Source organism: Rhodococcus sp. MT28 (assembly GCF_058792695.1).
This window is the reverse complement of the sequence record NZ_JBXAFD010000002.1, coordinates 249253-361702: the sequence shown is the minus strand read 5'-3', so window position 1 is coordinate 361702 and position 112450 is coordinate 249253. Positions and strand designations below refer to the sequence as shown.

At 62.3% G+C, this 112450-nt stretch carries 107 protein-coding genes, 2 tRNA genes and 2 pseudogenes (1 of these 111 cut by a window edge); 45 read left to right on the top strand and 66 right to left on the bottom strand.

Going from position 1 to position 112450, the window contains the following annotated elements:
- Both AC1Q6C_RS10020 and AC1Q6C_RS10015 read right to left on the bottom strand, forming a co-directional pair.
- Positions 1-770 carry the 5' portion of a rhomboid family intramembrane serine protease gene (locus tag AC1Q6C_RS10020; RefSeq protein ID WP_153213404.1) on the bottom strand. It extends 175 nt beyond the left edge of the window, so 770 of the gene's 945 nt are visible here — the first part of the coding sequence; its start codon is at positions 768-770; the stop codon falls past the left edge of the window.
- A gap of 17 nt (positions 771-787) precedes the next feature.
- Positions 788-1315 (bottom strand): peptidylprolyl isomerase, encoded by a 528-nt coding sequence (locus tag AC1Q6C_RS10015; protein WP_007729190.1) that lies wholly within the window; start codon positions 1313-1315, stop codon positions 788-790.
- Between the two features lie 90 nt (positions 1316-1405).
- On the opposite strand from AC1Q6C_RS10015, the gene AC1Q6C_RS10010 reads away from it, so the two are divergent.
- Positions 1406-1858 (top strand): hypothetical protein, encoded by a 453-nt coding sequence (locus AC1Q6C_RS10010; protein ID WP_019746221.1) that lies wholly within the window; start codon positions 1406-1408, stop codon positions 1856-1858.
- A 57-nt stretch (positions 1859-1915) separates the two neighbouring features.
- On the opposite strand, the gene AC1Q6C_RS10005 is transcribed toward AC1Q6C_RS10010, so the two are convergent.
- From AC1Q6C_RS10005 to dnaA, 16 genes are all read right to left on the bottom strand, one after another.
- Positions 1916-3193, bottom strand: coding sequence for a lipase family protein (locus tag AC1Q6C_RS10005; RefSeq protein WP_492666580.1), 1278 nt, complete (start codon positions 3191-3193; stop codon positions 1916-1918).
- A gap of 127 nt (positions 3194-3320) precedes the next feature.
- The gene (locus AC1Q6C_RS10000) at positions 3321-4985 is read right to left on the bottom strand and encodes an alpha/beta hydrolase (protein ID WP_007729186.1); all 1665 of its coding nucleotides are present in this window, start codon (positions 4983-4985) and stop codon (positions 3321-3323) included.
- Between the two features lie 62 nt (positions 4986-5047).
- The gene (locus AC1Q6C_RS09995) at positions 5048-6157 is read right to left on the bottom strand and encodes a baeRF11 domain-containing protein (protein ID WP_054828211.1); all 1110 of its coding nucleotides are present in this window, start codon (positions 6155-6157) and stop codon (positions 5048-5050) included.
- Positions 6158-6434: 277 nt separating this feature from the next.
- Positions 6435-6507: transfer RNA gene (locus tag AC1Q6C_RS09990), tRNA-Ala, on the bottom strand.
- A 176-nt stretch (positions 6508-6683) separates the two neighbouring features.
- Positions 6684-6757: transfer RNA gene (locus AC1Q6C_RS09985), tRNA-Ile, on the bottom strand.
- A 75-nt stretch (positions 6758-6832) separates the two neighbouring features.
- Positions 6833-8227: a DUF3566 domain-containing protein gene (locus tag AC1Q6C_RS09980; RefSeq protein ID WP_492666579.1), complete on the bottom strand. Its 1395-nt coding sequence runs from the start codon at positions 8225-8227 to the stop codon at positions 6833-6835.
- Positions 8227-10758 carry a DNA gyrase subunit A gene (gene gyrA, locus AC1Q6C_RS09975; RefSeq protein WP_030536716.1) on the bottom strand — a complete coding sequence of 844 codons (2532 nt, stop codon included), beginning with the start codon at positions 10756-10758 and terminating at the stop codon, positions 8227-8229. The genes AC1Q6C_RS09980 and gyrA overlap by 1 nt, the downstream gene beginning before the upstream one ends.
- 86 nt (positions 10759-10844) lie before the next feature.
- A complete protein-coding gene (gene gyrB, locus AC1Q6C_RS09970) occupies positions 10845-12881 on the bottom strand; it encodes a DNA topoisomerase (ATP-hydrolyzing) subunit B (protein WP_003942515.1) in 2037 nt (678 codons plus the stop codon).
- Between the two features lie 197 nt (positions 12882-13078).
- On the bottom strand, positions 13079-14002 hold the full coding sequence (locus tag AC1Q6C_RS09965; RefSeq protein ID WP_007729179.1) for an alpha/beta fold hydrolase: 924 nt from the start codon (positions 14000-14002) through the stop codon (positions 13079-13081).
- Positions 14003-14030: 28 nt separating this feature from the next.
- Positions 14031-15152: a PDR/VanB family oxidoreductase gene (locus AC1Q6C_RS09960; protein WP_030536717.1), complete on the bottom strand. Its 1122-nt coding sequence runs from the start codon at positions 15150-15152 to the stop codon at positions 14031-14033.
- Entirely contained in the window at positions 15152-16063 is a 912-nt protein-coding gene (locus tag AC1Q6C_RS09955) for a metal-dependent hydrolase (protein ID WP_007729174.1), read from the bottom strand. Before AC1Q6C_RS09955 ends, AC1Q6C_RS09960 begins: the two co-directional genes overlap by 1 nt.
- A 124-nt stretch (positions 16064-16187) precedes the next feature.
- Positions 16188-16733, bottom strand: coding sequence for a DUF721 family protein (locus AC1Q6C_RS09950; RefSeq protein WP_003942471.1), 546 nt, complete (start codon positions 16731-16733; stop codon positions 16188-16190).
- The gene (gene recF / locus AC1Q6C_RS09945) at positions 16726-17955 is read right to left on the bottom strand and encodes a DNA replication/repair protein RecF (RefSeq protein ID WP_030536718.1); all 1230 of its coding nucleotides are present in this window, start codon (positions 17953-17955) and stop codon (positions 16726-16728) included. Before recF ends, AC1Q6C_RS09950 begins: the two co-directional genes overlap by 8 nt.
- Positions 17956-18864 carry a phosphogluconate dehydrogenase (NAD(+)-dependent, decarboxylating) gene (gene gnd / locus AC1Q6C_RS09940; RefSeq protein WP_050656766.1) on the bottom strand — a complete coding sequence of 303 codons (909 nt, stop codon included), beginning with the start codon at positions 18862-18864 and terminating at the stop codon, positions 17956-17958.
- A 44-nt stretch (positions 18865-18908) separates the two neighbouring features.
- On the bottom strand, positions 18909-20093 hold the full coding sequence (gene dnaN / locus AC1Q6C_RS09935; RefSeq protein WP_007729165.1) for a DNA polymerase III subunit beta: 1185 nt from the start codon (positions 20091-20093) through the stop codon (positions 18909-18911).
- Between the two features lie 584 nt (positions 20094-20677).
- The gene (gene dnaA / locus AC1Q6C_RS09930) at positions 20678-22240 is read right to left on the bottom strand and encodes a chromosomal replication initiator protein DnaA (RefSeq protein WP_003942491.1); all 1563 of its coding nucleotides are present in this window, start codon (positions 22238-22240) and stop codon (positions 20678-20680) included.
- A 780-nt stretch (positions 22241-23020) separates the two neighbouring features.
- Between dnaA and rpmH the strand changes: the two genes are divergently transcribed.
- The 7 genes from rpmH to AC1Q6C_RS09895 all read left to right on the top strand — a co-directional run bounded on the left by rpmH (position 23021) and on the right by AC1Q6C_RS09895 (position 26835).
- Positions 23021-23164, top strand: coding sequence for a 50S ribosomal protein L34 (gene rpmH, locus AC1Q6C_RS09925; RefSeq protein WP_003942540.1), 144 nt, complete (start codon positions 23021-23023; stop codon positions 23162-23164).
- 26 nt (positions 23165-23190) lie between these two features.
- Positions 23191-23571 (top strand): ribonuclease P protein component, encoded by a 381-nt coding sequence (rnpA, locus tag AC1Q6C_RS09920; RefSeq protein ID WP_003942450.1) that lies wholly within the window; start codon positions 23191-23193, stop codon positions 23569-23571.
- Entirely contained in the window at positions 23568-23948 is a 381-nt protein-coding gene (yidD, locus tag AC1Q6C_RS09915) for a membrane protein insertion efficiency factor YidD (protein ID WP_007729147.1), read from the top strand. The genes rnpA and yidD overlap by 4 nt, the downstream gene beginning before the upstream one ends.
- A 4-nt stretch (positions 23949-23952) precedes the next feature.
- Positions 23953-25059 carry a membrane protein insertase YidC gene (gene yidC, locus AC1Q6C_RS09910; protein ID WP_047272669.1) on the top strand — a complete coding sequence of 369 codons (1107 nt, stop codon included), beginning with the start codon at positions 23953-23955 and terminating at the stop codon, positions 25057-25059.
- 20 nt (positions 25060-25079) lie between these two features.
- The gene (locus AC1Q6C_RS09905; protein ID WP_003942504.1) at positions 25080-25643 is read left to right on the top strand and encodes a Jag family protein; all 564 of its coding nucleotides are present in this window, start codon (positions 25080-25082) and stop codon (positions 25641-25643) included.
- A 118-nt stretch (positions 25644-25761) separates the two neighbouring features.
- On the top strand, positions 25762-26088 hold the full coding sequence (locus AC1Q6C_RS09900; RefSeq protein WP_054781443.1) for a hypothetical protein: 327 nt from the start codon (positions 25762-25764) through the stop codon (positions 26086-26088).
- A 255-nt stretch (positions 26089-26343) separates the two neighbouring features.
- Positions 26344-26835 carry a DUF6301 family protein gene (locus AC1Q6C_RS09895; protein WP_047272667.1) on the top strand — a complete coding sequence of 164 codons (492 nt, stop codon included), beginning with the start codon at positions 26344-26346 and terminating at the stop codon, positions 26833-26835.
- A gap of 70 nt (positions 26836-26905) precedes the next feature.
- Here the strand turns inward: AC1Q6C_RS09895 and AC1Q6C_RS09890 are convergent, their stop codons facing one another.
- A complete protein-coding gene (locus AC1Q6C_RS09890; protein ID WP_003942456.1) occupies positions 26906-27268 on the bottom strand; it encodes a hypothetical protein in 363 nt (120 codons plus the stop codon).
- Between the two features lie 707 nt (positions 27269-27975).
- On the opposite strand from AC1Q6C_RS09890, the gene rsmG reads away from it, so the two are divergent.
- The 4 genes from rsmG (at position 27976) to AC1Q6C_RS09870 (ending at position 31720) form a co-directional block, all read left to right on the top strand.
- Positions 27976-28656 carry a 16S rRNA (guanine(527)-N(7))-methyltransferase RsmG gene (rsmG, locus tag AC1Q6C_RS09885; RefSeq protein ID WP_039973059.1) on the top strand — a complete coding sequence of 227 codons (681 nt, stop codon included), beginning with the start codon at positions 27976-27978 and terminating at the stop codon, positions 28654-28656.
- Between the two features lie 81 nt (positions 28657-28737).
- Positions 28738-29739 carry a ParA family protein gene (locus AC1Q6C_RS09880; protein WP_003942510.1) on the top strand — a complete coding sequence of 334 codons (1002 nt, stop codon included), beginning with the start codon at positions 28738-28740 and terminating at the stop codon, positions 29737-29739.
- A gap of 1 nt (position 29740) precedes the next feature.
- Positions 29741-30781, top strand: coding sequence for a ParB/RepB/Spo0J family partition protein (locus AC1Q6C_RS09875; protein ID WP_007729136.1), 1041 nt, complete (start codon positions 29741-29743; stop codon positions 30779-30781).
- A 255-nt stretch (positions 30782-31036) separates the two neighbouring features.
- Entirely contained in the window at positions 31037-31720 is a 684-nt protein-coding gene (locus tag AC1Q6C_RS09870; RefSeq protein ID WP_007729135.1) for a hypothetical protein, read from the top strand.
- Positions 31721-31740: 20 nt separating this feature from the next.
- Here AC1Q6C_RS09870 and AC1Q6C_RS09865 read toward each other — a convergent pair whose 3' ends face one another.
- From AC1Q6C_RS09865 to nox, 4 genes are all read right to left on the bottom strand, one after another.
- Positions 31741-32931: an N-acetylmuramoyl-L-alanine amidase gene (locus tag AC1Q6C_RS09865; RefSeq protein ID WP_003942558.1), complete on the bottom strand. Its 1191-nt coding sequence runs from the start codon at positions 32929-32931 to the stop codon at positions 31741-31743.
- 128 nt (positions 32932-33059) lie between these two features.
- A complete protein-coding gene (gene trxA, locus AC1Q6C_RS09860; protein ID WP_003942530.1) occupies positions 33060-33383 on the bottom strand; it encodes a thioredoxin in 324 nt (107 codons plus the stop codon).
- A gap of 38 nt (positions 33384-33421) precedes the next feature.
- Complete coding sequence (gene trxB / locus AC1Q6C_RS09855) at positions 33422-34429, bottom strand: thioredoxin-disulfide reductase (protein WP_003942521.1); 1008 nt, start codon at positions 34427-34429, stop codon at positions 33422-33424.
- 131 nt (positions 34430-34560) lie between these two features.
- On the bottom strand, positions 34561-35772 hold the full coding sequence (gene nox / locus AC1Q6C_RS09850; RefSeq protein ID WP_007729131.1) for a 4,4'-dithiodibutanoate disulfide reductase: 1212 nt from the start codon (positions 35770-35772) through the stop codon (positions 34561-34563).
- A 98-nt stretch (positions 35773-35870) separates the two neighbouring features.
- Here nox and AC1Q6C_RS09845 point away from each other — a divergent pair, with 98 nt between their 5' ends.
- Positions 35871-36437, top strand: coding sequence for a helix-turn-helix domain-containing protein (locus tag AC1Q6C_RS09845; RefSeq protein ID WP_003942539.1), 567 nt, complete (start codon positions 35871-35873; stop codon positions 36435-36437).
- A gap of 9 nt (positions 36438-36446) precedes the next feature.
- Here AC1Q6C_RS09845 and AC1Q6C_RS09840 read toward each other — a convergent pair whose 3' ends face one another.
- Both AC1Q6C_RS09840 and AC1Q6C_RS09835 read right to left on the bottom strand, forming a co-directional pair.
- Positions 36447-37163, bottom strand: coding sequence for an RsmA family anti-sigma factor (locus tag AC1Q6C_RS09840; RefSeq protein WP_007729130.1), 717 nt, complete (start codon positions 37161-37163; stop codon positions 36447-36449).
- A 53-nt stretch (positions 37164-37216) separates the two neighbouring features.
- A pseudogene (locus tag AC1Q6C_RS09835) lies at positions 37217-37543 on the bottom strand (sigma-70 family RNA polymerase sigma factor); the annotation flags it as partial.
- 235 nt (positions 37544-37778) lie between these two features.
- Here AC1Q6C_RS09835 and AC1Q6C_RS09830 point away from each other — a divergent pair.
- Complete coding sequence (locus AC1Q6C_RS09830) at positions 37779-38408, top strand: NYN domain-containing protein (RefSeq protein WP_492666578.1); 630 nt, start codon at positions 37779-37781, stop codon at positions 38406-38408.
- A 769-nt stretch (positions 38409-39177) separates the two neighbouring features.
- Here the strand turns inward: AC1Q6C_RS09830 and AC1Q6C_RS09825 are convergent.
- The 13 genes from AC1Q6C_RS09825 to AC1Q6C_RS09765 form a co-directional block, all read right to left on the bottom strand.
- Entirely contained in the window at positions 39178-39639 is a 462-nt protein-coding gene (locus AC1Q6C_RS09825; protein WP_492666577.1) for a hypothetical protein, read from the bottom strand.
- Positions 39640-40287: 648 nt separating this feature from the next.
- Positions 40288-40743: a phage protease gene (locus AC1Q6C_RS09820; protein ID WP_428691284.1), complete on the bottom strand. Its 456-nt coding sequence runs from the start codon at positions 40741-40743 to the stop codon at positions 40288-40290.
- Positions 40736-41146 (bottom strand): hypothetical protein, encoded by a 411-nt coding sequence (locus AC1Q6C_RS09815; RefSeq protein WP_492666576.1) that lies wholly within the window; start codon positions 41144-41146, stop codon positions 40736-40738. The genes AC1Q6C_RS09820 and AC1Q6C_RS09815 overlap by 8 nt, the downstream gene beginning before the upstream one ends.
- Before the next feature lie 3 nt (positions 41147-41149).
- A complete protein-coding gene (locus tag AC1Q6C_RS09810; protein ID WP_492666575.1) occupies positions 41150-42034 on the bottom strand; it encodes a major capsid protein in 885 nt (294 codons plus the stop codon).
- A 14-nt stretch (positions 42035-42048) separates the two neighbouring features.
- Positions 42049-42423, bottom strand: coding sequence for a capsid cement protein (locus AC1Q6C_RS09805; protein ID WP_492666574.1), 375 nt, complete (start codon positions 42421-42423; stop codon positions 42049-42051).
- A gap of 3 nt (positions 42424-42426) precedes the next feature.
- Positions 42427-43044, bottom strand: a complete 618-nt coding sequence (locus AC1Q6C_RS09800) for a hypothetical protein (RefSeq protein ID WP_492666573.1) — start codon at positions 43042-43044, stop codon at positions 42427-42429.
- Between the two features lie 2 nt (positions 43045-43046).
- Positions 43047-43430: a helix-turn-helix domain-containing protein gene (locus AC1Q6C_RS09795; protein WP_492666572.1), complete on the bottom strand. Its 384-nt coding sequence runs from the start codon at positions 43428-43430 to the stop codon at positions 43047-43049.
- Entirely contained in the window at positions 43423-43671 is a 249-nt protein-coding gene (locus AC1Q6C_RS09790) for a hypothetical protein (protein WP_492666571.1), read from the bottom strand. The genes AC1Q6C_RS09795 and AC1Q6C_RS09790 overlap by 8 nt, the downstream gene beginning before the upstream one ends.
- Complete coding sequence (locus AC1Q6C_RS09785; protein ID WP_042926883.1) at positions 43668-43874, bottom strand: hypothetical protein; 207 nt, start codon at positions 43872-43874, stop codon at positions 43668-43670. Before AC1Q6C_RS09785 ends, AC1Q6C_RS09790 begins: the two co-directional genes overlap by 4 nt.
- Positions 43871-44044 carry a hypothetical protein gene (locus AC1Q6C_RS09780; RefSeq protein WP_428691291.1) on the bottom strand — a complete coding sequence of 58 codons (174 nt, stop codon included), beginning with the start codon at positions 44042-44044 and terminating at the stop codon, positions 43871-43873. Before AC1Q6C_RS09780 ends, AC1Q6C_RS09785 begins: the two co-directional genes overlap by 4 nt.
- Positions 44041-44349 carry a WhiB family transcriptional regulator gene (locus AC1Q6C_RS09775; protein ID WP_492666570.1) on the bottom strand — a complete coding sequence of 103 codons (309 nt, stop codon included), beginning with the start codon at positions 44347-44349 and terminating at the stop codon, positions 44041-44043. Before AC1Q6C_RS09775 ends, AC1Q6C_RS09780 begins: the two co-directional genes overlap by 4 nt.
- A 1022-nt stretch (positions 44350-45371) precedes the next feature.
- On the bottom strand, positions 45372-45683 hold the full coding sequence (locus tag AC1Q6C_RS09770) for a hypothetical protein (protein WP_492666569.1): 312 nt from the start codon (positions 45681-45683) through the stop codon (positions 45372-45374).
- A gap of 95 nt (positions 45684-45778) precedes the next feature.
- Complete coding sequence (locus AC1Q6C_RS09765; RefSeq protein ID WP_492666568.1) at positions 45779-46024, bottom strand: helix-turn-helix transcriptional regulator; 246 nt, start codon at positions 46022-46024, stop codon at positions 45779-45781.
- A 126-nt stretch (positions 46025-46150) separates the two neighbouring features.
- Between AC1Q6C_RS09765 and AC1Q6C_RS09760 the strand changes: the two genes are divergently transcribed.
- The gene (locus AC1Q6C_RS09760) at positions 46151-46699 is read left to right on the top strand and encodes a helix-turn-helix transcriptional regulator (protein ID WP_492666567.1); all 549 of its coding nucleotides are present in this window, start codon (positions 46151-46153) and stop codon (positions 46697-46699) included.
- Positions 46597-47898, top strand: coding sequence for a tyrosine-type recombinase/integrase (locus AC1Q6C_RS09755; protein ID WP_492666566.1), 1302 nt, complete (start codon positions 46597-46599; stop codon positions 47896-47898). The genes AC1Q6C_RS09760 and AC1Q6C_RS09755 overlap by 103 nt, the downstream gene beginning before the upstream one ends.
- On the opposite strand, the pseudogene AC1Q6C_RS09750 reads toward AC1Q6C_RS09755, so the two are convergent.
- The 4 genes and pseudogenes from AC1Q6C_RS09750 to AC1Q6C_RS09735 all read right to left on the bottom strand — a co-directional run.
- A pseudogene (locus AC1Q6C_RS09750) lies at positions 47880-48137 on the bottom strand (sigma factor); the annotation flags it as partial. The gene AC1Q6C_RS09755 and the pseudogene AC1Q6C_RS09750 sit on opposite strands and share 19 nt — an antisense overlap.
- Before the next feature lie 140 nt (positions 48138-48277).
- The gene (locus AC1Q6C_RS09745; protein ID WP_492666565.1) at positions 48278-52300 is read right to left on the bottom strand and encodes a murein biosynthesis integral membrane protein MurJ; all 4023 of its coding nucleotides are present in this window, start codon (positions 52298-52300) and stop codon (positions 48278-48280) included.
- Complete coding sequence (locus tag AC1Q6C_RS09740; protein ID WP_219467885.1) at positions 52297-54651, bottom strand: DUF6049 family protein; 2355 nt, start codon at positions 54649-54651, stop codon at positions 52297-52299. The genes AC1Q6C_RS09745 and AC1Q6C_RS09740 overlap by 4 nt, the downstream gene beginning before the upstream one ends.
- Complete coding sequence (locus tag AC1Q6C_RS09735; RefSeq protein WP_054826013.1) at positions 54648-55235, bottom strand: NUDIX hydrolase; 588 nt, start codon at positions 55233-55235, stop codon at positions 54648-54650. Before AC1Q6C_RS09735 ends, AC1Q6C_RS09740 begins: the two co-directional genes overlap by 4 nt.
- A gap of 111 nt (positions 55236-55346) precedes the next feature.
- On the opposite strand from AC1Q6C_RS09735, the gene AC1Q6C_RS09730 reads away from it, so the two are divergent.
- Positions 55347-56798, top strand: coding sequence for a CCA tRNA nucleotidyltransferase (locus tag AC1Q6C_RS09730; protein ID WP_003942535.1), 1452 nt, complete (start codon positions 55347-55349; stop codon positions 56796-56798).
- On the opposite strand, the gene AC1Q6C_RS09725 is transcribed toward AC1Q6C_RS09730, so the two are convergent.
- From AC1Q6C_RS09725 to AC1Q6C_RS09715, 3 genes are read right to left on the bottom strand one after another with little or no spacing between them, the layout of a single operon-like run.
- Positions 56782-58089, bottom strand: a complete 1308-nt coding sequence (locus AC1Q6C_RS09725; protein ID WP_007729119.1) for an MFS transporter — start codon at positions 58087-58089, stop codon at positions 56782-56784. The two genes, AC1Q6C_RS09730 and AC1Q6C_RS09725, sit on opposite strands and share 17 nt — an antisense overlap.
- 23 nt (positions 58090-58112) lie before the next feature.
- Positions 58113-59750 carry an acyl-CoA dehydrogenase family protein gene (locus tag AC1Q6C_RS09720; RefSeq protein WP_492666564.1) on the bottom strand — a complete coding sequence of 546 codons (1638 nt, stop codon included), beginning with the start codon at positions 59748-59750 and terminating at the stop codon, positions 58113-58115.
- Positions 59734-60357 (bottom strand): TetR/AcrR family transcriptional regulator, encoded by a 624-nt coding sequence (locus AC1Q6C_RS09715; RefSeq protein WP_492666563.1) that lies wholly within the window; start codon positions 60355-60357, stop codon positions 59734-59736. The genes AC1Q6C_RS09720 and AC1Q6C_RS09715 overlap by 17 nt, the downstream gene beginning before the upstream one ends.
- A gap of 60 nt (positions 60358-60417) precedes the next feature.
- Between AC1Q6C_RS09715 and AC1Q6C_RS09710 the strand changes: the two genes are divergently transcribed.
- A complete protein-coding gene (locus AC1Q6C_RS09710) occupies positions 60418-61575 on the top strand; it encodes an SMI1/KNR4 family protein (RefSeq protein WP_234551185.1) in 1158 nt (385 codons plus the stop codon).
- 14 nt (positions 61576-61589) lie between these two features.
- Here AC1Q6C_RS09710 and AC1Q6C_RS09705 read toward each other — a convergent pair whose 3' ends face one another.
- Positions 61590-62531, bottom strand: coding sequence for an NAD-dependent epimerase/dehydratase family protein (locus AC1Q6C_RS09705; protein WP_492666562.1), 942 nt, complete (start codon positions 62529-62531; stop codon positions 61590-61592).
- 134 nt (positions 62532-62665) lie between these two features.
- Here AC1Q6C_RS09705 and AC1Q6C_RS09700 point away from each other — a divergent pair, with 134 nt between their 5' ends.
- From AC1Q6C_RS09700 to AC1Q6C_RS09690, 3 genes are read left to right on the top strand one after another with little or no spacing between them, the layout of a single operon-like run.
- Entirely contained in the window at positions 62666-63361 is a 696-nt protein-coding gene (locus tag AC1Q6C_RS09700) for a TetR/AcrR family transcriptional regulator (RefSeq protein WP_039973071.1), read from the top strand.
- A 53-nt stretch (positions 63362-63414) separates the two neighbouring features.
- A complete protein-coding gene (locus tag AC1Q6C_RS09695) occupies positions 63415-64020 on the top strand; it encodes a YqgE/AlgH family protein (protein WP_003942572.1) in 606 nt (201 codons plus the stop codon).
- A 55-nt stretch (positions 64021-64075) separates the two neighbouring features.
- Positions 64076-64294, top strand: a complete 219-nt coding sequence (locus tag AC1Q6C_RS09690) for a hypothetical protein (protein ID WP_007729106.1) — start codon at positions 64076-64078, stop codon at positions 64292-64294.
- On the opposite strand, the gene AC1Q6C_RS09685 is transcribed toward AC1Q6C_RS09690, so the two are convergent.
- On the bottom strand, positions 64287-65267 hold the full coding sequence (locus AC1Q6C_RS09685) for a bile acid:sodium symporter family protein (RefSeq protein WP_003942582.1): 981 nt from the start codon (positions 65265-65267) through the stop codon (positions 64287-64289). The genes AC1Q6C_RS09690 and AC1Q6C_RS09685 overlap by 8 nt on opposite strands.
- A gap of 4 nt (positions 65268-65271) precedes the next feature.
- Entirely contained in the window at positions 65272-66441 is a 1170-nt protein-coding gene (locus AC1Q6C_RS09680; protein WP_003942549.1) for an MFS transporter, read from the bottom strand.
- A 162-nt stretch (positions 66442-66603) separates the two neighbouring features.
- Here AC1Q6C_RS09680 and AC1Q6C_RS09675 point away from each other — a divergent pair, with 162 nt between their 5' ends.
- The gene (locus tag AC1Q6C_RS09675; protein ID WP_047272655.1) at positions 66604-67299 is read left to right on the top strand and encodes a FadR/GntR family transcriptional regulator; all 696 of its coding nucleotides are present in this window, start codon (positions 66604-66606) and stop codon (positions 67297-67299) included.
- Here the strand turns inward: AC1Q6C_RS09675 and AC1Q6C_RS09670 are convergent.
- Positions 67268-68227: a DUF1648 domain-containing protein gene (locus AC1Q6C_RS09670; RefSeq protein ID WP_235808464.1), complete on the bottom strand. Its 960-nt coding sequence runs from the start codon at positions 68225-68227 to the stop codon at positions 67268-67270. The genes AC1Q6C_RS09675 and AC1Q6C_RS09670 overlap by 32 nt on opposite strands.
- A gap of 5 nt (positions 68228-68232) precedes the next feature.
- Positions 68233-68727: an SdpI family protein gene (locus AC1Q6C_RS09665; protein ID WP_058227433.1), complete on the bottom strand. Its 495-nt coding sequence runs from the start codon at positions 68725-68727 to the stop codon at positions 68233-68235.
- A gap of 101 nt (positions 68728-68828) precedes the next feature.
- On the opposite strand from AC1Q6C_RS09665, the gene leuS reads away from it, so the two are divergent.
- Positions 68829-71675 (top strand): leucine--tRNA ligase, encoded by a 2847-nt coding sequence (gene leuS, locus AC1Q6C_RS09660; RefSeq protein ID WP_058227434.1) that lies wholly within the window; start codon positions 68829-68831, stop codon positions 71673-71675.
- Between the two features lie 424 nt (positions 71676-72099).
- Positions 72100-73605, top strand: a complete 1506-nt coding sequence (locus AC1Q6C_RS09655; RefSeq protein ID WP_030537475.1) for an MFS transporter — start codon at positions 72100-72102, stop codon at positions 73603-73605.
- A 66-nt stretch (positions 73606-73671) separates the two neighbouring features.
- Here the strand turns inward: AC1Q6C_RS09655 and AC1Q6C_RS09650 are convergent, their stop codons facing one another.
- Genes AC1Q6C_RS09650 through AC1Q6C_RS09630 form a run of 5 tightly spaced genes read right to left on the bottom strand, consistent with a single transcriptional unit; the run spans position 73672 to position 78640 of the window.
- Entirely contained in the window at positions 73672-74190 is a 519-nt protein-coding gene (locus AC1Q6C_RS09650; protein ID WP_007729094.1) for a hypothetical protein, read from the bottom strand.
- An 18-nt stretch (positions 74191-74208) separates the two neighbouring features.
- Positions 74209-75672 (bottom strand): aldehyde dehydrogenase family protein, encoded by a 1464-nt coding sequence (locus AC1Q6C_RS09645; RefSeq protein WP_492666561.1) that lies wholly within the window; start codon positions 75670-75672, stop codon positions 74209-74211.
- Between the two features lie 31 nt (positions 75673-75703).
- Entirely contained in the window at positions 75704-77080 is a 1377-nt protein-coding gene (locus tag AC1Q6C_RS09640; protein ID WP_492666560.1) for a glutamine synthetase family protein, read from the bottom strand.
- A complete protein-coding gene (locus AC1Q6C_RS09635; RefSeq protein ID WP_021332597.1) occupies positions 77077-77850 on the bottom strand; it encodes an SDR family NAD(P)-dependent oxidoreductase in 774 nt (257 codons plus the stop codon). The genes AC1Q6C_RS09640 and AC1Q6C_RS09635 overlap by 4 nt, the downstream gene beginning before the upstream one ends.
- On the bottom strand, positions 77834-78640 hold the full coding sequence (locus AC1Q6C_RS09630) for a gamma-glutamyl-gamma-aminobutyrate hydrolase family protein (RefSeq protein WP_225320216.1): 807 nt from the start codon (positions 78638-78640) through the stop codon (positions 77834-77836). The genes AC1Q6C_RS09635 and AC1Q6C_RS09630 overlap by 17 nt, the downstream gene beginning before the upstream one ends.
- Positions 78641-78826: 186 nt before the next feature.
- Between AC1Q6C_RS09630 and AC1Q6C_RS09625 the strand changes: the two genes are divergently transcribed.
- The 8 genes from AC1Q6C_RS09625 (at position 78827) to AC1Q6C_RS09590 (ending at position 86119) form a co-directional block, all read left to right on the top strand.
- The gene (locus AC1Q6C_RS09625; RefSeq protein ID WP_021332595.1) at positions 78827-79549 is read left to right on the top strand and encodes a FadR/GntR family transcriptional regulator; all 723 of its coding nucleotides are present in this window, start codon (positions 78827-78829) and stop codon (positions 79547-79549) included.
- Between the two features lie 98 nt (positions 79550-79647).
- Positions 79648-81078 carry an APC family permease gene (locus tag AC1Q6C_RS09620; RefSeq protein ID WP_492666559.1) on the top strand — a complete coding sequence of 477 codons (1431 nt, stop codon included), beginning with the start codon at positions 79648-79650 and terminating at the stop codon, positions 81076-81078.
- A 54-nt stretch (positions 81079-81132) separates the two neighbouring features.
- The gene (locus AC1Q6C_RS09615; protein WP_492666558.1) at positions 81133-81813 is read left to right on the top strand and encodes a hypothetical protein; all 681 of its coding nucleotides are present in this window, start codon (positions 81133-81135) and stop codon (positions 81811-81813) included.
- 65 nt (positions 81814-81878) lie between these two features.
- Positions 81879-82253, top strand: a complete 375-nt coding sequence (locus tag AC1Q6C_RS09610) for a nuclear transport factor 2 family protein (RefSeq protein ID WP_003942502.1) — start codon at positions 81879-81881, stop codon at positions 82251-82253.
- Between the two features lies 1 nt (position 82254).
- Positions 82255-83211 (top strand): alpha/beta fold hydrolase, encoded by a 957-nt coding sequence (locus AC1Q6C_RS09605; protein WP_376136086.1) that lies wholly within the window; start codon positions 82255-82257, stop codon positions 83209-83211.
- A 33-nt stretch (positions 83212-83244) separates the two neighbouring features.
- Positions 83245-84201, top strand: a complete 957-nt coding sequence (locus tag AC1Q6C_RS09600) for an SMP-30/gluconolactonase/LRE family protein (protein ID WP_007729077.1) — start codon at positions 83245-83247, stop codon at positions 84199-84201.
- Between the two features lie 68 nt (positions 84202-84269).
- A complete protein-coding gene (locus tag AC1Q6C_RS09595) occupies positions 84270-85328 on the top strand; it encodes a Dyp-type peroxidase (protein ID WP_042447536.1) in 1059 nt (352 codons plus the stop codon).
- Positions 85325-86119: a family 1 encapsulin nanocompartment shell protein gene (locus AC1Q6C_RS09590; protein ID WP_003942478.1), complete on the top strand. Its 795-nt coding sequence runs from the start codon at positions 85325-85327 to the stop codon at positions 86117-86119. The genes AC1Q6C_RS09595 and AC1Q6C_RS09590 overlap by 4 nt, the downstream gene beginning before the upstream one ends.
- Here the strand turns inward: AC1Q6C_RS09590 and AC1Q6C_RS09585 are convergent.
- From AC1Q6C_RS09585 to AC1Q6C_RS09575, 3 genes are read right to left on the bottom strand one after another with little or no spacing between them, the layout of a single operon-like run.
- Positions 86108-86434 carry an SCO6045 C-terminal-like domain-containing protein gene (locus AC1Q6C_RS09585; protein WP_007729071.1) on the bottom strand — a complete coding sequence of 109 codons (327 nt, stop codon included), beginning with the start codon at positions 86432-86434 and terminating at the stop codon, positions 86108-86110. The two genes, AC1Q6C_RS09590 and AC1Q6C_RS09585, sit on opposite strands and share 12 nt — an antisense overlap.
- Positions 86431-87255, bottom strand: coding sequence for an MbnB/TglH/ChrH family RiPP precursor modification enzyme (locus AC1Q6C_RS09580; protein ID WP_492666557.1), 825 nt, complete (start codon positions 87253-87255; stop codon positions 86431-86433). The genes AC1Q6C_RS09585 and AC1Q6C_RS09580 overlap by 4 nt, the downstream gene beginning before the upstream one ends.
- A gap of 46 nt (positions 87256-87301) precedes the next feature.
- Complete coding sequence (locus tag AC1Q6C_RS09575; RefSeq protein WP_037130242.1) at positions 87302-87772, bottom strand: Lrp/AsnC family transcriptional regulator; 471 nt, start codon at positions 87770-87772, stop codon at positions 87302-87304.
- A gap of 154 nt (positions 87773-87926) precedes the next feature.
- On the opposite strand from AC1Q6C_RS09575, the gene pdhA reads away from it, so the two are divergent.
- The 5 genes from pdhA to AC1Q6C_RS09550 are packed head-to-tail and all read left to right on the top strand — an operon-like array spanning position 87927 to position 93806.
- On the top strand, positions 87927-89054 hold the full coding sequence (gene pdhA, locus AC1Q6C_RS09570; RefSeq protein ID WP_492666556.1) for a pyruvate dehydrogenase (acetyl-transferring) E1 component subunit alpha: 1128 nt from the start codon (positions 87927-87929) through the stop codon (positions 89052-89054).
- Positions 89055-89056: 2 nt separating this feature from the next.
- Positions 89057-90061, top strand: a complete 1005-nt coding sequence (locus tag AC1Q6C_RS09565) for an alpha-ketoacid dehydrogenase subunit beta (RefSeq protein ID WP_003942485.1) — start codon at positions 89057-89059, stop codon at positions 90059-90061.
- Positions 90058-91281, top strand: coding sequence for a dihydrolipoamide acetyltransferase family protein (locus AC1Q6C_RS09560; RefSeq protein WP_492666555.1), 1224 nt, complete (start codon positions 90058-90060; stop codon positions 91279-91281). Before AC1Q6C_RS09565 ends, AC1Q6C_RS09560 begins: the two co-directional genes overlap by 4 nt.
- Positions 91281-92675 carry a dihydrolipoyl dehydrogenase gene (gene lpdA, locus AC1Q6C_RS09555; protein ID WP_492666554.1) on the top strand — a complete coding sequence of 465 codons (1395 nt, stop codon included), beginning with the start codon at positions 91281-91283 and terminating at the stop codon, positions 92673-92675. The genes AC1Q6C_RS09560 and lpdA overlap by 1 nt, the downstream gene beginning before the upstream one ends.
- Positions 92676-92699: 24 nt before the next feature.
- A complete protein-coding gene (locus AC1Q6C_RS09550; RefSeq protein WP_492666553.1) occupies positions 92700-93806 on the top strand; it encodes a Glu/Leu/Phe/Val dehydrogenase family protein in 1107 nt (368 codons plus the stop codon).
- Here AC1Q6C_RS09550 and AC1Q6C_RS09545 read toward each other — a convergent pair.
- The 3 genes from AC1Q6C_RS09545 to AC1Q6C_RS09535 all read right to left on the bottom strand — a co-directional run bounded on the left by AC1Q6C_RS09545 (position 93735) and on the right by AC1Q6C_RS09535 (position 96364).
- Entirely contained in the window at positions 93735-94643 is a 909-nt protein-coding gene (locus AC1Q6C_RS09545; protein WP_492666552.1) for a TIGR04222 domain-containing membrane protein, read from the bottom strand. The two genes, AC1Q6C_RS09550 and AC1Q6C_RS09545, sit on opposite strands and share 72 nt — an antisense overlap.
- The gene (locus AC1Q6C_RS09540; protein WP_030537459.1) at positions 94640-95548 is read right to left on the bottom strand and encodes a TIGR04222 domain-containing membrane protein; all 909 of its coding nucleotides are present in this window, start codon (positions 95546-95548) and stop codon (positions 94640-94642) included. The genes AC1Q6C_RS09545 and AC1Q6C_RS09540 overlap by 4 nt, the downstream gene beginning before the upstream one ends.
- 138 nt (positions 95549-95686) lie before the next feature.
- Entirely contained in the window at positions 95687-96364 is a 678-nt protein-coding gene (locus tag AC1Q6C_RS09535; RefSeq protein ID WP_007729052.1) for an SDR family oxidoreductase, read from the bottom strand.
- 77 nt (positions 96365-96441) lie between these two features.
- Between AC1Q6C_RS09535 and AC1Q6C_RS09530 the strand changes: the two genes are divergently transcribed.
- The 4 genes from AC1Q6C_RS09530 (at position 96442) to AC1Q6C_RS09515 (ending at position 100683) form a co-directional block, all read left to right on the top strand.
- A complete protein-coding gene (locus AC1Q6C_RS09530; RefSeq protein WP_218747515.1) occupies positions 96442-97368 on the top strand; it encodes a metal ABC transporter substrate-binding protein in 927 nt (308 codons plus the stop codon).
- Positions 97365-98096: a metal ABC transporter ATP-binding protein gene (locus AC1Q6C_RS09525; RefSeq protein ID WP_492666551.1), complete on the top strand. Its 732-nt coding sequence runs from the start codon at positions 97365-97367 to the stop codon at positions 98094-98096. Before AC1Q6C_RS09530 ends, AC1Q6C_RS09525 begins: the two co-directional genes overlap by 4 nt.
- 3 nt (positions 98097-98099) lie before the next feature.
- On the top strand, positions 98100-98990 hold the full coding sequence (locus AC1Q6C_RS09520; RefSeq protein WP_064113147.1) for a metal ABC transporter permease: 891 nt from the start codon (positions 98100-98102) through the stop codon (positions 98988-98990).
- Between the two features lie 136 nt (positions 98991-99126).
- Complete coding sequence (locus tag AC1Q6C_RS09515) at positions 99127-100683, top strand: GGDEF domain-containing protein (protein WP_063315366.1); 1557 nt, start codon at positions 99127-99129, stop codon at positions 100681-100683.
- Here the strand turns inward: AC1Q6C_RS09515 and AC1Q6C_RS09510 are convergent.
- The gene (locus tag AC1Q6C_RS09510; protein WP_209923152.1) at positions 100672-101424 is read right to left on the bottom strand and encodes a cyclase family protein; all 753 of its coding nucleotides are present in this window, start codon (positions 101422-101424) and stop codon (positions 100672-100674) included. The genes AC1Q6C_RS09515 and AC1Q6C_RS09510 overlap by 12 nt on opposite strands.
- 144 nt (positions 101425-101568) lie before the next feature.
- Positions 101569-101979, bottom strand: a complete 411-nt coding sequence (locus tag AC1Q6C_RS09505; RefSeq protein WP_030537452.1) for a TIGR03668 family PPOX class F420-dependent oxidoreductase — start codon at positions 101977-101979, stop codon at positions 101569-101571.
- A 60-nt stretch (positions 101980-102039) separates the two neighbouring features.
- Between AC1Q6C_RS09505 and AC1Q6C_RS09500 the strand changes: the two genes are divergently transcribed.
- Complete coding sequence (locus AC1Q6C_RS09500; RefSeq protein ID WP_003942580.1) at positions 102040-103041, top strand: PHP domain-containing protein; 1002 nt, start codon at positions 102040-102042, stop codon at positions 103039-103041.
- A 49-nt stretch (positions 103042-103090) separates the two neighbouring features.
- Here AC1Q6C_RS09500 and AC1Q6C_RS09495 read toward each other — a convergent pair whose 3' ends face one another.
- From AC1Q6C_RS09495 to AC1Q6C_RS09485, 3 genes are all read right to left on the bottom strand, one after another.
- Positions 103091-104455, bottom strand: a complete 1365-nt coding sequence (locus AC1Q6C_RS09495; protein WP_492666550.1) for an HNH endonuclease signature motif containing protein — start codon at positions 104453-104455, stop codon at positions 103091-103093.
- Between the two features lie 119 nt (positions 104456-104574).
- Positions 104575-105486 (bottom strand): cation efflux transmembrane domain-containing protein, encoded by a 912-nt coding sequence (locus AC1Q6C_RS09490; protein ID WP_064113954.1) that lies wholly within the window; start codon positions 105484-105486, stop codon positions 104575-104577.
- Positions 105487-105558: 72 nt separating this feature from the next.
- The gene (locus AC1Q6C_RS09485) at positions 105559-106257 is read right to left on the bottom strand and encodes a haloacid dehalogenase type II (RefSeq protein WP_007735269.1); all 699 of its coding nucleotides are present in this window, start codon (positions 106255-106257) and stop codon (positions 105559-105561) included.
- Between the two features lie 110 nt (positions 106258-106367).
- On the opposite strand from AC1Q6C_RS09485, the gene ggh reads away from it, so the two are divergent.
- The 3 genes from ggh to AC1Q6C_RS09470 all read left to right on the top strand — a co-directional run.
- Positions 106368-107705, top strand: coding sequence for a glucosylglycerate hydrolase (gene ggh, locus AC1Q6C_RS09480; RefSeq protein ID WP_042449890.1), 1338 nt, complete (start codon positions 106368-106370; stop codon positions 107703-107705).
- Between the two features lie 107 nt (positions 107706-107812).
- On the top strand, positions 107813-108508 hold the full coding sequence (locus AC1Q6C_RS09475; protein ID WP_370334015.1) for a glycoside hydrolase family 25 protein: 696 nt from the start codon (positions 107813-107815) through the stop codon (positions 108506-108508).
- A 979-nt stretch (positions 108509-109487) separates the two neighbouring features.
- The coding region (locus AC1Q6C_RS09470; RefSeq protein WP_492666549.1) for an isopeptide-forming domain-containing fimbrial protein at positions 109488-112450 on the top strand (2963 nt) is incomplete at its 3' end.

Genomic DNA, 112450 nt, shown 5'->3' with positions numbered 1-112450 from the left:
GCCACCAGACCTCCCGCGTGACCCCAGAACGAGATCCCGGGCAGCGAAATGCTGATGATCACATTGATCGCGATCACCGAGATGATCGGGACCGGGCTTCGACGCAAACGCAATAGAAGGACGGCCTGTGCGCCCATGATGCCGAAGATCGCTCCCGACGCTCCAGCGGTCCAGGACAGGGCCGTGAGCGAGGAGAACACCGGCTGGAACGCCATCACCGAGGCGGAACCGCCGAGGAGCGAAACCAGGTAGATGCCGATGTACCTCGAGCGGCCCATCACGATTTCGGTGTCGCGTCCGAGGATGTAGAGGGCGTACATGTTGACCGCGAGGTGCAAGATGCCGAAGTGCAGGAACCCGGAGCCGATGAGCCGGAACCAGTCACCGCTGGCGACGAGCCCCGGATTGAGTGCCCAGTTCGCGAAGATCGACGAGCCGACCTGATTGTTCATGATGCTTCGCGACTGCGCGAAGGTGGCGAGGAACGCCAGGACGTTGAGCCCCATCAAGGTGTACGTCACGACCGGGACCGCACGGGCGGGGCTCACGGTGTTTCCGGCGACGCCCCGAACGGGGCGGACATCGCGTTGGCCGGCAGCTACACAGTCAACACATTGGTATCCCACCGCCGCCTCGCGGAGGCAGTCCGGGCACGCCGGACGTCCACAACGATTGCAGGAAAGTGCGGTGGGTCGATCTGGATGGCGGACGCACCGCGGTTGGGGCGGGATGCCCTCACTCGCACCGCCGCCCCAACCGGGGTTCGTCATCTGCTTGTTTTACCTGTTCAGGAGATGGTGATGCTGTTGATCACGACGGGCTCGACCGGACGATCGCCACGATCGACGGCGGTGGAGGAGATAGCGTCGACAACCTTCTTGGAATCGTCGTCGAGAACCTCACCGAAGATGGTGTGGCGACGGTTCAGGTGCGGCGTCGGGCCGGTGGTGATGAAGAACTGCGAGCCGTTGGTTCCCGGGCCTGCGTTGGCCATGGCCAGCAGGTAGGAGCGGTCGAACTGCAGTTCCGGGTGGAACTCGTCACCGAACTTGTAGCCCGGGCCGCCGGTGCCGGTTCCGGTGGGGTCGCCACCCTGGATCATGAAGCCGTCGATGACGCGGTGGAAGATGGCACCGTCGTAGAACGGGCCGGTCTTGGTGCCGGCGGCGTTTGCGGTGGTGTACTCCTTCGAGCCGTCGGCGAGGCCGACGAAGTTCTCGACGGTCTTCGGCGCATGGTTGCCGAACAGAGCGATCTTGATGTCGCCGCGGTTCGTGTGCAGCGTTGCGGTTGCGGTCTGATGAGTTGAAGTCACACCACCATCGTGCCATTGCCGGCGTTCTCGCGGATGTCGCCCCGCAAAAGTCTCCCTGTCCTCGCCCCACTGTTATGGCACAGTGAAGTCATGACACGAGTGACCGAGTCCCTCAGCACGCAGTTGCCCGACACCTTCGATCACGCGCGCGCCCGCGTCGAGGACACCTTCGACGAGACTGCCGCCTACCTCGAAGAGACAGCGGCTCGCATCAAGGAGTCCGAGGCAGCCGACAACGCTCGCCGTATCGCCGCGGTGGTCGCGACGTCGGTCGCTCGCGGCGCTGGGCAGGTCGGGTTGTTCCTGGGCCGTCAGGGCAAAGTCCTCGCCAAGAAGGGCGTCGAGCGCGCAAAGGCTATCCCCACGAAGTCCGCGGAACGCACCGAGAAGCCTCGCGGCCGCAAGCGCGTCGCCGTGTTCGTCATCGCCGGTGTTGCGGTGATCGGTGGCGCGGTGTTCTTCAAGAGCCGCCGACGCGAGCATCCGCCGGTCGCTTCCGCACCCCCTCGCCTCGAGGAGAACTCGGCCGAGAAGACCGCTTAGTCGAGATACGAAAAGCCCCGGAACAGATTGTGTTCCGGGGCTTTTCGATGTTCACGTTCAGCAGTTGGACGGTGCCGGGACGTTGTTGAAGCGATCGATCATGTATCCGACGGATTCGGGGGTACCCACCAGGTACGGCGTCGCGTGATTGATTGCCAGTCCCGGAATGATCGGGGGCAGTTCGTTGACGGAGAACTGCACCGTCGCGCCCTTGCCGCACCAGTCTCGCGCCAGTTGCTGTCCCTGGCCGAACGGAACGATGTCGTCGGAGCGGCCATGCTGAATGAGCACGGGCGACTCCGGCGTCAGCTTGCCGATCTTCTGCTCGTCGAGGATTGCCTGCGCCATGGGTAGACGCGCCAGAACTGCGGAGAGTGATTCACCGGAATTGGTGAAGCTCGACGACTGCTGGAAGCCGAACTGCAATCCACTTTCGGCGACGCACTGGTTCTTGGTGGCGGCCAACATCTGTCGGCCGCGATCGTTGATCTCGGCGTCGAGCAGCGGCTGAACCTCGGGGTACTGGGCAAGGATCCCGTTGAGCGCGTATCCGATCACTCCGGTGAGGAACGTGCCGTCGACCTGCTGCAGCGTCGCCGCCAGATCGGCGGGCGGTGCACCTGCGTACGTGCCCTTGAGATCAAGCTCGGGAGCATACGACGGCTTCAATTCCGTTGCGGCAGCGGCAGCTCCACCACCTTGCGAGTAACCCCACAGTCCGACGGGGCCGTCGGCGGGAATGCTCGTGTTCGGGAGTTGCTGAGCGGCTCGCACCGAGTCCAGAACCGCGTGTGCTTCGGCTTCACGGTTGACGTAGGTGTGATCGCCCGGAGTCCCGAGGCCCTCGTAATCGGTGACTACGACGGCAATGCCGTTGAGCAGCAACGTGTTCACCCAGATGGACTCGTAGCCGACCATGACGTCCGTCGGGAACTGGTACTCGATGCCGGTGTTGAACAGCTTGGACGGTGCGCACTGATCGCCCTGTCCGTGCGTTCCCACCGCTGCGGCAACCAGTGGACGCGCCCCCTGCCCGGTCCACGGGTTCGACGGTTCGAGATAGGTGCCCGTCACAGCAACGGGGGCGCCCTTGGCGTCCTCGCTTCGGTACATGATCTTGGTGGCGGTTGCCGGCCACGCACCGTTCGATCCGGGCACGCTCAGCAGCAGTGGTGACGGCTCACTCTTGATGAGATCTCCGTTGGCACCTGCCGGAAGCTCGGCCGGCGGCGTGTAAAAATCTGCCGGCTCCGCCGTTGCGGCAGGGGCCGTCACAGCACCCATGACCAGTGCCGCGACGGAGACCCCTGCCGCCCACCATGCTCTGCTCTTCACGTTTCGATCTCCCCACGTTCGCTTGCGCTGTGGCTTGGCACACAGCGAACGCAGAGTAACACATACCTCACGTAACACTTTTTCGTGAGGTTTTCGCCTTAACAGGCTGAATTACAACCGTTTACGACTACTTCGTGGGCTCCAGATTGGTGGTCAGCAGCGCACGAAGCTTGTCGGTATCAGCCGAGGTCCAGGCCTCGGGGTGCAGGATCTTGGCCCACATGTCCGCTGCATCCTCGCCGTAATTGTGACCGTGCCCGGACGGGACGTCAGCCGAGAAGACCATGTCGAGGGTTACCTGCCAGAAGGTCACGAGAGGAACCCACGTCATTCCCGGATCCACGTCGCGACCCAGCGGTTCCTTGAGCCAATCCGGCTTGTTGAGCAGCAGGTCGAAGGACCACCACGTGATCGGGTCGCTGGCGTGCTGCCAGTACACGATGCGATCGTCGTCCCAATCCGACTTCAGCTCCAGATCTTCCGGATCACCGGCAAACCGAATTGCCTGGCCACCGTCGATCACCGGCAGAATCTCCGGTGAGCCCGAGTCACGACTGTCCGTGATTTCCTGCCATTGGGCAGTGAAGTTGGGAGTTCCGACCCACAGTGCGCCGTCGACGCGCGTCATCATGTCCTGGGCGCCGGCAAATGCTGCCTGACCACCGTAGGAGCCGAGGCTCTCACCGAAGACAACCAGTTCGGGTCGCGTCTCAACGGGCAAGTCGATCCACTTGGCGTAGACCGCGTTGAACAGCGCGCGGCCGGCGATCATCGGCGTCTCACGGTCGGCGATGAAGGCCAACGGACTCGGAAGGAACGAGTACTGCATCGACGCGATCGCCGTGTCCCCGCCCTCGACGTACTCGAACGCCGACGCGACGTCCTCGTTCACCCAACCGCGACCGGTGGTCGTGACAACTGCGAGAGTTCCGCGGTCGAATCCGCCGGTGCGCTCCAACTCGTCGACGACCCGCTGTGCGACACCGTTGATCGAGTCCGAGGATTCACGTCCGGCATACACCCGGATCGGTTGCTTCGCTTCACGTCCGGTCAATGCAGAGATCTCGGCTGCAGTGGGACCGCTACCCATGAAGGTGCGACCCTCCTGGCCGAGAGAATCCCAAGCCTCGGCGGACATCGGCGAACCGCTCCGCTCTGCAATCATGGGCTGTTCGATGCCGTCCGGTGTTTCGTGATCCGCACCGGAGAAACTCCAGTTCGCGAAGGCGATCAGCCCGTTGTACAGCGCACCGTTCACGATGAAGATGCCGAGGGCGAAGATGACGATCAAGCTGCCGACCTTCGCCGCCTCGAGGGGAACGAACCGTAGTGCGACGGCGGTGAGCTTGTTGGTGGTGAACCGAAGACCACGGCCTGCCTCGAGCAGGATGAACCAGATTCCGAGCGAAATCATCAGCACCAGAAGATAATTCGCTTGATTGGTGCGTGGAGCTTCCACGAGATCGCGAACGATCTGCTGCCACCACGAACCGAGGACCAAGAACGTCGGCACCAGAATGACGGCCGCGACCAACAGGATTCGCCAGCCGATCTTCTTGGTGCGATCCGACCACTGCGGTTCGACGCCGCACTTGCGGATCATCCAGGCAACCGTCACGCCGACGCCGTATCCCATGGCGAGCGAGATGCCCGTCGCAACGCCCTGCAGGTACCACGCGCGCGGCAACAGGGACGGACTCATCGACCAGGTGAAGAAGACCAGAGCAAAGGCAAGCCCGACCGGGTGCAGCGTCTTGCAATAGAGGCGCAGCCGTTCCCACACACGTTTCATGCCGGAATCGTATGCGCCCCGTGCCCGAATCAGGTCACGAGGCGCACACGCGTCCAGTCTGTTTACGGGGCGAAGCGCAAAATCGCGGCAACTGCGCCGCCGCCCGGAATGTCCTCCGCGCGAACAGCGAGCACCCGCGCACCCGTCAGGAGCGCACGACGAGCGATCTCGTCGACGACCCCGTAGGTGCTTCCGTTGGTCGACTCACCGGTCGTGAGAGCGCCCGTCTGGGGATCGAGACTTCCGGGTACGACGGAATCTATGTCGATGAAAACGGTGTCGACCTGTCCGTACGTCGCGGCTGTTGCCACGTCGGCGACGTCCGTCTGAGTGCGTCCCTGTTCCGTGCGCACATTGAAGGTGTCCCGCACCGCCGCCAGCTGCTCGGCATGGAAGTCGTCGAGCGCCGGACGCGAACCGTCCGCCACTTCCTGCGTCGACAAGGCTTCCGGGTTTCCCTCGACGGTTTTGTCGACCAGGTGGCGGTACGAATTCACGGAGCGATACACCGACGCGATGGGTTCCGCAGCGGCCAGAATCAAGGGGACGTCACGGCCGGCGAGCACACCGCGGACCTCGTGATCGACTGCGCGGGCGTACTGATTGACGCGCAACTTTCGGCTGTCCGACCCCGACAACCGACCCGCTTCGGTACGGCTGTTGATCGACGACTTGCCCGCGTGATCCGCAGCGTTCTTCGGCATTCCCTGAACACGGACCTCGTCGGCCGGCTGATCGGCAGCGATCTCGATCAGTCGCACCGAACCCTCTGCCAGAGCGAGAACAAACGCCGTCTGGGGGAACGTCACCGAACGGAGCAGTGGCTTGAGATGAAACCGATCGCTGACCGTTTCGAGCGCCTGCAGACGGTTGGGGAGGCGGAAGGTCACCAGACGGTCCGGCGTCGCGTACGTGACCAATGAGCGCGACTGGAAGCGCCAGAAATCATCGTCGTCGTCGAGCTCTGCGTATTCGGCCTCGAACTGCTTGCGCTCGGCCGGATCCTCCACCGATGCGAGTGCCGAGCGGACCTGGTCCTTGAAGGCTATGCGCGCTTTGTCGTAATCCTGCGGCGCATCTTCAGTCGGAGTAACGATGGTGATGCAGGTGGGCCCCTCCACCTCCGCGAGTGCGGCAATTTCACCGTGGCTGGGAATGTCGTTGTGAAGCACTACGAACCTCCTGAAATTGGGTTCTCCTCACGCTACGCCCGGCTGGTTATGACCACTAGACTTTCCGGAGAATTCGGGACGAACGGTCCATAGTGGGCGCGGTTCTGGCCACCCCACTCCGAGCGAACGGCATGTTCATCGCCTCCAGTGCGCCGAAAGTGCCATTCGCTCGAAAACGGGGGCACACAAGCCGGGCACCGGCCGGGGCGAGCAGAGATCGGGTACATCGGCATACAAAAAACACCCTCCCGGATCCCGGGAGGGTGTTTTCTTACTGTGGAGCCTAGGAGATTCGAACTCCTGACATCTGCCTTGCAAAGGCAGCGCTCTACCAACTGAGCTAAGGCCCCGTTCGGTTTTCTGACCGGAGTCAGAGTACCTAGGTTCTATCCTGTTTCCAAATCGTGCCAAACCTTGTCTCCGCGCTGACTTTTGATCAGCTTGGTGACCCCGAGAGCTACCAGAATTCCGGCCCCGACAAGCAGGAAAACCTTCATTCCAGCAACCCTTCTTCGGCACATGGGAGTGGGCCTAGGAGGACTTGAACCTCCGACCTCTTCATTATCAGTAAAGCGCTCTAACCACCTGAGCTATAGGCCCCTGAACCGATTCCAAAGATTACCCCACCGGGCCGCTGACACCAAAACGGGCCCGGCGGAGCAATGTTTTCGCAGGTCAGTCGCGGTCGGCGAGAGTTACCTCTACGCCGCCAACCAGGTCGCTGCAGAGGTTGTAGATGAACGATCCGATCGTGACGAGTGCCGTGAAAAGCACCATGTTCGCGATGCCGATCAGCGCGGCGTAGCCGAACACCTGGCCGGCCGTCACCAGACCGTCGGAGCCGCCGTCGGCAACGATGTCGGTGAACGCGTTGTTCAGGCGATCCCAGACGCCCATGCCGTCGAGAACGACGTAGAGCAGTCCGACGGCCACCATCCACACGAAGAACAGCGATACCGAGATCACGGACGTGATCTTGAGCGTGGACCACGGGTCGATACGACGGATCTGGACCGTTGCGCGCAGTGGCGCACCGTCCACGACCGAGGCCGATACGGCGTGAGTTTTCTCACCCTTCACCGCAGCAGGCAACGGATGCTTGGCCTCGGAGAGGTCAGGCATGTCCTTCGGTAGATCCTTGCGATCGATGTGCCGAGTCGGCCCGTCGATCGCGGCGGCTTTTGCTTTCGGATTAGCGACCGTGGGACTGGCGACCGTGGCGTTTGCAGCCTTGGGATTTGCGCCCGAGGGTGTAACAGCCTTGGCTGCTGCCGCGCCGGCGACGCCACCGGTAGCTGCGGCAGCCGCCGTTCCCGTCACGACGGGACGTGCCGACGGGTTGCCGGCAGGACGACCCGTCGGTGCACCGGCAGCGGGGCGACCCGATTGCGGCTGTCCCTTCGGCGCACCACCCTGCGCGGGGTTTTTGGCCGGACCACCCTGCGCCGGGCCGGCCGCTGCAGGACGCTGCGGACCCGCAGGCGGCTTACCCCCGGCAGGAGCTGCCGGTCGACCCGCAGGAGCACCAGCGCCGGCTGGGCGCGTGATGTTGGTCTGCGGCTGACTTTGCGGAGCCTGACTTTGCGGAGCCTGATTCTGCGGTGGCTGAGTCTTCGACGCCGGGGCTTTGGACGCCGGGTTCTGAGCAGCGGGGTTCTGAGCTGGCTGCCCCTGCGGCTGACCCGACGGCTGGGGTCCGCGTTGCCACGGCGGCGCCTGGCTGCCACGAGCCTGATTGGCAACCGGTTGCGGCGGAGCCTGACCGTCACCCTTTGCCGGAGTTACCGGCGCAGCCGGAGCCACAGAAGGAGCGGAAGGAGCTTGACCCTTGGCCGCACCCGCGGCGTCGGAAGCCCCACCCGCCGGCTTCTGAGCCGACGGGCCGCGAGGCGGCTCTGGTGCCTTGGGCGCCGGAGCCGCCTCGGAAGCTTTGGGTCCGCCGTCCGCTGGAGCTGCAGGTTTCGAGGTCTGCGGCCCCGCCGGAGCAGTTGCCTGCTCCGGCTTCGGTGGCGTCGAACCTGAGGTGCTTTCGCTCTTCTGGTCACTGCCCGGCTGGTTGGGAGTGCTCACTAGGACTCCTTAGCTCCATCGGCATTGTCTGCGTTGTCGGTGGTCTCTGCAGCGAGCTCTTCGGGCTCGTCGGCGTTGCGCGCAATCGCGAGCAGTGTGTCGCCTTCGCCGAGGTTCATCAGACGCACGCCCTTGGTCTGGCGTCCCGCCTTACGAACCTGCTTGGCAGCCGTCCTGATGACGCCGCCGCCCGAGGTGATCGCGTACAGCTCGTCGTCGTCGTCGACGATGAGCGCACCGACCAGAGTGCCACGTTTCTTGTCGTACTGAATCGTGAGCACGCCCTTGCCGCCGCGACCCTGCACCGGGTAGTCCTCCATGCCAGTTCGCTTGGAGTAACCGCCCGACGTGGCGACCAGGAGGAACGTTCCTTCACGAACGACGTTGAGCGAGAGCAGCTCGTCGTCACCGTTGAAACGCATGCCCTGGACACCGGAAGTGGCGCGGCCCATCGGACGCAGTGCCTCGTCGGTGGCCGAGAAGCGGATCGACTGGCCCTGTGCCGAGACGAGAAGCAGGTCGTCTTCGGCGGAGCAGAGGACAGCGCCGACCAGTTCGTCTTCACCGCGCAGGTTGATGGCGACGATGCCACCGCTGCGGTTGGAGTCGAAGTCGGTGAGCTTGGACTTCTTGACCAGACCGTTGCGTGTGGCGAGCACCAGGTATGGCGCGTCTTCGTACGTCTTGATCTGGATGACGGACTGGATGCGCTCGTCCGGCTGGAATGCCAGCAGGTTGGCAACGTGCTGACCGCGAGCTGTACGGCTCGCCTCGGGCAGTTCGTAAGCCTTGGCGCGGTAGACGCGGCCCTTCGTGGTGAAGAACAGCAGCCAGTCGTGCGTCGACGTGACGAAGAAGTGCGAGACGATGTCGTCCTGCTTGAGGCCGGCACCCTGAACACCCTTGCCGCCGCGCTTCTGCGAGCGGTACAGGTCGGTCTTGGTGCGCTTGGCGTAACCGGTCTCGGTGATCGTGACGACGACGTCTTCGCGGGCGATCAGATCCTCGTCGTTGACGTCTCCGTCGGCGGCGATGATGCGGGTACGACGGTCGTCGCCGTACTTGTCGACGATTTCCTTGAGCTCGTCACGAACGATCGCGCGCTGACGCTCCGGGCGAGCCAGAATGTCTTCGAGGTCCGCGATTTCGAGTTCGATCTCGGCCAACTCGTCGACGATCTTCTGACGCTCGAGGGCGGCCAGACGACGCAGCTGCATGCCGAGGATGGCGTCGGCCTGGATCTCGTCGACGTCGAGGAGTTCCATCAATCCGGCGCGAGCGATGTCGACGGTCTGCGACGCACGGATCAAGGCGATGACCTCGTCCAGAGCGTCGAGGGCCTTGACCAGACCGCGCAGGATGTGGGCGCGCTCCTGTGCCTTGCGAAGCAGGTACCTGGTACGACGAACGATGACCTCGAGCTGATGCGCCGTGTACAGACGGATCATCTGGTCGAGGCGCAGCGTGCGCGGCACTCCGTCGACGATGGAGAGCATGTTGCAGCCGAAGCTGGTCTGCAGCTGGGTGTGCTTGTAAAGGTTGTTCAGCACGACCTTGGCAACGGCGTCACGCTTGACGGTGACGACGATGCGCATGCCGACGCGGTCCGAGGACTCGTCGTGGATGTCGGAGATGCCACCGATCTTGGCGTCACGAACCTGCTCCGCGATGGAGGTGATCAGGTTGTCCGGGTTGACCTGGTAGGGCAGCTCGGTGATGACGATCGTGGTGCGGCCCTTGGCATCTTCTTCGATCTCGACGACGCCGCGCATACGGACGGAGCCACGGCCGGTGGTGTAGGCATCCTGGATGCCCTGTCCACCGACGATGAGCCCGTGCGTCGGGAAGTCGGGTCCCTTGATGCGCTCCATGACGGCCGCGAGGGTGGCTTCCTCGTCCGCCTCGAAGTTCTCGAGCGCCCAGTAGATGGCCTCGGCAACTTCACGCAGGTTGTGCGGCGGAATGTTGGTGGCCATACCGACGGCGATGCCGTTGGAACCGTTGATCAGAAGGTTCGGGATTCGGCTGGGCAGAACCGTCGGTTCCTGCGTCTTGCCGTCGTAGTTCGGGGTGAAATCGACTGTCTCGTGGTCGATTTCGCGCAGCATTTCCATCGCGAGCGGCGTGAGCCTGCACTCGGTGTAACGCATGGCGGCTGCGCCGTCGTTGCCGCGGGATCCGAAGTTTCCCTGACCGTCGACGAGCGGGTAACGCAGCGACCACGGCTGGGCCATACGGACCAACGTGTCGTAGATCGAGGAGTCGCCGTGGGGGTGGTAGTTACCCATGGTCTCGGCGACCGGTCGGGCAGACTTCACGTATCCGCGGTCGGGGCGATATCCGTTGTCGTACATCGCGTAGAGCACGCGGCGGTGCACCGGCTTGAGTCCGTCGCGGACATCCGGCAGAGCGCGACCGACGATGACGCTCATGGCGTAGTCGATGTAGCTGTTCTGCATTTCCTGCTGGATGTCGACCGGTTCGATCCGGTCGTGTTGCGGACCGTCCGGTGGCAACGTGGTGTCGGTCATGAGCTCACTTTCTTAAAAGAGGGGGCAAGCCCCTGTGCGCGGAAAAGGAGCCCGGGGACTCCTCAACCACGCACAGGGCCGCAGGCCTACACGTCGAGGAAACGAACGTCCCGGGCATTGCGGGTGATGAAGCTGCGTCGTGCTTCGACGTCTTCGCCCATCAGCACGCTGAACAGCTCGTCGGCAGCAGCCGCGTCGTCGAGCGTGACGAGACGCAGAACGCGCACCGTCGGGTCCATCGTGGTTTCCCACAGCTCCTTGGCGTTCATCTCGCCGAGGCCTTTGTAGCGCTGGATGCCGTCGTCCTTGTTGATCTTCTTGCCGGACTCGAGGCCGGCCTTGACCATCGCGTCGCGCTCGCGGTCGGAGTACGCGAATTCCGGCTGCGCACCCTTCTGCCACTTGAGCTTGTACAGCGGCGGCTGCGCGAGGTAGACCTTGCCGTGCTCGACGAGCGGCCGCATGAAGCGGAACAGCAGCGTGAGCAGCAGCGTTGCGATGTGCTGACCGTCGACGTCGGCGTCGGCCATGAGCACGATCTTGTGATAGCGCAGCTTGGCGATGTCGAACTCGTCGTGGATGCCCGTGCCGAACGCGGTGATGATCGACTGGACTTCGGTGTTCTTGAGGACGCGATCGATACGCGCCTTCTCGACGTTGATGATCTTTCCGCGGAGCGGGAGGATCGCCTGGTACATCGAGTCTCGGCCGGACTTGGCCGAGCCGCCTGCGGAGTCGCCCTCCACGATGTAGATCTCGGACTTCTCTGGATCGTTGGAGCGGCAATCGGCGAGCTTGCCTGGCAGGCCACCGAGGTCGGTCGCACTCTTACGACGGACCAGCTCACGCGCCTTACGTGCGGCGACGCGGGCCTGCGCCGACGAAACAGCCTTGTTCACAATGGTTTTCGCGTCGGCGGGGTTCGCCTCGAACCAGTGCGCGAGGTGCTCGTTGCACGCCTTCTGCACGAAGGACTTGACCTCGGTATTGCCGAGCTTGGTCTTGGTCTGACCCTCGAACTGGGGTTCACCGACCTTCACCGAGATGATGGCCGCGAGTCCTTCACGGATGTCGTCACCGGTGAGCTTGGGATCCTTGTCCTTGAGCAGCTTCTTTTCGAGCGCGTACTTGTTGACCGTTGCGGTCAGTGCGGCGCGGAAGCCCTCTTCGTGGGTACCACCCTCGTGGGTGTTGATGGTGTTGGCGAAGGTGTGCACGGACTCCGAGTATCCGGAGTTCCACTGCATTGCGACCTCGAGCTCGTGGCCGGTGCCCTTGGCGGTGAATCCGACGACCGAGTTGTGGATCGGGGTCTTGCTCTTGTTGATGTGCCGGACGTAGTCCTCGAGTCCACCGGGGTAGTGGTAGATACGGGTCTTGGACTTACGCGGCGCTGCCTGAGCAGCTTCTTCGGCTTCTTCGGCAGCAGACTTGGGAGCCTCGGCCACCTCGGCAGCTTCGTCGTCGATGACCTCGGCGCGCTCGTCGGTCAGCGTGATGGTCAGGCCCTTGTTGAGGAAGGCCATTTCCTGCAGACGACGCGCAACGGTCTCGAAGTTGTAGCGGGTGGTCTCGAAGATCTCGGGATCGGCCCAGAAACTGACGGTGGTGCCGGTCTCCTTCGTCGGGTCGCCCTGTACGAGCTCTCCCGGCTTGGAATCGGTGTACGTCTGCTGCCACCGGTAGCCGTCGACCTTGATGTCGACGTCGAGCCGGGTCGAGAGCGCGTTGACCACCGAGATGCCGACGCCGTGCAGACCACCGGAGACGGCGTAGGAGTCGGAGTCGAACTTGCCGCCGGCGTGCAGCTGGGTCAGCACGACCTCGACGGTGGGAACTCCGGAGGCGTGCATGCCGACCGGGATGCCACGGCCGTCGTCGATGACGCGGATTCCGCCGTCTTCGAGGAGGGTGACCTCGACCTTGGTGGCGTGTCCGGCCATCGCCTCGTCGACCGAGTTGTCGACGACCTCCCAAATGAGGTGGTGCAGACCGCGTTCACCGGTGGAACCGATGTACATGCCTGGACGCTTACGTACCGCCTCGAGTCCTTCGAGGACGGTGATGGACGACGCGTTGTAGTCCTTGCTGGAAGTGCTTGTATCTGACTTCTGGGCAGCCACGGGTGGGTAGCTCTCCTTCTCCGTCAATACTCGAGCGCAGCCGTCAGCAAGCCCTTGCGGGTGTCGTCGGAGCGGGTTCGAGAATGTTGCCGCTAGTTACCGTTGACCATCTTACTGGTAAGCACCGACTAGAAGCGGCCAATGACACCCCTGGCTGCGCCGCAGACGAATTTTTACGATCCCCGGAAGGTGAAACGCTAGGAACTTTGCTTCTCCGAGCGACGCTCTCTCAGGCTCGCGATAAATGCCCGCGCATGTTCGGCAACCTCACCCGGATGTGAAAACGGCGACCAGTGTCCCGCGGCAATTTCACGTCGCTGCAGGTCGGAGACCCATTTTTCGGTGTCTTCGTATCCCACCGGACGAACGGCTTTGTCGTACTTGTTCAGAATGAGCTGAACAGGCACGTCCGTGTACCGATCCCGCGGCTTGCCGAGAGACGGCCGGATGTTCGCGCGATAAAGCTTGAGTCCGTTCACCATGTCGTCGGCAATGGTGGGCGCGGTGTTGACCACACGGGGGTCCAGACCGTCGAAGAAGCCCAGAAACGCCGGCCAGTGCTTGGAGAACCACAGACGCAACGGAAGGGTGCACAGCCCGGGAATCTGGAACAGAACGGTGTAGGCCGACGCAATTCCCTGCGCCGCCGGGCCGAGGAAACGACGCTTGGACGCGCTCGCCCGGATCCACTTGCCGAGATGATCGAGATTGGGGCCCGAGATGGACGAGAACGACGCGATCTTCTCTTCGGCACCCGGCTCGCAGACCGCTTCCCACGTTTCCACGGATCCCCAGTCATGTGCCAGGACGTGCACCGGCTTGCCCGGGCTGACCGCGTCGATGACGGCAAAAAGATCGCCGGCCAGTGCGCTCAGTTGGTAGTCCTGCACCCTCGAGGGGATCGTGCTCTCACCGGCCCCGCGGCTGTCGTAGCTGACGACGCGGAAGTCGTCTGCCAGCAAAGGCACGATGCGGTTCCACAATTCATGGGTGTCGGGCCAACCATGCACCAGGACGATGGTCTCGCCGTCTGCCTTGCCCTGCTCGAACACGGCCAGGCTGACGGAACCGTTGGTCACGCGACGCGCGGTCACGGCATGGACAGGAGAGTGCTTCGACATTGTCGAACCCTTCGGAGTCGGGAAATATCTAGAGATCGAGAACGAGACGTCCACCGTCGGAACGGGATACGCAGATGAGCATCTCCGTTTCCTGTTCGGTGTCGGTCAGACGCCTTTCGCGGTGATCGGGTTTACCCGCGAGCACCTTCACACGACAGGTTCCGCAGAAACCCTGCTGACACGAGTACCCGACACCGGGCAAAGTCTTCTTGATGACGTCGAGCGCGGACTCGTCGGCGGGCACGGTGAGCACCTGTCCCGAATTGACAAGCTGCACTTCGAATTCCTTGCCGTCGATCACCGGCGGAGCCCCGAACCGCTCGAAATGCAAAGCGGTGGAGGGTGTATCGCGGAAACCGCGGCGGACGGCATCGAGCATCGGCGTCGGGCCACAGCAGTACACGGCGCCGCCGACCGGCGCTCGTCCGAGAAGGTCTGTGGTGGTGGGCAATCCGAACTCGTCGTCCGGGCGCACGAAGACACGCTCGGGTTCCCAGGTTGCGATCTCGTCGAGAAACGGCATGGATTCACGAGAGCGGCCCGAGTACACGAAGTACCAGTCCATCCCCAATTCTCTTGCCGCACGGACCATTGCGATGATCGGCGTGATACCGATGCCGCCGGCGACGAACAACGCGCTGCCTTCTCCGACAAACGGGAAGCCGTTGCGTGGTCCGCGTACCGTGACGTGCTCACCGGGCTGGAGAGCGTGCATCTCGATGGAACCGCCACCGCCGTCGGGGATCCGGCGCACCGCGACGCTGTACCCCGTGCGATCGGCAGGGTCGCCGCACAGCGAATACTGACGCCGCAGACCCGAAGGTAGATGGAAGTCCAGGTGCGAACCCGGATGCCACGGCGGAATCGGTGAGCCGTCCGCGGATTCGAAGCGCAGGCGAACGACGTTCTCGTCAGTCGCCACCACCTCACGCGTACTGACCACCATGTTCATGGCCGTGTCGGGGTTGTGGCCAGCGATCTCGGGGTTGTAGTCGTAGGCCGTCAACACCCGAAGGTACTTGTCCGCCAACAACTCCGTGATGCGCATGGCACGGTCGGGACGGTTCTTTCCGGACAAATCGGGTGGCGCCGGAAAACGCGGCAACCCGTCGTGCCCGGAGATGACGTCCTTGACCCTCGAGAGTGAAATCACCGTGCAGCCGCCTGAGCTGCGGGTGACGACGCCAGGTACTGCACCGCCTGGGCGGTCGAGCCCTCGTTACTGGGGTGATAGGACTTGCTGAAGTACGTCGACATCCGCTTGACCAGCTCGAACGACGTGGGAACTGTGCCACGCTTTCCGGCCGCGATGAAATCGGACAGGTGGGGGCGTCGACGGCTGGGAGCCTGAGCGGCAAGCTCGGGATCGTTGCGCATCAAGAACCGGGTACCGCGAATCCACAGCCACACGATTGCGGGCGTGACGAGGATCTGGGTACGGATCCGGCGGGTCTCACGCTTGTCGAAGTAGCGCATGACGTCGTACGCGACGGCTCGGTGTTCGACTTCTTCGGCGCCGTGCCAGCGAAGGAGATCAAGCATGGTCGGGTGCATGCCGGCTTTGTCCAGTCCCTTGGCGTTGAGCACCCAGTCGCCGAGGAAAGCAGTGATGTGTTCGATGGCCGCGATGATCGCCAAGCGCTCCACCAGGTGATTCTCGGCACGCAGACCCGTCATCGGACGCGGTCCGAGCAGCTTCGAGAATGCCCACTCCATCTGCTGGGTGTACGGCGTCGGATCGAGGCCGTTTTCCTTGAGATGGACGAGGACACCCGAGTGCGCGTTGGAGTGCATCGCCTCTTGGCCGATGAATCCGACGACGTCCTCACGGAGTTTCTCGTCCTCGATCAGAGGAAGAGCTTCCTTGAAGGTCTCGACAAACCATTCCTCACCGGCGGGGAGGAGAAGGTGAAGCACGTTGAGAACGTGTGTGCTGAACGGATCGCCCGGAATCCAGTGCATGGGCAGATCGGACCAGTCGAACTCGACATTGCGAGCCTGCAACAGGATGTGATCCGGCTCGGCGAACGACGAAGCGGGTGTCGATATCTTCTGCGACATCTAGCTACTCCTTCATGCCTGCCGATCGGTGGGGAACGACAGCCTTGTGACACAGTTCACTCACTAGCGAGTTTTAACTGTAACACGAAGTAATAGGTAGAACCAGGGCCTGGTTGAGTTTTCCTCAGCCGTACGTATCGCGAGGTCCGCGGCCTTTCACATGCCTTTCTCCCTTGCGCCAGCTAGGCGCACTCGGACCGGTGATCCGCAGTGTCTTCACGACGCCGTCACCGACGGCAGCAGCGATCTTGGCCAGAATCTGGGACTGCATCATGCGCAACTGGGTAGCCCACGCCGTCGATTCGGCAGAGATGCTGAGAACACCTTCTTTCAGAGAGATCGGCTCGGCGTGCGCGGAGATGTCTTCTCCGACGACCTGCGGCCACCGACCGAGGACCGTGCCCTCGGACACCTTGGGGGACCACCCACGCGATTTGGAGATAGCGCTGGTGAGAGCGCCGAACGGCTGAGGGTCCCGCGCATCCGGGCCGGGGCCGGACCAACCGCTGCGTCGACGCGGTCGGCCACTTCCGTATTTGGGCGACGATCGCCCCTGCCCGACGGCCTTGCCGTTGGCCTTTGCCGTCGCGCGTGCCTCCTCGAGGGCACGGCGCGCCAGATCGATCCCTTTGAGCTCGGGCTCCGGAGCCGCGCTGCTGTCTTCAGTCATCGAACTCGACCTCCTGATCTGTCGAGCCTACGGGCACTATCCGGGATATCCGACCGTCTCCGGTATCGGAGGCTTCGACGCCGAACTTGGCCGCCTCGAGTTCGTCCGGTACGTCCTCGGGAACGGCGGCCGTGATCAGTACCTGTTCTGCGGTGGCGGCAACGGTGGCGAGCGCACGACGGCGACGACGGTCCAATTCCGCGAAGACATCGTCGAGCATCAGGACCGGGTCGCTGCCGTCCGCGCGCAACAGAGCAAAACCTGCCAGTCTCAGCGAAAGCGCAAAAGACCACGATTCACCATGGCTGGCAAAACCTTTCGCCGGACTGTCGCCGAGAATCAGCTCCAGGTCGTCCCGATGCGGACCGACCAGACACACTCCGCGATCGATTTCCTTCGACCTCATCTGCGCCAACTCGAGATGGAATCTCTCCTCGAGGTATGCAACGTCGTCGATACCGGAAATCCTTGCAGGATCGGTGAATTCGGGATCCAACGAGGACCCCAGACTGCTCTTGTATCGAATCGACGCCGGCCGGGATTCGGGTGCAATGGAACGATACGACTCCGCCAGGTGGGGCGCCAGATCATGGACCAACTCGAGGCGCCCGGCCAACAATTGTGCGCCGTGAGCGGCCAGATGCCCGTCCCACACCTCGAGGGTGGAGAGGACGTTGTCGGACTCGCCACCACGAGAACCGCGACGCAAAGCCGCACCGGCAGTTTTGAGTAGGGCTGAGCGCTGACGCAGAACTTTGTCGTAATCCGCACGGACAGCAGCCATTCGGGGTATCCGGGACGTCAACAACTCGTCGAGATAGCGTCGACGATCGCCAGGATCTCCGCGAACCAACGACAGATCTTCCGGCGCGAACATCACCGACTGCAGAATCCCCAGCACTTCCCGCGGACGACGCGTCGGAGACTGATTTATCCTGGCGCGGTTGGACTTTCCCTCGATCAGTTCGACATCGATGGTCAGTTCGCGCCCATTGTTGACCACCGTTGCACCGGCAAAGGCACTGGCGGAACCGCTGCGGATCATCGGTGCATCCGCGGACACTCGATGTGACGACAGCGTCGACAGATACCCGAGCGACTCGAGCACGTTGGTTTTACCGTGCCCGTTGGAACCGAGGAACACGGTTGTTCCCGGCGTGAGGTCAAGCGTCAGCGAATCCCAGGATCGGAAGTCCCGCAGCGAAAATCTACGAACGAACACTTAGCTTCCAGAAGCCGAATTCTTGGGCGAAGCGCTCTTGACCGCGTGACCACCGAACTGATTACGCAAGGCAGACACCGCCTTCATGGCCGGTGAATCATCCTGTCGTGAAGCAAATCTCGCGAACAGAGCAGCCGAGATGACGGGAGCGGGGACCGCGTGCTTGATAGCTTCCTCGACCGTCCAGCGGCCCTCACCGGAATCCTCGGTATAGCCCGTGATCTGCGCAAGCTCCGGATCTTCCTCGAGGGCGTCGACAAGCAGATCGAGCAACCACGAACGTACGACGGTTCCCTTCGACCAAGCTCGGAGCACGCCCGGAACGTCCGCGATCAGGCTTTCCGCCTCGAGGAGCTCGTACCCCTCGGCATACGCCTGCATCAGGCCGTATTCGATGCCGTTGTGCACCATCTTCGCGTAATGACCAGCACCGACGGGACCGGCGTGGACAAAGCCGTCTGCAGCCTCACCGTCGGGGCGAAGGGCGTCGAAGATCGGCATTGCCTTCTTGACGTCAGGCTCGGATCCGCCCACCATCAGGCCGTAGCCGTTCTCACGGCCCCAGATGCCACCGGAGACACCGCAGTCGAGGAAACCGATCCCACGGGCGCCCAACAGCTCGGCATGAACAGCGTCGTCGGTGAAGCGAGAGTTTCCACCGTCGATGACCAGATCGCCGCCCTCGAGGGTATCCGCCAGTTCGGCAATGGTGCTCTGGGTGATGTCACCGGCCGGAACCATCACCCAGACGACTCGAGGTCCCTCGAGGGATGCAGCTAGTTCGGCAAGTGACCCGACATCGGTGACTTCCGGTCGAGGGTCGTATCCGATCACCTCGAGGCCATGCGCGCGCAAGCGCTCACGCATGTTGAAGCCCATCTTGCCGAGACCTACGAGTCCGATCTTCATACTGTTCTCCCTGGTCAGGCGCGAACTGAAGTGCGGGGTTTCACTCAGCCCGGAAGGCGAACCGGCATCAGCAGGTACGTGTACTCGCTCGAGGGCGCAGCGAAGTTACCGGATTCGTCTGCCGTGGGCTCTTCCTCGGCCGCGGGGCGAAGAACAGCCGGACGGCTGGGAGTGGTGAAGCCGAACAGAACGTTTTCGCTGTGAAGCGAATTCAACCCGTCGATGAGGTAACCGGGGTTGAACGCAATGGTGAGTGCTTCGCCCTGGAACGACGCGTTGAGCGTCTCTTCCGCGCGGCCGGCGTCGTCGCCACCCGCAGAGAGGAGCAGGCCGTCAGCGGAGAACTGCATGCGAACCTGTGCGCCACGCTCGGCGACGAGTGCTACACGCTTGATGGCCTCGATGAGAGGCGTGACCTCGACCGTTGCCATCGCGGTGTGCTGAGCAGGCAGCAACTGACGGAACTTCGGGAACTCGGCGTCGAGGAGGCGCGTCGTGGTGCGGCGTCCGTCGTTGACGATGCCGAGGAGTCCGTCGTTTCCGATGGTCGTACCGGAGCCGAGAGCCAACTCGACCGGCGAATTTGCATTGCCGGCAAGCGTTTTCGCGGACTCGGACAAAGTCTTGGCCGGGATGAGAACAGCAGCCTGGACGTCGGGATTGGCCGGAGTCCACTCGAGTTCACGTACGGCGAGACGGAAGCGGTCGGTAGCGGCGAGGACGATCGAATTCTGTTCGATCTCGACACGGATACCCGTGAGCATCGGAAGGGTGTCGTCCTTGCCGGCTGCAACAGCTACCTGGCTGATGGCTTCGGAGAACAGGTCGACGGGAATGGACCCGGACTGCTGCGGAAGCGTCGGAAGCTGGGGGTAGTCCTCGACCGGCATCGTGGGCAGGGAGAACTTGGCGCTTCCGCACGAGATGAGCACGCGAGTGCCCTCGAGGGTCACATCGACCGGCTTGTTGGGAAGCGACTTGGTGATATCTGCGAGGAGGCGACCGGAGACGAGTGCCTGACCTGCAGTTGTGACATCTGCCGAGACGCGGACCTGCGCGGATACCTCGTAGTCGAACCCGGAAACGGTGAGGCCGGCTTCGGTTGCGTCGAGAAGAACTCCGCCGAGAACCGGCACGGGCGGCCTCGAGGGCAGGCTACGAGCAACCCACGCTACTGAATCAGCGAACTCTTCCCGGGAAACGCGAAACTTCAGGCTTCCAAGCTCCATCGCCGGGTTATTCCTCTCGGTAGGCATGTTCGTCTGCTGCGGATCTGCATCAGCTCACTTGAAGTCTGACACAGACCAAGCGATGCCCACCGTATGCCCTCGAGGGCGCAAGTGGAAAGCCGAAGCCGCGGCGAGCGCAGCCTGAGGCGAGGTTCTCAACAGGAGTTGTCCCCAGAACTATTTTCAAAGAGCTTTTCCTAGGAAATTCTCAGTAGTAGTAATAAGTCCTGTGCAATCTGTGGAGCAACGGTTGTCGACGCTGGTAGGTCCCCTCGAGGGCCTGTGCACTTCTCGAGGACAGACTCGAGGACCAATCGACCCCCTCTGTGCACTCTCTGAAAGTTTTCGGATTCCTCCTCGAGAACTCCACAGACTTTCGGAGTTATCAACACACTTATCCACAGATGTGAATACTTTTCACAAGAAACGAAGAGTTTGTTCTCATCGGCGTGTCTGACTCCGGCGTGTCGTCCCTCGAGGTGGACAACCGCCCTCGAGGGGACCGCACGTGGAACCCTTCGAATACACCGATGCCGCTCGAGGGAACCTCTGCCTCGAGCGGCATCGATCGAAATAAGTGCAGGTCAACGCTTGGAGCGCTGCTTGATCCTTGCGGTCAACTCCTGAACCTGGTCGTACACCTTGCGGCGTTCCGTCATTTCCTTACGGATCTTCTTGTCGGCGTACATGACCGTCGTGTGGTCACGGCCGAACGTCTGACCGATCTTCGGCAAGGACAAATCAGTGAGCTCACGGCACAAATACATCGAGATCTGGCGGGCCTGAGCGAGTGGCCGGGCCTTACCCGGCCCACACAGGTCGTCGATCGACATGTTGAAGTATTCGGCCGTCACCGCCATGATCGTCGCCGCGTTGATCTCGAGGCTCGACGAATCGGGCATCAGATCGCGCAGGACCACCTCGGCCAACGTCAGATCCAACGGCTGGCGGTTGAGCGAGGCAAAAGCGGTGACGCGGATCAACGCGCCCTCGAGTTCACGAATGTTGCGCTCGATACGGCTGGCGATCAACTCGAGGACGTCGTGCGGGACCTCGAGGCGATCCATCCTCGCCTTCTTGCTCAGAATCGCGATACGCGTCTCGAGCTCAGGCGGCTGAACGTCGGTGATCAGGCCCCATTCGAAGCGCGTCCGCAGACGCTCCTCGAGGGTTGCCAACTGTTTGGGCGGACGGTCCGAGGAAACGACGATCTGCTTGTTCGCGTTGTGCAAGGTGTTGAAGGTATGGAAGAACTCCTCCTGAATACCTTCCTTGCCTTCGATGAACTGGATGTCGTCGACCAGCAGGACATCCGTTTCCCGGTAGCGACGCTTGAACGCGACCTTGCGGTCGTCACGAAGACTGTTGATGAAGTCGTTGGTGAATTCTTCGGTCGAGACGTACTTGACCCGCATGCCGGGGAACAGTCGCTGTGCGTAGTGGCCGGCCGCATGAAGAAGGTGCGTCTTGCCCAGGCCCGAAGCTCCCCAGATGAACAAGGGGTTGTACGCACGCGCCGGCGCCTCCGCGATCGCGACGGCAGCGGCATGAGCGAATCGGTTGGACGATCCGATCACAAAAGTGTCGAAGGTGTACTTCGCATTGAGGCTGTTGGCGCCGGACCCCGAAGCAGAAGGAGTAGCGGGCGGCTTCGTGAAGTACGACGGCCACGATTCGTGAACGCTCGCGAGTGCTTCGCGGTCGTCGTCGACTTCTTCGGTCTCGGCAGTCTCGGAGTCCGAAGGTTCGCCGTCGCCTTCGGTGAATCTGCGCCGACGGTATGCGCCCGATGAGTTGACCGACTCGAACTGACGGCTGCCCGTGCGCTCCTCGACCGGTTCGGCGGGTGCGTCGGCATCGTCTTCGAGTGCAATGCGGACACCGAGTCCCTCGACCTGGCCACCGAGATGGCGTCCGAGTGCCTGCAGGATCGGCTCGCGCAGATCGCGCTCGATCGTCTCTTGAGCAAATGGCGATGGAACCGAGAGGAGTGCAAAACCCTGAGCAAGTGTGAGAGGCCTCACCAGACGGACAAATGCCTTCTGCTTGCTGCTCAAAGCCGGAAGATTACTTCCGGGGTCATCACTCGTGAGTTCTGCAACCACGTCGACCCAGACCCGTGCGAGCGCGTTGGGATCGTCGTTCACGTGGTTCCTTCCCGTGTTTCGCCGACAGTGGGTGTGCTGCAGCTGCCGAGCGTATGGCTGCGGCGTCGAATGATTCGGTGGATTACCACCCGGGGTGAGAACCCCGTAACAGGCTACGAATATGCCACCTGGGCTGTGTTTCCACACAATTATCCACAGATGTGGACAAACCTGCACCGAGTCGGTTTTTTCGTCAACCAAATTCGTCAAAGTGACCGAGAAATTGATCTACCTGCAACTTTGTCGGAACTCGAGGCGTTCGCCACTTGGTGTCGGGGATGCGTCAACACTCACAGCCCTGTGGATGAATGTGGAAACTCGGGATTCGGGGTCGCGTCCGGTGCTCGTGCCCGTATGTGCTGATGAGGCCTTGTCGAGAGCGTGCGCGGTTGGAACTGTCCGGGTTGCCTTCGGGCCACCTGCGTTCCGTAGCGGAACTGTTGCCAAGGTCACACTTGCCGCCTCGCTCGAGGTCACGGCCGTATGCACACCGCGAACGGAATCTTCGGAATAATGGAAGTGTCGGCGTGTCGCCGCAGTTGCCGCGGGAGGGCCCTGAATCGGGCTGGTTTGACCTTGGCAACGGTGGTAAGTAACCTCGAACGGTCACCCGCTGGTGGTGATCGCTTCGTGCTGGCTACATATGTCAGGTCGGAACGGTCTTCCAAGCCACAACGAGTGAAGCTGATTGTTCTGTACCTGTTGTATCCAAAGGCGCCGTAAGGCGTCGATCACTGAATGACGCCGGGAGGCGTCAATGAACTTCGAGGAGTGTTGACCGTGGCCAAGGGCAAGCGGACGTTCCAGCCGAATAATCGCCGCCGCGCGCGTGTTCACGGCTTCCGTCTTCGTATGCGTACCCGTGCGGGTCGTGCAATCGTTTCGGCGCGTCGCCGTAAGGGCCGCGATTCCCTCACCGCCTGATCTGATTTCGAGTTCAGGAGCTCGGGGTGTTGCCTGAGCCGTTCCGGTTGCGTCGCCACGCGGATTTCTCCGTGGCGGTGCGACGTGGACGTCGTATGGGAAGACGCGACCTTGTCGTGCACGCGTTCGATCGCGAGCAAGTAGAGGCGCTGGTAGTAACAAATCACGGTCCCCGGTTCGGGCTGATCGTGAGCAAGGCTGTCGGGCCGGCGGTGATTCGACATCGAGTCGCACGCCGGCTTCGTCATATCTGTGCAGATTTCGTCGGACAGGTTTCACCGGAGACAGACGTGGTTATCCGCGCACTTCCGGGTGCAGCTACCGCCAGTTCAGCCGAACTGGCCAAGCAGTTGCGCGGGGGCCTGACCAAAATGAACCTATTGGTGTCGGTAAGTGAAGAGCCATGAGTACTCCGCTCTCTGAGCAGATCGAGACTCCCAGAGCCTCCCGTGTCATCACGGTGTTGAAGGCTGTGCGTCGCGCTCCCGCCACTGTTCTCATCTTCTGTATCGAGTTGTACCGGACGTATGTGTCGCCCTTGAGGATGCCGACCTGCCGGTTCACCCCCACCTGCAGTGAATACGCAGTCGAAGCGCTGCGCACTCACGGGGCGATCAAAGGCCTTTTCTTGACTGTGGTGCGGTTGGCGAAGTGTGCCCCCTGGCATTCTGGAGGGTGGGACCCTGTCCCTGCCCGTCGTGACCGTGATGCGGGTAGCCGCCATAGCTGTCCGGAAGCACGCGCAGCGTGTCACAGTCCGACGGACGAACAGAGGAGTACTTAGAGCCGTGCTCAATTTCATCTACTATCCGGTATCCGCGATTCTGTGGGTCTGGCACAAGGTCTTCGGGTTCATTCTCGGCCCGGACAACGGAATAGCCTGGGCGCTTTCCGTGGTGTTCCTGGTGTTCACCTTGCGTGCGGTTCTGTACAAGCCGTTCGTGAAGCAGGTCCGCACGACGCGTCAGATGCAGGAACTGCAGCCACAGATCAAGGCATTGCAGAAGAAGTATTCGGGCGACCGTCAGCGCCAGGCCGTCGAGATGCAGAAGCTCCAGAAGGAGCACGGATTCAACCCGATCATGGGCTGTCTCCCGGTCTTGGCTCAGGCTCCGGTGTTCATTGGTCTGTTCCACGTCCTGCGCTCGTTCAACCGCACCGGCACCGGCATGGGCCAGCTGGGCATGAGCGCCGAGGACAACCTCAACACCCCGAACTACGTCTTCTCGGCCACTGACGTCCAGTCGTTCCTGGATGCTCGTCTGTTCGGCGCGCCCATCTCGGCCGCGATCACGACGCCGGTTGCGCAGCTTCAGGCCTACGTCACCGAGAACGTTCCCGAGCTTCCGTCACGGCTGAACATCATTCTCGTGGCCGCTCCGCTGATGATCATCGCCAGCATCGCGACGCACTTCAACTCACGCGCTTCTGTTGCCCGTCAGAGCGAAGCAGCTGCCGCGAACCCGCAGTCCGCGATCATGAACAAGCTCGCCCTGTACGTCTTCCCGCTCGGTGTTCTGGTCGGTGGACCGTTCCTTCCGATCGCGATCCTCCTGTACTGGGTGTCGAACAACATCTGGACCTACGGTCAGCAGCACCTCGTCTTCCGCAAGATCGACGCGGAAGAAGAAGCCAAGAAGCAGGAAGCGATCACTCGCCGCAACGACAATGCGCCCAAGCCCGGTGCCCGTCCTGATCCCAGCAAGAAGAAGGGATCTCCGGCTGCGCTGAAGACCGCGGATTCAGCCGACGACGACGGTGACGCCCCGGAAGTTTCGCTCAAGAAGCCACAGCCGAAGCCCTCGGGTTCCGGTGGTGGTTCCACGTCGAAACCCAAACAGAACCGGCCACAGAGCAACCGCGGCAACTCCCCCAAGCGCAATAAACGGCGCTGATCCAGGAAAGAGAACGACCAATGTCCAGTGAAGCTGACATCGTTGTGGATGGAGAGAACGCAGACGTGAGCACCGAGACCACTGCGCCGGTTACCGATGTGGATGTAGACATCGACGATTCCGATGACGATTTGATCGAAGAGGGCGAGATCGCCGGCGACTACCTCGAGCAGTTGCTCGACGTGCTCGATTTCGACGGAGACATCGACCTTGACGTCGAGGGCGATCGGGCGATCGTCAGCATCGACGGCGGCGACGACCTGACCAAGCTTGTGGGACGTAAGGGTGAGGTTCTGGATGCTCTCCAAGAGCTGACTCGTCTGGCTGTTCAACAGTCGACCGGCGAGCGCAGCCGCTTGATGCTCGACATCGCCGGATGGCGGGCGGGCCGCCGCGAGGCACTCAGTGCTCTCGGTGCGGAAGCTGCACAGCGTGTTCTCGAGACCGGCGAACGCGAAGAGCTTGCTCCGATGACGCCGTTCGAACGCAAGATCGTGCACGACGCCGTCGCCAAGGTCGCCGGTGTTTCCAGCGAGAGCGAAGGCGCTGAGCCGTCTCGTCGAGTGGTTGTCCTCAAGGACTGACACTCCCCCCTGATCGAATGCGGGCCCCGGATTTTCCGGGGCCCGCTTTTGTGTCCGAGAGTGTTTCACGTGAAACCGAATCCGGCGCCACGGTGAAGGTCTGCCTATCGTTGTCGACATGTCCAACGAGCGGTCCGGATTCTCTCTCAGATTGATGACCCTTGGGGCCTTGATAGGGATGCTCGTGTGCGGCCTGAGCTATTGGCCCGTGGTCTTCGAACTACAGCAGAAGATGGAAGTCCAGTCCTTTCCGCCGGGCGGTCTGAAGTATTGGCTCTGCTGGTTGTTGCCGCTGGGAGTAGTCGCCGTCGTATTCATTCCACTTGCACTGGCATGGCGATCCGGAAGACCGGTCATGCTCAGCTTCGCGATTGCCTTCTTGTTCGTCGGGGGTGCACTGTGCATGTTCGGATATTCGATCGACAACATGCCGTACTACATGTGAGCCCCTCCCCTCCCCCAGACCGAATAGTCGGCCTTCGTTTCACGTGAAACCGGATCGATGGTTGTTGCCCGAGCCCTCGAACTCCGACTCAGATTGCCACCACAATGGATCCCCGACCTGACGTCGTCAGGCCTGCTGGCAAGGTCGCCACCTCGGCGCTGGCATCCGATGACCGACAACCCGCGAGCCCTCACTTTGACGGCCCCCGGATTGGGGCGTCGTCAACAACGATCACGAAGGAAGTAGCATCCGCACATGCACGTCGACATCGAAGGCGCCACCCGGATTGCCCGCCTCGCCGCAGAATTTGACTGGACCTGGTCCGTCGACGACCTGGAACCCTTCTGCGCACAGGCTGGATGGGAGGTCGTTGAATTGGATCAGACCGGCGCCTCGATTCGGACCGGACTCCGTGTTGGTCAGTCCGAATCGATAATGTTCGGGCGGCAACACAGAATGAATTGGATCTCGATCTTCGTCACGGACGTGGCAGATGACGCTACGCCCATGACAGTGGTGCGCCCGCTGCTGGACGAAGGGTTCACGAACCTCGATGTGGCATTTACCGCACTCCTGGGGACAGCCACGAGCGCCGAACCCGAACCAAAGACAGCTCTCCGGTGGGACCTGCCGAAAGCGGTCATTTCACTGCACCTGGGTGTCAATGCGATCGACTTGCGTCTGACGAGTCCGGGATATCAGGCATGGGTGGATGAGCCCGAACCGGAGTACGAGGACGAGGACTAGCGATCGAGGTCGGCGAGATCGCATCCGGTGCGGGAACAGGTTTGCGCGCTCCTCACACGAATCGGACCACTCACATCGAATGGGCTTCGTCGCCACGCAAAGTCGATGATGTTGTTGCGGGCTTCGGGGTGAGATCGGCGGCGACTACTTTGCCAAGCAAACCGGAATCGACATCGCCTACACGGGCTCCGGTCCATACACTGCGGACCGCGTCGGGGTAATCATGGGACCGCCTTGAGTTCGGTTGACTCGCGGGGTGTGCGATCGGCGTCGCGCCCACACCTGCTGCTGGTCTCGTCATGAGGGCGGATCCGGACTGTTCGAGGTGGAAGGACTTCGCTGTGCCCGGATCGAACTCGTAAGCGGTGATCTTGTTGGTTCCGGGTTCGGTATGCACCAACAGGTAGTCCTTGCCGTCCAACAACTCCCGCACCAAGCGCGGATCTTAATCGCGCAGAGCCTAGGCGCAGGAATTCATCCTGCGCATCGGGCAGGTCCCCTGCTCGACTTTGATCTTCCCGCCGACACCGGTATCCACATCGAAGGCGAACTCTCCATGCGCATCCTGTGGTGCGAAGCTCCTTGGATTGATTCGCGGTTTGCGATGCCAAGTCTTCGGTGTCCCGCAACAGGGGTGTCAAGCCGACGGATGTATCGCTCGCAACAACCGGCGATGAGATACCGAAGCTGTCCGAGATCTGGAATCGAAGTCTGTTTTCCGAGTCGACCTACAGAGAGGATCTGACTGACCGAGTCCGTTCTGCAGTCCGACGTCGGCGATCTTTTGCAACGACTTTTTCATCGAAAATTGGTCTTTTTGGGTCAGAATTCCATCCATGTAACTACCCATGGCAGTTTCGTCACTGTGATGATACTAAGAATTGCGCTCCTATCTGCATTCGATCGCCCGGCTATGTTTCACGTGAAACGCGTCAGAATTGGAAGACTTATCAGCGCGATGTTTCACGTGGAACGTGAACCCCTCCCCTCCCCCGCTTGAATTTTGGGCCGAATACTTCCCAAAGAATGAACGAGTCGGCAGACTCACAGCGAGTCGGTGTGCAGAAGCGAACACATGTCGGCTCCAGAGCGGATAATGATTTCGGTCTTGATTGTTGATTTCGCGGTTTACGCGGGAGGATGTTTCACGTGGAACAGAATGGTGCGGCGTCGGTTGACTGGGACGAACAAGAGACTGCGCGCGCAGTGTTCGGTGACAGATATGAGATCGCGGAACGGTATTACCAATCCCTGGCGACGGATGGTGTCGAGCGCGGGCTCATTGGTCCCCGTGAAGTCCCTCGACTGTGGGAGCGTCACCTTCTCAATTGCGCCGTCATCGGTGAGTTGATTGCCGAAGGCGAGTCGGTTGTGGACGTTGGAAGCGGCGCCGGCCTACCCGGTATCCCTCTCGCAATCGCCCGCCCGGACTTGAAGGTGACTCTGGTCGAACCGTTGCTTCGACGCTCGGTGTACCTCGCGGAGTTCATCGAGTCCAACGGATTGGACGTATTGGTTGTCCGAGGGCGAGCCGAGGAATCGGGTGTTGTGAAGGAAGCGGGCGGCGCGGATGTAGTCACCTCGCGAGCTGTGGCGCCTCTCGAGAAGCTCGCACGTTGGTCCCTCCCACTCATTCACGAGCACGGCCGGATGTTGGCACTCAAGGGTTCGAGCGCCTCCGAGGAGATCGAGCGAGACCGTACGGCGCTCACCAAGTTGGGCGCAGGTAAGTTGGAAATACTCGAATGCGGAGCCAAGATTCTCCGCACCCCCACTGTTGTGGTGAAGGCCGAACGTCTCCCGAAGCGCCGCCAGCGTTGATGATTTACACGCATGCAATCGAGAGCAATGTACAGATGATGAGAGCACCTAGTGATCGATTCCCAATCGAAGGAGCAGTCAATGTCGGGTCGATCTGAATCCGCCGTTTCACGTGAAACACCGAAGCAGCACACGAGTGCGGGTGCGGATCAGATCGTCAACGACGACGACAATTTCACCGCCCCCTACGCGGCGATCTCCTCGGAGGAGACCCCCATCGGGGCGGCCGCGCATCGAGCGAGCCAAGTGCTTCATCCCCATTCGGTGACGCTGCCGAAGCCGGCGTTCCGCCGCGTGATCACCATCGCGAACCAGAAGGGTGGCGTCGGCAAGACGACGACCACGGTGAACCTTGCGTCGGCGCTCGCTCTTCAAGGGCTCACTGTCCTTGTGGTCGATTTGGACCCTCAGGGCAACGCCAGCACCGCTCTGGGCGTCGTCCATACCTCGGGCACCCCGTCGAGCTACGAGCTGCTCATAGGCGAAGTGAAGGCCCCGGAGGCGATCCAGACCAGCCCGCACAGTGAGCGCCTTCTCTGCATCCCGGCAACGATCGATCTGGCGGGCGCCGAGATCGAATTGGTCTCCATGGTTGCCCGCGAGAATCGACTCAAAGGCGCGCTCAACGACAAGGTGCTCGCAGAGCTTGACGTCGACTTCGTCCTCATCGACTGCCCGCCCTCGCTGGGACTGCTGACCGTCAACGCGATGGTCGCTGCCAAGGAAGTTCTGATCCCGATCCAGTGCGAGTACTACGCCCTCGAGGGGGTCGGTCAGTTGCTCCGCAACATCGAACTCGTCCAGGCTCATCTCAACCCGGATCTGCATGTCTCCACCGTCCTTCTGACGATGTACGACGGGCGCACCAAGCTGGCCGACCAGGTCGCCGAAGAAGTACGCAAGCACTTCGGTGAGGCCGTTCTGCGCGCTGTGATTCCGCGCAGCGTGAAGGTGTCCGAGGCTCCCGGATACGGGATGACAGTTCTCGACTACGACCCGGGTTCGCGTGGCGCCATGAGTTACCTCGACGCCGGCCGTGAACTTGCCGCCCGCTCTGCCACCACGACGACCCAGGAGCAGTGAGATGAGTCAAGCACGCAAAGGTGGATTGGGCCGCGGCTTGGCTGCTCTCATCCCCACTGGGCCGGCCACGGCGCCGGGTCTGGGATCGGCTGCAGCGGACGTCGTAATCGGCGTCGACAAGCGCAACCCCTCCCCTCCCCCACCGACCAAGGCGGCCCCGAAAACGCAGAAAGCCACCAAGGCGTCGGCTGCGAAGGCTCCGGTGGAAGCTGAGCCGGAGACCGAACTCGAGCCGACCGGCGCGGTCTATCTCGAGATCGAACCGAGCCTGATCGAGACGAACCCGAAGCAGCCTCGCAGCGTTTTCGACGAGGAAGCACTCGCGGAGTTGGTTCACTCGATCCGCGAGTTCGGATTGATGCAGCCGATCGTGGTCCGTCGTCACGGTGACAAGTACCAACTTGTCATGGGTGAGCGTCGCTGGCGCGCGAGCCAGGAAGCCGGGCTGGAGAAGATTCCGGCGATCATTCGTGAAACAGATGACGACTCGATGCTGCGCGACGCGCTCCTCGAGAACATCCATCGAGTTCAGTTGAACCCCCTCGAGGAGGCAGCGGCGTATCAGCAGCTGCTCGAGGAGTTCGAAGTCACCCACGAAGAATTGGCCAATCGGATCGGACGTTCGCGTCCCGTCGTGACCAACATGATTCGTCTGCTGAAGCTGCCGGTGGCGGTTCAGCGTCGCGTTGCGGCTGGAGTACTTTCGGCCGGCCATGCTCGCGCACTGCTGTCCCTCGAGGCGGGTGCCGACGCTCAGGAGGTCATGGCGGCGCGCATCGTCGCGGAAGGAATGTCTGTTCGCGCGACGGAGGAAGCAGTCACTCTGGCCAACCGGGCGGATAATGAGATCGCTCCCCCACAGAAGCGCAAGCCCATCGTGATGCCGGGTCTGCAGGATGTGGCCGAGCGGTTGTCGGACTCGTTCGACACTCGGGTGACTGTCAGTCTGGGCAAGCGGAAGGGAAAGATTGTGGTCGAATTCGGCTCGGTCGACGACCTACAACGCATCGTCGGAATGATGGAAGCACAGAAATCCAAGTAGAGAACTCGGATGCCCGTTTGGTGACGTAATCATGATGACCGGGCACACCACCTATTTTCGTCACTGTGACAAATCTAGGTGGTCCGAGCTTCTCGAAATCTTGAACCGGGACGAAAGATGTTGAACAGCAATATATTAGGGCGATCAACTCTCGTGCCACTGCCGACTTGTCGTAGCTGGCCTATCCTGGAGAAGAGAAAAGCAGCGGGCGAGCATCAAAACCGCTTCGGGGACCTACGGAGAGTGAGTTAGTCAGTGTCGACTCACGTCATCACCTCTCTCACACTCGACAGCCTCGATCAGCTTTCCGCCCATGCGCGCCGATGCGTGTTCTGGGAGATGGACCCGGGCGCGCTTCACGACGCCCGAGGATTCTGTGATCAGGAATTCGAGAAGGAAGCCTGGCTGTCGATGGTCATGCTCGAGTGGGGTTCGTGCGGACAGGTCGCCGTCCGCGACGGAAAGCCGCTCGGCAGTGCGTTGTACGCCCCTCCCCGCATGATCCCGCGCGCGCAACTGTTTCCCACCAGCCCGGTCAGCTCGGACGCAGTGCTTCTGACAAGCCTTCGCCTCGAGCCCTCGGGCATAGAGGAAGAACTAGGGCCGAGCCTGCTGGCCGCTGTCGTGACAGATCTGGTCCGACGAGGAGTTCGTGCGCTCGAGGCATTCGGTATCCGTAGCGACGACTTGGGACCTGCTTCCGACGTGGCCAGTGCAACGGCAGCTCTGGAATGTTCACCCGCAGAATGCATGATCAGTGCCGAGTTCCTCGAGGACTACGGTTTCGAGGTCGTGGCACCGCACCATCGCTATCCGCGGCTTCGTCTCGAACTCAATCGAGATCACGAATGGAAAGTCGACGTCGAAGAAGCCCTCGACCGTCTACTGAAGGCCGCAGCTCTCGAAATGGTGGAGATCAGCGAACTCGCCAGAGTGTGAGCAGGTGCCGACCGCAGGATCTACGAAATGCGGTCGGCTACCGAAAGTTCTTCTGCGAGAAGCTCGGCGAAGGTGAAGGTGCCGGTCGGCTGATCGTCTTGACCCAGCAGGTACAGCCGCTTGACCGAGATCAAGATGGCTTCGGCGATGGTGTCACGCATCCGCGGATTCGTCAGTACCGCAACGTCGGACGCGTTGGACAGGTAGCCGAGGTCGATCTGTACTGTCGGCATGTTGGTCAGGCGCAACAACTCCCACGTTCGACCGTGAGTTCTGCAGTCCCGCAACGGAGTTCGCGCAACGATCTCGCGCTGAACAAAACCGGTCAACACCTGACCGATCATCGAGACCGAACCGTGCGAATTTCCGAAGTGGAAGCTCGCGACGCCGTTCGCCGACGGGCTCGAGTTGCTGTCGCAGCGCAGGGAGATCATCAGATCGGCGTCGAATGCGTTGGACGTCAGCGCGCGCTCGGCCTCGCTCGGATCGGCGTTGTGCGGGCGGGAGAGGAAGGTTTCCATCCCGGTTGCTGCCATCCGCCCCTCGAGGCGCATAGCCAGATCCCACAGGATGTCGGCTTCGGAGATGCCGTTGACGATGGTGCCGGTGGACGGACCACCGAGGCCTGGATCGATGACGATGCGCTTGCCGCCCAGCTGTGGGCCCTTGCGCCTCACCAGCTCCTCTTCGCTGATCGCGTGCGGCGATCCGCCGGTGACGCGAGTTCCCAGCAGTTCCAGCGAACGCAGTGTCTGCGGTCCGCAGATACCGTCGGCGGCGATCCCGATTTCACGCTGGAAAGACGAGAGAGATTCGTGGGTCTGCGGGCCGAAGAAACCGTCGACCCGACCTGCGTAGAAGCCGAGGTCCTGCAGTTTGGCCTGCAGAGCTGCGACGTCGTCGCCGTACAGCGGCGCAGAAAGCTGGTAAATCAACGTACGGGCGCCCAGGCGGTACGAGGCCTCGCGAAGTGACCGATAGGTGGCCGGGCCCACGATGCCGTCGACAAGGAGCCCACGCTGCTGCTGGAAGGCGCGAACGGCGCTGTCGAGTTGATGATCGAAGATGGCGTCGGGTGCAACCCAGTGGGCACCGTCGGCGCTTTCACGTCGAATACCGGAAGTTCCGTGATGGAGGTATCCCAGCTTCGTCAATGTGCCCCGAATCTCGGCGACGGCCGGGCCGTGATCGCCGTGTCGGAGTCTGTGCATGCGTGAAAGCCTCTCGGATCGGTTAACGAATTCGATCGATGTGCCTGGTCGTAGACCCGATCAGGCACATCGATCGATTATCTCAGAAATTCTGTGGATTGCGAGAATCCACGATGCTCATCCAGCCGTCAGAGAACGTCTGCGAGGTCCTTGAGCAGTGCGGCCTTGCCCTTGGCGCCGACGATCGTCTTGATCGGCTTGCCGTCCTTGAACAGGATCATCGTCGGGATCGACATGACCTGGAAATCGCGGGCGGCCGCCGGGTTGGCGTCGATGTCGAGCTTCGCGACGGTCAGCTTCTCGCTGTTCTCGCCAGCGATCTCCTCGAGTACCGGGGCGACCATCTTGCACGGGCCGCACCAGGTTGCCCAGAAATCGACCAGAACGGGCTTGTCGCTGCCCAGGACGTCCTGCTTGAAGGAATCGTCGGTGATGGTGACGGTATTCGACACTGTTACTCCTCGAGGGTTGGGTACGACAGCTTGATGAATCAGGGAGCGCCGACGACGTCGACCGTGTGGCCGGCTGCGTCGAGCGTGTTGGCGGTGATGTCGCCGCGGTCGGCCAGCCAGCGTTCGGCGTCGATTGCTGCGGAGCATCCGGTGCCGGCAGCGGTGATCGCCTGACGGTACGTGTGATCGACCAGGTCACCGGCAGCGAAGACGCCGTCGACGGAGGTCGCGGTGGAACCGGGAGCGACGCGCACGTATCCGGCGTCGTCGAGATCGACCTGGCCCTTGACGAGCTCACTGCGCGGGTCATGGCCGATGGCGACGAACATGCCGGTGATCTCGAGTGTGGAGGTCTCACCCGTGACGGTGTCACGAACGACGAGCCCGGTGACGCTGTTCTCGCCGAGGACCTCGACGGGCTCCGCGTTGGTCAGGAAGCGGATCTTCTCGTTGGCCTTGGCGCGCTCGAGCATGATCCGTGAGGCGCGGAATTCCTCGCGGCGGTGCACCAGGGTGACCGAGCGAGCGAAGCGGGTCAGGAAGGTTGCCTCTTCCATCGCGGAGTCGCCGCCGCCGACCACGACGATGTCCTGGTCACGGAAGAAGAAGCCGTCGCAGGTGGCGCAGGCGCTGACGCCGCGGCCGAGGAGGCGTTCTTCACCGGGAATGCCGAGGTAACGGGCTGCCGCGCCCATGGCGAGGATGATCGCGTGCGCGGCGTACGTTTCGCCGTTCGCGACGACCGTCTTGATCGGGCCGCTGAGATCGATCTCTTCGACGTCCTCGGTGCGGATGTCGGTATCGAAGCGAAGTGCCTGCTCACGCATCTGTTCCATCAGGTCGGGGCCCATGATTCCTTCGCGGAATCCGGGGAAGTTCTCGACCTCGGTGGTGGTCATGAGGGCGCCACCGAACTGGGTTCCCTCGAACAGCAGGGGCTGGAGCTCAGCGCGCGCGGTGTAGACACCAGCGGTGTATCCGGCCGGTCCGGAACCGACAATGATGACGTCATGGACCGCGGGCGTGTTTTCCAGCTGGGTGGTCATGCGAGCCTTCCAATAGTGAGTGCAGACCCTCCGCTTCTTGGAGAGCCGTACCGATCAACACCAGGATAAGGGGTGTTGTTCCCGCACTCCGCTGGAAAGTGGCTCACAGCCGGCAGCTCACAGCGCGGGACTCACGGGGCGGGGCGCGGTGCCTCCCGAACCACAAGCGCGTCCCGAACCACACAGCGCGTGCCGGTGTAGATGGTGGGCATGCACTTGTTGCAGTGGATACACAACCCCTCGTCGACGCTCTCGGCTTGGAATTTGTTGACCAGTTGTGGGTCCCTGAGGAGCGCACGCGCCATGGCGACGAATTCGAATCCTTCATCCAGTGCGTGCTCGATGGTGTCGACGCGGTTGATGCCGCCGAGCAGGATCAGTGGCATCCTCAGCGCCTGTCGGAACTGACGGGCGAAGGGCAGGAAGAAGCCCTCCTCGAACGGGTACGTCGGAAAGAGTTTGGGACCGTAGAACTTCAGCCCGTACCCGACGAGTTTGGGTTGGGAGGCGACAAACTCAGCCAGTGGGACCTCGCCGCGGAAGAAGTACATTCCGTTGAGAAGTGAACTACCACCGGTCAATTGCATCGCGTCGAGGTGGCCGTCGGCTTCGAGGATCTGGGCGATCGGCAGGCTCTGGTCGAGCCACAGACCTTTCGGCACCCCATCGGACATGTTGAATTTCGCGGTGACCGCCACGCTGGATCCAGCGGCCCGTCGCACCGCTTCGACGACTCGACGCGGATACTCGGCGCGCTTGGCGACGCTGCCACCGTATCGATCGTGGCGCTTGTTCAGATTCGGGCTCATGAACGAACTGAGGAGGTAGTTGTGGCCGAGATGGACCTCGATGGCGTCGAATCCTGCGTCCACGGCGACACGGGCGGTCCGTTCGAAGTCGGAGACGACACCGTCGAGTTCGGCAAGTGTCGCGCCTTTGACGAGGCCCATCGCGGGCGGACTCAGCCGGGTCGACGGCGCCAGAGTTTTCGTCTTGTTGGAGAGCGTGTTGGCGACCAGTCCAGCGTGGCCGATCTGCGCCGCAGCAAGTGCGCCTTCGGCGTGGACGGCGTCGGTCAGTCTGCGTAGTCCCGGCAGCGCGCGCTCGTCCATGACAAGGGTGTCGCGGTGGACTCGTCCACCTGGTGAGACGGCGCAGTAGGCGACAGTGGTCATCGCGGCCCCGCCGCGGGCCACCTCGGCGTGGAAGTTGATCAGATCGTCCGAGACCGCTCCCCGGGGCATGACGCCCTCGAACGTTGCAGCTTTGACGATGCGGTTGCGCAAGGTCAGAGGGCCGAGACGTGCGGGTTCGAATATCGACGGTGTGGGCGCTGTGGTCATTTTCAACTTCCTGCGGCGGCCTGATCTTTACGATGCCAGTGGACTCGTAACTACGACGATATAGCGCCTACTGCCAATCTGTCCGACAATTCGACACGATGAATGCCACAGGATCAGGTCGCCCACGAGACCCACGCATCGACGACACAGTCCTCGAGGTCACCCGAGCGATGCTCCTCGAGGTCGGTTGGGATCAACTCAGTCTCCGGGCGATCGCGGCACGGGCAGGGGTCAGCCGAGCCTCGATGTCGCGGCGATGGCCGTCGAAGGCACATCTTGTTCTCGGGTCGATCCTGGGGGCGACACCGGACCTGACACCGTTCGAGGGCACCGATCGCGACGGCTGGATCCGTTGGGTGGTGGAGGGAAGTGCTCAGCTCTTCTCCCGTCCCGAGGTTCGCGCCGCGTCGCCAGGATTGCTGGCGGCCCTGCGCGACCACGACGACCTGCGCAACGAATTGTGGCGCGGGTTCAGTGGACCGAGTACGCAACTGTTCCTTCAGAACGCCGAAGATCCTGAATCGGCACTGCTCGATGCCAAGGCCGTGCTGGTTCTGGCGGCCGGGGCAGCGATGTTTTCGAGTCTGATAGCGGTCGAGGACGATACAGATGCGCTACGCGAAAGAATCCTCGAGCTCTTACTCCCGGCGGCATCGCCGCGCTGACCGTCGACGTCAGCCGATGTTCTTGACCGACAACGTATTCGGATTCCCGTCGCTGCAGTTGATGCCAACAGTCAGTGCAGTGATCTGACGCGGCTGCGATCCCGTGAAGAGTAGGACTATCGCCGGCGCCCCGTCGATGCGAATCTCGCCGGAACCGAGCAAAGGCCAGCCCTCGTCGATGCCGTTGGCGCGTAGGCATCCGGCAAGTTTGGATGGATCATCCAGTGGTCCAAGGTTTTTGGATCCGACGAGTGAGAGCAGAGACGCCGAATCCGGATCGTCGACAGCAGACGTCGCCGGTGTGCTCGGTTGAGCGACAACACTTTCGGCGGGTTCGGAATCTCGGGTTCCGATAACAACGATCACGAAGGCCGCCAACACGGCTGCTGCGGCACCGAGAACCCACGCTTGTGGGCGCCGCCGGAACGGCACGACAGCTGCCTCAGCTGGCGGCTCCAGCTGTTCTGACTGTCGATCCAGTGCCGAATTGATTCGCTCGGCAAGCGAATTCGGAATCCGTTCGTGAGTGGCCTTGCTCGAGTTCAGTGTCGCGAGTGATGCCGTGACGCCGTCAAGGGCGGTGACAAATGCATGGGCGTCAGGATCTGCGCGTACCACCGGCCACAGAGCCGCACTGGTTTCGGAATCGAGAACCCCGGCGTGAAGATCTGCGAGTAGGTCTTCTGAAAACGGAGGCGACGGAACGCGAACAGACGGATCTGTCATGAACCCTCCCTCGGCAGTCGATGCGGACCCTTACAAGATAGGACGCGGCCGGTTCACGAATGGTTCCCGCCTTCGCGAAAGTCCTCCAACTGGGCGGCAAGACGCTTGCGCGCGCGGGCGCAGCGACTCTTCACGGTCCCTACGGGCACTCCCAACCTCTCGGCGGCCTCGGCTACCGGATACCCCTCGACATCGACGGCGACGACGGCAGCACGCTGCTCAGGCGGCAGCGATGCCAGTGCCTGTTCGACGGTCAGGCTCATGTCCACTGTCGCCGCATAGTCGCGGTGATCGCGGGGTTCCTCCGCGTTCTCCGAAGACAGAGAGAACGCCGCCCGTGATTTGTTGCGTCGGATCCGGTCGAGGCAGGCATTGACCACGCACGCGTTCTCGGGCGTTGGTGAGTATTGGCCAGATAGGATCATCCCTCTGACCTGCGGAAAAGTGTGTTTCTTCCGTTGGTGAGATTCGGCCTGTTTCGGATCTACTGCGTACCCTCTGCGTACCAAGGGGCGCGTCACGTCCAATTGGGGTTGAGATATCGGAGGTACGCGTGAGTTGTCTATGCAGCTCTGTCGAATAAGTTGGTAGGTGCTCCCCAGTATCATCTGGTTGATGATCACGAATGTGTACGTAGACGGGTTCAACCTGTTCTACGGGAGCCTTAAGGATTCGCCCCATAAGTGGCTCGACCTTGAGAAGCTCTTTGACGGCCTCCTGCCGAAGAATCAGGTGCAGAGGATTCGTTATTTCACAGCCCGGGTCAAATCCAACGCACACAACAGCGATTCACCGAAGAGGCAAGACGTCTATCTAAGGGCACTTGGGACACTCCCTCGAGTGAGTGTCCACTTTGGCCACTATCTGGTAACGACCACGCGGATGCCGCTCGCGAATCCTGTGGCGGGTGGACCCAGCACGGTCGAGGTCGTGAAGAGTGAGGAAAAGGGATCGGACGTGAACCTTGCGACTTACCTCCTCGCGGATGCCTTCAGAAACGACGCCGATGCTTTCGTTGTGGTCAGCAACGATTCGGATCTAAAGGAGCCCATGAGGGTTGTCAGACACGAATTGAACAAAGTTGTCGGCATCCTCAACCCGCACAAGGTGCAAAGCAAGGCGCTCCTGGCTTGCAAGCCGAGTTTTACGAAGGACATCCGCACATCTGCGCTCGCCCGAAGTCATTTCCCCGACCCTCTCATCGCTCAGTACGGGAATTTGACGAAGCCTTCCGACTGGCTTTAGGGCAAAGCAAAGGCCCCAACCTGATGGTTGGGGCCTTGCGGCCAGTCGACGAAGCGACTGGGGGGGTACGGACAAAGTTAGGCAATCCCGCGCGGCATGTCAACACCGAGTATTACGCTCTGAGCTGGCATTTTGCCGCTCATTTCGCTTAAGGCAAGCGCAACCGACAGGTTGTAGACGATCACCTACCCTGACCCGAAAAGATCGATTTGGGGCCAAACTGGGGGCCAACAAGCCCCATCTGGAAGCCCTCGCAGGCCTCGTTTCGGGAGCCCTTCCCAAATAGTGGCGCTCGTCACATTTCGAGGAAATCGACAATCGATCCAGAATACGCCTTGACGCCGACACAGGGAAATATTCTTGTGCACAACCTGTGGAGCAGATGTGGAAACAGGGCACTAGATCTAGTGATTGGGTGCCGCAAAATTCGATCCAAGGGTGTCCAGTGTGTGTACACCCTTGGGGAGTTCTCACGGTTGGCCGTGAAAACTTTTGCGGCGCGGCGGGAGTTTTCAGGCGATCCCCTGAGAAGGTCGGAAGCGTTGCGGGATCTCGCAACGCTTCCCGGCGTAGGGAAGCGTTGGTGGGAGTTTTTCGGTGGTCGGCGAAGAAATCAAAGGGTGTCAGTACTACTGACACCCTTGCATCTGGTGTCCACCCGATAGTCGGCTGCCCTCATTACTGATGAGGGCAGGTCACGGATGGGGTCTGTCTGGCATACCCCATCCTCAGGCTGACCGTAGTTGAAATACGGTCCCGTATCTGTTGATCACTGAAGTACGGAGCCGACTACCTGGAATACGATTCCCAATCCGACGCAGACGACGCCCCACCACGCCAATGTCGCGTCTTTCTCAGCCTGTTGGCGCCGGTCGATCTGCAGTTGGGACAAACGATCATCGAGCTCCCACTTTGTTCGGATGCCGAGGTCAACGATTCGAGCGTCCATATCAGAGACCCTGCTTTTGAGACCATCGACGACTCGGTTCAGCCGGTCAATATCGGTTTCCCCCGCGACGATGACCTCCGCATGGTCCGTGCCGTGTCCATACGCACGCGCTGCCACAACATGCACCTCCGCGGACCGCTTGCCACGGAGGCGTCGATATCCGTCGACGACTGTTTGAATCAAGGTGCGGCGGATGCCTATTACGCCCATGATCTGGGACAGGGTGAAGGCCAGCGCGAGGAATTGGAGACTCGAGCCGATGATTACAAGAGTCAATCCCATTGGCAATTCATACCAGGTCCCACACCCTTCTCAGTGAGGGCAACGGAAGGGGTGTGAGTCTGGCTCACACCAGCTCGGTTTTGCAGGAAGGTGAAGGGGCGTCACCTGATTACGAGCCGTGGCGGATGGCGACCTGGGGTAAGTAGTACTTACCTCAGCCCCTGGTTGAGTCCGGACCTGATTGGCGTTGAACGCCGGACAGCCATCAGCCTGAACGTGGTTGAAACACGGTCAGGCTCATGTGGGCATCCGTAGTACTCAGCACTACGGATGGTCGAGGATGGGGTACGTCAGACGTACCCCATTTGCGCCGGTCGGTGAAAATGGTCGATTTCGGCTGTTCAATGCCGGTTTGCACGTAGCGTTTCGGCCCGCTGTAAAAAAACGTCCTGACTACCACATGGCCAGTCAGGAGGGAGGGGGGTCCGACAATTTTGGCGGGGGGTTGTCGTGATCGCCCTTGCGCAGCAGACCACCCCAGCCCTCTTGTGTGAGGACCGGGGTGTTCTGTTTCTCGGCGCTGGTCAGGTCACTGGGAGCGAAGGAGGCTCAGCCCTTGCGAGACTGGATCTCTTCTCCCTCTCCGGCCATACGTCCCCTATACCGTCTGTGTGGCGGCTGGGGTGGGCTTGACGCCGATGCCTGGGGTCAGCGGAACCAGTCGGCCGCTTCGACGATGCCCTCGCCCTCGTTGCCGCCCGAGTAGCCGATTTCGGTAATACCCACGGCGAACTCGTTGGGGATCTTGGCCAGGGTGTCGGCCATGACGGGGTCGGCTTTGATGTTGTCGATCCAGTGTTGTTTGCGCGCGGGCGTAATTGCACCGCGACGCAAAGCAGCAGATACGAGATCAGTGATGTCGCGTTCCTTGGCTGCAGCGGCCAGTACGCGCCCCTGCTGGGCGTCTGCCTGCAATTGGGCGACGACGGTGGGATCCAGTGCGGTCAGTCCGGCCGCGGCGGCAACTGCTTTCGGATCGGCCGGCGGGCTGGTGACCAGATCCTCGAGCGCCGCTACGACGGTCTCGACATCGGCCTCGGCAGGCAAGGCCAGCGCTTCCAGTATGCGAGTCCACAGCTCTGCGCTGATGGTGGTGTCAGCCATTGTCTTGCTCCTGTTCCTGTGTTGCATCGAGGTCGAGTGATGCGTCGAGTTCGTTGATTGCCGCGATGATCGAGTCTTTGTTCATCTCTTCGAGGGCAGCGGGGTCGAGTCCACGGCCTACGGCGTACGCCTCCCATACCGGGCGGGTGGCTGCGTTCTTGGGCCGGTCGGGGTCCAGGGCAACCGTGGGGATACCACCACGGTTGACGGGAGCAGGGTCATTCTCGGTGGGGTCAGCCACTGCTGTAACAGCATTGGTTGCCGGTGAGCCGAATACTCCGAGGTGTCGGTATCGGTCCACGATGTCGTCGGGGATGTTTGCCTGTTCGCCGTGGTAGGCGATGCGGTGATCGCCGTTTTCACGCCAGGTGAACAGGGCGTGAGCGATGGTGACGGTTGCCATGGGTCAGCCTGCCAGTCCGACGATCTTCTTGACCGCGTAGGGCTTCTCTACAGCGAAGGCGGGCACGGCGTACGCCTGGACCCACTTACTGCGTGTGCTGCGATCGTCGTAGCTCTCGACCTTGAGTGGGGTCTCGAATCCCACGATCCCGGCTTCGCCCTTCTTGAGGGTGTACGCCACCCCGGCTTCTACGCGTGGGCTGACGAACTTGGTCAGTCCTGCGGAGGTGAGCATGTCGGCCAGCTTGTCGCCGTATGCGACGTTGAGCGCGTGCTCTTGGTTTGGATGCAGGATCAACAGGTCGTGCACGATGCCCAGTTCCTGCAGCGTTGCAGCGAGCTGCGCGGCGGACAGGTCGGCAGACGAACGCTCGGCGTTGGGGGTCAGGTCCGCTTCGGGTCCGACGGTGATGACGTTGCCCCAGTTGTGGCCGGTGAGTGTGTTCTCGGCGCCGATGTAGGTCTCGACTGCTTCGAGTGCGGCGTCGTTGAGCTTGCGGACGATGGTGTTCGTCAACTGCGTCGTCTGAGTGTCGATGTACGAGACATCATTGCGGGTGATCTGCTCGTCGAGTACCTGAAACTTGCCACCCCAGTCGTTGACGGTGGCCAGCTTGGGTTCGGGCTGCACGCCTTCGACGACGGCGTATTCGCTTCCGGGGGTGCGCTTCTCGACATCGTTGGCGGTGTAGAAGTCGCTCGCCTTGATGATCGAGAACAGGATGCCGCCACCTTCGACGGGTGTACCGGCTGCGGTGAAGAACTTGTCGAGAACCAGTTGTGGATCCGCGAGTGTGGCGATGCGGCTACGCAGGACGGTGGGGTTCTTGAGCGCTACGTCTACGGTGAGGCGCCGGCCGTTGAGTTCGGGAATCAGTGAGTTTGCCATGGTGTGAATCCTGTTCAGTAGAGGGAGATTTGAGCGTCGGAACCGGATGCTGCGCCGGTGACGGCGTAGCCCACGGCCTTACCGGATGCGAGGGCGATCGCCTTGCCGTCTGCGCCGACCTCCACCTCGGCGAACGCTGCGATGACGCTGCCGGCTGTCACTTTGACGATCCGTGATGCGCCGCGCGCAAGGGAGACGAGTTCGGTGCTCTTCGCGTCATGTTTGGCGACTGCGAAGATGCGGCCGGCCGCGGCGGCGTGCGCTACGGCGATGTTGCCGCCGACGCGGTTGCCGGTGACGCGGACGAATCGCTTTGCGAGTACATCGGCGGTTGCGTTGGCGGTGATGTCGGCTCCGGGGGCGTAGACATCGATGTTGTGGCTGGACATGGGTTAGGGCTCCTGTTCGGTTGCTGTGAGTGCGGCGATGATCTGCTCGGCGGCTCGATGGCGGCGGCGGGCCGCTGCGGCGCGGACCATGACGCGCTGGCGTGGGGCAAGGGTGTCGGTAGTACTGACGCCCTTTCCTTCGAGGGTGATGGTGACGGGTGTTCCGGCCGATGCTGCGACGTCGTAGAGTTCGCGGACGTCAGCCAGTGAGCGCAGTGTCGAGATTCCCGGCTTTGTCACTCCGAGCAGTGCGACAGCGGTCAGGACGAACGGGTGCGTGGTGCCGTCGACTTCGAGTTCGTGCACGCCTTCGATGGATCGGCGCGGGTAGGCGCTGGCGGCGATGGTGGACAACCATGCTGGGACGCCGGCGAGGTCACCGACCAACGTCGCGCCCTGATCGCGAATCTGTAGATTCTCGATCCACCCGAGTGCCGGTTCCCCGTCGAAGCGTGCGTCGGTGTGTCCGAGTTTGACGATGGGCTTCGGGATGGCACCGGATTCGTGGGAGTGCTTCGTCGCTGCGAGCAGTTCGGGGGTTACTTCCCATGTGCCGGTGCTGATTTCCCACGTCCCGGTCTTGACGAGTTCGACGCCGGGGATGGTGCGCAGGTCAGCCACGACTACCTCGCTGCGCGCTCCCGGACTGCATCGGCGTCGAGTAGCCAGCGACCGCCCGCTCGCTGGCTAGGGAGGGCCCCGCGCCTCGCGAGGTCGCGGACGTTGCTTTCGGAGCACCCGAGAACCCGAGCTGCGTCGGCGGTTCCGTAAAGGTCATATCCTGATTGTGGGAGCCAGACCTGTTCGGACTCTGGCGTTCTGACGGCTACGTCAGCCTTCACGTCAGAAGCTGCGGCGTCGAGTTCGCGACCCAACGCGCGCAGTCTCGTCGTGAGCTTCATTCCTTGCAGCTTGGCGAGTTGGTCGAACACTTTGACCGACTCGGCCAGATACTTCGCATCGGAACCCGAGAGGAAGATTCCGTCGAGCCGGCGAACCCTAGTCATCGTCGATGCCGTGCTCGAGTTCGGCCAGCGTCTGAATGTGTGAGGCGAGGTTTGCGGCGCACGTCTCGGGATCCAGCCACAAGCCGGGAGCCGCATGCGAGCATGCTCGAAATACCGCTATGGGGTGGATCGGGCCGCACTCGGCGACGATGGCGGCGGCGGCCATATCGTCGGCGAGGACGTGCAACGTCCAGGCCGCGGCTCTGCGCTCGTCCGCTTCCGAGATGAACAGGTCAGTCATCGTATTTCCTCCACTGCGTCGATGATGTTGTCGGAGAGTCGGATTGCTTCGAGTGGCGTGAGGGTCCACCCGGCAAGGTGAATCAGGCCCTCGTCGACGGAGACGGGGATCTGGTCTCGGTGACGCTTGCAGTGACCGCTGGTCGATCGCTGTCGAACATTGCAGCCCTCGGCTTTGCATCGGCGTAACTTCTGCCCGCTCATCGGTCTTCGTACGCGTCCGCTCGATCGAGAGCGTTCGCACTGGATCCGCCGTTGCGGTGATCAGGGCAACGCTGCGAGCGGTGACGGGTCAACTCGGCGCACTTGGCCGTGATGCAGCGCCTCGCGGGTGCCTTCGATCGCTTGCGGCTGACTGCGATGTGGGTTGTCATGCTGTTTCCTTCGTTCGGTGGGTGGAGTCCCGTAGGCGTCCGTTCCAGATGCCGGACGCGTCGTGTTCTGTTGCTGCGACGGTGCACTCGGCGCGGACCGGGCAGCGGAGGCAGATCGTTTTTGCGCGGTGGTGTCGGTACTCGCGTTGTTCGGTGCTCTCGTCGTCGAGGTAGGCGTCGAACAGTGGTGCCATGCCGGCGCATGCTGCGCCGGTGAGTCGTTCGTCGATCAGTGAGTCGATCGTGGGTATCGGCGCGGGCGCGTATTTCGACGCTCGCGGCTTCTTCTCGGCTTCCGGGGTCATCGGACGCCGAAATCGTTTGTGTGCACGGTGGTGCGCAAGTGCGGCTTGCATGTGAGGCACGGGATCATGCGGCCGTCGAGGTCGGCGCCGAGCCATCCGTTCCGACAATCAGGATTGTGGGCAGTTGTGTCGAATTTCGACACAACTGGTTCGGAGTCGTCGCCGTAGCGGTCTTTCATCAACCTTCCTTTCGATTCGCGGCGAGCGCTGCGTCTACGAGTGCCTTGCCTCGCCTCGCGGTGTTGATGCGGTCAGGGTTGTGGTCACAGACGACCGTTCCGAAGTAGCCAGTGCCGTTGCAGAGATGACATTGCGACGCTGATGCGGTGGGCGCGGAGCGGCCCGCATTCGTGACACCGACGAGGAAATCATCTTTCGGTTTTTCGCCGACCACCGAAGTTCTCGCGCTCGCGTTACTTAGGTGAGACAAAGGATCTGGTGTAAGTGGACTGGTGTAATGAACTGGTACCGGGACATCCAGATGTCCCTTAGTGGAGCCCAAATGTCCCCTAGTCGTCTCCAAATGTCCCCTAGTCGAACTCGATTGGGGGACATCTGGATGTCCACTAGTCGGCGCATGATTAGGGGACATCTGGGTGTCCACTAGTCGAGGGTCGGAATCGGTGGGAAATGTCAGCCGATAGATGTTGGCCGAGTTCCGCATGCGGCCCTGGCGACCGTGTGTCGTGCACTCGATGAAGCCGAGTTCGACCCCCTTGGCCAGTGCACGTGTGACGGTCTTCTCTGAGACGTGTCCGTCCTCGGTCAGTAGCGATTCGGCGATCAGTTGGCGACCAGGGCGTGCATTAAATCCGTCAGGGTCGGCGTACGACTCGAGCTCGAGCAAGACGCGCCGTGAAGCGTCGGTGAGGTGCGGGTCGCGCACCACCATCCGGCGCCACGCGTAGCGCATCGAGTCAGTCACAGTGGTTAGTCCTCCACGTCGAATCGGCGGTAGTCGGTGATCAGCCAGGCGATCGATTGACCGGCGAGCAGCGCGGCCAGGATTCCTTCGGTGATGCTCATGCGAGGTTCGCCGGGTCGAGGTAGAGCCACGCACGATGTATCTCGGTCAATTTGTCGATGAGAACGGGGATGTCCGACGCTGGAATCTCGGCGAAGTCGAGACCGGCGGGATGGAAGCTCACAAGCCAGCAGTCCACGGCAACGGTTCCGTCTTCGAGAATTTCGTCGAATCGATCCAGTCTGACGAGCGCCTGCCCAGCTTCGCGGTCGGTGCCGACCAGGGCTTCGAGGGCTACCGTCGTCCTGCATGTACCGGGCGTCAGAGCGGCGATAACTTCTGCAGTGGTGGGGATCGTTGGTACAGTCACGGGAGATTCCTTCTCTGTGGTGGAGATTGCGGTCTCACTGCCCTCGATGCCCTGGTCGGCTTCGAGGGCGTTTTTCGTGGTGGGAGTTGTGCGCACTACGCGACACCGCCGCGAACACTGTTGTTCTCCTGCGCTGCCAACCACTGGTTCAGCTTCGAGAGCTTGTAGACCACGCGCTTTTTTCCGAGCACCATCGACTCGGGGCCTTCGTTGACATGTCGGAGGTATCTGAGAGTGCCGACCGGAATGCTCGTCTTCTCGCTGACCTGCTTGGTTGTCAGATACCGCTCTAGCTCTGTGTCCGGAGTCGACTCGAAGGAGCGGGATGTTTGTGTTGTCACTGAGCACCTTCCATGTGAATACTCATCTCACGGGATCAATTCCCGTCGTGAATGTTCTATCACGTTATGAGGTTGCAATCCACTCCGCACGGGATCAATTCCCGCCAACGGTGTTAATCTCAATCAATGACCGAGCCGACGAATCAACCTGACGACGTAGATACACAGGAAAAGCTCTTCGCTACCCGGCTTCGTCAGCTCCGCATTGGCAGAGGTTGGAATCAAAGTGACCTCGCGCGTGAGCTGGAGAAGGTGGGGCTCAACTGGAGGCAACAGACAGTGGCCAGGGCCGAAAGCGAGGGGCGCCCATTGCGTTTAGATGAGGCGCATGCAATCGCATCGGTGTTCGGAGAAACCGTCGAGTCGATGACTGCGACAGACGAAGCGCAAGCCCGAGATCTGTCGATCAAGATGTCTGCGGCGGGTGAGTTGCTGCTTCGGAGTTGCACCTACTACTCAGAGGTAGATGACGAGTTTGAAGCACTGTACGGACACGTTCCAGAGAGCGAGCTGCCTGCGATGATCGCGGCCTTGCGGCCGGACCTCTGGAAGGAGCTCCACGGTCAAATTCCATGGGAGCTCGTGGAGCGGTACCAATCAATTCTGCAATCGCTTGGGCCGATCTATCAGCGCTCGAAGCCTTTGGTTCCGCTAGCCGTTTCGGAAGGCTGGTGACAATGACCCCGCCTAGGCGTAACCGGCGCGCCGGCGTCGAGGATCTGTGGTGGAAGACAGTCCGTGTCGACGGCAAGGACCAAAAGGTTGAATCGAAACTGTATGGGACCGGAAAGCGTTGGCGTGCAAGGTATGTCGATGACAATAGCCGTGAGCGAACGAAGCGATTCGACCGCAAGGTTGACGCTCAGAAGTGGCTCGATGACATCGTGGCGAGCCAGATTACTGGCAACTACATCGACCCCGTGCGCGGTCAGATCACCTTCGGCAGCTTCTACGCCGAATGGGCGCCGCGACAGGTCTGGGTACACCACACGCGCCGCGAGAATGACCGTCTCGACCGGACTGTTCCGTTCCGTGACGTAGCCATGGCTGACCTGCGAGCGAGCCACTTCGAGTCCTGGGTCAAGAAAATGCAGGATCAACCACTGGCACCATCGACCATCAAGTCGCGGATGATGACCGCGCGCTCCATTCTCAAGGCCGCCATACGCGACAAGGCGCTCGCGTCTGACCCGAGTCAGGGCGTCAAACTCCCCCGCACTCGGCGCGCTGAGGCTGCCATGGTGATTCCGACCAGCGAGCAGGTCGGCAAGCTGATCCTGTGCGCAGAGAATCGATTCACGCTGTTCATCGCGCTGTGCGCTTTCGCCGGCCTTCGCTCGGGTGAGGCGTCGGCGTTGCAGGTGGCGGACTTCGATTTCTTGCGTCGAGACATTCACGTCGAGCGTCAGGCGCAGCGGATCCGTAGCGGCGTCGTCGAGATTCGCCCTCCGAAATACGGCAGCGAGCGAGTGATCGCGGCGCCCAAAGAACTCATCGACATGGCGGCCGAGCACATCCGTTTGCACGTCCCTGGCGACGACCCGCAACGCTGGATGTTCGAGGGGCTAAACGGCAACCCGATGGAAAACAACATGGTCGGTGGGCGCTGGCGCAAAGCGAAGGCTGCGGCAGGCATTACGGACGTCAAGCTGCACTCCCTGCGGCACTACTTCGCATCGGGACTGATCGCTGCGGGGTGCGACGTAGTGACCGTTCAGCGCGCTCTCGGGCACTCATCTGCGTCCGTCACGTTGGACACATACAGCCACCTGTGGCCGAAGGCTGAGGATCGCACTCGCAAGGCAGCGAGTGGTCTTCTCGATGAGGCGCTTGGATCTACTGCGTACCCTCTGCGTACCGAGGGCCTTTCCTGAGCTTCTGACCTAGTATTCCAGGCATTGACCACGATGGTGTGGAGCCAACTACGCACCGCCGCGTCGCCGCGGAACTTCGCGGCCTTGCGGTGCGCGGACAGCAGACCCTCCTGGAGAGCGTCGGCCGCATCCTCGTCCGAGTAGCTCGTACGCCGGGCAACGTGCCATAGATGATCCTGATGCCTGGTCAGTAGTTCACGGAACGCATGCTGATCGCCCTCGACATGAGCAGTCAACAATTCGAAATCCGTCGCCTCGAGATTCTTGTTCTCGAAACTTCTGGATTCGAATTTTCCGGCTCCGCCCCCGGTGCCCCCCCGATAACTGTGCACGGGCGGATATTAGCCCAGTCGGTAGGTTTCAGAAGGGCCAAGGGCGATCACTTTGCAGCAGTGAATGCAATCTCCGAGATGGATGTCTGGTTTTGTCCGGATTCGGTGCTGAGCTGCGTAATCCAAACTAGGACATACTGACCCGAGCCGTCCGACGTGACTGGAATGTCGGTCACGCCGTTCTTCAGGACACCCGATCCGATTTCCTTGGTCTGATCCAGCGAAGTATTCGCAGAAGGGGCAGAACGGATTTCAACGACGGTTCCCGGCGAATCAGACGTGATCGCAACGTTCTTCAGGTTGGCGGCATCGGCAAGCGTCACCATCAGGCCGACACCGTTCTTCAGCGACGGGAACGGCTGGAAGTACGAATCCGACGACCATGCGGTGGCCGGATTGCCGTCGATGGCGTTCTTCGCTGTTGCCGGCTGATCCGGCGTTCCCTGGGGTGAGAACACCGTTACGGCCGAGGAAGCTACCGGAACGGTTGCTGCCGCCGGTGCGGGCGCCGGTGAATTGTTCTCGGGCGCAGTGGCTTCGGTGGTCAGTCCGAAACTCTGCTCGCTGAGCGGGGTGTCGTTACTGCCACCCGAGAGGAAGCTCGCTACCCACACCACAAGGAGAATCAGGACGATCACGGTGAAGACACCGAGCGCCGTCAGTGCCGCGAGCATCCGCGTCGACTTCTTCTTCTCGGCCTCGATGGCTTCGGGGTCGTTCAGTGCATGACCCGACGCTCCCTGTTCGCGGTGGCCGAGACGAAGTGCCGGAATCATTTCCGTCTTGTCGTTGACGACGGACGCCTGATCGAGGATGTGCTGCACGGTGGCAGCAGTGCGGATTCCACTCTCTGACTGCAACGCTCGAACCGCAACGGCCGAGATGTCGAACGGAACCTCCGGACGGACGACCCGAGGCTCGACGATGTTCCCGTCGGCGCCGCGGCCGGCGGGAAGCAAACCACCGACGGGACCGGCGGACGGTTCGGCCAGCGGCCAGCGAGCCGTGATGAGCGAGTACAGCATGGCGCCGAGGCCGCGGACGTCGCTGGTGGAATCGGCGTCGGCAAGCGTCGCCGGGAACGCCAGTACGGCGTCACCGTTGATGCTGATGCGAACGCGGTCCGGGTGATCGATGGACAGCGCACCGCCGGTGCGGTGAGCAGCTTCGGCAGCCGCCGCCAGGGCACGGATGGCGCGGGCTGCACCGATCGGTGACGGCGTCGTCTCGGCCATCTCACGCAGCGAACGGCCGGGAGTCCATTCGGCGACGACGATGCCGCCCGAGCTTCCGCGGACGACGTCGAGGACGCGAGCCAGACCGGGCGAGTTGATTCGTCCCAGGCGCAGAGTGCGTGAGAGAACTGCCTGCGGTCCGGACTGGCTGTCGTCGTCACCGCGCTGATCGGCGTCGACGAACGTCAGGGCTACTTCACGGTCGAGCTTGACGTCGAGAGCTTCCCAGAACTGCAGTCCGCGGGTTCCGCCGTGCGGCGCGAGCAGACGGTAGCGTCCGCCGGCGACAGAGGCGCCGGGAATGAGCTTCGGTCCACGTGGCATCGGTCGCTGGGCCGGTCGTGATGCGGATCCGGCGGAAGGTGTGCGAGGTGCAGCGGGCGGTGGTGTCTGAGCGGCAGCCGTCTTCTGAGATTCGGGTGCCTTCTTGTCCGGAGCAGGCGTCTTCGGCGCGGGTGTCTTCGAGACAGGTGCTGAAGGTGTCTTCGACACGGGCGCCGAAGGTGCCTTGGACACACTGACCGGAGGTACAGGCGGAGCGGCCTTCTGCACCGGCGGCTGCGGCTTCTGACCCTGCGGGCTTTGGCCCTGCTGCGGTCGCTGTGCGGGCTGCTGTGGTTTCTGACCCTGCTGTGGCTTCTGGCCGGCAGATGCGGAGGAACTCGTGGATGCAGGTGTGCCCGACGATGCCGTTGACTTCTGTTCGGACGCTTTCACGGCAGAAGTCCCGGCACTCTTGTTGCCGGAAACGTTGTCGTCGCTCACCCTCGCTCCTTCTCCATCGATAGCCCGTCCCCGAATACGCGCGGGTTGCGATCCTGTACGCCCACGACCAGGGTACGGGAGCGCACCCGGTCGTTCTTGCTCGTTTGATTCCGTTCTGATTGCAGGAATCAGCTCGGTGACGTCGTCGTCGGTGTTGTTACGTGTGTCCGGTTCGGCGCGACCTGTCAGTGAACGAATCTTGCGGGAGACCGCAACCGTTACCGACAGGACTTCCGGAACCTTCTTGAAGTAGAGAATCGTGAAGGTGATCGCGAGCATCAGGATGCCGCCGACGGCGACGCGAACCATCGAGCCAGGTCCGCCGAAACGCTCGGTGAGTTGATCGAATCCGAGGACGCGGTCGACCGCGAGCATGGTCAGCGAACCGGCCAGCGAGGCGAGTACGACGGACCAGACTGTCTTGCCCACGTTGGCCATCTGCAGGTTTCCGAGGCTGCGGTGCAGGAGGTACCCGCCGATGACGGCGCCGGTGATGTATCCGAGACCGTTGGCCGCACCGAGCAGGATCACGACCTGATCGCTGTTGGATGCGAAGACCGGAGCGAGCGCCGAGAAAGCGATTTTCACTGCAGTGATGCCGAGAACGATCCACGTCGGCGTCCAGGCTTGTTCGCGGGCGTAGAACACACGAAGTTGGATCAGGACCAGCGCGTACGGAATCAACGTGAATGCCGACCAGCTCACAGCGGTGCCGAGTCGTTCGGCCTGTTCGGGTCCGAAGCGGCCGTAACCGTAGAGCGCTTCACCGACCTGCGGACCCATGAAGGTCAGGAACATGATGATCGGAACCAGCGTGATCATGGTCAGACGCGTTGCGACCGACAGATCGTCCACGACGGCCGGGGTGTCGTCGGCAGCAGCGTTGCGGCTCAGGCGCGGCATGATCGCCGTCAGAACCGTCACTCCGAGCACGCCGTACGGGAGTTGCAGGAGCAACCAGGCCTGGCTGTAGATGGCAGGGCCGGCTTCGTCGGCGTGGGAGGAGATCTTGGTCGCGAAGATCATGCCCATCTGGCTGATCAGGACGTACAAGACGATGGCGACGGCCATGCCGCCGAACTGGCGCAGGCGGTCGTCGAGACCCCACAGCGGCTTGAGCGAGATCTTCTCGCGGCGAAGCGCGGGGATCAGGCTGGCTGCCTGCACGATGACGCCGATGGTGATGCCGATGCCGAGGGTGAGCAGCTTTGCATCGCCCATCGAGACCGGATCAAGCGAGATCTCACCCGGAGTCAGGCGATAGACCACGAGCACCACGAGGACGACGACATTGTTGAGTACGGGAGCCCAGGCTCCGGGCTTGAAGATCTGTCTGGTGTTCAGAAACGCTGTGAACAGCGCCGACAGCCCGTAGAACAGGATTGCCGGCAGAAGCAGATACGACAGCGCCGTGGTCAGGTCGGTGCTGACCTTGCCGTCTTCGGACAGGAAGACGTATTTGGTGAGTACGGGTGCTGCCAGGGTCGCGAGCAGCGCGGCCATGCCGAGTAGAACGAGCGACGCCGTGAAGAGGCGTCGGACAAACGCTTCGCCGTGATCGGCGTCCTCCCGCTCGGCGCGAACCAACACGGGGACGACGATGGCGGTCAGCACGGCGCCCAGAACCAGTTCCGCGATCATGTTCGGAATCTGGCTGGCCACGGTGAATGAACTGGCGATGGCCGGGCCGAGGACCATCAGGATCATCAACTGCTTGGCGAATCCCGTGATACGGCTCGTCAGCGTCGCGATCGCGATGGAACCCGTTGCCGCGAGGAGTCGAGAGTTCGTCTCCTTGCGTTCCCCGACCTGGACATGGGCGTCGGTGTCGAACTCGTCCGACGTGGTCGTCGCCCGGTCGGCAAACTCCATCTCGGCTTCGCGGTACCGGGGGTAGTCGCGGATCACCGGGATGGTCATGGTGGGTGCGTCGTCGAAACGTGCGTCCGGGTTGACCGGCTGGATCGGGTAACCGCGCTCCCACGGTGGCATCCGAGGATGCGAGCGGGTCGTGGCACTCTTGCGGGTGATCGCCGAGCGGCGACCCTCCTCGGGTGGATTCCCGGTCATGAGCGTTCGTACCCTTCATCTGCTGGGTCCGGCTGACCCTTGAATCGATGCCACAGCCGTCGCCCTGCCAGGAACAGCAGCAACCCTCCCGCTGTCGCCGTCACGGCGGCCAGGGGACGACCGTACGCATTCGACCGTACGGTCACGCTGGTCGGCGTACCCAATTGGCGGCCATCTGTCGTGGTCAGCGAGAAGTTGACTTCCAGCTTGCGAGAATCGTTCATTTCCGCGGGCACAGTCAACTGTCGGCTACCTCGCGGCGGCAGCTGTTTGGGACCGATGTCACTGATCTGCATCTCGGGTGGGGCTTCCACACGCAGGTCGACGTTGATGGCGATGGGCAGTTCGTTGCGCGCCACCAGCAGGAGCGGACTCTGCCCCGACGCAAGGGTGTAGACGCCGCCCGGCGACACCACACTGACGGCCCGGTACATCCCGTCGACGGCTTCGGTGACGTTGTCGGCGCGGATGGTCGCAGCGCGCTCCGCCCGATTGACCGAAGCGGAGTCGACGTTGCGGCGATCGGCCAAGGTCATCGAGCGGAGCAGATCTTCGCGGAGCGGCGCCGTGAATCCCCGGGGGGTGAGCGAAGCCGCCGGATCGTCCACGAGCGAAGCTTCGAGCCCGTCGATACGCGGAAGTTGGGTGGTTGCGGTCTCGACGACGGACGTTTGCGGACCGTCCTGGGTAGCCCGGTCCGGGTAGTCGAGAGTGGCGGCGTCCGTCGCGCCCGGTTGCCTGCCGAGCAGTGCCGGCAGGGCCTGAGGTGAGGCGAGCCCGGACCGGATGAGGGTCGCGAGCATCGAGAGCACCGCCGTGGCGTCGTTGCTGTCCGCGGTCCACAGTTGCGGCGGCGCGAAGATCTGATTGCGCGGCAGCGACGTCGGCGTCAGCGCGGCCCAGGCCATCGCCCCCAGCGCGTCCTGACGTCGGGCGCTGCGCGATTCGATGTCGATGGTCGGCGCGGTGTCGTCGGGGATGTACGACGGGACCTGCGGCTCCGAGCCGGTGGCGGCCAGCGCCGCTGCCGCCGAGGTGTCGAAGGCAAGCGCGTCGAGTGAGCCGGTTATCCGCGACGACAGCTGCGGAGCTGCCGAGTCGACGGAAGTGTCAGCCACCATCGCTGTGGTGGGATTCACGCTCAGCACCTCTGCGGTGGCCGAGTCGAGGACACCCGAATCCGGCCAGACGAAATCTCGCAGTGAGGTCACGCCGAGGATGTTGTCGACGATGTCCGCCGGCCGTGTGAGCGCGGTAGCCGTCAACTCCGGATTGGCCACCGAGGTGACCGCGGCGAGATCGGCCTGGGCGAACGGAACCGCCGTCGTGCACATCGAGGACGCGAGGGTCTTCACCCGGCCGAGCCACTGGTTGGCGGCGTCGCTGCCGCGGCCTTCGTGCGACGGTCCGGTGGGGTCGGACGAGTTGTCGGCCACGAGGTATCCGCGAGTCATGTTCTCGACGGTGATCAGAAGGTCGGGGTCGATTGCCAGGCAGAGCGCATCCGTGACGCGGCGATCGGTATCGCTCTCGGGCTTGGTGGCGTTCTCCACCGCATCGACCAACGCGTCCAGACGGCCGCCGTCGGAAAGTTCGGTGGCAAGTTCGTCGTCGATCAGGCGTACGGGCTCGTTGACCGCGCCGGGGATTCCGCCGACGAGTCGTGGCGCGTCGGCCAGCGGCCACATGAGCGTGACGCCGATCGGGGCGGACGTGTCGGGGGGAACGACCGCCGTGGCGGACGAACTGGGGGTTCCGGCTGTGGCGTTCGATTCGGCTGCGGCCGGCACACCGAGGACGGGGAGCAGGAAGCGTGCGTCGTCGAGTCGGGCGGCACCGCCGTACTCCGGGGTGCCGTTCACGTTGACGAGCATCGGGTAGACGCCCGGTTCGGTGATGTCGAGAGACAACCCGGTAGTGCTCCGCAACGGCAAGGTGAGCGTGAACTGCTTGGACTGGCCGGTGTCGAGGGTGGTGGCAACGGTGTCGAATTCGCCGACCGTGTCGAAAACGGCCTGGTCGAAATCGAGTGCTGCGCGCACGTCCGAACTGGAGTCGATCGCGGGAGCACGTTGCAACCTCACCCCGACGTCCTCGACGGGACGGTCACCGACGTTCTTCACCGTGCCCTTGACCACGACGTTGCGGTCGCTGGTGGTCGTCACCGTGGTCGGTGCGGTGGAGTCGATGGTCAGTTGCAGAAATTTGGCATCGTTGGTGTTTCGCGCCGGGGCGCGCTCACTGGGCTGGCTGGACGGCGCTGCACCTGCGACGGCCGTCGTTGCAGGCCCGAAACCGACAGCGGCCATCACCAAAGCGGCCACACCGGCCCGCCGCAGAGCCATTCTCATCCGGCGTCCGGTTCCTTCGGGTGCTGTACTCGCGGGATTTCAGGTCGGTGCATTTCAGGTCGCGGCATTTCGGCGATCATCTGGGATGCAAGTTCGGCCAGCTTGCGCTCGTCGGCGTATGCGAGGCGCGAGTGCAATTCCGTCAGCGGCACCCAGGCGACTTCGGTGACCTCGATGTCCTCGTCGGAGAGTTCACCGCCGAGAAAGCGGAGGAGATAGTGGTGCACGGTCTTGTGGACGCGTCGACCTTCGGTCACGAACCAGTAGTCGATGCTGCCCAGCGGTGCCAGGACGGTTCCCTGGATACCGGTTTCTTCTTCGACCTCACGCATCGCGGTCTGCTCAGCGGTCTCACCTTGTTCGATATGGCCCTTCGGTAGCGACCAGAGCAGGCGTCCGCGGCGGTCGGTTCGGCCGATCAGTGCAGCGCAGAGCCGTTCCGGGGGTCCGCCCCAGCCGTCGACGACCAAGCCGCCCGCAGAAGTTTCACGGACGGTTCGCATCAAAGGTTTATCGGGGTTGCCGACGGCAGGTCGACGCCGCGGGTTACGGCGACTCCTGTTTGTTCGTTCGGCACCAGACACCTCATCGATACTAGTTGGCGTTGCAGCGTTGCCCGGTAACCCGCGCAAAGCGGTCTATCGCGTTCGTATGCGCGTTCTGCTATTTGCGCACCTTAAGTAAGCTCCTTTCACGTGACTGTCCCTACCTCCGACGCTGATCGCCGCCTACGACTGCTTGCCGACGCCACTGCAACGCTCGGCACGTTGTCCGACGTGTTGAACCCGCTCGGTGAGCGTTTTGCTGCGGCCGGTCACGAGCTGTTCCTGGTGGGTGGCAGTGTTCGCGACGCGATCCTCGGCCGCTTCAGTGGCGATCTGGACTTCACGACGGACGCCAGGCCGGAGAAGGTTCAGGCTCTGCTCAAGGGCTGGGTGGACAAGCAGTGGGACACGGGCATCGAGTTCGGGACCATCAGCGCCATCAAGCACGGCCAGGAGATCGAGATCACGACCTTCCGGGCCGACGCTTACGATCGCGTCTCTCGTAATCCGATAGTCGAGTACGGCACGACGTTGGCCGACGATCTGGTGCGCCGCGATTTCACCGTCAACGCGATGGCGATGAAGATCGGCGCGGACGGTTCCTACACGTTTGTCGATCCGCTGAACGGCATGGACGCGCTGTTGGCCGGAGAGCTCGATACGCCGTCGGCGCCGGAAAACTCGTTCAACGACGATCCGCTGCGGATGCTGCGTGCTGCCCGGTTCGTCTCGCAGCTTGGTTTCACGTTGAACAATCGTGTTTTCGAGGCCATCAAGGAGATGGCGTCGCAGATCGAGCGAATCACCGCCGAGCGTGTGCAGGTGGAGCTGAACAAACTGATGCTGGGCATGTACCCGGTGGACGGCATCAACATGATGGTCGACTCCGGACTGGCTGCATACGTGCTGCCCGAGGTTCCGCAGATGAAGCTCGAGATCGACGAGCATCACCAGCACAAGGACGTCTACCAGCACTCCCTCACGGTGCTCCAGCAGGCGATCGATCTCGAAGAAGGCGATCCGGACCTTGTATTGCGTTGGGCAGCACTGCTTCACGACATCGGAAAGCCGGATACCAAGCGTAACGAGCCTGGCGGTGGGGTCAGCTTCCACCACCACGAGGTGGTCGGCGCCAAGCTGGTGCGCAAGCGCATGCGGGCACTGAAGTTCTCGAAGCAGATGGTCGACGACGTCTCACAGCTCGTGTTCCTGCACTTGCGTTTTCACGGCTACGGCAAGGGACAGTGGACCGACTCGGCGGTGCGGCGGTACGTCACCGACGCGGGCGAGCTGCTCCCCCGCTTGCACAAGCTCGTGCGGGCCGACTGCACCACACGCAACAAGCGTCGCGCCGCGCAGCTGCAGGCCACGTACGACGACATCGAAGAGCGGATCGCGCGCATCGCCGAGCAGGAAGACCTTGCTCGGGTGCGTCCGGACCTCGACGGCAACGCCATCATGGAGCTGCTGAACATCCCGGCCGGCCCGCAGGTGGGCAAGGCATGGACGTTCCTCAAGGAATTACGTCTGGATCGCGGCCCGCTCGAGCGTGACGAGGCCGAGGCCGAACTGCTGAAGTGGTGGGCTACCCAGCAGGGCTAGTTTCTCGTTTCTTGCGGTTGATCAGCACCGCTGACAATCCGGCGGCATAGACACCCGCACCGGCAACGGCCAGGCCGACGCTCTTGCCGTCGGGTGCGATCACCGTCGACGCTGCCGCGATCGCACCGATGAACGCGACGTTGAACACGGTGTCCTGCAGGGCGAATACCTGACCACGACGGTCGTCGTCGATGTCGATCTGCATGGCCGCGTCGCCGCTGAGTTTCACGGACTGGCCGGCGATGCCGAGCAGGAAAGCGGCAATCAGCAGCGACCCCTGAGTCAGCGTGGTCACGAAGACGAGCTGGACGAGAACCGCGCACACCAGGGCGTAGGTGATCGTCCGTGAGCGACCGATCCGCGGGATGAGGAACGGTGTGATCAATGCCGCGATCAGCATTCCGATTGCCGTGGCGCCGACGGCGACGCCGAATCCGGCCATCCCTCCGGGTAATTGGGAGCCGTTCGAGGTGTCGCGTAGGACCAGCACCATGATGAGGGTGTTGATGCCGAAGCAGATGCGGTGCGCTCCGATTCCGATCATCGCCGTGGTGACGCCGGGCGCCTCCCAGACAGCGGTTGCCCCGGTGCGCAGTCCGGCCGTCACCGAACGGACGGCACTGGCGCGGACCACTTCGTCGGCGACCGGACCAAGTGAGCGGGCCGTGAACCTGGCCGCGGCGAGGGCCGCGATCACCGATCCCAGTGCTGCGATGGCCACGGCGGCGCCTGACGCTCGATCCCCCGCGCCGATCATGCCGATGATCGCCACCGCTGCCGAAGCACCAAGAGCGGCTACCACCGAACCAGCCGTTGTGAGAACGGAATTGGTTGCCACCAGCCACGATTGTCGGACGACCTTCGGCAGGGCTGCGGATACGCCTGCCCCGACGAAGCGACTGACTCCGATTGCAGCAAGCGCACAGGTCAACAACAGAGTGTCACCGCCGCCGGCGACCAGCAGCACCGCAGTGGTCAGGATGAAGAGCCCGCGGAGCACGCTCGCCCACAGGAGCACCAGGCGGCGGTCCCAACGATCCAGCAGAGCGCCGGCAAAGGGGCCGATCACCGAATAAGGAAGGAGCAGTACGGCAAAGCCGGCCGCTATCGCCACCGGATCGGTTTCGCGTTCCGGGTTGAAGAGGATTGCGCCGCCGAGCGCGGCCTGGAACATTCCGTCGCCGAACTGGCTGGAAAAGCGGACGAGCGCCAGCCTTCCGAGGCCGGGTGATTCACGCAGGGTGTGCAGTACGCGCTGCCAGGCCTCGCGGCGGTTCGAGGCTCGGTTCATAAGCGGAAACTGTAGTGGGTGGGTCAGGCGCCGATCTTGACGGTGGCCCGCTCGAGGATCGGCGCGACGTCGACGCCCCTCGGCAGCGTTCCGAACACACTCCCCCAGCTGTTTCCGAGCCGACTCGCGCAGAACGCGTCGGCCACCGCGGGGTGCCCGTAGCGGAGCAACAGCGAGGCCTGCAGAGCGAGCGCCATGTCGCCGACGATCTTTCGTGCCCGGTATTCGATGTCGTCGAAATCGCCGAATGCCACCTGGAGATCCCGCACGGCCTGATCGAAGTGGCCGTCCACTCCACTGGCTCGTTTCAGCTCGTCGAAGAACACCTGCAGTGTTTCGGGTTGCTTGGCCATCGCCCGCAGTGTGTCGAGCGCCGCGACGTTGCCGGAACCCTCCCACACCGAAAGGAGCGGAGCCTCGCGATAGAGGCGCGGCATCCGGGATTCCTCCACGTATCCGTTTCCGCCCAGACACTCGAGTGCCTCGGCAGCGTGGATCGGTCCGCGCTTGCAGACGAAGTACTTACTCACGGCCAACGAAATGCGTCGTAGTGCGCTGGCGTGGGCATCGCCTGCGGTTGCGCGGTCGGTCAGAGCGGCCAGCCACATCGCGACGGTGGTCGACGCTTCCGATTCCACCGCCAGATCTGCCAGAACGTTTCGCATCAAGGGTTGGTCGATCAGGTTGGCGCCGAAAGCACTTCGATGCGTCGCGTGGTGAACTGCCTGCATGGTGCCGACGCGCATGCCGGTGGCCGTGCCGATCGTGCAGTCCAACCGGGTCATGTTGACCATCTCGATGATGGTGCGCACGCCCCGGCCTTCCTCGCCGACCATCCATGCGAGAGCGTCGCGGTACTCGACCTCACTACTCGCGTTGGAATGATTGCCCAACTTGTCCTTCAGACGCTGCAGGAACATGTTGTTGAGCGAGCCGTCCGGCAGGACCCGAGGCAGGAAGAAGCACGACAGACCACCCGGTGCCTGGGCGAGGACGAGGAACACGTCCGACATCGGCGCGGAGGTGAACCACTTGTGGCCCGTCAGCAGGTAGCTGCCGTCGGATTGTGGCACTGCCCTTGTGGTTCCGGCACGAACATCCGAACCGCCCTGTTTTTCCGTCATCGACATACCGGCGATCAATCCGGGTTTGGTGAGGGGAGCTTTCAGCGCCGAATCGTAGTGCCGCGTGGTCAGGAGGGGTTCGTACTGCGCGGCCAGATCCGCGTTGTGCCGCAGCGCGGGGATCACGGCGTACGTCATGGAGATGGGACAGCCGTGGCCGGCATCGGTTTGACCCCACACGGCCATCTTCGCGGCGCGGACGAGGTGTGCGTGTGGATTCGGGTCAACCCACGGAGCGCCGTGCAGTCCCAATTCCACTGCGGTGCTCATGAGTTGGTGATAGGCGGGGTCGTAGCGGACCTCGTCGATACGGTTGCCGTAGCGATCGTGGGTTCTCAGGACGGGTGGGTGCTCCTCGGCCAGATCGCCCCACTCCTGGGCCTGCGCGCTTCCGGCGCGGACCCCTACTCGATGAACCTCTTCGAGTGCATCCGATGCGCCTTCACGGTGGAGTGCCTCGAGGATCGGCGCGTATTCGGCTGCGTCGTAATCGATCAGGGGCGGAACCTGATTGGTGACTTCATGCGTGGGTGTCATCGAAGCTCCCTAACGATCGAAGGGTGAAGGCGAGAATGGCGTCGATCGCAGCGGGATCGGTGGTGCCTCCGCGCAGTGGAAGGATCAGGGCCTCGCCGATTGCCCCGACGATGCACGCTGCCGTCAGAGTGGCGTCCTGTGGCGGTATCTCACCGGTGTCGACTGCCGAACGAATTGCGGTGGCCAAGCAGTCTCGGAACGATTCGCGAAACATGAGACGCTGTTCGTCGACGAGAGGATCTACCGGTTCCACCAGCAGTGCATAGGCGAGAACCGGTGCGCGCATGGCACGTTCGGCGAAGGTCCGAACCGACGCTGATACAGCGGAGCGGTGGTTGCCTTCCAGATGTCGGGCGCTGTCTCCGGCGTCCCGAGCTGCGGATACCTCACGGCTGCAGACTGATTGGAACACTTCGGCGAACAATTCGCCCTTGCCGTCGAAATGTCGATACAGCGTCCCGGTGCCGACGCCGGCGTGTTTGGCCACCGCGGCGATGGAACATCCCGCATAGCCGTGAGTTGCCACTGCCGTCGTGGCGGCCTCGAGCAGTCGGGCGCGTTGGGCGTCCAATCTTTCCTGTACTGCCGGAGTGCGGCGATAGGCCATGTGAAGAAGTGAACACCCGTTCCGTTCTTGCGTCAAGGCTGACTGCTGGAGAATGACGACATGGCTACCACGGCGAAAGTCGATTTCGAAGTTCCGGTTCTGGTTCTCGGTCCGCGACCTCGTGAACCGTATGTCCACACTTACGGCAAGGTCATCGGGTTGAGTCCCGTTGTCGCTCGCTTGGCGTTGAGTTCGACCGCCGGCCCGGTCCGGATCACCGTCGACACGCTGGATGTGGACCCGGGAATTCCCGCTCTCGATGATTGGGAGACCATCGAAGAAGGCACGCTCGAGAGCGTTGTCGCTGGTCTACCACCACTTCGATTGACAGGCGAACGGGTCCACGAGTTCGGATTCCTCGAGCGCCTACCGATTGGCCTCTACCGCATCCGAGCCTCGGTGCGCGGCAGGGACTTTGATCAAGCCGACCCTGAAGCTTTCATCCAGATCTGGCCCGTCGCGGAATTCGAGCCGATTCATCTCTTCAAGTCAGGCGACAAGGTCGAAGTACGGGACGTCTACAGCGATGACAGGCACCTCACGATCCCCCCACGGCCAGGAGGCGTGCAAAAGAAAGCGACTGAGGGTATCCACGCTCACAGCGTGACCGAACCAACATCAGTGCGCCGGCAATGGGAACGGATCGCCGCCTGGTTTTCCGAAAACGGATTTCCGCAAGCACTGGATGCGTTCGCGCCCGGAGCCGCGCAATCGGAAATCGACCGGGTCGAGGCACTGAGCGGAATCGCATGGCCAACCGAATTGAAAGACCTCTACTCAGTCCAGAACGGCTTCGCCCCCGGCGCCTGGATGCAGTTCCTTCCCCAACACGACATGCTCAATCTGGACGAGCTGTTGGCCAATCACCGCAGAGCCCCGGCAGCGTACGAGCTGCGAGATGTCCCGGAGAGTGTTCCCTCATTGTCGGACCGTGCTCAACCGGCAGGAACCCCGATCGGAAAGTTTCTTCCGGACTACACGACCTTCGCCTGCCGCGACGGATACGAATTATTCTGCGACACAAGGCAAGGGGAGCTGTCAGGCTGTGTGACCGAGTATGCCCGTGAGAACGCGGACGCCGCCGGACCTCAGTGGACTTCGATCAGCGCGATGCTCGCCGATCTCGTAGATTCCCTGGAAACGGGTCGGCCTTTCGGTGGTGGCTGGGTAGCGGGACTCGGTGACGGCGGACTTTCCTGGCGGTACGCACCTGCGTAGCGTGTGCAGCCACTTCACGCGGCAGCGGTGCGAGCCTGTTCCTCGCGCCACCACGCGACGGTCGCTTCGGCGGCCTGATCGAGCGGCGTCGGCGAGAGTCCGAGCAGCACTTCGCTGGCACTCGAGTCCATGACGAACGGCTTGGTGAACTGGTAGTTCATCTCCGCGAATTCGCGGCTGTCGGTGTTGATCTTGCCGACGGCGTCGAGCACCCAGGCAGGCAGGACACCCACCTTGGCGGGGGACGCCCCGGCGGCGCGGGCGAAGGCCTCGGCGATCTTGCGTTGCGTGAGCGCGGGGCCGGTGGGCGCGTGGAGGACGGAGTTCCAAAGCTCTGGGTTGTGGGCTGCGGCGATCATCGCTGCTGCGAGATCGGGGATGTAGGTGAAGGAGTGCGGCTGATCTGCGGAACCGATGACACGAATCTTCTTACCTGCCATGACTTTCGGAACCATGCGCTCGCCGGCGTGGGCAGTGCGGACGCGGGGACCGAAGAAGTCCGAGGCCACGACGCTGACGGTGGGTGTTGCAGAGGCCTCGCGAGCACGCAGCAGCGCGGTGCGCACTCCGCGCTTGCCACCGGTGGCGTTGCGTGGATCGGATTCGGTCATCAGGGTGTCGGAGTTGTAGGCGTAGAGGCTTTCGGGGAAGACCACGACGGCACCGATGGATGCGGCCGCGTCGAGCACAACCTTCTCGGCCGCCGGGAGTTCCCGCTCCCAATCGGCTGCGTTGTAAGCAGCGTGGATGCAGTGGTAGATGGCCGTGGCGCCCTCGCTGACCGAGCGCAGGGCCTCGGAATCCGAGACGTCGACGCGTCGGCGGTCGATCAGCGGGTGCTCGGGCCCGCTGCCGGACCTGGTCAGGAGCCGGACGTTGATTCCCTGCTCGGCGAGCTGTAGTGCGACGGCGGATCCGACGGGTCCTGCTCCGGTGACGATTTCGAGGTTCGACATGGTGTGCTCCTTCTTGTTTCGAGTGAACTGAGAGCACTGCTCTCGTTTTCAAGAATGCACCTGCACCCGAGCGCTGTCAAGAGCAGTGCTCTCTTTTGTTGATGCTGCTCTCGGGAATGGGGCAAGATGGACTCATGGTTGGAACTCCCCGTGAGCGGGCGCGCGAACAGACGCTGCAGGACATCACCCGTATCGGACGCGAGCATCTTGCTGCCGTCGGCGCTGCCGCTTTGTCTCTGCGGGCCGTCGCGCGTGACCTGGGAGTCGTGTCCTCAGCGGTATACCGCTATGTCGCCAGTCGGGACGAACTGCTGACCTTGCTGGTGGTCGACGGGTACACGGAACTGGGCGCGGAAGTGGACGCCGCCGTGAATGCCGTTGCAGCAGAGGATTTTCGCGGACAGTTCATTGCTCTCGGGCGCGCCGTTCGCAGCTGGGCGATCCGGGAGCCGGCCCGCTACGGTCTGTTGTTCGGCAGCCCCGTCCCCGGCTACGACGCTCCGGGCGAGCAGACCACCGGCCCCGGCACCCTCGTCGTGACCCGGCTGATCGGGATCATCGACGCCGCCCATCGCGCGGGTTCACTGACGGTGCGAGAGGGTCCGGGCCTGAGTGACACGTTGGCAGCGGACCTCGAGGGAGTGCGGATTGAACTGGGTACCGACCTGCCGCCGGATGCCGCGGTGCGCGCAACTCTCGTCTGGGTATCGCTGTTCGGTTCGGTGAACTTCGAGGTGTTCGGGCAGTACGGAAGCGATACGTTCACCGACGCGAGCGAGATTTTCGAGCGGCATTTGGCACTACTTGCCGATGTGGCGGGTCTGACCTGAACACGCTTGTGTCTCGTTCCTCCGCACGCAGTTGTCGGTGAGATGATGTCCTTGTGGCGCACGCAGAAGAACCCGAGGATCGAATGGCCTGGATAGAACCGGAGGTTCGTCCGGGCAGTTTGTTGGTGTCGTCGACCGATCTCACGGAACCCGCATTTCGCCGCACCGTCATCTACATGATCGAGCACAACGACGCCGGGAGCCTGGGCGTCGTCGTCAATCGGCCGAGTGAGACGGCCGTGCAGAACGTGTTGCCGCAGTGGTCACCGCTGACCGCGCATCCTTCGGCCCTGTACATCGGTGGACCAGTCAAGCGTGACTCGGCGCTTTGCCTGGGCATCGCTCGCAACGGTGCGCGGATCGACGGCGTCGCCGGCCTGCGGCGGGTGGACGGCAAGGTAGTCATGGTGGATCTGGACTCGGACCCGGAGGTCATTGCTCCTTTGGTCGAAGGGATCCGCATTTTTGCCGGGTACTCGGGTTGGACTCTGGGCCAGCTGGATTCGGAGCTCGAGCGTGAAGACTGGATGGTGATCAGCTCGCTGCCGTCGGATGTGCTGACGCCGCCCCGAGTCGATGTCTGGGCACGGGTGCTACGACGCCAGCCGCTACCCGTGGCGATGCTGGCCAGCCACCCCATCGAGGTGGAACGAAACTGACTTGTCGGAGGTCGATGATATTCCTGTGTCATCGTTTTCGAGAGAGGTGGCAGTAATGCTCGCTGAGCGTCAGATCCAGTGCGCGGATTGTGTTTCGGATGTCGATCACTGCCACGATTCTTTGCTGCGGCATGCCGACGGATCACTCGAATGCACCGGCGCGAACTGCCTCGACTTGGCATCGGTCCGCCATGCGCTGTCCATCGATTGTGCTGAACTGCAGGGCGGTTGCGGCTGCGTCGACGCGACCCGAGGCGAGTTGCTCGCTAGCTGACGCTGACCGGATCCCGATTCGCGAAGCGTTGCGCCATCGCAGCACAGACGATCAGTTGGATCTGATGGAAGATCATCAGCGGCAACACGATCAGGCCGACGGGCTGGCCCGCGAACAGTACAGCCGCCATCGGTAGGCCCGTTGCCAAGGACTTCTTCGACCCGCAGAAGATGATGACGATCTGATCGGGAAGATCGAACCCGAGCTTGCGCCCCGCGAGAGTGGTCACGCCGAGAACCAGCGCGAGAATCAGGCAGCACACGATTGTGAGGATCACGATCTGCCAGATCGTGATGGTGCTCCAGATCCCCTCTTTCATGCTTTCGCTGAAGGCGGCGAAGACAACGAGGAGGATCGATCCGCGATCGACGTACTTGGTGGGTTCGGCGTACTTCTGCAGCCATCCGATCACCAGCGGGCGGATCAGCTGACCGACGATGAACGGGATCAGCAACTGCACGACGATGTCGAGGATCGACGAGAAGTCGACCGTCGCCTGGCCGGTGGTGTTCATCAGCAGAACCACCAGCAGCGGTGTGACGAAGACGCCGATCAGGTTGGAGAACGACGCACTGACGATCGCGCCCGCGACGTTCCCCTTGGCGATCGAGGTGAACGCGATCGAAGACTGAACCGTCGACGGAACCAGGCACATGTAGAGGATGCCGGTGTAGAGCTCGTCGCTGATCAGCGTCGGTGACAGGAATCGCAGTGCTAGGCCGATCAGTGGGAACAGCACGAACGTCGCGGCGAGGACGACGGTGTGCAGTCGCCAGTGCTTGACGCCCTTCCAGGCTTCCTGCGGCGAGAGCCGTGCGCCGTAGAGCAGGAACAAGAAGCCGATGGCGATCTTGGTGGCCCAGTTCAGAATGCTCTCCGCGGTACCCGATACCGGGAACACACTTCCGAGCACGCCGGCGATGATGATGCCGAGGATGAACCCGTCGATGTAGAACCTACTGAGAAACTTCACCTGGCTAAGGATAACGGCGAGCTTCAGCGGGCTCTCGAGCCCCACGAAGGTTGAAGCCCATCACCGCCAGGCACAGCAGCGTCCCGATGATCGACAGCTCGATGATGGCCGTCTGCATTCCCTGGAGGGTGATGGCGATACCCGCGATGATCGACGGGATCGCCAGTCCCGCGTAGCTGACGGTGAAGAACGCGGCCAGAACTCCGCCGTGGCTCTCGCGGGCGTGGGTCCGGGCGGCGGCGTTGACGCGCTTCATGCCGCCGGCAAACGCCAGACCGTGCCCGGCGCCGACCACGACGGTGATGACGCCCAGCAGTGCCAGGCTCGGGACGAGGTCGACCACGAGGAGGCCGATCATTCCCAGAGCGAGGATTCCCAGGCCGGCGGTGACGGACGTGCGCGGGTCCATGCGGCTTCCGCCGAGTTGCGCGACCACCGAGCAGATCATCACCAGTGCGGCCGCCCCGCCGCCGAGTAGAAGGTTGTCGATGTTCAGCAGGCTGGTCATCCACGACGGGACCACCGACTGGAAGAGCCCGACCGCGCCCCACGACAGCGCGACGGCGAGCGAGCTGAGCCAGAAAGTCTCGCGAATGGCGGCGGGAACATGTGGCATCTGGAAGAACCGCTTCGGGCGTGTGACGTCCCCGATCCGCGGAAGTAGCAGCAACACGATCAGTGCCGGGATGAACGCGACGAGGAAGATCAGATACGGCAACCGCAGCGGTTGTGGAAGGTACTGGGCGATTGCACCGGACACGAGTGGTCCGAGCGCACCGCCCAACGCGCCCGTCACCGTCGATACGAGCGCTGCTCGTCGGTGATCGAACTTCGGTTCCTGCTCCACCAATGCGGCGCTGCCCGCCGCACTGGCCGCGCCCACCGCGATTCCCTGGGCAATCCGGCCGACGAACAACCACACCGTCGCGTCGGCAAATGCCAGAACGAGCGTGCCGACGACGCTCAGAGCGAGTGCAGTAAGGAGCACGGTGCGTCGGCCGAGGGCGTCGGACAGCGGTCCGAAGAACAGCAATGCCGGAACGAGGCCGGCGACGTAGACGCCGTAGATCAGCGTCTGGATGGTGGGCGTGAATCCGAACTCGGTCCGGTAGAGCCCGTAGACGGAGGTGGGCATGTTCGCGCCCAAGAGGATCACGGTGAGGACGTAGCCCACGCCGTAGAAGTGTCGATTGGTGCGGCGTGTGCGTTCTTCGGTGGCGACAGCTGTGGCGGACGTGGGAAGCCCCTCCTGAAGACAGAGTGCGAAAATACATGGGTCGTCCTACGTATCGTAGGTGAGTGGAATGATCGCCGCTAATGCTGTGAGGATGAGCTGATGACCGTTGTTCGCAAAGAGTCCGCGTACGAGCAATCCCTCGACTGGATGCGCGCGCAGATCTCCGACGGCGTCTGGACAGTGGGCAATCGTGTTCCGACCGAGCCGGAGCTGATGAGTGTTCTCGGCGTCGGCCGGAACACCGTGCGCGAAGCGATCAAGACATTGACCTCGACGGGAGTCCTGGAGATCCGTCGCGGATCAGGGACCTTCGTGCGCGCTCGGACCGACATCGGCGGACTGCTCGGCAGACACGCGTCCGTCGACGAGATGAAATACGTCTTCGAAGTGCGTCGTGCGCTCGAGATGGAAGCGGTCCGGTTGGCGTGTGAGCGTCGCAGCGACGACGACGTCCGGATACTTCGTGAGCTGGCCACCAAGCGTGACGTCCCGGCCGAGAACTTCGTCGACGTCGATCTCGCGTTTCACATTGCCGTTGTCGATGCCGCCCACAATCCCGTGCTGAAAGATCTGTTTGCCGGAATCCTCGAAACAGTTCGAGCCACCTACGAGGTGACCGAAGGGGTGCATCCGCCGTCGCTGACGTCTTCGCATCATCAGGGAGTTGCCGAAGCCATCGCCGAACGCGATGTCACCAAAGCCAGGGCTGCGGCGTGTGGGTATCTCGAGAAGACTCAGGAAGCGATCGGTTCAGGCTCGGCGGTTACCGAGTCCGGGCGTCGGCCAATCGATTGAGTGACCCGGCGATGTCTTCGGCTCCGGGTGTCGTGATCGTGAGTCGGTCGCCACAAGCGAACGTGATGACCACCGCTGGCCCGGTGCGGGTGACGACGCCGTAGTTACGACGACCCTTGGTCTTGAGTCCCCAGCCGCCGAAGTCCGCGAACGGTTTGATCTCCGCGACGTCGGCTCCGACAACTTCCTCGATGCCGTAGGTCATCGCAGCCATCCCCATGTTGATCACCCGGATTTCCCGTTCGTCGACGATCACCCGGAAGCGAACCAGGCTGACGACGAGCAGTCCGAGTGCCCCGAAGATGAACAGCGGCCAGAGTGACCGCATCGCCAACGCCATGATGACTCCGGGCGCCAGAGTGATCGCAGTGAGGATCACCGACCCCTTGGTGCTGAATCCGACGTCGTCGGAGATGGGGAGAGCGCAGCGGCTTCGCGGCAACCCGGCCGAGGGTTCGATCGTGGCAAGAGTGCGGACGCGGTAGTCACGCAGGAACGAGGCGCCGATCCACCCCAGCACCCCGCCGATGACAAAGCCGACACCGATAGACCACAGCGGGAGTGACGTCGTGGATGGATCGGTGACATCGAGTTGGGTGTAGAGCAAAGCGAAGTTCACTGTCGTGATGAGCCCGACCACGCTCAGCCCGACAACCAACATGAATCGGCGCATCATCAGCATCGCGGGAGCAAGAGCAGCAATCGCACTCAGGCCGCCACCGAAGAGCAGCGTCAGAAGTGCAATGGTCCAGGCGTTGGCCGACGGGGTGGAGAATCCGTCCGGCGAGGTGGTGGTCCAGTGAGTCGCGATCTGTTCCGGGAGGCGGGGCTCCCAAATTTTTGTCAGGACGAAGCCGAAGACCGCACACAACAGCGGAACGACTAGCCCGAATACGACCCCGGCCGGGTCGACCACGCGATGTTTCACGTGAATCAATGAGCCGGCTGGCAAGCATCCTTGAGCGCGCAGGCACCGCAGGAAGCGGTACCGCAAGCGGCAGCGTTCGCCTTGGCCTCGGAGGTCTCCGCCACCGGCTCGTCTGCGGCAGGCTCGGAGTGTCCGCCGCAGTTGCAGTCGTTACCGCATCCGCTCTGCTGCGGGAGTGCGGCGGCAGCACGGGCACCGATGCCTCCACCGAAACCGGCGGTGAGGACGGCGACGACGACGGCGATGATCGCGACTGCGACGCCGAAGACTCCGCCGATGGTCAGTGCTGCGACTCCGCCGATGACCAACATTCCGGCGGCCGCGAGCATGGTCGGACCGGCCACCTTGTTGGCGAGGGCGAACGACTCCTCGCTCCGCAGGGAATCCTCGGTGCGGACACCGGCCCAGCGGTTGCGCGGGAGTTTGCCGATCAGTCCGGCGACAGCAACTCCACCGACGGCGACAGCGAGCACGAATAGCACCACAGCGACAACGATCACCCATACAGGATAGGCGCGAGTGGAGTTGATGGTATGCCCGGGTCGTGCAGGCTCTACCCTGGTTATCGGTATTTCCGTCAGCCAAGTAGATAGCGACCACAGTGACCGAGTCTCCGCAGTCCCCCGATTCACCAGCCGACGCAACTCCGCAGCACCGCTACACCGCGGAGCTCGCCGGCCAGATCGAGCAGCACTGGCAGGACCGCTGGAGTGAGGAAGGCACGTTCAACGCGCCCAATCCGGTCGGTCCGCTCTCCTCGCCCGACGGTGTTCCCGCCGACAAGCTCTTCGTGCAGGACATGTTCCCGTACCCCTCGGGTTCGGGCCTGCACGTCGGTCACCCGCTCGGATACATCGCTACGGACGTCTTCGCGCGCTTCCATCGCATGCAGGGGCGCAATGTCCTGCACACCCTCGGCTACGACGCGTTCGGTCTCCCGGCCGAGCAGTACGCCGTGCAGACGGGTACCCACCCGCGGACGACCACCGAGTCCAACATCGCCAACATGAAGCGCCAGCTGCGACGCCTGGGTCTGGGGCACGACGAGCGTCGTAGCCTCGCGACGACGGACGTCGACTTCTACCACTGGACGCAGTGGATCTTCCTGCAGATCCACGGCGCCTGGTACGACAAGGCTGCAGGCAAGGCCCGTCGTATCTCCGAGCTGGAAGCCGAGTTCGATTCCGGTGAGCGCGCTCTGGAAGACGGACGCGAGTGGGCGTCGCTGACAGTCGCCGAGAAGGCAAAGGTCGTCGACTCGTACCGCCTTGTCTACCAGTCGGATTCGATGGTCAACTGGTGCCCCGGTTTGGGTACCGTCCTGGCCAACGAGGAAGTCACCGCCGACGGTCGTAGTGACCGCGGAAACTTCCCAGTCTTCCGTAAGCATCTCCAGCAGTGGATGATGCGCATCACCGCGTACTCCGATCGCCTGGTCGACGACCTCGAGTACTTGGATTGGCCGGACAAGGTCAAGGCCATGCAGCGCAACTGGATCGGACGCTCGTACGGTGCCGAAGTTACCTTTGCTGCAGGCGAGTACGGCGTCGATGTGTTCACCACCCGTCCGGACACGCTGTTCGGCGCCACCTATGTGACGCTGGCTCCTGAGCATGACTTGGTGGACAAGCTCGTCGCGGACGAGTGGCCCGAAGGTGTCGACGCACGCTGGACTGGCGGTGCCACGACGCCGGCGGAAGCTGTTGCTGCATACCGTAAGTCGATTGCCGCCAAGACCGACCTGGAGCGTCAGGAAAACAAGGAGAAGACGGGCGTCTTCCTCGGTTCCTACGCCGTCAATCCGGTCAACGGCCACAAGGTCCCGATCTTCATCGCCGACTACGTTCTGACGGGTTACGGCACCGGTGCGATCATGGCAGTTCCGGGACACGATCACCGTGACTGGGAGTTCGCGAACGCGTTCGGTCTGGATATTCTCGAAGTTATTGCCGGTGGCAATGTTTCGGAGGCTGCGTACTCCGGTGACGGCCCGCTGGTGAACTCCGACTACCTCGACGGGCTGGACGTTGCGGAGGCCAAGGCGACCGTCATCAGTCGCCTCGAGGAGAGCGGCCAGGGCAAGGGCACCATCCAGTACAAGCTGCGCGACTGGCTTTTCGCGCGTCAGCGTTACTGGGGCGAGCCCTTCCCGATCGTCTACGACGCGGACGGCAACGCACACGCTCTGCCGGATTCGGCTCTGCCCGTGGTGCTTCCGGAGGTCGAGGACTACGCACCCGTGTCCTTCGATCCGGACGACGCCAACTCCGAGCCCTCTCCCCCGCTGAACAAGGCGACCGACTGGGTCAACGTCGAGCTCGATCTCGGTGACGGTCTGCAGACCTACCACCGCGACACCAACGTCATGCCGCAGTGGGCAGGTAGCTCGTGGTACCAGCTGCGCTACATCGACCCCACCAACCAGGACGCCTTCTGCGACCCGCAGAACGAGGCGTACTGGACGGGCCCGCGTCCGGAACTGCACGGCCCCAACGATCCCGGTGGAGTCGACCTGTACGTCGGCGGCGTCGAGCACGCAGTGCTGCACCTGCTGTACTCGCGCTTCTGGCACAAGGTTCTGTTCGACCTGGGCTACGTGTCCTCGAGCGAGCCGTACCGCCGCCTGTACAACCAGGGCTACATCCAGGCATTCGCGTACACCGATGCCCGCGGCGTCTACGTGCCGGCGGAAGAGGTCGTCGAGCGTGACGGCAAGTTCTTCTACGAAGGCGCCGAGGTCAACCGCGAGTACGGCAAGATGGGCAAGAGCCTGAAGAATGCCGTTGCGCCGGACGAGATCTGCGCCGAGTTCGGTGCAGACACTCTGCGTGTGTACGAGATGTCGATGGGTCCGCTGGACACCTCGCGTCCGTGGGCTACCAAGGACGTCGTCGGTGCTGCGCGATTCCTGCAGCGAGTGTGGCGCGTCGTCATCGACGAGGAGACCGGCAAGCCCCGTGTCACCGACGAAGCGCCCGGTGAGGAGACTTTGCGTGCGCTCAACAAGGCGATTTCCGGTGTCATCGAGGATTACACGGCGCTGCGCGACAACACGGCCGCCGCGAAGCTGATCGAGTACAACAACCACCTCACCAAGGCGTTCCCGGGCGGTGCGCCGCGTGCTGCTGTCGAGCCGCTGGTGCTGATGCTCGCTCCCCTGGCGCCGCACCTCGCGGAAGAGCTGTGGTCGCGTCTGGGTCACACGGAATCCCTTGCGCACGGACCCTTCCCGGCAGTCGAGGAGAAGTGGCTCGTCGAGGATACCGTCGAGTACCCGATCCAGGTCAACGGCAAGGTTCGTAGCCGCATCAGCGTCCCGGCGGATGCCGATCGCAAGGCTGTCGAGGAGATTGCGCTGGCCGACGAGAAGATCGTCGCTCTGCTCGAGGGCAACGCACCCCGCAAGGTGATCGTTGTGCCGGGCAAGATGGTGAACATAGTTCTGTAGGGCCTTCGGCCCCTGTGCGCCGTTTTGGTAGTTACCGCTACCGAAACGGCGCACAGTCGTTTCTGGGGATGATTCCCGACGTTGACACCGAGGGGGAACCTCAAAGGCGGGATCGTCAAGTACGGGGTGGTCGGTATTTCGAAGATGGGAATGGCTCCACGTTCAAGTTCGAACCGAAAATCGTTGCCGTTGCTCATAATCCAAAGCCAGGTTCGAGTTTGTGACGCCAATCAGTCGTTGTCCTGAATGTCCCGCTCCGCGGAACATTTGGTAGCGCGTGTTCGATGTGAGGGCTGTGATGCACGTAACACGTTGCCGAGAGCGGTAGCTGTCGTTCCACTGCACTTCCCCGCAAGGCCCCCGTCGGCGGTATTCGACAGGGGGTCAATCGAATTTGTAGGTGTCCCGAAAGGATCTTCCAGCCATGGCGTCTCACGTCCACAGCTCCGGTTCGTCTCCTAGTGCGCCCGAACCGACATCGATACCGGAGCGTTGGACTCCGCGACTGGTGTTCTCTCTGGCGTCGATCGTTCTACTTCTCGAGATGCTCGCGGTGAGCTACATGATGATTTCCACTGCGCTGCCGGCCATCTCGGCGCATTATCAAACGACGCAGGGAGCTTGGCTGCTCACGTCGTTCTTGCTGCTGGGGGCGGTCGCGTCTCCTCTGCTCGGAAAGCTCGCCGACATGTACGGCAAGCGAAAAGTCCTGCTCTTGGCGGTCGCCGGCGCAGCGGTCGGATCCTTCATTTCGGCGGTTGCGCCGAGCTATGCCGTCCTGATTCTGGGCCGGTCATTGACGGGTCTTCTCGTTCCCTGCCTCTTCCTGAGCTACTCCCTCATTCGAGATGTCTTCCCGCCGAAAACTGTTGCGCTGGCAGTCAGTATCGCGACTTCCGGTATGGGTCTGATCGCGATTCCGGCGCCGTTCGTCTCCGGTTGGTTGATCGACAACCACGGGTTCCGGAGCATCTTCTGGTTCTTTGTCGTCGGGCTGGTTCTCCTCGGCGGCATGATCTTCGCTTCGACGGCGGAATCGACTGTCCGACTTCGCTCTTCGCTGGACCTGATCGGCGCGGTACTGCTCGGATCGGGCATCGCCGGAATTCTGATCGGCGTCAGCTTCGGCCCGACCTGGGGCTGGAAGAACGGTTCGACACTGGCCTACCTGATCGGCGGCGTCGCACTGTTGGTGGCTTGGGTTGCCTCTGCCCGAGCCATCCGCGAGCCCTTGATCGACCTGCGCTACTTCGGCAAGCGTTCGGTGATGCTCACCGCCGTCGGTGCCGGTTTCTGCTACGGCGCATCGGGAGTCTTCACGATTTTGCTGCCGATGATGGTGATGACCCCCGCAGTTCTCGGCCTGGGATACGGATTCGGCGTGACGGCAGAGGGATTCGCGATCTTCCAGGCGCCCCTTGGCGGCATGGTGGTGGTCGGTGGTTTGATCGTGGGCTTCCTCGTGGGGCGCAACATCCGGCCCCGTCTGCTGATGATCATCGGAATGATCCTCATGGCAGTCGGATTCACGTTGACGGCAACCATTCACGACAACAAGCCTCTGCTCATCATCTTTGCCGGAATCTTCGGTGTCGGTATGGGTATGGGCTACGCCTCCATCCCGAACCTGCTCATCGAGGCAGTGCCGCCGCAGTTGCAGGCAACCACGGCGAGCATGGTTGCGGTCTTCCAGAGCATCTTCCCCGCAGTGCTTCCCGTCATCGCCTTCACGGTCTTGAACTCGCACATCGCGATGGCGATGGAGGGCGCTGTCTTCTACACCGACGAGGGCATGCGTATCGCGTTCCTGATCGGTGCTGCTGCAGCAGTTCTCGGCGCGATCGCAGCCGTGTTCCTGCCGCGAAACATCGTCCAGATCGGCGCAGAAGACGGTGTGCAGCAGGAGACGTCCCTCCTCCCGGCTCACTGATCACACGATGATGTGCGGCTACTGGCCAACTTCCGTAGCCGCACATCGCCGTGGTGCACTTCGACGTCATGCAAGATGAATCTCCTGCAGCGAGATCTCACCCCGCAGCGGACGCTCTGCGACCTGTGCCAGATCAGATACGAATGTGTCCGCGATCGATCGGGTGGTGGTGAGTTGTACCGACAGAACATTGTTCGCTTGACTGCACACAGTTGCGCCGTGCCGGTACGCCACCAGCGCCACGGGATCGACGCGTTGGAAAGTCGCGGTGACGTGTAGGCCGACCTGTGGTGTCACCGGAACGAACGGGCCGTGGTCCGTCTTGATGCGAACTATCCCGATGATCTTGTTGAGACGCTTGATCAACATGGCGTCGGAGATCGTTGCCGGGCAACGGTACGCGATCGACATTCCGGTGACTCCCGGCGATGTCACGGATACCCATGTAGACAGGCTGACGACCTCGACGCCGAGCTTCCACCCCAGCGACGAAATACGTGCGAGAACCGCCGCGGTATCGTGGCATTCGACCACCATGGTGCCCACCCGACTCGTATCGGTGCCCACCCGAGCCGCTTCACCCATTTCCTCGACCTCCTCCGCCTAGAGAGGAAGTCCGGGCGCATCGACCCCGATGATTCTCGATCCCCGGAAGAAGTCGAGAAGCTCTGCGTCGCCGTGTGCGCCGATACCGCTTCCGCCCCAGAAACTCTGGGTCGAGTGGTCGTCTAGGTCCAGGAGGCTGGTGCTGTTGATCTTGTTCTCACCGCAATCGATTCGGGTCGCAAGTTCACGAGCGGCGTCGATGTCGGCGCCGAACACGTATCCGGCCAGGCCGGTATCGAGAGCGTTGGCCTCGAGCAGAGCTTCCTCGTCGGATGATGCTCGGTGCACCGTCAGGATCGGCCCGAAGGTCTCCGATTTGGTCTGCTCCGACGAGATTCCGTGCACCACTGTCGGTGGGAAGAACCATCCGGAATCGTCAGGCACGGGGGTGCTCGAGACGGCCGTGCCGCCCACGCCACGGAGGAACTCGACGGTATCCCGCATCCGTTGGAGTTGAGGCTCGTTCGCCTGCGGACCCATCGTGGTGTTGGCGTCATCGGTTCGGCCGAGTGCGATTTCGGCCGTGCGGTCGAGTATTGCGTCGACAAGCCGGTCGTGAAGGTGCGGCGGCACGAAGACGCTTCCCGGACTCTCACACCATTGCCCGTTGAGTTTGGTGAACCCGTCGACGAGTGCGGTGGCAGTCAGATCGATGTCGGCGTCGGCGCGGATGATCACGGGGTTGTTGCTGCCGAGCTCGAGTTGAAGAGCCTTGAAATCGGTAGAAGCTGCAGCGGCGATGGAACTACCGGCCGCTCGGCCGCCGGTGAACGCCAGTGCTCGGATTCGTCGATCGGAGGCCAGTAGATGCCCGACGTCCCCGCCTCCGTGAACGAGTTGAAACAGAGCTTTCGGCGCGTCGACTTCGGCGATGGCACGTGAGATCGCCTCGGCAAGCACGTTGGGTCCTGACGGAGCCCAGTTGGAGGGCTTGGCGATGACCGGAGCACCTGCGGCCAAAGCGAATGCGGTCTTCTTGGCGGTGATGAAGCTCGGTGCGTTCCACGGTGCGATCACAGCGGTCGGGCCCCACGCCAGCCGACGTAATTGTGCACCTGACGCCAGCTGCTCGAACCCGGAGGAGTTCTTCAGATGCGTTGCAGCACTGCGGAACAGATCGGGAAGTCCGCCGGCGAAAAGTGTGCTGATCGAAAGCGGAAGGCCGTTGTTCTTGGAGTTCTCACGAGCGATCGCCGCAGTCCGTTCTTCGACAAGTTCAGCCGTTCTCTCGAGTAGGCGCACCCGGTCGGCGACCGATCGACGGGTCCAGACACCCGATCGGTGAAGTTCTGTCGCGGCGGTGATCGCCCTCTCCGCCTGTTCGGTGGAGGACGAGAGTTGGGCTTGCAGTTTCTCTCCGGTGTCGGGATCGGTGAGAAATTCGCCGAGGTCGATAGCCGGTGTTTCGACGTTTCCGTCGATCGTGTTGTTCTGGGGCACGAGTGAGCATGAAGTGGTCATGACTGTCCTTCGTGGCGAAATCGTTTGTAGGTCAGATGTTGTCGAGGTAGCGTTCGCGTTCCCAGTCGGTGACCGCGGACATGAAGGAATCCCATTCGTCCTTGGCGACCGCCGCATAGTGCGATACGACCTCGGCGCCGAACGCCGCGAGTGCGAACTCACTGGCCTCGAGCGCACGCGCCGCTTCGTCCAGTGTGCCGGGCAGCGGTTGTTGCTTCACCTTCTCGAGTGTGTCTGTGTCGCTGTACCCGTCGCGTCGTACCGGTGCGCCGGGATCGAGCTTTCGTGTCAGACCGTCGTTCATCGACGCCAGAACGGCGGCGAGTGCGAGATACGGATTTGCGTCCGCCCCTGGCAGTCTCATTTCGAGACGGTTGGCGGACGGTGCACCGGTGATGAGTCGGCAGGTGGTAGTCCTGTTGTCGAAACCCCAGGTCAAGCCGTTCCCCGAGAAATCGTGGCTGGCTCTGGTGCGGCGCATCGAGTTGATGGTCGGCGTGTAGAACAGCATGAGTTCCGGGCAGTGCTCGAGAACTCCGCCGACGGCGTGCAGCAGCTCGGCGCTCGCGATGTTTTCTGCGCTTTCGTCGTGGAATGGGAAGGTGTCGTCGCTCCGCATGGACGCGTGAATATGACACGACGAGCCCATGCCGTCGGTGCTCGGACGTGCCATGAAGGTAGCAGTGAGCCCTTCTGCCGCAGCGACGTCGTGGACGACCTGCTTGAATAGCACATGGCGGTCGGCCATCTCGAGGGCGGTTCCGTATTCGAGGTTGATCTCCCACTGGCCCAGGCCGTATTCGACCTGAGAGACCTCCACGGGAATCGCGCTCTCCTCCAACGCGGTTCGTACCTTGCGGAAGAAAGGTTCCATCGCGTTGCCGGCGGTGATGGTGTAATCCGAGGGCACCAGGGTGGTGGGTTCGAGATCCCGATAGCCGCTGCGCCGCAATGCGTCGGGGGCACCTCGGTAGAGGTGGAACTCGAGTTCCGTTGCCGCGTAGACGGTGTGGCCGTCAGCTTCGAGCTTGTCGATCTGTTTGCGCAGGATCGTGCGCGGTGCGATCGGGACCATCTCGCCGGTATGTTCGTCGACCGAGTCAGCGATGACGATGGCAGTGGACTCGAGCCACGACGCGCGTCGCAGTGTTCCCAGGTCAGGTTGCAGGCGGAAGTCATGCCAGCCGGTGTGTCCGCCGGCGTAGTCGACAACGAGTTTGTCCATGCGTTGGCTGGCATCCCAGGCATACACACAGGTGCACACATGCAGACCCTCGTCGATGTTCGCGAGGAAAATTCGCGTCGGGACTCGTTTGCCGATCAACCGTCCGTAGAGGTCGATACCGGCGATGAGGACGGTGTCGATGTCGGACTCGGCGAGCTCGGCCGTGGTGAGCCGGCCTTTCATCGGGCAAGCCATCCGCCGTCGACGGGCAGCTGGACTCCACTGATGTAGGAGGCGTCGTCGGAGAGCAGGAAGGAGACTGCAGCACCCATGTCCTCGGGGCGGCCGACGCGCGGCACCAGGAGCCTGGACTTCATGAAGTCGAGAACTTCGCCGGAGGAGACGTCGATGCCAGGCAGGAAGGCGGTGGGGACCGGCCCGGGGGCGATCGCGTTGACTCGTACGTTGTACCGCGAGAGTTCGACGGCCAGAGCCTTCGTCAGCATCTTCACTCCACCCTTCGACGCGTTGTAGTGGACCTGTGCGAAGCCCTGGGAGGACACGACCACGTCCGCTTCCACCGTCGACAAGTTCACCACAGCGCCGCTGTTGCCGTCGCGGAAGTACGGGGTGGCGATCTGCGTGACGATGAACATGCCCTTGAGATTGACGTCGAGGACGAGGTCCCACTCTTCGTCGGTGAGGTTCTCGAGAGAACTCATCGTGATCAGGCCGGCGTTGTTGACGAGGTAGTCGAAGCGTCCCCATTCGGCGACGGTGGCTTCGAAAGCGGCGCTCACGGCGGCGCGGTCGCGCACATCGGCCTCAAGGGCGAGCGCGGGTGTGCCGTACTGCGATTCGATAAGTGCGACGGTCTCCTTTGCACTTTCGATGTGAAGGTCCACGACCGCGACGCGGGCACCGTCGGAGGCGAGGCGCAGCGCGATGCCGCGGCCGATTCCGGAGCCTGCACCGGTGATCAGGGCAACCTTGTTCTCATGCGTACGTGACATTGTTGTCTTCCATTCTGTGATGATCGATCTGGTGAGAAGAATTGGTCCGACGGGAGGTTGCAGCGTCGACGAGCCACGAGAAGAGCGGGTCGATTTCGACGAAGAATTCGGGGTGCCACTGCACGCCCACCACGGGGCGATCGGCGGCCTGGATGGCTTCGGCGACGCCGTCGAGCGCGCGTCCGACGATCCGAAGCCCGCTCCCCGGGGTGTCCACGGCTTGGTGGTGAAGGCTGTTCACGTGAATGCTGTTGCCGTACAGACTGTATGGGATGGAGCCGGATTCAAGGGCGACCTGTTGTGGTCGGTAGGAACGCGGATAGCCGAAGAAGCTGTGCGCCTCACCGGCGTCGGTCGGAAGGTCGGCAACCAGTGTGCCGCCGCGGGCGACGTTGACGACTTGGTGTCCTCGGCACACTCCCAGGATTGGCAGTCCGATTTCCCAGGCTGCATCGACCAGGGCGAACTCGAATTCGTCCCGAGCGGGGTCGATGGGTGACGAGTTGGGGCCGGGGGTGCGGCCGTATCGTCGGGGGTCCACGTCGGAACCACCGCTGAGGACGAGGGCGTCGAGATGCTCGACGATTCGGCGCGGATCACTGTGGATGCTCAGCAGGATCGGTTGACCACCGGCGGCGCGGATCTTCGACGGAAAATCGGTGAAGAACATTTCCATCAACGCGTCGCCGACGACGTTGGGTAGTGACGGCCCGCCGCGGTCGACGCGGCCGGTGACTCCGATCAGGGGCATGGCGGGGAGTGCCTCCGCCGTCATCGTGAATTGGGTCATAGGAGCGAGCATAGAACCATTGAATGGCTTTTCGCTAGAGTTTGGCTTGTAAAGTTGGGGTAACGGGTTCGAAGTGCCGCGCGCTGCTGTATCTATTCAAGGACAGTTGCGAATGGGAGCGTTCGATTTCGTAGGTCAAGACGAAGCGTAAGTGTCGGTCCAGGCACCGAGTAGGGGGTACGAGACGTGCAGATCGACAAGCTGCCGGCCATCGAATTCATGGTCAGTGCACCGACGTTGGGGGAGGATATCGCTCGACGCTTGCGACTGCTCATTCACAGCGGCGCGCTCAGCCCCGGTGATCGCCTGCCGTCCGAGCGTGAACTGTCTCAGCAACTCGAAGTCGGTCGAGTCAGTGTGCGAGAAGCGGTCCGAATCCTTCAGGCGATGGGATACATCGAGGTGCGGCGAGGAGCCACGGGTGGATCGTTCGTTTCGGAGTTGACCAGGCCTTATGAAGACTGGGTTGGCCAGTTGAAAGCGCGAGAAGCAGACATCGACGAGATCGTCGACCTCCGTATCGGGTTGGAAATGCGCACGGCAAGCCTCGCGGCGGTCCGGCGAACCGATCGTCATCTTCTCGAGTTGCTCGAATCCATTGAGCAATTGGGGGTTTCCGGAAGTCGGGGATCGTTCCGGGCTTGTGACGCCAGGTTCCACGGCGGTATCGCCAGAGCGGCGGGAAACAGCAGGTTGGAGGCCGCTGTGGTCGAGGCTCGCGGCGAAATGTTTGTCCCCGTCGATCATCTCGTGTTCGAAGACCAGGTCGAGGCTTCGAGGGTGGAGCACAAGGAAATCTTCGAGGCGATCAAGCGGGGCGACAGCGCTCGCGCGGCGGAGGCAATGGAACGTCACATTCTGCACGCAAAAGACGAGCTCAAACGCTTGGCGCTGCAGGAAGAAGGCTGACGGGAGCGCGACGAACGGACGGTTCGTCCCGTTTTTCGCAAGTAAAAGTTTTGTGAATTGGGTCCCGAATCGACTTCAATGGTTCTAACATCGCCCGTATGACCCATACTTCCGTCAATGCTTCACGTGATGCATCCGGCGATGACCGAACTCTTCGAGGCTCGCTGGGTACCGGCTCGATAGTCCTCATGGTCGTTGCCGCAGCTGCTCCCCTGACTGTGATCAGTGGTCTTGTGCCGCTGGGTATTTCCGGTGGCAACGGTGCGGGCTTCCCCATGACCTTCGCCGTGACAACCGGTGTACTTCTGCTCTTCGCCGTCGGGTTCACCGCGATGTCGCGTTACATCCCGGGAACCGGAGCGTTCTATCTCTACATCGGACATGGTCTCGGCCGTGGTGCCGGCGTCGGCAGTGCGATGTTGGCCCTCGTCAGTTACAGCACAGTGCAATTGGCCGTATACGGCTACCTCGGCCCGGCAATGAGTTCGTTGATCACCTCCTACGGTGGTCCGGAGGTGCCGTGGTGGATCTTCTCGCTCGCCTCGTTGGCTCTGGTAGCCGTCCTCGGATTTCGTCATATCGAATTGTCGGGCAAGGTGCTCGGCATCCTGTTGATCGCAGAGGTCGGGATCGTAGTCGTACTCGACGCTTTCATCATCGCCGACGGTGGTCCGGAAGGCCCGTCGACAGCAATGTTCTCTCCGTCGGAAATATTCTCCGGATCCCCCGGCGTCGCATTGGTATTCGCACTTGCCGGTTACATCGGGTTCGAGTCGACGGCGATCTTCCGTGACGAAGCGAAGGATCCCGCGCGGACTATCCCGCGAGCGACATACGCCGCCTTGATCCTCATCGGCGGCTTCTACGCTCTCTCCAGTTGGGCGGTTGTGACAGCCTGGGGCGACAAGGGTGCAGTGGACATTGCGGGTACTGACCCCGACGGCATGCTGATCACCACTGCCACCGACTTTGCCGGAACGGTGACAGCCCACCTGATTCAAATTCTGTTGGTGTCCAGTCTCTTTGCCGCAGTTCTGTCTCTCCACAATGTCTTGGCCAGATACATCTTCGTTCTGTCGAACACCGGCGTTCTGCCGGGCGCAGGTGGGCGGACGCACCGCGTGCATGGTTCGCCGCACATCGCGTCAGTGGTGCAATCCTGCTGTGCTCTGGTACTTCTCGGAGCTTGCATCGTTATCGGTCTGGATCCGGTGACACAGATCTTCGCGTGGTTCGCCGGCGTTGCAACGGTGGGGATCGTGGCCCTCATGTTGCTCACGTGCCTGGCGGTGCTCGTCTTCCTTCATCGTACGAAGGTCGATCAGCGATTCTGGCACACCAAACTTGCCCCGAGCTTGGGCCTTGTCGGGCTGATCGGATTCGCGATCGCCATTGCCGGAAACCTTCCGCTCCTACTGGGCGGCAACATTCTGGCCGTGGTGATGACCGGGGTGCTGGTGCTCGCGTTTGTCGGTGGATTCCTCTATGCGCGACGACGGAAGCAAGTGAGCTTCGAACTCCCGTCGTGAGAGGGCTTTCGGTGAAATGATGGGTGCACCCGCACTCGAGAAAGCAGGACTCCCATGACGTTCGCGGATCTGGACGGCGATGAACTGTGGAGTTACCTGACGGAGCGTTCAGGACTGCCCGGCCCGCGCGCGAACCTTGAGCTCATGCTCGAGTTCGCGCGCGGCGCCGATGACGACGACATCCTGCAGGCGGCGGGGTCCGAAGACGAATACATCCGCTGCTGTGGGATCGTCGGGCTCGGATTCATCCTCGTTCGTTCGCGCGACAAGACTGTTCCGGACAGTCTGACGGAGGCAACCACCTGTGCGTCGTGGCGAGCACGGGAAGCTGCCGCGATGGCCGTTCAGGCGATAGGTGACGCGGATCCGGAATTGTTCCGGGCGATCATCGAGCAGTGGGCACGCTCCGCCCATCCATTGACGCTGCGCGCAGCGGCTGCGGGGATCTGCGAGCCACGGTTGCTGAAGGACAAGACCAACGCTGCGCTGGCCGTTCAGGTGTGCCGAGACGCTACCGAGTGGATCGTCTCGCAACCAGCTGATTCTCGTCGCGAGGCCGACACACGGACTCTCCGGCAGGCGCTCGGATACTGCTGGAGTGTCGCGGTTGCGGCGGATCCGGAGAATGCACTGCCGGCATTCCTCTCCCTGGAGGCGTCGGACGACACCGATGTTGTTTGGATCGTGCGGGAGAACCGGAAGAAGGCTCGCTTGCGCAAGGTGCTCGAAACCTGACCCGCGGACGGGAGACGTGGGTTATCCTCAGAATTAGAACCTGTTCTAACTACGAGGGGTAGACCATGGCACCGTCCGCAGAGGTAATCCGCAAGACCGTCGACGCCTACATCGAGACCGTTGCGACGGGCACTGCTGCCCAGGTTGTGGCCCTGTACGCAGAGGGTGCAACGGTCGAAGACCCGGTTGGTACCGACGTGCGCACCACCCGCGAGTCCATTCTCGAGTTCTACTCCGTGATCGAGAATTTCGACCAGGAAGCTCACCTTCAGACCCTCCGCATCGCCGGAAACGAAGCGGCATTCCACTTCTCGCTGATCACCAAGCTCGGCGAGCAGACCCTGACCATCGCACCCATCGACGTCATGACCTTCGACGACGACGGAAAGATCCTGTCGATGCGCGCATTCTGGAACCAGGAAGACATGATCACCGCCTGACATGACGGTCAAGACGATCGACGTCGACGGATTCCGTTGGCAGATCGACGATTCCGGTTCCGGGACAGCTGTGGTCATGTGCCACGGCTTTCCCGGCCTCGGATACAGCTATCGCCATCAGTCGGCAGCGTTGGCGGAAGCGGGTTTTCGGTCGATTGCACTCGACATGCCCGGTTACGGCGGCACTACCCGCCCCGACGCGATCGAGGACTACACCAACGACGCCGTCGCGAACCGGCTGATCGACCTACTCGACGCTCTCGGAATCGACAAAGCGGTGTTCGTCGGACACGATTTCGGCGCTCCGGCCGCGTGGACGACAGCGCTTCGTCACCCCGATCGCGTTGCGGGACTGGTCTCCTTGGCGGTTCCCTATGCGCCGGACAGATTCCCGGCCAAGCCCTCGGCCATCTACGCCGCCTTGGCGCGCAAGCACTTTCTGCACATTCACTATTTTCAGGAACCGGGTGTCGCGGAGCGCGAACTCGACGCCCGTCCACGTGAATTCCTTCAGCGGCTCTTCCACGCCTTGTCCGGGGCTTACCGGTACCTCGATGTGTGGAAGAACCCCTCCGAAGGAAACGGCTATCTCGACGTACTTCCCGAGGCGCCGGCGTTGCCGTGGTCGTGGCTCACCGAGGATGATTTGGATGTCTATGTAAAGGCCTTTACTGCAACAGGTTTCACCGGTGGCTTGAACTGGTACCGAGCGTATGACGCCAATTGGGAACGCAGCGCGGATCTGGACGGCGCGCACGTCGAGGTCCCGACGCTCTTCGTTGCGGGCGCGGAAGACCCGGTCATCGCGATGAGCGGTCCCAAGGCACTGGACCGAATGAAGGACACTGTCCCCGACCTGCGGGGTGTACATCTCCTCGGCGGCGCGGGGCACTTCGTACAACAAGAACACGCTGCCGAGGTCAATGAACTTTTGATCTCTTTCCTTCGGTCGCTCTAGGCGAAATCGGGCCGAAGGTCTAGCGTTGCGCAGATGCGCACCAGGATCTTCGATCGCGGTATTCGGGTAGGTATCACCGGTGCTCTTGTTGCCGGTTCGCTTCTGGCTCTGGGCGTGTCCGGTGCCGCCGCCGCTCCGCCTTGCCCTGGATCGTCACCCGCCATACTCAGCGCCCAGATTCCGGGTGCGGCCCTCGAGGGTGTCACGGTGGACGGGCAAGGGCGCCTGTATACGACCGACCTGGTGAGTGGGCGGATCTTCCGCGTCGACGGGCCTGGTCAGGCCGCAGTTCCGATCGCGACGGTTCCCGGCGGTGCGGGCGCACTCGCGTGGAGCCCGGACGGTTCACTGCTGGTGGGTACCGGAGCAAACGCCGGCGTGCTGATCGGCGATCTGACGCGTGCTGCGTCGGTCGCGCGGGTGGACGTGAACTCGGGCGCCGTGACGCCGATAGCCGGTGGTCTGAGCGCTGCAAACGGCCTTGCCGTCGCGCACGACGGGACGATCTACGCCACCAACGATTTCGGTTCGCTGATCGGAAAGGTCAGCCCGAATGGTTCCGTCGACCCGGCGTGGGCAACCTTCCCGAGTGCAAACGGCGCTGCCCTGAGCGCCGATAATCGCTGGCTCTACGTTTCGCGCACGTTCGCAAACCCGGGTGTCAGCCGCATCTCCGTGGACAATCCGGGATATTCGGAGTCGTTGGTCGATCTCGGTGGTTTCGAAACCTTCTCTGCCCCAGATGGTTTGACCTTGGACTCGCGAGATCGCGCAATTGTTCCCACGGACATCAGTGGTGAGGTGTGGCGGATCGACGGACCCGGCCAGTACTGCTCGCTCACCAGCGGACTGCAAGCGTCGAGTGTGTTGACCTACGGGCGTGGCAATTCCGGTTTCGCGGCCGGGCATCTCTACCGCGCCGGGTTCGACGGAAAGATCTTCGAGATTCCGGCCGGCTTCGACGCGGGCGCCCAGGCCGCAACACCCTGACGCGACACCCTGACGCGACTTACCCACTACTGATGCCGGGACTGCCGGAATCGTCCATACTGGTCTGCATGGCGGAAACGAGTGAGATCGACGAGGCCGAAGTGGCCCTTCCCGCGATACCGCAGCCGTTGCTGACCCCGCTCACGGAAGCTGCGATCTTCCTGGTTTTCACCATCGACGAGGGTGGTGAGCAGGCAGTTCACGACGTTCTGGCGGATATTTCCGGGCTGCAACGCTCGATCGGATTCCGGGTTCCCGCCGGTGGCTTGGCTGCCGTCGTCGGCATCGGTTCGGATGCGTGGGATCGACTTTTCGACGGTCCACGGCCGGCGGAATTGCATCCGTTCGTCGAGTTGACCGGTGACAAACACCACGCCCCGCGCACGCCGGGCGATCTGTTGTTTCACATCCGGGCCCGTCAGATGGACCTGTGCTTCGAGTTCGCCACGGTCGTGACCAACAGGTTGGCCGGGGCCGCGTCGGTGATCGACGAGGTCCACGGGTTCAAGTATTTCGAGCAACGCGACCTCATGGGTTTTGTCGACGGTACCGAGAACCCGTCCGGGCAGGCCGCTTACGTCGCGGTCACCGTCGGTGACGAGGATCCGGATTTCGCAGGCAGCAGTTACGTCATCGTCCAGAAGTACCTCCACGACATGTCGGAGTGGAACTCCCTGCCCGTCGAGGAGCAGGAGAACGTCATCGGACGCTCCAAGCTCGAAGATCTCGAGATGGACGACGACACCAAGCCGGCCAACTCCCACACCGCACTCACCGTCATCGAGGACGAATCCGGTGAGCAGATCCAGATTCTGCGGGACAACATGCCGTTCGGCCACGTCGGCTCCGCTGAGATGGGTACCTATTTCATCGGTTACTCGGCGTCGCCTACGGTCACCGAGCAGATGCTCACCAACATGTTCATCGGGAATCCCGTCGGCAATTACGACCGCATTCTCGATTTCTCCACCGCCGTCACCGGAATCAATTTCTTCGTTCCGACGGCGGACTTTCTCGACGATCCCCCGGACTTGCCGACCAGGCTCGTTCCCGAAGCGACGTTCACAGCGCCCATCTCTGACGGTTCTCTCGGAATCGGCAGCCTCAAAAGGAGTGCCCAGCAATGACAAACCTGCACCGCGACCTAGCACCCATTTCGGCAGCAGCTTGGGCCGAGATCGAAGAAGAGGCGAGCCGTACCTTCAAGCGTCACGTCGCCGGTCGTCGTGTCGTGGATGTGGAGGGACCGTCGGGTGACGATCTCGCGGCCATCCCACTCGGGCATCAGGTGCCGATCAATCCCTTGGCCGACGGCGTCATCGCACATGCTCGTCAGTCCCAGCCGATCATCGAACTGCGGGTCCCTTTCACCGTCAGCCGTCAGGCCATCGACGACGTCGAACGCGGCGCCAAGGACTCCGACTGGCAGCCCGTCAAGGACGCGGCCAAGCAGATCGCGTTCGCCGAGGACCGCGCCATCTTCGAGGGATACCCAGCAGCCAGCATCACCGGCGTGCGGGCCAGCGGTTCCAACCCGGAACTGAAGCTACCCATCGACGCCAAGGACTACCCGGAAGCCATCAGCCAGGCGATCACGTCGCTGCGCTTGGCCGGTGTCAACGGACCGTACTCACTGCTCTTGAATGCAGATGCGTTCACCGCGATCAACGAGACCTCCGATCACGGCTACCCCATCCGCGAGCACCTGCGACGCGTCCTCGACGGCGAGATCATCTGGGCCCCGGCCATCGACGGCGCTTTCCTGCTGTCGACGCGTGGCGGTGACTACGAATTGCACCTCGGCCAGGACCTGTCCATCGGCTATCTCTCGCACGATGCGAACTCCGTCGAGCTGTACTTCCAGGAATCGATGACGTTCCTCATGTACACCAGCGAAGCTGTTGTCTCACTTGCGTGAGACCTTTCGAAACCTCTGATACCAGGGTGGGCGAGGCAGTTCGCCGATGTCCTGGAGATGGGCGACAAAGGCCTGGGCATCCGCATGCGAAGACGACTTCGGTCGTCCGTCCGCCCACGCTGTGAACAACTGAAGATAACGATCGCCGAGAGTGTGGCGCACGACCGGAAGGTGGTGCGCCACTTCTCCTGCGCGCTTTCGGAGCAGCGCCGCCGAGACAACGGCGGCTTCGTCTTTGTCGAAGCCTTCGGGCAGTTCGCCACCCGCCACCAGTGCGCGAATCAGCGCCTCTTGACGCTCACCGAGCGTGCTCATGTGCGTGACCAATCGGTGCCCGCGGTGATGCGATCCAGACCAGCTGCGTCGGCGATGGCATCGAGCTCGTCGAGCAATTCCAGTGCCGGCGGATAGTTTCCGTCGCGCTCGAGCATGATGGCGGGATGGTGACCGGCGGCGGTGAACTGCGCAAGGAGTTCCAGCACGGCTTCGGGTACCGGATCGGTGTGCGTGTCGTGGTATTTGCCGTCGCTGATGCTGCCACCGGCGATGTGGCAGTATGCGATTCGCTCGAGTGGTAGCCGGCTCAGCTCGGCCCAGGGATCACGCCCTCGGTTGAGGGCATTGGCATAGACGTTCGCGATGTCGAGAACCAGCAGGGCTCCGGTGCGCTCGACGATCTCCGCGAGAAACTCCCCTTCGGTCAACTCGTCGTCCGGCCAGTCGAACAGGGCGGCAACGTTTTCGACGGCGAACGGCACCGGTAGACCGTCCTGAGTCCGGGTGATGTTGCGTACCAGGGCGTCGACGGCTTCGTAGGTGCGCGGAAGTGGGAGCAGGTGGCCGGCCTCGATGCCGCCTGCACGCACGAATGCGATGTGCTCGCTCGCCAAGGGAGCGCCCAGTAGCTGAGCTGCATGCGCAAGGTGATCGATCCGTGCCTGATCTACCGCCTCGGCCCCGCCAAGTGAGAGCGAGATTCCGTGCGGGATCACCGGAACTCCGAGCGAGCCGAGGTGCGGCGGTATCTCGTTTCCGACGGATTCGGCAATGACTTCGCAGAATGCCAGGCCGTCGAGCTGCGCGATGATTCCGGAGACCTCGGGGCGCCAACCGATTCCCAGGCCGTACAGGGTCATTCGAATCACCTCCCGTGTGCAACTGCTAACGGCGACTATAGACGGATCAGGCGGGCAGCCAGTTGGGTCCCGGACCGTTGCCTTCTTCGAAGATCAGCCACGTTTTGGTCGAGAGAACCCCGTCGAGTCCCTGGAGTTCTTCGAGAACGGTGTGGCGTAGTTCCTGGTTGTCCGGGGCACGGACCAGCACCAGAACGTCGAAGTCGCCGCCGAGGAGGGAGAAGTGCTCGACAAACGGCAGGGCCTTCAAGGACGCCGCCAGACCTCGCCACGAGTGCTGCCGGATCGAGAGTGCCACGTACGCCGAGGAGCCGAGTCCGGCCTTCTCATGGGCGATCCGCGTCGTGAATCCGGTGATGATTCCGGCGTCCTCGAGCCTTTCGATGCGGACGTAGGCGTGAGCGCGGGATATGTGCGCCTTTTCAGCCAGTGCACGCATGGAGATGCGACTGTCTGCGGTCAGTTCGGCGATGATGCGGCGGTCGATCGCATCGAGAGCGTGCGGTTCGGTGGCCATCTGTCCATTCCTGGTTCGGTAGTCGAGTCGGTTGATGGACATATTGCTGCCCGAATCCTCATGATAGGCCGTTTGTCTTGAATCCTCGACGCTTGCTGCCATTACGTCGCCGAAGTGCGAATACTGATGGACACAACGTCTTCTGGAGGTAGAAGTGACACTTGTCGAGCCCTTGGGGGAACTGCGGTATCAGAAGTTCCTGCCGGCCGATTCTGCGGTGCAGTACCTCGACCCTGCGGGAGAACTGACGCGCAGCGAGGCGCGCTACGCAAAACCGAGCGACGATCGCCTGATCGAGATGTATCGAAAGATGTTCCTGGGCAGACGCTTCGACCAGCAGGCGACGGCGCTGACCAAACAGGGGCGCTTGGCCGTGTATCCGTCCTCGCGAGGGCAGGAGGCATGCCAGATCGCGGCAGCGATGAGTCTGGAGCCGAGTGACTGGCTCTTCCCCACCTATCGGGATTCGATGGCGTTGGCTGCCAGGGGTGTCGATCCGGTGCAGATTCTGAGCATGCTTGCCGGCGACTGGCATTGCGGGTACGACCCGGTCGCGCTGCGCAGTGCGCCGCAGTGCACCCCGCTGGCAACGCAATTGCTGCATGCAGCGGGGGTGGCCTACGGGGAGTCCCGACGGGGCCTGAACACCGTCGCGCTGGCGCTCTGCGGCGACGGGGCCACCAGTGAGGGTGATTTCCACGAAGCGCTGAACTTCGCCGCCGTCTTCAAAGCGCCGGTGATCTTTCTGGTGCAGAACAACGGATTTGCGATCAGCGTGCCGTTGTCACGTCAAAGTGCAGCACCGACGTTGGCGCATAAGGGCGTCGGCTACGGGATCGGCAGCGAGCAGGTCGACGGCAACGATCCCGTTGCGATGCTGGCCGTCATGGACGAGGCGGCACGCTTCGTCCGCAGCGGAAACGGACCGGTGATCGTCGAGGCACACACTTATCGCATCGACGCACACACCAATGCCGACGACGCCACCCGCTACCGCGACAGCGCCGAGGTGGAAGCCTGGCTCGGGCGAGATCCGTTGCCGCGTCTCGAAAAGTATCTGCGCGCACACGATCTGATCGACGACGCGTTCGTGGAATCGCTGACTGCAGAGGCAGAAACCGCGGCCGCCACACTGCGCGCCGGCATGAACGTCGACCGCCCGCACGATCCGCTCGATCTGTTCCGGTACGTCTTCGCCGAGCAGACACCGCAATTGCGTGAGCAACAAGCCCAACTCGAAACCGAACTTGCTGCCGAAGCCGCTGACACAGGGGGACACTGACCATGCCCATGCTCACGATGGCTCAGGCCCTCAACACCGCGCTACGCGACTCTCTGGCTGCGGACGACAACGTTGTCGTCTTCGGTGAGGACGTCGGCACCCTGGGCGGCGTTTTCCGCGTCACCGACGGCCTCACCCGCGACTTCGGCGACGACCGATGCTTCGACACTCCCCTCGCCGAGTCCGGCATCATCGGATTCGCAATCGGCATGGCCATGGCCGGTTTTCGTCCGGTCGTGGAAATGCAGTTCGACGCGTTTGCCTATCCGGCGTTCGAGCAGATCGCCTCCCATGTGGCGAAGATCCGAAACCGCACCAAGGGCGCGCTGTCGATTCCGATAGTCATTCGTGTTCCTTTTGCCGGCGGTATCGGCGGGGTGGAGCATCACTGTGATTCCAGTGAGGGCTACTACGCGCACACACCCGGGCTGAAGGTTGTGGCGCCGTCCACGGTGGAAGATGCGTACTCGCTGCTACGATCGGCGATCGAGGACCCCGATCCCGTGATCTTCCTCGAGCCCAAGAAGCTGTACTTCGCGCGAGCAGATGTCGAACTGACCGCACGCGAGCCGATCGGTCGCGCCGTCGTCCGTCGCCCCGGTCGTGACGCGACGCTCATCGCCTACGGTCCGTCCGTGGACGTTGCACTGAGGTCCGCCGAGGCCGCTGCAGCCGAGGGCCGGGACATCGAGGTGATCGACATCCGCTCGATAGTGCCGTTCGACGACGAGACGGTCACCGCATCGGTGCGAAAGACCGGACGCTGCATCGTTATCCAGGAAGCGCAGGGTTTTGCCGGTGTGGGTGCAGAAATTGCTGCCCGCGTGCAGGAACGGTGTTTCCACCATCTCCATGCCCCGGTGCTCCGGGTCAGCGGCTTCGACATCCCCTACCCCGCTCCCAAGCTCGAGCGTCACCACCTGCCCAGTATCGACCGGGTCCTGGACGCCGTCGACCGTCTGCAGTGGAACGACGCCCCGGACACCCGTTGGGCGGTGACGGCATGAGCAATCAGGTTTTCATGCTCCCCGACCTCGGCGAAGGACTGGCGGAGGCCGACATCGCGGAGTGGCACGTCAAGGTAGGCGACGTGGTTACCATCGATCAGATCGTCGTCGAGGTGGAAACTGCGAAAGCTGCTGTGGATGTGCCCATCCCGTTCGCCGGGACCGTGATCGAACTACACGGCAAAGACGGAGACACCCTGAAGGTGGGCACACCGCTGATCACTGTGAGTGGTGGCGAGAGTGTCGACGCGGTCGTTTCGGCCAACCACGAGCGCTACCGCGAAGAGGAACGCGCCGGTTCGGGCAACGTCCTGATCGGCTACGGCACCAGCGAGGATGCACCGAGACGCCGTCGCAGAGCGGCTCCGTCGGTACGCGTGATCTCACCAATAATTCGTAAACTGGCCTTTGACAACGATATCGACCTGTCCTTGCTCTCCGGGTCGGGTGCCGGCGGGGTGATAACGCGTGCTGACGTCGAGGCCGGGTCGAACACCGGCCCGGAAACGGAAACGTCACACGCGACCGACCAAAGAGTTCCGATCAAGGGGCTACGCAAGGTAGTTGCCGACAAGCTGTCCACCAGCCGCCGCGAGATCCCTGACGCGACAACCTGGGTCGACGTCGACGCCACCGAACTGTTGGCGGCGCGAGCCGAGATCAACAAGTCACTGCCCGATTCCGACAAGATCAGCCTGATGGCGCTCCTGGCTCGGCTGACCATCGCGGCGTTGGCGCAGTACCCCGAACTGAACTCGTCAGTCGATACTGCTCGAGGCGAGATCGTTCGACACGCCCGCACCCACCTGGGGATCGCCGCGCAGACACCGAAGGGATTGATGGTACCGGTCATTCGAAATGCGGACGCCCTGAGCACCGTCGAACTCGCACAAGCACTTCGGGTGACCACCGACCTTGCGCGCGACGGCAAACTCGAACCCGCCCGCCTGACCGGCGGCACGTTCACGCTCAACAACTACGGGGTATTCGGGGTCGACGGATCGACTCCGATCATCAATCACCCCGAGGCGGCAATTCTGGGGATCGGACGCATCATCGACAAGCCGTGGGTCGTGAACGGCGAGTTGACCGTTCGTAAGGTCACTCAGATCTCGTTGAGCTTCGACCACCGCGTCTGTGACGGAGGCGAAGCCGGCGGATTCCTCAGGCTGTTCGGTGACTACATCGAGAACCCGATCCGCGTCCTGGGAAGGCTCTGATGACCAAGGCTCCGATGACAACTGCAGAACCCCACAGCGACGTCGTGATCCTCGGTGGAGGATCGGGCGGCTATGCCTGCGCCATCCGCGCCGCTCAACTCGGATTGTCGGTCACGCTGATCGAAGCGGACAAGGTCGGCGGAACGTGCCTGCACCGCGGATGCATCCCGACCAAGGCACTGCTGCATTCCGCCGAGGTGGCCGATTCGGCACGCACCAGTGAGCAATTCGGTGTCCGGGCATCTTTTGACGGCATCGACATCGCGCAGGTGCACGACTACAAGAACGGGACAGTCGAGCGGCTGTACAGCGGTCTGCAAGGCTTGTTGGCGCAACACAAGATCACCATCGTCAACGGATACGGGACGTACGTCGGTGGGCGAAGCATCGACGTCGACGGAACCCGCTACACCGGAACATCACTCGTTCTGGCCACCGGCTCGTATCCGCGGGAACTCCCCGGCATCGAACTCGGCCGACGGATCGTCACCAGCGACCAGGCACTCGAACTCGACCGGGTGCCCACCAGCGCAACGGTACTCGGTGGCGGTGTCATCGGCGTCGAGTTCGCAAGCCTCTGGCGCTCGTTCGGCGCCGAAGTAACGATCGTCGAGGCGCTCCCCCGACTGATCGCCGCCGAGGACCCGTGGTCGTCGAAGCAGCTCGAACGAGCCTATCGTAAACGCGGAATCGTCTGTAAGACAGACACAAAGGTTGCTTCCGCGAAAGAAGCAGCCGATTCGGTCCGCGTCGAACTGGGCGACGGAACGATATTCGACACCGACCTACTGTTGGTCGCCGTCGGCCGCGGACCCCGCACGGACGGTAGCGGTTTCGCAGAAAACGGAATCAGCCTCGACAAGGGATTTGTCGTCACCGACGAACGACTCCGTGCGTCCGTGGACGGTGTGTATGCGGTCGGTGACATCGTGCCCGGTCTTGCATTGGCGCACCGAGGCTTCCAGCAGGGAATCTTGGTGGCCGAACAGATTGCCGGCAAGGATCCGATACCGGTCGCCGAACATCTGATTTCTCGCGTGACGTACTCACATCCCGAAGTTGCATCGATCGGACTCGACGAAGAGGCGGCGCGCACGCAGTACGCCGACGTCTCCACCGTCATCTACGACCTGGCAGGTAACGGCAAGAGTCAGATCCTGCGAACTACCGGCGGAATCAAAGTGATTCGAAGCGGAACGAAAGGCCCTGTTGTCGGAGTTCACCTGGTGGGAGACCGCGTCGGCGAACTGATCGGTGAGGCGCAGTTGGCCGTTGCCTGGGAAGCACTTCCCGATGAAGTGGGGCGTTTCATCCACGCGCACCCCAGTCAGAACGAAGCGTTGGGCGAGGCCATGCTCGCACTCGCGGGAACACCACTGCACGCCCACAACTGACCCGGAGACAGAAAAGGAGATTCAATGAGTATCGACGACGAACTGCGCTGGGACGGTGAACTGACCGTCAGTCGCCATGATCGGGAGACCGGCACGACTTTCGTGATTCGAATCGACTCCACCCGTCTGGGACCGGCGTCGGGTGGCACGCGGGCCGCTCACTATCCCTCCATCGGTCACGCATTGGCGGACGCCGGGAAGCTGGCCGGCGCAATGACTTTGAAGATGGCTGTCTCCGATCTGCCGATGGGTGGCGGGAAGTCGGTGATCGCACTGCCAGCACCGCGCAATCAGATCGACGCCGCAACCTGGACCCGTATCCTCGACATCCACGCCGAGAACATCGACAAGCTCGAAGGAAACTACTGGACTGGTCCTGACGTCAACACCAACTCTTCCGACATGGATCAGCTCAGCCGCACCACCAAATACGTCTTCGGGCGTTCGGTCGGCAACGGTGGCGCCGGTTCCAGCGCGCACGCCACCGCTCTGGGTGTGTTCGAAGCGATGAAGGCCACGGCGCGTCGCCGAGGACTCGGAACACTCGACGGCCGAACGGTACTGGTACAGGGGCTCGGCGCCGTCGGCGGCGACGTCGTCCGTCTCGCAGCGCAGGCTGGCGCACGTCTGCTGGTTGCCGATACGGACCCGCAGCGCCTCGAGGCGGCTTCTCTCGCGGGGCACACGGTCGTTCCTGCCGGCGAGGTCCTCCGAACACCGTGTGACCTCTTTGCCCCCTGCGCGATGGGAGGCATCATCGATTTCGCTGCGGCTGCGTCGATTCCGACTCTGGCCGTGGCGGGCGCAGCAAACAACATCTTGACCGATGCCGCTGCCGGTGAGGTTCTGCGAGACCGCGGGGTTCTCTGTGCCCCTGATTTCGTCGCGAACGCAGGCGGAGCCTTTCACCTCGTGGGGCGAGAAGTCCTGGGGTGGAACGAAGACGACGTCGTCGAACGAACCCGAGGCATCGGTCGAACCTTGGACGAGGTGTACTCGTTGAGCGAGGAACGTGGCATCACTACCGAGGCCGCAGCGCTTATGCTCGCCCGGGCGCGGCTATCCCCCGCATCCACCGCCGCCGCCGCCACATCCGCCGCCCCCGCTGCAGCTGCTGCCTCCCCCGCCTGAACCGCCACCGTCCGAACCCCCGCTACTTCCGCTGCCGTCGGCACCGATTCCGGCGGCGGAGGCCAAGGCGGGATTGATCATCAGCATCGCCGAACTGGCGAAGAGAGCAGCGGACATTCCCGCCAAACGCGGTCCGTAGGCGGAGAAGGCAGGCTTGTTGCGCGGGGACAGGTAGGCGTGTGCCGTGGTCAGTTCCGAACGTGCCGCCTTGCCAGAGGTGGTTCGATCGAAGTTGAGCCCGAGCAGCGGGATGCTGAACCCGGTGACGAGTACGGCGAGAATCAGAAACTCGACGGGCTTGTCGTTGTGCAGTCCGAAAGCAATGCGGACGATACCCACGGCCACCAGGATCTTCAGCGGAACTGTGGAGAGAAAGATTGAACGCCTGGCGCTGTCGGAGGTCAGGTATCCCCGGTCCGCCAAAGAGTTTCGTAGGCGAGCTGTTTCCACCGTCATACGCTCGGCGAGTTGGCGCCGACGATGGGGTAGAGCCTGCTGGGCCAGGCGCTGGTACACGGTGAGGGTGTACCAGTCCAGGGTCTCGTCGCCAGGGCCCAACGGGCGCAGGACAGCGCCGTCGGTGGTGATCAGGTCAGCGCTACGCAGGATTGCCAATGATGCTGCGATGGCGCGTGACTCGCCGGTGAGCATTCCGACTTCCGGAGGCGTCAGTTGCTCGGCGGAATACCCGTGCTCGGTTGAGTACCCGTGCCGGCGTGCCCGGATCATCAGACGCCACCCCAGAGTGAGAACCATGAGCGTGGCCGAAACGGCTATGTAGCCGTAGAGGAAATCCTCGCTGGGGATCCCCCAGGTGTCGGCTGCATGCGTGCTCATCCCCCACACCCCCCGCCGCCGCAACTGCTCCCACTGCCGCCACCGCCGTCCGAGCCGGATGATCCGGATGAGGAGCCACAACTGTAGTAGCTCGAACTTCCGCCACCCGGGCTGTACGCGGCGCCCGCAGCTACCGCTCCCGCCAGCGCCGGATCGATCAGAACCAGAGCGCCCGCACCGAAGAGCGCCGCCGACAGCCCGGCGAGCGAGGGACCGTAGCTCGTGTACGCGGGCCGCAGTTTCGGTGAGAGGTACGAGTTTTCGTGCTTGAGGCGTCGAAGCTCGCTGTCTCCCAAAGCTGTCCGACGACGCTTGATGCGAAGAAGTGGAATCATCAGAGCGAGAACGATGATGGTGAGGAGCAGGAACCCGACCGGCTTACCGCCGGCGATTCCGGCGACGAGACGGACTACGCCGAGAGCAATGACCGCCACGATCGGAACGGTCCGAAGGGCAGCGGTCAGACCGTCCTGCTGGCGTTGCAAATATCCCTCGTCGATCAACGTCGTACGTAGTTGTGCGAGTGCGACGTTCAGCCGCCCCATCAGACGCACCTGCCGCAGCGGGACTTTTCCGTTGCCGAGCCGCTTGTGCACCGTACGGGTGAACCAGTCGAGACGATTCTTGTCCTCCGCAGTGAGTGCCAGCTTGGTTTTGCCTTCGGTGCTGATCAGCTCGGCGCTACGCAGAATAGCCATCGACGCCAGCACCGCTTGGTAGTCACTGGTCAAGGCACCGATCTCGGGAGGAGTGAGCGGCCGACGGACCGAGTCGACGACCACCGGTGACCGGCGCGCAGTCATTCGGCTGTACAGGGAGAGTCCGATCGCGACGGCAGCCGCCACCAGGTACCACTGAAGGAAAGTCTGGCTGGGGATCCCCCATGTATCCGTATGATCATGCATCGCACACCACCTCTCGATGAACTCCTGAGACAAGTCCAGTCTCTTTGTCCGACAACTGATGTCAGTATCGGGCCAGTGCCCGGAAAAGCGATATCCGGATGGCCATCGTCACCATTCCGTTACCGCCGAACTGGGGATTTACCGGCCGGTAGGTCGAAGCACGATCTCCGTGGGGTGTGCGTCGGACGGTGTTTCGACGGCAGTGAGTACGGCACGCGCCACAGTGGAGGCTTTCAGGAAGCGCTCAGGGTCGTACTCGTCGCCCTCACCCGCGACGATGTCGCGCTGCATGTCGGTGTCGATCCGTCCGGGGTGAATGGAGGTGACCCGCAGTGCCGGCTCTTCCAGGCGCAACGCATCTCCGAAAGCGCGCAGGGCGAACTTGCTGGCCGCATACGAGCCCCAACCGGCGTTGGCGCGCAGTCCGGCACCCGAATTGATCAGCACGACGTGACCTCCAGCCGCACGAAGCGCGGGCAGGAGAACCCGCGTGAGTTCGGCGACGGCGATGACGTTTGCCTCGAGGGTGCGTCGCCACTGATCGACCGAGGATTCCTCGATGGTTCCGATGTCGGCCACGCCGGCGTTGTGTACCAGCACGTCGAGCGTCGTGATGGACGAGGCGGCGGCGGCGACGGCGTCGTAGTCCGTGAGGTCGAGGGGTAGGGGCGTCGATCCGGGCAGTTCGGCGCAGATCGGCTCGAGGGCCTGTGCGGATCGTGCACCGAGCAGCAGGTCGTGTGTCGGCGCCAGTTCGCGTGCGATGGCAGCTCCGAGGCCGCGACTGGAACCGGTGATCAAGGCAGTAGGACGCATGGTGCGAGCCTATCGAGTGAGGATTGTTCGGCCAGACGAACTTGTGTATTTGTTTACCCACATATTAGAGTTCGACCATGACGACACGCGACGCGAAGAACTTCCGCCGCCTGGGAATTGCCGCCCTCGCCGCCCTGCTTCTGTCCAGCTGTTCTGCGGTGAGTTCTGGCTCCGGCGACGACCGCCCGGTGGTGCTCACCACGTTCACCGTGCTGTCGGACATCGCCCAGAACGTTGCCGGCGATCATCTTCGCGTCGAGTCGATCACCAAGGCGGGGGCCGAAATTCACGGCTACGAGCCGACGCCCGGAGACATTCGGCGGGCGAGCGAAGCCGATCTGATCCTCGACAACGGCATGAACCTCGAGGCGTGGTTCGCGAAATTCGTCAACGGACTGGACGTGCCACACGTTGTGGTCAGCGACGGCGTCGAAGGCATTCCGATCGCCGGCGACGCGTATGCGGGCAAGCCCAATCCGCATGCATGGATGTCTCCGTTGAATACGCAGATCTACGTCGACAACATGGTGACTGCTTTCAGCGACCTCGACCCGGACAACGCCTCGGCATTTGCGGAGAACGGCGCGAAGTACAAGGCGGAACTGCAAGCAGTTCAGGACGGCCTGGTCAGTGGGCTGGCGGCATTGCCCGCAGGTCAGCGTGCACTCGTCAGTTGCGAGGGTGCGTTCTCCTATCTGGCCAGGGACGCGGGACTCAGCGAGGCGTACATCTGGCCGGTCAATGCCGAGCAGCAGGCGACGCCGCAGCAGATCATCGCCGCGATCGACTTCGTCCGAGCCAATTCCGTTCCCGCCGTCTTCTGCGAGTCGACGGTCTCGGATGCCCCCATGCAGCAGGTTGTCGGGGCGACCGGCGCGAAGTTCGGCGGAACGCTGTACGTCGATTCGCTGTCCGAAGCCGACGGTCCCGTGCCCACCTACCTGGACATGATTCGCCACGACACCGACGTCATCCTCGGCGGTCTGACCGGCGGTAAATCATGAACGAAGCCATTCGCGTCGAAAACGTCAGCGTTCACTACGGCGAGGTCCACGCACTGGACCATGTCGATCTGACATTGAATTCCGGAAGCGTCTGCGGACTGATCGGTATGAACGGATCGGGAAAGTCGACTCTGTTCAAAGTGATCATGGGGATGATCAAGCCGGACAACGGTTCTGTCAGAATCGCCGGTCTCGGCGCAGCCACTGCGCGCAAGAGCGGCCGCGTCGGATACGTGCCGCAGAGTGAAGACGTCGACTGGACCTTCCCGATCAGTGTCCGTGACGTCGTGATGATGGGCAGGTACGGCCACCTCGGGTTCTTGCGACGTCCGCGGCGTGCAGATCGCGAGGCGGTGGCAGAGGCCCTCGAGCGGGTGGAACTCACCGAATTTGCGGATCGTCAGATCGGTCAGCTCTCGGGTGGTCAGAAGAAGCGCGCGTTCGTCGCACGCGGCATCGCGCAGGACGCGTCGATACTGTTGCTGGACGAGCCGTTTGCGGGCGTCGACAAGCGTTCCGAGGCAACGATTTCTACGCTGCTACGAGAGTTGGCTTCCGACGGCCGGTCGATCTTGGTCTCGACCCACGATCTCCACGCTGTGCCGAAACTCTGCGACGAGGCGGTACTGCTCATGCGCAAGGTCCTGGTGCATTCCGACCCGGACACCGTGCTGCAACCGGAAAACCTCGCCCTGGCTTTCGGTCTCGACGTGATGGACAGGACCTGATCGATGAACCTCGTAGAACTGCTACTTGATCCTCTCCAGTACGGATTCATGGTGCGAGCGTTGGCCGTTGCGGTTGTGGCAGCGGTTGTCTGCGCGGTGCTCAGTTGTTGGTTGGTGCTCATCGGGTGGTCGTTGATGGGCGACGCCGTCTCGCACGCCGTGCTGCCGGGTGTTGTCCTCGCTTACGTCGTCGGCGCACCATTTGCTATCGGGGCCTTGATCTTCGGGTTGATCGCCGTAGCGCTGATCGGACTGATCCGTAACACCAGTCGCGTCAAGGAAGACGCCGCGATCGGTATCGTCTTCACGACTCTCTTTGCGTTCGGTTTGGTTCTCATCTCGGTGACCCCCAGCCAGACCGATCTCAACCACATCATTTTCGGCAACCTGCTGGGGGTGAGCTCGTCCGATCTTCTGCAGGTCGCGATACTTGGCGCGTTGGCGTTGAGCATTCTGTTGATCAAGCGTCGTGATCTGACGTTGTTCGCCTTCGACCCGATCCATGCGAACGCGATAGGTCTTTCGCCCAAGCGCCTGGGTGCGCTGCTACTCGGCGTCCTCGCGCTCACGTCTGTTGTGGCGTTGCAAGCCGTCGGCGTCGTGCTGGTGGTGGCGATGCTGATCATCCCCGGCGCGACGGCCTACCTCCTCACCGACAAGTTTTCACGGATGCTGGTGATAGCTCCCGTCGTTTCCGCAGTCTGCGCGATTACCGGTATCTACGTCAGCTACTACCTCGACACGGCTTCCGGTGGCATGGTCGTCATGACGCAGGGCATCGTGTTCGCTCTGGTGTACCTGTTCAGCCCGTCGCAAGGGGTGATCGCGAAATGGACTTCGCAGCGGCGTAGGACCCGAGCGGAGTACAGCGCCGCGGCGTACGAGCCTTCCTGATCGTTCGTCCAGTTAACAATCCGCTACCAAATCGGGTAGGTTCGTACGGGCATTCGTCACCACGAACATTCCGGCCGCAACGATGCCGGCTGCAAGACGATCGGTGGTGACGCCTTGAACACCGATGGGTTCTTCGATGACGCAGTTCCGAGCGCGACGCACGTGGCTGGTTCTCGGCGTCGTTGTCGCGGTCATCGCTCTCGCCGGATCCGGGCTGCTCAGCCCACGAACTTCGGTTCTGGTGGACGATATCGCCCAGCTCGTCGGCGGAGCCACCGCAACTGCGGTCTGTTGGTGGACATCGCGGCGCTATCACGGCGTCGAGCGTCGTTGGCGAACTCTGATGGCTCTGGGTATGGCCGGCTGGACTCTCGGGATGTTCTTCTGGGCGTTCTACCGCTCGGTTCTCCACGTTCCACTTCCGTCGCCGTCGATCGCGGATATCGGTTTCTTCATGTTCCCGGTGTTCGCCGTGCCGGCGCTTCTGTCGTTGGTGCGTCAGTCGCCCCGGCGTGAGGCGATCGGTCCGATCCATCTCTGGCTCGTGCTGACGCTCGACGGTCTTGTCGTTGTCGGTGGATTGTTCATCCTCACGTGGACGACGGCCCTGGGCGCCGTCGTTCATACCGGTCCGACGGGATCTCTCGGGTTTCTTGTCGCGGTGATGTATCCGATCACCGACTTCGTTCTGATCGCCATGGTCTTGCTGATGGTCATCGGACCGAAGGCCGTAGCAGAGATCCGTGAACCGCTGACGTTCCTCGGGTGCGGGTTGGTGATGCTCTCCCTTTCGGACAGCCTGTACGCGTACTTGGTGGCGATCGGCGCCGAGAGTATGCCGACCATCGCCGATGCCGGGTTCATCGCGGGGCCGCCGTTGATCGCCTTGGCGGCGCTGACGAAGCGAACCGAGCCTCGGAACCGCAACGCGCCGCAGCAGTGGCGAAGCGATCGGACTCAGTTGCTGCTGCCGTATCTGTTGATCGCGGTGATCGCGACGATCGTGACTGTTCAGGCGCTGATCGTCGGCAACCTCGATGCCGTGGTCGTGATACTCGGCGTCGGCGTGTTGGTTCTCGCGCTGGTGCGCCAAATACTCACGCTCCTCGAGAACGACGCGCTCCTCCAACAGATCTCCGCTGCCCAGGACGAGCTGAGGTACCGAGCACATCACGACCCACTCACCGAGCTTGCAAACCGGGCCGCGTTCGACGAACACTTTGCGAGCGCCATCGACGACTATCGCCAGACGAACTCCGATTGGGTGCTGATGCTTGTCGATCTGGACGACTTCAAACAGATCAACGATCGATACGGGCACCCGGCCGGCGACCGGTTACTGGTTGCTCTCACAGCACGTCTGCGCGAAGCGGTTCCCGAGGGTGCGTTTGTCGCTCGATTCGGTGGCGACGAGTTCACAGTGCTCCTGCAGGGCACGATCGACGACGCCGTCGTCGTGGCTCGCCGGATCGTCGACGCGCTCAGGTCCGATCAGACTGCAGACACATCGGTGTCGGTGGGTGCGAGCGTTGGTGTCGCGCATTTCGAGTCCGCGCAGTTCGAGTTTGGGGACGAACCGCTCAGCGCGCACACTCTTCTTCGCCAGGCCGATGCGGCGATGTACGAGGCGAAGAGAAGTGGGAAGGGCGCTGTCGTTGTCTACGGCGACCGTCGCAAATGGTTATCGCCGTAGTAGTGCGAAAATCGTTGCCGGTGAACCCGATCCGGCCTTGTTGATCGCACCACCGACAAGGATGCTAGCCCCGGTGGTTGGCAGGGCGGCAAGATTGTTCAAGTTCTCCAGGCTGATTCGATGCTTGTCGTACAGGATTGTCGAGACGGGGTAGGTTTCGTCGTTTCCGAGGTCGGGACCGAACGTGTCGGTTCCCAATGCTCCGCGGGTGCCCAAACGGCCGGTGTCTATCAGCCACCGCGCCGCGTCCACCGAGAAGCCGGGCTGGTGGGTGACGCCGTCGGCATCGGAGTTGGCATATTCTTCGCTACCCCAGCGCGATTCCCACCCGGTCCAGAGAACTACGGCCGCTCCATCGGGGATCTTGCCGTTGCGCGTTTCCCATTCCTGCAGGTCCGCGACCGTGAGCGCATAGTCCGAATCGGCGGCAGCCTTGTCCCGGATGTCGATCTTCACTGCGGGGAGGAAGAGGTCCGCCGGATCGAGTTGGTCGGCTGTGAGGCCGCCTTCCTGGAAGTGTGCGGGTGCGCCCCAATGCGTGCCCGTGTGCTCACCTTCCTTGACGTACTGGAGGTAGTAGCCGTCGTTTGCGATGGTGGCCGCTGTGTCGAGAGTGAACTCGGGGTCGCCTGGAAAAACCGGCGTCGTCGCCGGGTCGTTCACGTGTGAGAGCGAAACAACCGACAACTGTTCGTTCAACGGGCTTGTTGCGTCTTGACTGCTTCCGGAACTGCTACCCATGTCGATCACCTGAGGTCCCGCTACCAGCGCCAGACCTGTGGCTGCGCGCTGAAGTAACTGCCGTCGTTTCATCGATCCCCCGCCAATTTGTCCGAATTGAGAGTGTTGCAATCACTTTCGCTCCTTGAACACTAGGACAGAACCTTAGGCTGCTGCGGACCACGACGACCACTCCACATCGCGGACAGCTATGACCTGTCCGTGCGGTCGGTGATCTACGTACTGCGGATACTTTGCGGCCAAAGCATCGATCGCGCTCTCGGACTCCTTGGTGCCGGGGTCGAGAACCTCCGCATGTCCGTCGACGCGGACCCACCAGAGCGCGGACCAGTCGTCGTCGTAATGATCGACCAGCAGGCTTGCGCGCCCCGTCTCGGTGATGTTCCGGAGCCTGCGAAGAGCGGTCGTGGTTTTCGGTTTGTGGTCGACACAGGAATAGACGGTGCCGCCGACCAAGACGAATACCAGCGGCACGATGTGCGGAACGCCGGCCGCATCTGCCGTTGCCAGGTGAGCCACCCGCGCGGCTTCAAATCGTGCTCTCGGGTCGTCCATATTCACAGCGTAAGGGGATCAAGGGTTGCCGCGAGCCGCTGCTGACGGAACAGTGGTCTCATGGAACCGGATGAAGCGCTTCGGGAGATCGCCTACTGGCTCGAACGATCACGCGCTGAAACGCACCGCGTCAAGGCCTATCGCCGAGCTGCGGAGGTCTTTTCAGGATTGTCCGACGAGCAGAAGGAGTCTCGCCGGAAAGCCGACAGTTGGAAGGCCCTCACCGGCATCGGGCCGAAGACTGCCACGATTATCGCTCAGTCGTACGACGGCATCCCCGAGTATCTCGAGGAACTGCGGGGGCAGGCTGAGCCCATCGGCGACAGCCCATTGCGACAAGCGCTGCGCGGCGACCTCCACACCCACTCCGACTGGTCCGATGGTGGAAGCCCCATCGAAGAAATGATGCGACGCGCAGCGGCACTCGGCCATGACTACTGCGCCCTCACCGACCATTCGCCTCGCCTCACAGTTGCCAACGGGCTGTCCGCGGAGCGCCTACGGTCTCAACTCGACGTGATAGCCGGGTTGAATGCCGAACTGGCTCCCTTCCGCATCCTCACGGGAATCGAGGTGGACATCCTCGAGGACGGTTCACTCGACCAGGATCCCGATCTGCTCGACGAACTCGACATCGTGGTGGCGAGCGTCCACTCCAAGCTGCGGTCCGAGCGTGAGGCGATGACCCGCAGAATGCTTGCTGCAGTGCGAAACCCGCGTGTCGATATTCTCGGACACTGCACCGGGCGTCTTGTCGAGGGTGCTCGCGGAACCCGGCCCGAGTCGCAGTTCGACGCGGAGAAAGTGTTCGAGGCCTGCCGCGAATCAGGCACAGCCGTTGAGATCAATTCCCGACCGGAGCGTCGTGACCCGCCTTCGCGTTTGATCGAGTTGGCCCGCGATCTCGATTGTCTTTTCTCCATCGACACTGACGCCCATGCCCCCGGTCAGCTGGCTTGGCAGGGCTACGGCTGTGACCGGGCCGAAAAGTGCGGTGTCGAAGCCGATCGGGTGATCAATACCTGGACCGCCGAAGATCTTTTGGAGTGGGCAGGCAATTGAGAGCATGCCGGAATGGGTCACCGAGGCGTGTGCTCGGTGACCTCCGGGTTCAGAGTCGTGTGGTGGAGCGGCGGGGTTTCCGGTCGGGGTCGATGCCCGGTGGTGGGATGAACCAGGGCAGGTGATCGGTGCCCATTCGGATTTCCCATTGTCCGGTGAATCCGGGTTTTCGGTGCATCAGGGTGTGGTGGGTTCGGCAGAGCAGGACCAGGTTGTCCATGACGGTTGGTCCTCCTTTGGCCCAGTGTTTGATGTGGTGGGCGTCGGTCCAGGCGGGGACGCAGTCGCAGCCGGGGAAGGCGCACCCTTTGTCTCGGGCGATCAGGGCGGTGCGTTGTGCCGCGGTGACAAGCCTTTTGAGTGGGGTGACGTCGAGTGGGGCACCGTTTCCGTCGAGGAGGACGCTGGAGAGCATGCAGTCGCAGGCGATCATGCGGGTGCGGCCGACGCTCAGTGGTCCCATCCAGGGCATGTGGCCGACATCGAGATCTTGTTTGTCGAGATCGTGGAAGTCGAGATCGAGCATGCCGGGATCGTCGTCCTCGGAAGGGACAGGTGTTGAGCCATCACCCGTTGTGGCGCATTCACGGTGGTAGGCCAGGTCTTTGGCGTTGATGTGCACGTTCAGGTGTGGGCGTTGGCCGCCGTCGATGCCGGTGGCAGCGTTGTCGAGGTAGCGCCGGATGAGTTCTGCCATGGCGTCTGCGTTGCGTGTGGCGGCGGATCGTTTGTCGGGTGTGCCGTCTTCGGCGGGGGTGGGCATGGAGAGGTTGGAGAGGGCGGAGAGAAGCATTTCGCCGGTCACTCCGTCGAAATCGCCTCGGACGGCGACTCTTCCGTTGAGGGTGGGGGAGATGCGCAGTTCGTTGCGGTCGGTGTCTTCGCTTGGTGGTGGGTCGTCGGATTCGAACATGTGCTCGAGGACGCTGATGGCGTAGCGCAGTTTGACGGTGGTTGCTTCGGTTCCCGATGCTGCGGCGAGGAGTGTGTCGCGGCAGTACGGTAGTGCGGCGTCGGGCATTGCCTTGGGTGGGGATTCGCAGAACGCCACGATCAGTGCTGCGTGCTCGAAAGTGAGGTCACCGGCATCGAATTGGTCTTCGATCTCGGGAAACGACCGTAGCGCTTTGCCCAGGGCTGCGATTCTTCTGCCGGTGGAGATCTGCAGCATGGTGTGGTTCGCGAGCCATTGTCCGGTGCCGCGGTAGCAGAGTACTTGTTCGTCCGGGTTCAACGTCAGGGTGTCGACAGCGGCCACTCGAATGGCTTCCAGGCGAAGGATTTCCGCTGACGCGGTGATGGCGATCTCGCGGACGTCGCTGGGGTGAAGCCGCCACAATCGTCCGCGCACACCCACGGCGGAGTTGTTGACCACGTCGGTGACAGTATCTTCGTCGGTGATGTTGATCGTCATGAGAACCCCCCGTTCCGCCTTCCATCATACTCGAACATACTTTCGAGTCAAGGGCTTTTTCGGGAAGGTGAGGTGGGCCCGGCCGTCGTGATTCTGTTGTTCGAGAGCAGATTCCGTCGCTAGAGCATCAGCGCCGGATCTGTAGTCAGTTCGATGTTCAGCCACGGTTCGTAGGGGAGATCGGCGAGGCTGGTGGCGAACGAGCGTCGTACTGCGTCTTCACCGTCGATGTCCCAGCTGTGTGGCGCGACCATGAACGTCGCTTCGACATACAGCTTGCGACCCACCTTGCTCATGGTGAGAGTCGGTTCGTCCAAGCCGAATTCGTCGCGGACGACGGCGATGGCATCGTGCACGCGGGCCTGAACGTTTTCGCCGGGAGCACCTTCGAGGAGTTCGATCAGTGCGGTTCGCAGAAGTGCGTACGGTTGCGGGACCAGCATCGCGCAGCCGAGGAGGACCAAGACGGAGTCGACATATCGGTCGGCGTCGGAGAAATCGGTGCGGCCCAGGATCATTGCGACGACAGCACCGACTGCGACCAGCGCGCTGAAGGCAGCCGACGCTCCCCATTGCCTGGCTTCGGCGACGAGCAGATCAGATGTGCGGTCGACTTGTCGGACGTAGCGCCAGATGATGATCGACACCACCGCGCTGACAGCGCCGTATGCCACCAGAGACCCCGCGGTGACGTCGGCTCCGCCCGCGAGGATGACACGAACTGCCTCGACTGCGGCGTAGGCGAGCGTCGCCAGTAGTGCCATGCCCTGGACAGCGATGACGACCGGGATCAATGCCTCCTTACCGAACGGGAAGCGTGCGGTGGGGCCCGAGTCGGCTATCCGCGAGACCCGCAGTGAGAGCGCCGTCAACACCATTCCGATGAGGGCGTACACACCGTCGAGCAGGATCACCTGGGACTGCGAGATCCAGCCCCAGAATGCGGCGAGCACAGCCAACGCCGTTGCGACCACGAGCGAGTACCGCAGGGCCTTGCGTTCGCGGGTAGCGCTGTCTTCCTTGGTGCCCATGAATTCCAAACCGCCTGTCCGTTTCGATATTCCTTCACGTAGGAATACCAGCAACGACGCGCAGGCACGGGATCAGTGGACCAATTGCGCTGCCAGATCGAGAAAGTCCTCGGCGTTGATGTCGAACTCGTCGGAGAAGGACACATCGGGATTGCCCCTGGCTCCGAATTCGAGTGGTCGAGCTATGAAGGCTGTGCGGAATCCGAGAGCTTTGGCCGCCCGGATGTCATATTTGTGACTGGCAACCATCATGATCTCGGCCGGGTCGTACCCGAGATATCGAGCAGCCAGGTGGTAGATCTTCGGATCTGGTTTGAAGACGCCGGCCATTTCGGCAGTGAAGACGGCATGCCATGGCAGATTTCCGTGCCGGGAGATGCTGACTGCGGCATTCACGTCGGCGTTGGACAAGGCAGCGATTGTGTACTGCTGGCGCAGGGTTGTCAGGCCGGCGACAGTGTCGGGCCACGGGTCCAGGAATTTCCAGGCGGTGGTGAGTTCTTCCTGTTCGGCATCGGAAAGTTCGATGCTCTCGCGGGCCAACAGCTTGCGCAGAGCCTCGCGGTACACCGAATGTACTGTCACCCATTCGCCTGTGGAGTCGTCGGCCTCGGAGGTGTTCGCGAAGTACTCAGCGCGCCAGAGATTGACGAATCTTGGCCAGTCCACGTCGGCGTCGGTGATTCGACGGGCCTCTCGGCACAGTGTGCTGTGAAAATCGGTCGCTGTGCCCTGGACGTCGAACAGCAGTGCTTTGATCTTCTCGCGCACTAGGCCTCCACTCCGAGATCACCTGACGGACTTCCTTCATTATTGCGGCCGCGGCGCCGGATTCGTGCTCGGTGAGCGCAAAGGCTCGACGCGTCGCAAAATAGACATCTATGGCCGACCGCGGATTTACCCCGACTCAGCTCGCCGCCCGAGCTGCCTACTTGCTGCGCGGAAACGACCTGGGCACGATGACCAGCGCTGCCCCGAAGCTGTATCCCCACATGTGGAGCTGGGACGCCGCGTTCGTGGCGGTAGGTCTGGCGCCGCTCAGCGTCGAACGGGCGGTAGTAGAGCTCGATACCTTGCTCTCGGCTCAGTGGAAGAACGGAATGATTCCGCACATCGTGTTCGCGAACGGTGTCGACGGCTACTTCCCCGGCCCGACGCGGTGGGATGTCAATGCGTTGGCAGCGCATGCTCCTTTGGGTACCGCTACATCGGGAATCACCCAACCCCCCGTTCACGCGATCGCGGTGCAGCGGATTCTCGATCATTCGCGTCGGCACGGACGTACGACGCGTGCGGTCGCGGAAGAGTTCCTCGACCGGCGCTGGAGCGATCTGGTTCGGTGGCACCGGTGGTTGGCGGAGGCCCGCGATCTCGACGGCAACGGCCGTATCGCGCTCTATCACGGGTGGGAATCTGGGATGGACAACTCTCCGCGGTGGGATCTGGCGTACGCGAATGTTGTTGCGGGACAAGTTCCTGCGTATCAGCGTGCTGATCTCGCTGTGGTGACGGACCTGTCTCAGCGGCCCACGGATAACGAATACGACCGCTACCTTTGGCTTCTCGAAGAGATGAAGGCCGTGCGGTACGAGGATTCTCAACTCGCCACTGCCATGAGTTTTGCCGTCGAGGACGTGTTTGTCAGTGCGGTTTTCTCGATGGCATGCGACGTCTTGGCAACTATCGGTGAGGAGCATTCGCGGCCGAACTCCGACGTCCGTGATCTGCGCGGTTGGGCAGATCGATTCCGGCAGGGCGTGATTGCCACCACCGATGAACGATCAGGTGCAGCAAAGGATTTCGATCTTCGCACCGGGCGATGGGTTCATACCGAGACCATCGCGATGTTTGCGCCGTTGCTGTGCGGCGGCCTGAGCCGCGATGCCGAGCGCGCTCTGTTGCGCACTTTCGAGGGGCCCAAATTCTGTGGTCACCCGGACATGCGGTTTGCTGTCCCACCGTCGACGTCTCCGGTTTCCGGCGATTTCCGTCCTCGGGAGTATTGGCGTGGCCCGGTGTGGCCGGTGATCACGTGGTTGTTCTCGTGGGCGTTCGCGCGTCGGGGGTGGGCCGAGAGATCGCACGTCTTGCGTTCGGAGGGGTTGCGGCAGGCCAGCGATGGCAGTTTTGCCGAATACTACGAGCCTTTCACCGGTGAGCCGCTGGGCAGTATGCAACAGTCGTGGACCGCTGCGGCTGTTCTCGATTGGCTCGGTTGAGTGAACATTCCCTGAATTAGGGGACAAAACGGACTAGTCGACCTTAGTCTCGGGAAATGGTCGAGCGACGGATCGTCAGGACATTGGGCAAGCTCACCCCGATCGCGATGGCAGCTGCCATCGCGATCACGGCACCTGGCCTCGCCGCTGCCGACGCTCCCCGCGGCCCGGACGTCTCTTCGTGGCAGCACGTGGACGGAACCGGAATCGACTGGTTCCAGGTCAAGGCGTCAGGGCACGAGTTCGCGATGGTCAAGGCCACCGAGTCGCTCAACTACGTCAATCCGTACTTCATCCAGGATTGCCTGGTCATGCGTGCTGCCGGCGTCTCGCGCGGGGCCTACCACTACGCAGACGTTCGCCAGTCCCCCGAAGCCCAGGCCGCCTTCTATTCGGCGATCGTCCTGGGTATCAACGGACCTGGTGACCTCCCGCCCGTTCTGGATCTCGAGGACGCGAAGGGACTGCCCGCCGGGCAGGTCATCGACTGGACTCATCGCTACTTGAATACAGTCCAGGCACTTACCGGGCGGCAGCCCATCATTTACACGTATCCCAACTTCTGGCGTACTCAGATGGCCAACACCACCGAGTTCAACCACTACCCGCTGTGGATCGCCGATTACAACGGGCAGAACGCACCGGGGCCGCTACCCGGCGGTTGGTCCAACTGGACTTTCTGGCAGTACACCAGCACCGGACGCATCCCCGGAATCACCGGAAACACTGATATCAACGTCTACAGCGGAGCCCAGGGCGATTTCGATCGCTACGCCAACAGTGTGGGGTTCGGCAGCAGCTAGTTTGCGGCGGGGCCCTTGGCTCCGTGGTGCCCGGTTCGGGCCCTTTCGCCCTCGATGCATTTGCCTCGAGGCACGCGGAAGGGCCCTTTTTGGCACTCTTGTGACGCTTGGCTGGTTAGTCCGGTTGTTGCTCGTCAGTTACGAGAATTCTGCCGGGCGGTAGCCACGGTCGCTGAACTTTCGACTAGCTGAGCAGGATCAGAAAATAGCTATGGCAGAAAATGAGCAGAACTGCTCTGCCTGAAAAGCTACAAAACGGACTTGAAGTTGGGTTTGAATCGAAGGCGGCCGCCCGGTTTCGGGCGAAGTTGGTGCCTCGCAATCCAATTATCGGAGCCTCGGGATGCTTCGTTACCGGCAGCCGTCGCTGAGTGTGGTCTGGATCAATTCGATCAATTTCGACGTGCTCGCACGGGTGATCGGACTCCATTCGGGACGGGGTTTCCGACCGTCGTTCGAGGGTCTGTGGCGCATCCAACAGGCCTTATCCATATTGGGCATTTGTCCAGATTCCGTATCTTCCTCGAGGTTGGTCGTCACCCGATCTGGTCAGCGGAAAGGGTGAATGTCATCGCGTTCGCCGCGGTGCCGCACTCCGAGGGCTGAATTGTCCGCTCGGACAACACTGCTCCTCGAAGCTTGTCCGATCTACGAACAAAAACGTCGATCGGTCTGCTTTGTCCGACTTTCGATGGGCAAGCTCCCGGTTATCTGTTATCTTGTTCCTGATAACTGGAAGGTTGCTCTCGATTTGCGCGGATTTCGAGGGCCAAGGTCCTGTTCAGGGCGGCTCTTCCAACACGCAGGTGTTTCCGAAGAGGAGCTCGAATGACAGGACCGGCAACAGCGTCCGGTGTGAGGTCGATCAGCCGAAAACAGGCGCATCGACCCGAACCAACCGATCAACCGGGAGTTCGCGCCAGCGCTCTCGCATCTCCGTCCATCGAACATCGATCAGGCACATCCTGGGGAGTAAGAAATGCCTAACGACATACCGCCGACAAGGTCGGCCATATTCACCGCAGGGCTCCCGCCCTGGGTGCGAGCGTGGACGGTGGTATGGACCGCCATCGCGATGATTCTCGGTATCTCCGGCGCGACGGCAGTGGTTGCGTCAGCGCAGCCGGCCGCGACGCTCGGCGGCCCCGTTCAGGCTCAGGCGCCGGCTCGCGCCGCTGTTCTTCCGGATGAACAGCCTGCAAAAGGCTGCGCATTCAGCGCCCCCGGCACCGGTCCGTTCTCGCAGAACATCTGCTGGATCGATATGTCGACGCTCGATGCGGCAACGGCTGCTTCTGCGGCAGGGCAGTCGATGGAAATCCAGCTCACCGACGGTTACAAGATCAACTTCAAGGCTTTCCTCACCGACTCGGTAGCGGGAAAGACACACCAGGGGATCGAAACGAAGGCATTTCCCACGTTGCACTATGCAGCGTTGGGAACTTCCGCGTACACGGGTGTGCCGACGACGATCAAGCCGGCGATCTACCAAACCTCAGCCACCGCTGGTCAGTCCGGTGGAACAGTCTCGCTGAAGAACATCGTGATGACGGGGCCGAATGGCGCCGTCAACAACTACGGGCTCGTAGCAGCCGACGCCGAGTCGACAGACGCGAATATCAATACTACGAACGACCGTGAATTCCTCACTTTCAATTCGGACAAGCCTCTACGGCAGATCGCACGTACCGTCGGTGACGACAGTGATCCTGCCTACCCCGGAATTCGGGCCTGTGACGGTGGGCTGACGGGTATGCCAGCCAATACCGTCCGATGCGATTCGTGGAACAACGTCAATGGCCAGGGGCGCACGCCCGGAACGCTGGTCGTTGCATCGACTGCTCCGACAAGTTTCGCAGCCACTTTCGGAAATACCGTTCAGGCGACCTCGCGTCAGGGCCTGGCGTTCGGTGTGCTGCTGTCGAAGGTCAAGATCGACAAGGACCTCACGCGCGTCACCCCCGGTGACGATTTCACTATCGGCATGAGCACCGGACACCACGCTGATGCAGGCGCCGCTGCAGCAACCGAGATCAAGAGCACCACGACCGGTGCGACTGATACGACGGCATCGACTGGCTGGCGGACGCTCCTCGCAGATACCACGCCCACCCCTGTCACGTTCTGGGAGAAGCCAACTACCTCGGCGACCAAGACCGCGAACTATGCGACATCGTGGGATTGCCAGGTAAACGGCGTGACCCAGGCCCTCAGGGTCGGTGACGTTGCGCAGGCCGCACTTACACCGGGTGACAACGTGTATTGCAAGGTCAAGAACACCCCGGTTCTCGTGAAGAAGTCGTCGTCACCACCTACCGGTGAGACGGTCAATATCGGCCAATCAATCACCTACACTCTGAATTTCGAGAATCCGGGCACTGCGCCGGCAACGATCGACTACACGGACTACCTCGCCGACGTCATTGATGACGGAACAGTTGCGGTCGGTGCTGCAACCGGCGGACTCACCGCCGCATTGAACGGCGCCGACAAGATCAAGGTCGGCGGCACCTTGCCGGCCGGCGGCAAGGGGACAGTCACATACACCGTCACTGTCAAAGACGGCGGCAACAAAGTTCTGAACAACTATCTGGTTCCGGGGACTACAACTCCCCCCACAACATGTGATCCTGCAACCAATCTCTGCACGACGCATCCCATGCCTGGTTTCACGCTGACCAAGACGGCTGATCCGGTTTCCGGTTCGACGGTTCAGGCCGGCGACACCATTACGTACACCGTCACCGGTGCCAACACCGGCAGGACGGCCCTGACTCCCGCGACGATCACCGATGATCTGAGTGCGGTTCTCAACAATGCTGCTGTCGTTCCGGGCTCGCTGAAGGCGACCATCGACGGTGCTCCTGTTGCTGCTCCGACTCTTTCGGGCAGCACTTTGTCGTGGTCCGCGAATCTCCCGGCCGGTAAGTCTGTTGTTCTGACATACCAGGTGAAGGTCAATGCCGGCGTTGCCGCGGGAACGGTTCTGAACAACAAAGTCACCGGTACTGCGAAGCCGCCGACCGGTCCGGACATCACTCCTCCTCCGGTGGAAACGAATCACTCGGTTCCAGGTTTTACGCTGGCGAAGACTGCCGATCCGATCTCCGGTTCGACGGTTCAGGCCGGCGAGTCGATCAAGTACACCGTCACCGGCACCAACACCGGCAAGACGAAGCTTGATCCGGTACAGATCAATGACGATCTGGGTGCGGTCCTCAATAATGCTGCTGTCGTTCCTGGTTCGCTGAAGGCGACCATTGACGGAGCTTCCGTGGCTGTTCCGACTTTGTCGGGTACGACGCTCTCGTGGACTGGCGTTCTCGAAGCCGGCAAGTCGGTTGTCCTGACCTACGAGGTGAAGGTCAACGACGGTGTCGCTGCGGGTACGGTCTTGAACAACAAGGTCACGGGTACTGCGAAGCCGCCGACCGGTCCGGATATCACTCCGCCGCCGGTTGAGACGAATCACTCGGTTCCCGGTTTCACTGTCGCGAAGACTGCGGATCCTGCGTCGGGTACCGGCGTCAATGCTGGTCAGACGATCACGTATACGGTGACCGGTACGAACACCGGTAAGACGACGCTCAATCCTGTTGTGTTGACTGATGATTTATCGAAGGTTCTCGACAACGCGACGTTGGTGGACGGTTCGCTGAAGGCGACAGTCGACGGTGCTGCTGCCGCTGCTCCGACGCTCTCGGGGACGGCGCTCTCGTGGACTGGTGTTCTGGAGCCGGGTAAGTCGGTTGTCCTGACCTACCAGGTGAAGATCAATGCCGGTGTTGCCGGTGGCACGTTGATCAACAACAAGGTCACCGGTACTGCGAAGCCGCCGACGGGTCCGGAGATCACTCCTCCGCCCGTGACGACGGAGCATCCGGTTCTGTCTCCGAAGATTGCTGTGGTGAAGTCTTCTGATCCGGTGTCGGGTTCGAATGT

What these genes read in the sequence shown, in the direction of transcription:
- AC1Q6C_RS09500 (WP_003942580.1), top strand. Translation starts at nt 102,040, where the DNA reads ATGGAACCGGATGAAGCGCTTCGGGAGATCGCCTACTGGCTCGAACGA.
- AC1Q6C_RS09715 (WP_492666563.1), bottom strand. Translation starts at nt 60,357, where the DNA reads ATGGCCTATCGCCGCACTCCGGCAGTACAGGAAAGATTGGACGCCCAA.
- gnd (WP_050656766.1), bottom strand. Translation starts at nt 18,864, where the DNA reads ATGAAGATCGGACTCGTAGGTCTCGGCAAGATGGGCTTCAACATGCGT.
- AC1Q6C_RS09605 (WP_376136086.1), top strand. Translation starts at nt 82,255, where the DNA reads ATGACGGTCAAGACGATCGACGTCGACGGATTCCGTTGGCAGATCGAC.
- AC1Q6C_RS09650 (WP_007729094.1), bottom strand. Translation starts at nt 74,190, where the DNA reads ATGGGTGAAGCGGCTCGGGTGGGCACCGATACGAGTCGGGTGGGCACC.
- AC1Q6C_RS10010 (WP_019746221.1), top strand. Translation starts at nt 1,406, where the DNA reads ATGACACGAGTGACCGAGTCCCTCAGCACGCAGTTGCCCGACACCTTC.
- AC1Q6C_RS09790 (WP_492666571.1), bottom strand. Translation starts at nt 43,671, where the DNA reads ATGACTGACCTGTTCATCTCGGAAGCGGACGAGCGCAGAGCCGCGGCC.
- AC1Q6C_RS09490 (WP_064113954.1), bottom strand. Translation starts at nt 105,486, where the DNA reads ATGGGCACCAAGGAAGACAGCGCTACCCGCGAACGCAAGGCCCTGCGG.
- AC1Q6C_RS09610 (WP_003942502.1), top strand. Translation starts at nt 81,879, where the DNA reads ATGGCACCGTCCGCAGAGGTAATCCGCAAGACCGTCGACGCCTACATC.
- AC1Q6C_RS09495 (WP_492666550.1), bottom strand. Translation starts at nt 104,455, where the DNA reads ATGACGATCAACATCACCGACGAAGATACTGTCACCGACGTGGTCAAC.
- AC1Q6C_RS09845 (WP_003942539.1), top strand. Translation starts at nt 35,871, where the DNA reads ATGAATGCCACAGGATCAGGTCGCCCACGAGACCCACGCATCGACGAC.
- lpdA (WP_492666554.1), top strand. Translation starts at nt 91,281, where the DNA reads ATGACCAAGGCTCCGATGACAACTGCAGAACCCCACAGCGACGTCGTG.
- AC1Q6C_RS09820 (WP_428691284.1), bottom strand. Translation starts at nt 40,743, where the DNA reads ATGGCTGACACCACCATCAGCGCAGAGCTGTGGACTCGCATACTGGAA.
- AC1Q6C_RS09810 (WP_492666575.1), bottom strand. Translation starts at nt 42,034, where the DNA reads ATGGCAAACTCACTGATTCCCGAACTCAACGGCCGGCGCCTCACCGTA.
- AC1Q6C_RS09525 (WP_492666551.1), top strand. Translation starts at nt 97,365, where the DNA reads ATGAACGAAGCCATTCGCGTCGAAAACGTCAGCGTTCACTACGGCGAG.
- AC1Q6C_RS09590 (WP_003942478.1), top strand. Translation starts at nt 85,325, where the DNA reads ATGACAAACCTGCACCGCGACCTAGCACCCATTTCGGCAGCAGCTTGG.
- AC1Q6C_RS09690 (WP_007729106.1), top strand. Translation starts at nt 64,076, where the DNA reads ATGCTCGCTGAGCGTCAGATCCAGTGCGCGGATTGTGTTTCGGATGTC.
- AC1Q6C_RS09745 (WP_492666565.1), bottom strand. Translation starts at nt 52,300, where the DNA reads ATGACCGGGAATCCACCCGAGGAGGGTCGCCGCTCGGCGATCACCCGC.
- AC1Q6C_RS09875 (WP_007729136.1), top strand. Translation starts at nt 29,741, where the DNA reads ATGAGTCAAGCACGCAAAGGTGGATTGGGCCGCGGCTTGGCTGCTCTC.
- AC1Q6C_RS09775 (WP_492666570.1), bottom strand. Translation starts at nt 44,349, where the DNA reads ATGACCCCGGAAGCCGAGAAGAAGCCGCGAGCGTCGAAATACGCGCCC.
- AC1Q6C_RS09580 (WP_492666557.1), bottom strand. Translation starts at nt 87,255, where the DNA reads ATGACCCTGTACGGCCTGGGAATCGGTTGGCGCCCCGAGGTCTCCGGA.
- AC1Q6C_RS09515 (WP_063315366.1), top strand. Translation starts at nt 99,127, where the DNA reads ATGACGCAGTTCCGAGCGCGACGCACGTGGCTGGTTCTCGGCGTCGTT.
- AC1Q6C_RS09760 (WP_492666567.1), top strand. Translation starts at nt 46,151, where the DNA reads ATGACCGAGCCGACGAATCAACCTGACGACGTAGATACACAGGAAAAG.
- AC1Q6C_RS09655 (WP_030537475.1), top strand. Translation starts at nt 72,100, where the DNA reads ATGGCGTCTCACGTCCACAGCTCCGGTTCGTCTCCTAGTGCGCCCGAA.
- AC1Q6C_RS10000 (WP_007729186.1), bottom strand. Translation starts at nt 4,985, where the DNA reads ATGAAACGTGTGTGGGAACGGCTGCGCCTCTATTGCAAGACGCTGCAC.
- AC1Q6C_RS09720 (WP_492666564.1), bottom strand. Translation starts at nt 59,750, where the DNA reads ATGACACCCACGCATGAAGTCACCAATCAGGTTCCGCCCCTGATCGAT.
- AC1Q6C_RS09565 (WP_003942485.1), top strand. Translation starts at nt 89,057, where the DNA reads ATGCCCATGCTCACGATGGCTCAGGCCCTCAACACCGCGCTACGCGAC.
- trxB (WP_003942521.1), bottom strand. Translation starts at nt 34,429, where the DNA reads ATGACCACCCAGCTGGAAAACACGCCCGCGGTCCATGACGTCATCATT.
- AC1Q6C_RS09595 (WP_042447536.1), top strand. Translation starts at nt 84,270, where the DNA reads ATGGCGGAAACGAGTGAGATCGACGAGGCCGAAGTGGCCCTTCCCGCG.
- ggh (WP_042449890.1), top strand. Translation starts at nt 106,368, where the DNA reads ATGGCCGACCGCGGATTTACCCCGACTCAGCTCGCCGCCCGAGCTGCC.
- AC1Q6C_RS09755 (WP_492666566.1), top strand. Translation starts at nt 46,597, where the DNA reads ATGGGAGCTCGTGGAGCGGTACCAATCAATTCTGCAATCGCTTGGGCC.
- AC1Q6C_RS09825 (WP_492666577.1), bottom strand. Translation starts at nt 39,639, where the DNA reads ATGGGATTGACTCTTGTAATCATCGGCTCGAGTCTCCAATTCCTCGCG.
- AC1Q6C_RS09705 (WP_492666562.1), bottom strand. Translation starts at nt 62,531, where the DNA reads ATGTCGAACCTCGAAATCGTCACCGGAGCAGGACCCGTCGGATCCGCC.
- AC1Q6C_RS09900 (WP_054781443.1), top strand. Translation starts at nt 25,762, where the DNA reads ATGTCCAACGAGCGGTCCGGATTCTCTCTCAGATTGATGACCCTTGGG.
- AC1Q6C_RS09510 (WP_209923152.1), bottom strand. Translation starts at nt 101,424, where the DNA reads ATGGGTAGCAGTTCCGGAAGCAGTCAAGACGCAACAAGCCCGTTGAAC.
- yidD (WP_007729147.1), top strand. Translation starts at nt 23,568, where the DNA reads ATGAGTACTCCGCTCTCTGAGCAGATCGAGACTCCCAGAGCCTCCCGT.
- AC1Q6C_RS09675 (WP_047272655.1), top strand. Translation starts at nt 66,604, where the DNA reads ATGACCGTTGTTCGCAAAGAGTCCGCGTACGAGCAATCCCTCGACTGG.
- AC1Q6C_RS09545 (WP_492666552.1), bottom strand. Translation starts at nt 94,643, where the DNA reads ATGAGCACGCATGCAGCCGACACCTGGGGGATCCCCAGCGAGGATTTC.
- AC1Q6C_RS09550 (WP_492666553.1), top strand. Translation starts at nt 92,700, where the DNA reads ATGAGTATCGACGACGAACTGCGCTGGGACGGTGAACTGACCGTCAGT.
- AC1Q6C_RS09640 (WP_492666560.1), bottom strand. Translation starts at nt 77,080, where the DNA reads ATGAAAGGCCGGCTCACCACGGCCGAGCTCGCCGAGTCCGACATCGAC.
- AC1Q6C_RS09830 (WP_492666578.1), top strand. Translation starts at nt 37,779, where the DNA reads ATGATCACGAATGTGTACGTAGACGGGTTCAACCTGTTCTACGGGAGC.
- AC1Q6C_RS09805 (WP_492666574.1), bottom strand. Translation starts at nt 42,423, where the DNA reads ATGTCCAGCCACAACATCGATGTCTACGCCCCCGGAGCCGACATCACC.
- AC1Q6C_RS09520 (WP_064113147.1), top strand. Translation starts at nt 98,100, where the DNA reads ATGAACCTCGTAGAACTGCTACTTGATCCTCTCCAGTACGGATTCATG.
- AC1Q6C_RS09895 (WP_047272667.1), top strand. Translation starts at nt 26,344, where the DNA reads ATGCACGTCGACATCGAAGGCGCCACCCGGATTGCCCGCCTCGCCGCA.
- AC1Q6C_RS09575 (WP_037130242.1), bottom strand. Translation starts at nt 87,772, where the DNA reads ATGGCCACCGAACCGCACGCTCTCGATGCGATCGACCGCCGCATCATC.
- AC1Q6C_RS09710 (WP_234551185.1), top strand. Translation starts at nt 60,418, where the DNA reads ATGGCTACCACGGCGAAAGTCGATTTCGAAGTTCCGGTTCTGGTTCTC.
- AC1Q6C_RS09615 (WP_492666558.1), top strand. Translation starts at nt 81,133, where the DNA reads ATGACGTTCGCGGATCTGGACGGCGATGAACTGTGGAGTTACCTGACG.
- nox (WP_007729131.1), bottom strand. Translation starts at nt 35,772, where the DNA reads ATGACCACAGCGCCCACACCGTCGATATTCGAACCCGCACGTCTCGGC.
- AC1Q6C_RS09585 (WP_007729071.1), bottom strand. Translation starts at nt 86,434, where the DNA reads ATGAGCACGCTCGGTGAGCGTCAAGAGGCGCTGATTCGCGCACTGGTG.
- rsmG (WP_039973059.1), top strand. Translation starts at nt 27,976, where the DNA reads ATGTTTCACGTGGAACAGAATGGTGCGGCGTCGGTTGACTGGGACGAA.
- AC1Q6C_RS09950 (WP_003942471.1), bottom strand. Translation starts at nt 16,733, where the DNA reads ATGACTGAAGACAGCAGCGCGGCTCCGGAGCCCGAGCTCAAAGGGATC.
- gyrA (WP_030536716.1), bottom strand. Translation starts at nt 10,758, where the DNA reads ATGACCGACACCACGTTGCCACCGGACGGTCCGCAACACGACCGGATC.
- AC1Q6C_RS09475 (WP_370334015.1), top strand. Translation starts at nt 107,813, where the DNA reads ATGGCAGCTGCCATCGCGATCACGGCACCTGGCCTCGCCGCTGCCGAC.
- AC1Q6C_RS09955 (WP_007729174.1), bottom strand. Translation starts at nt 16,063, where the DNA reads ATGTCGCAGAAGATATCGACACCCGCTTCGTCGTTCGCCGAGCCGGAT.
- AC1Q6C_RS09785 (WP_042926883.1), bottom strand. Translation starts at nt 43,874, where the DNA reads ATGAGCGGGCAGAAGTTACGCCGATGCAAAGCCGAGGGCTGCAATGTT.
- AC1Q6C_RS09840 (WP_007729130.1), bottom strand. Translation starts at nt 37,163, where the DNA reads ATGACAGATCCGTCTGTTCGCGTTCCGTCGCCTCCGTTTTCAGAAGAC.
- AC1Q6C_RS09905 (WP_003942504.1), top strand. Translation starts at nt 25,080, where the DNA reads ATGTCCAGTGAAGCTGACATCGTTGTGGATGGAGAGAACGCAGACGTG.
- AC1Q6C_RS09815 (WP_492666576.1), bottom strand. Translation starts at nt 41,146, where the DNA reads ATGGCAACCGTCACCATCGCTCACGCCCTGTTCACCTGGCGTGAAAAC.
- AC1Q6C_RS09645 (WP_492666561.1), bottom strand. Translation starts at nt 75,672, where the DNA reads ATGACCACTTCATGCTCACTCGTGCCCCAGAACAACACGATCGACGGA.
- AC1Q6C_RS09530 (WP_218747515.1), top strand. Translation starts at nt 96,442, where the DNA reads ATGACGACACGCGACGCGAAGAACTTCCGCCGCCTGGGAATTGCCGCC.
- AC1Q6C_RS09965 (WP_007729179.1), bottom strand. Translation starts at nt 14,002, where the DNA reads ATGTCGAAGCACTCTCCTGTCCATGCCGTGACCGCGCGTCGCGTGACC.
- AC1Q6C_RS09700 (WP_039973071.1), top strand. Translation starts at nt 62,666, where the DNA reads ATGGTTGGAACTCCCCGTGAGCGGGCGCGCGAACAGACGCTGCAGGAC.
- AC1Q6C_RS09630 (WP_225320216.1), bottom strand. Translation starts at nt 78,640, where the DNA reads ATGACCCAATTCACGATGACGGCGGAGGCACTCCCCGCCATGCCCCTG.
- AC1Q6C_RS09740 (WP_219467885.1), bottom strand. Translation starts at nt 54,651, where the DNA reads ATGAGAATGGCTCTGCGGCGGGCCGGTGTGGCCGCTTTGGTGATGGCC.
- AC1Q6C_RS09780 (WP_428691291.1), bottom strand. Translation starts at nt 44,044, where the DNA reads ATGACAACCCACATCGCAGTCAGCCGCAAGCGATCGAAGGCACCCGCG.
- AC1Q6C_RS09725 (WP_007729119.1), bottom strand. Translation starts at nt 58,089, where the DNA reads ATGAACCGAGCCTCGAACCGCCGCGAGGCCTGGCAGCGCGTACTGCAC.
- AC1Q6C_RS09865 (WP_003942558.1), bottom strand. Translation starts at nt 32,931, where the DNA reads ATGCACAGACTCCGACACGGCGATCACGGCCCGGCCGTCGCCGAGATT.
- AC1Q6C_RS09540 (WP_030537459.1), bottom strand. Translation starts at nt 95,548, where the DNA reads ATGCATGATCATACGGATACATGGGGGATCCCCAGCCAGACTTTCCTT.
- dnaN (WP_007729165.1), bottom strand. Translation starts at nt 20,093, where the DNA reads ATGGAGCTTGGAAGCCTGAAGTTTCGCGTTTCCCGGGAAGAGTTCGCT.
- AC1Q6C_RS09620 (WP_492666559.1), top strand. Translation starts at nt 79,648, where the DNA reads ATGACCCATACTTCCGTCAATGCTTCACGTGATGCATCCGGCGATGAC.
- AC1Q6C_RS09560 (WP_492666555.1), top strand. Translation starts at nt 90,058, where the DNA reads ATGAGCAATCAGGTTTTCATGCTCCCCGACCTCGGCGAAGGACTGGCG.
- AC1Q6C_RS09535 (WP_007729052.1), bottom strand. Translation starts at nt 96,364, where the DNA reads ATGCGTCCTACTGCCTTGATCACCGGTTCCAGTCGCGGCCTCGGAGCT.
- AC1Q6C_RS09600 (WP_007729077.1), top strand. Translation starts at nt 83,245, where the DNA reads ATGCGCACCAGGATCTTCGATCGCGGTATTCGGGTAGGTATCACCGGT.
- AC1Q6C_RS09505 (WP_030537452.1), bottom strand. Translation starts at nt 101,979, where the DNA reads ATGGACGACCCGAGAGCACGATTTGAAGCCGCGCGGGTGGCTCACCTG.
- AC1Q6C_RS09635 (WP_021332597.1), bottom strand. Translation starts at nt 77,850, where the DNA reads ATGTCACGTACGCATGAGAACAAGGTTGCCCTGATCACCGGTGCAGGC.
- AC1Q6C_RS09795 (WP_492666572.1), bottom strand. Translation starts at nt 43,430, where the DNA reads ATGACTAGGGTTCGCCGGCTCGACGGAATCTTCCTCTCGGGTTCCGAT.
- AC1Q6C_RS09880 (WP_003942510.1), top strand. Translation starts at nt 28,738, where the DNA reads ATGTCGGGTCGATCTGAATCCGCCGTTTCACGTGAAACACCGAAGCAG.